Annotated in this window: 101 protein-coding genes, 2 tRNA genes and 2 other annotated features (2 of these 105 cut by a window edge); of the genes, 62 read left to right on the forward strand and 41 right to left on the reverse strand. The window is 55.8% G+C overall.

Annotated features, from left to right (window positions below; all coding sequences use genetic code 11):
• Together H8709_RS00495 and H8709_RS00500 are read left to right on the forward strand one after the other, a co-directional pair.
• Positions 1–462, forward strand: the end of a protein-coding gene (locus H8709_RS00495) for an ABC transporter substrate-binding protein (protein ID WP_262396417.1). The gene continues 1,005 nt to the left of window position 1, outside the view; 462 of the gene's 1,467 nt are visible here — the last part of the coding sequence; its start codon lies off the left edge, out of view; it ends in the stop codon at positions 460–462.
• A gap of 286 nt (positions 463–748) precedes the next feature.
• Positions 749–2,290 (forward strand): oligosaccharide flippase family protein, encoded by a 1,542-nt coding sequence (locus tag H8709_RS00500; protein WP_262396418.1) that lies wholly within the window; start codon positions 749–751, stop codon positions 2,288–2,290.
• 133 nt (positions 2,291–2,423) lie between these two features.
• Here H8709_RS00500 and H8709_RS00505 read toward each other — a convergent pair whose 3' ends face one another.
• The 3 genes from H8709_RS00505 to H8709_RS00515 form a co-directional block, all read right to left on the reverse strand.
• Positions 2,424–3,161: an N-acetylmuramoyl-L-alanine amidase gene (locus H8709_RS00505; protein ID WP_262396419.1), complete on the reverse strand. Its 738-nt coding sequence runs from the start codon at positions 3,159–3,161 to the stop codon at positions 2,424–2,426.
• Between the two features lie 219 nt (positions 3,162–3,380).
• The gene (locus H8709_RS00510) at positions 3,381–3,551 is read right to left on the reverse strand and encodes a DUF1540 domain-containing protein (RefSeq protein ID WP_262396420.1); all 171 of its coding nucleotides are present in this window, start codon (positions 3,549–3,551) and stop codon (positions 3,381–3,383) included.
• A gap of 148 nt (positions 3,552–3,699) precedes the next feature.
• A complete protein-coding gene (locus tag H8709_RS00515) occupies positions 3,700–4,188 on the reverse strand; it encodes a hypothetical protein (protein ID WP_262396421.1) in 489 nt (162 codons plus the stop codon).
• A gap of 161 nt (positions 4,189–4,349) precedes the next feature.
• On the opposite strand from H8709_RS00515, the gene H8709_RS00520 reads away from it, so the two are divergent.
• Entirely contained in the window at positions 4,350–5,159 is an 810-nt protein-coding gene (locus H8709_RS00520; protein ID WP_262396422.1) for a glycoside hydrolase family 25 protein, read from the forward strand.
• A gap of 48 nt (positions 5,160–5,207) precedes the next feature.
• Here H8709_RS00520 and H8709_RS00525 read toward each other — a convergent pair whose 3' ends face one another.
• Positions 5,208–5,387: a hypothetical protein gene (locus H8709_RS00525; RefSeq protein ID WP_262396423.1), complete on the reverse strand. Its 180-nt coding sequence runs from the start codon at positions 5,385–5,387 to the stop codon at positions 5,208–5,210.
• Positions 5,388–5,719: 332 nt separating this feature from the next.
• Here H8709_RS00525 and H8709_RS00530 point away from each other — a divergent pair, with 332 nt between their 5' ends.
• The 6 genes from H8709_RS00530 to H8709_RS00555 all read left to right on the forward strand — a co-directional run bounded on the left by H8709_RS00530 (position 5,720) and on the right by H8709_RS00555 (position 10,849).
• Positions 5,720–6,049: a DUF6514 family protein gene (locus tag H8709_RS00530; RefSeq protein ID WP_262396424.1), complete on the forward strand. Its 330-nt coding sequence runs from the start codon at positions 5,720–5,722 to the stop codon at positions 6,047–6,049.
• A 92-nt stretch (positions 6,050–6,141) separates the two neighbouring features.
• Positions 6,142–6,218, forward strand: a tRNA-Pro gene (locus tag H8709_RS00535).
• Between the two features lie 446 nt (positions 6,219–6,664).
• Entirely contained in the window at positions 6,665–8,359 is a 1,695-nt protein-coding gene (locus tag H8709_RS00540) for an FUSC family protein (protein WP_262396425.1), read from the forward strand.
• A gap of 198 nt (positions 8,360–8,557) precedes the next feature.
• Positions 8,558–9,016: a rhodanese-like domain-containing protein gene (locus tag H8709_RS00545; RefSeq protein ID WP_262396426.1), complete on the forward strand. Its 459-nt coding sequence runs from the start codon at positions 8,558–8,560 to the stop codon at positions 9,014–9,016.
• On the forward strand, positions 9,006–9,473 hold the full coding sequence (locus H8709_RS00550; protein WP_262396427.1) for an RrF2 family transcriptional regulator: 468 nt from the start codon (positions 9,006–9,008) through the stop codon (positions 9,471–9,473). Before H8709_RS00545 ends, H8709_RS00550 begins: the two co-directional genes overlap by 11 nt.
• Complete coding sequence (locus H8709_RS00555) at positions 9,473–10,849, forward strand: FAD-dependent oxidoreductase (protein WP_262396971.1); 1,377 nt, start codon at positions 9,473–9,475, stop codon at positions 10,847–10,849. The genes H8709_RS00550 and H8709_RS00555 overlap by 1 nt, the downstream gene beginning before the upstream one ends.
• A gap of 127 nt (positions 10,850–10,976) precedes the next feature.
• On the opposite strand, the gene H8709_RS11850 is transcribed toward H8709_RS00555, so the two are convergent.
• The 3 genes from H8709_RS11850 to H8709_RS00565 all read right to left on the reverse strand — a co-directional run bounded on the left by H8709_RS11850 (position 10,977) and on the right by H8709_RS00565 (position 12,796).
• A complete protein-coding gene (locus H8709_RS11850; RefSeq protein ID WP_392391634.1) occupies positions 10,977–11,216 on the reverse strand; it encodes a DUF6514 family protein in 240 nt (79 codons plus the stop codon).
• Positions 11,191–11,403 (reverse strand): helix-turn-helix transcriptional regulator, encoded by a 213-nt coding sequence (locus H8709_RS00560; RefSeq protein ID WP_262396428.1) that lies wholly within the window; start codon positions 11,401–11,403, stop codon positions 11,191–11,193. The genes H8709_RS11850 and H8709_RS00560 overlap by 26 nt, the downstream gene beginning before the upstream one ends.
• 676 nt (positions 11,404–12,079) lie before the next feature.
• On the reverse strand, positions 12,080–12,796 hold the full coding sequence (locus H8709_RS00565; protein WP_262396429.1) for a DNA alkylation repair protein: 717 nt from the start codon (positions 12,794–12,796) through the stop codon (positions 12,080–12,082).
• Positions 12,797–12,969: 173 nt separating this feature from the next.
• Here H8709_RS00565 and H8709_RS00570 point away from each other — a divergent pair, with 173 nt between their 5' ends.
• The 3 genes from H8709_RS00570 (at position 12,970) to H8709_RS00580 (ending at position 17,492) form a co-directional block, all read left to right on the forward strand.
• A complete protein-coding gene (locus tag H8709_RS00570) occupies positions 12,970–15,063 on the forward strand; it encodes a PTS sugar transporter subunit IIC/EAL domain-containing protein (RefSeq protein ID WP_262396430.1) in 2,094 nt (697 codons plus the stop codon).
• A 126-nt stretch (positions 15,064–15,189) separates the two neighbouring features.
• Positions 15,190–16,125, forward strand: coding sequence for a hypothetical protein (locus H8709_RS00575; protein ID WP_262396431.1), 936 nt, complete (start codon positions 15,190–15,192; stop codon positions 16,123–16,125).
• An 11-nt stretch (positions 16,126–16,136) separates the two neighbouring features.
• Complete coding sequence (locus tag H8709_RS00580) at positions 16,137–17,492, forward strand: peptidoglycan-binding protein (protein WP_262396432.1); 1,356 nt, start codon at positions 16,137–16,139, stop codon at positions 17,490–17,492.
• A 43-nt stretch (positions 17,493–17,535) separates the two neighbouring features.
• Here the strand turns inward: H8709_RS00580 and H8709_RS00585 are convergent, their stop codons facing one another.
• Positions 17,536–18,258 (reverse strand): M48 family metallopeptidase, encoded by a 723-nt coding sequence (locus H8709_RS00585; RefSeq protein ID WP_262396433.1) that lies wholly within the window; start codon positions 18,256–18,258, stop codon positions 17,536–17,538.
• A 286-nt stretch (positions 18,259–18,544) separates the two neighbouring features.
• On the opposite strand from H8709_RS00585, the gene H8709_RS00590 reads away from it, so the two are divergent.
• From H8709_RS00590 to H8709_RS00600, 3 genes are read left to right on the forward strand one after another with little or no spacing between them, the layout of a single operon-like run.
• Positions 18,545–19,351, forward strand: a complete 807-nt coding sequence (locus H8709_RS00590) for an ABC transporter ATP-binding protein (RefSeq protein ID WP_262396434.1) — start codon at positions 18,545–18,547, stop codon at positions 19,349–19,351.
• A complete protein-coding gene (locus tag H8709_RS00595) occupies positions 19,348–20,922 on the forward strand; it encodes a hypothetical protein (RefSeq protein WP_262396435.1) in 1,575 nt (524 codons plus the stop codon). The genes H8709_RS00590 and H8709_RS00595 overlap by 4 nt, the downstream gene beginning before the upstream one ends.
• A complete protein-coding gene (locus H8709_RS00600) occupies positions 20,909–22,393 on the forward strand; it encodes an ABC transporter permease (RefSeq protein WP_262396436.1) in 1,485 nt (494 codons plus the stop codon). The genes H8709_RS00595 and H8709_RS00600 overlap by 14 nt, the downstream gene beginning before the upstream one ends.
• Positions 22,394–22,451: 58 nt before the next feature.
• Here the strand turns inward: H8709_RS00600 and H8709_RS00605 are convergent, their stop codons facing one another.
• Positions 22,452–22,913, reverse strand: coding sequence for an FMN-binding protein (locus tag H8709_RS00605; RefSeq protein ID WP_262396437.1), 462 nt, complete (start codon positions 22,911–22,913; stop codon positions 22,452–22,454).
• A gap of 337 nt (positions 22,914–23,250) precedes the next feature.
• Between H8709_RS00605 and H8709_RS00610 the strand changes: the two genes are divergently transcribed.
• From H8709_RS00610 to H8709_RS00680, 15 genes are all read left to right on the forward strand, one after another.
• Positions 23,251–24,315, forward strand: a complete 1,065-nt coding sequence (locus H8709_RS00610) for an FAD:protein FMN transferase (RefSeq protein ID WP_262396438.1) — start codon at positions 23,251–23,253, stop codon at positions 24,313–24,315.
• Positions 24,293–24,856: a Gx transporter family protein gene (locus H8709_RS00615; RefSeq protein ID WP_262396439.1), complete on the forward strand. Its 564-nt coding sequence runs from the start codon at positions 24,293–24,295 to the stop codon at positions 24,854–24,856. The genes H8709_RS00610 and H8709_RS00615 overlap by 23 nt, the downstream gene beginning before the upstream one ends.
• Positions 24,857–24,887: 31 nt before the next feature.
• Positions 24,888–26,207 carry an electron transport complex subunit RsxC gene (gene rsxC, locus H8709_RS00620; protein WP_262396440.1) on the forward strand — a complete coding sequence of 440 codons (1,320 nt, stop codon included), beginning with the start codon at positions 24,888–24,890 and terminating at the stop codon, positions 26,205–26,207.
• Positions 26,208–26,219: 12 nt separating this feature from the next.
• Complete coding sequence (locus H8709_RS00625) at positions 26,220–27,155, forward strand: RnfABCDGE type electron transport complex subunit D (protein ID WP_449354128.1); 936 nt, start codon at positions 26,220–26,222, stop codon at positions 27,153–27,155.
• Positions 27,152–27,685: an FMN-binding protein gene (locus tag H8709_RS00630; protein WP_262396442.1), complete on the forward strand. Its 534-nt coding sequence runs from the start codon at positions 27,152–27,154 to the stop codon at positions 27,683–27,685. The genes H8709_RS00625 and H8709_RS00630 overlap by 4 nt, the downstream gene beginning before the upstream one ends.
• A 1-nt stretch (position 27,686) precedes the next feature.
• On the forward strand, positions 27,687–28,358 hold the full coding sequence (rsxE, locus tag H8709_RS00635) for an electron transport complex subunit RsxE (protein WP_262396443.1): 672 nt from the start codon (positions 27,687–27,689) through the stop codon (positions 28,356–28,358).
• A 3-nt stretch (positions 28,359–28,361) separates the two neighbouring features.
• On the forward strand, positions 28,362–28,952 hold the full coding sequence (gene rsxA / locus H8709_RS00640) for an electron transport complex subunit RsxA (protein ID WP_262396444.1): 591 nt from the start codon (positions 28,362–28,364) through the stop codon (positions 28,950–28,952).
• 24 nt (positions 28,953–28,976) lie between these two features.
• A complete protein-coding gene (locus tag H8709_RS00645) occupies positions 28,977–29,783 on the forward strand; it encodes an RnfABCDGE type electron transport complex subunit B (protein ID WP_262396445.1) in 807 nt (268 codons plus the stop codon).
• A gap of 202 nt (positions 29,784–29,985) precedes the next feature.
• The gene (locus H8709_RS00650) at positions 29,986–30,426 is read left to right on the forward strand and encodes a MarR family winged helix-turn-helix transcriptional regulator (protein WP_262396446.1); all 441 of its coding nucleotides are present in this window, start codon (positions 29,986–29,988) and stop codon (positions 30,424–30,426) included.
• Between the two features lie 177 nt (positions 30,427–30,603).
• Positions 30,604–32,334, forward strand: a complete 1,731-nt coding sequence (locus H8709_RS00655) for an ABC transporter ATP-binding protein (protein WP_262396447.1) — start codon at positions 30,604–30,606, stop codon at positions 32,332–32,334.
• Positions 32,331–34,154 carry an ABC transporter ATP-binding protein gene (locus H8709_RS00660; protein WP_316248731.1) on the forward strand — a complete coding sequence of 608 codons (1,824 nt, stop codon included), beginning with the start codon at positions 32,331–32,333 and terminating at the stop codon, positions 34,152–34,154. The genes H8709_RS00655 and H8709_RS00660 overlap by 4 nt, the downstream gene beginning before the upstream one ends.
• A 124-nt stretch (positions 34,155–34,278) precedes the next feature.
• A complete protein-coding gene (locus H8709_RS00665; protein WP_392391647.1) occupies positions 34,279–35,229 on the forward strand; it encodes a D-2-hydroxyacid dehydrogenase in 951 nt (316 codons plus the stop codon).
• Positions 35,230–35,362: 133 nt separating this feature from the next.
• A complete protein-coding gene (locus H8709_RS00670; RefSeq protein WP_392391635.1) occupies positions 35,363–35,590 on the forward strand; it encodes a FeoA family protein in 228 nt (75 codons plus the stop codon).
• Positions 35,591–35,593: 3 nt separating this feature from the next.
• Positions 35,594–37,600 (forward strand): ferrous iron transport protein B, encoded by a 2,007-nt coding sequence (gene feoB, locus H8709_RS00675; RefSeq protein WP_262396450.1) that lies wholly within the window; start codon positions 35,594–35,596, stop codon positions 37,598–37,600.
• A gap of 14 nt (positions 37,601–37,614) precedes the next feature.
• Positions 37,615–37,782 (forward strand): FeoB-associated Cys-rich membrane protein, encoded by a 168-nt coding sequence (locus tag H8709_RS00680; RefSeq protein ID WP_262396451.1) that lies wholly within the window; start codon positions 37,615–37,617, stop codon positions 37,780–37,782.
• A 566-nt stretch (positions 37,783–38,348) separates the two neighbouring features.
• On the opposite strand, the gene H8709_RS00685 is transcribed toward H8709_RS00680, so the two are convergent.
• From H8709_RS00685 to H8709_RS00705, 5 genes are all read right to left on the reverse strand, one after another.
• Positions 38,349–39,716 (reverse strand): TrpB-like pyridoxal phosphate-dependent enzyme, encoded by a 1,368-nt coding sequence (locus H8709_RS00685; RefSeq protein ID WP_262396452.1) that lies wholly within the window; start codon positions 39,714–39,716, stop codon positions 38,349–38,351.
• 128 nt (positions 39,717–39,844) lie between these two features.
• Positions 39,845–40,094 (reverse strand) — a binding site (T-box leader).
• 87 nt (positions 40,095–40,181) lie between these two features.
• Positions 40,182–41,942: an ABC transporter ATP-binding protein gene (locus H8709_RS00690; protein ID WP_316248732.1), complete on the reverse strand. Its 1,761-nt coding sequence runs from the start codon at positions 41,940–41,942 to the stop codon at positions 40,182–40,184.
• A 255-nt stretch (positions 41,943–42,197) separates the two neighbouring features.
• Positions 42,198–47,297 carry a GH32 C-terminal domain-containing protein gene (locus H8709_RS00695; protein ID WP_262396453.1) on the reverse strand — a complete coding sequence of 1,700 codons (5,100 nt, stop codon included), beginning with the start codon at positions 47,295–47,297 and terminating at the stop codon, positions 42,198–42,200.
• A 618-nt stretch (positions 47,298–47,915) separates the two neighbouring features.
• Positions 47,916–48,083, reverse strand: a complete 168-nt coding sequence (locus tag H8709_RS00700) for a hypothetical protein (protein WP_262396454.1) — start codon at positions 48,081–48,083, stop codon at positions 47,916–47,918.
• The gene (locus H8709_RS00705) at positions 48,083–48,235 is read right to left on the reverse strand and encodes a hypothetical protein (RefSeq protein ID WP_262396455.1); all 153 of its coding nucleotides are present in this window, start codon (positions 48,233–48,235) and stop codon (positions 48,083–48,085) included. The genes H8709_RS00700 and H8709_RS00705 overlap by 1 nt, the downstream gene beginning before the upstream one ends.
• Before the next feature lie 175 nt (positions 48,236–48,410).
• Here H8709_RS00705 and H8709_RS00710 point away from each other — a divergent pair, with 175 nt between their 5' ends.
• The 3 genes from H8709_RS00710 to H8709_RS00720 all read left to right on the forward strand — a co-directional run bounded on the left by H8709_RS00710 (position 48,411) and on the right by H8709_RS00720 (position 51,440).
• Complete coding sequence (locus tag H8709_RS00710; RefSeq protein WP_262396456.1) at positions 48,411–48,908, forward strand: hypothetical protein; 498 nt, start codon at positions 48,411–48,413, stop codon at positions 48,906–48,908.
• A 22-nt stretch (positions 48,909–48,930) separates the two neighbouring features.
• Entirely contained in the window at positions 48,931–49,788 is an 858-nt protein-coding gene (locus H8709_RS00715) for a DUF368 domain-containing protein (protein WP_262396457.1), read from the forward strand.
• A gap of 233 nt (positions 49,789–50,021) precedes the next feature.
• Complete coding sequence (locus H8709_RS00720; protein WP_262396458.1) at positions 50,022–51,440, forward strand: lipopolysaccharide biosynthesis protein; 1,419 nt, start codon at positions 50,022–50,024, stop codon at positions 51,438–51,440.
• A gap of 63 nt (positions 51,441–51,503) precedes the next feature.
• On the opposite strand, the gene H8709_RS00725 is transcribed toward H8709_RS00720, so the two are convergent.
• The 4 genes from H8709_RS00725 to H8709_RS00740 all read right to left on the reverse strand — a co-directional run bounded on the left by H8709_RS00725 (position 51,504) and on the right by H8709_RS00740 (position 58,517).
• Positions 51,504–51,698: a hypothetical protein gene (locus H8709_RS00725; RefSeq protein ID WP_262396459.1), complete on the reverse strand. Its 195-nt coding sequence runs from the start codon at positions 51,696–51,698 to the stop codon at positions 51,504–51,506.
• Positions 51,695–51,871 carry a hypothetical protein gene (locus H8709_RS00730; RefSeq protein WP_262396460.1) on the reverse strand — a complete coding sequence of 59 codons (177 nt, stop codon included), beginning with the start codon at positions 51,869–51,871 and terminating at the stop codon, positions 51,695–51,697. Before H8709_RS00730 ends, H8709_RS00725 begins: the two co-directional genes overlap by 4 nt.
• Before the next feature lie 108 nt (positions 51,872–51,979).
• Positions 51,980–57,628: a cadherin-like beta sandwich domain-containing protein gene (locus H8709_RS00735; RefSeq protein WP_262396461.1), complete on the reverse strand. Its 5,649-nt coding sequence runs from the start codon at positions 57,626–57,628 to the stop codon at positions 51,980–51,982.
• Between the two features lie 463 nt (positions 57,629–58,091).
• Entirely contained in the window at positions 58,092–58,517 is a 426-nt protein-coding gene (locus H8709_RS00740) for a putative ABC transporter permease (protein WP_262396462.1), read from the reverse strand.
• Positions 58,518–58,672: 155 nt separating this feature from the next.
• On the opposite strand from H8709_RS00740, the gene H8709_RS00745 reads away from it, so the two are divergent.
• From H8709_RS00745 to H8709_RS00775, 7 genes are all read left to right on the forward strand, one after another.
• Positions 58,673–58,921, forward strand: a complete 249-nt coding sequence (locus H8709_RS00745; protein ID WP_262396463.1) for a hypothetical protein — start codon at positions 58,673–58,675, stop codon at positions 58,919–58,921.
• Between the two features lie 101 nt (positions 58,922–59,022).
• Entirely contained in the window at positions 59,023–59,541 is a 519-nt protein-coding gene (locus H8709_RS00750; protein WP_262396464.1) for a YqeG family HAD IIIA-type phosphatase, read from the forward strand.
• Positions 59,538–60,407 (forward strand): TIM barrel protein, encoded by an 870-nt coding sequence (locus H8709_RS00755; protein ID WP_262396465.1) that lies wholly within the window; start codon positions 59,538–59,540, stop codon positions 60,405–60,407. The genes H8709_RS00750 and H8709_RS00755 overlap by 4 nt, the downstream gene beginning before the upstream one ends.
• Positions 60,408–60,412: 5 nt before the next feature.
• The gene (gene aroQ, locus H8709_RS00760) at positions 60,413–60,862 is read left to right on the forward strand and encodes a type II 3-dehydroquinate dehydratase (protein WP_262396466.1); all 450 of its coding nucleotides are present in this window, start codon (positions 60,413–60,415) and stop codon (positions 60,860–60,862) included.
• Between the two features lie 12 nt (positions 60,863–60,874).
• On the forward strand, positions 60,875–61,942 hold the full coding sequence (locus H8709_RS00765) for a M24 family metallopeptidase (protein WP_262396467.1): 1,068 nt from the start codon (positions 60,875–60,877) through the stop codon (positions 61,940–61,942).
• Between the two features lie 182 nt (positions 61,943–62,124).
• Positions 62,125–62,682 carry an elongation factor P gene (efp, locus tag H8709_RS00770; RefSeq protein ID WP_262396468.1) on the forward strand — a complete coding sequence of 186 codons (558 nt, stop codon included), beginning with the start codon at positions 62,125–62,127 and terminating at the stop codon, positions 62,680–62,682.
• 74 nt (positions 62,683–62,756) lie between these two features.
• The gene (locus H8709_RS00775) at positions 62,757–63,200 is read left to right on the forward strand and encodes a CD1247 N-terminal domain-containing protein (RefSeq protein WP_262396469.1); all 444 of its coding nucleotides are present in this window, start codon (positions 62,757–62,759) and stop codon (positions 63,198–63,200) included.
• 103 nt (positions 63,201–63,303) lie between these two features.
• Here the strand turns inward: H8709_RS00775 and H8709_RS00780 are convergent, their stop codons facing one another.
• Together H8709_RS00780 and H8709_RS00785 are read right to left on the reverse strand one after the other, a co-directional pair.
• Entirely contained in the window at positions 63,304–64,317 is a 1,014-nt protein-coding gene (locus H8709_RS00780) for a LacI family DNA-binding transcriptional regulator (RefSeq protein WP_262396470.1), read from the reverse strand.
• Between the two features lie 99 nt (positions 64,318–64,416).
• Positions 64,417–65,448, reverse strand: a complete 1,032-nt coding sequence (locus H8709_RS00785; protein WP_262396471.1) for a LacI family DNA-binding transcriptional regulator — start codon at positions 65,446–65,448, stop codon at positions 64,417–64,419.
• A 61-nt stretch (positions 65,449–65,509) separates the two neighbouring features.
• Between H8709_RS00785 and H8709_RS00790 the strand changes: the two genes are divergently transcribed.
• The 5 genes from H8709_RS00790 to H8709_RS00810 all read left to right on the forward strand — a co-directional run bounded on the left by H8709_RS00790 (position 65,510) and on the right by H8709_RS00810 (position 72,529).
• Positions 65,510–65,704, forward strand: coding sequence for a hypothetical protein (locus tag H8709_RS00790; RefSeq protein ID WP_262396472.1), 195 nt, complete (start codon positions 65,510–65,512; stop codon positions 65,702–65,704).
• 226 nt (positions 65,705–65,930) lie between these two features.
• The gene (gene carB / locus H8709_RS00795; RefSeq protein WP_262396473.1) at positions 65,931–69,155 is read left to right on the forward strand and encodes a carbamoyl-phosphate synthase large subunit; all 3,225 of its coding nucleotides are present in this window, start codon (positions 65,931–65,933) and stop codon (positions 69,153–69,155) included.
• A 419-nt stretch (positions 69,156–69,574) separates the two neighbouring features.
• On the forward strand, positions 69,575–71,062 hold the full coding sequence (xylB, locus tag H8709_RS00800) for a xylulokinase (protein ID WP_262396474.1): 1,488 nt from the start codon (positions 69,575–69,577) through the stop codon (positions 71,060–71,062).
• 179 nt (positions 71,063–71,241) lie between these two features.
• Complete coding sequence (locus tag H8709_RS00805; RefSeq protein WP_262396475.1) at positions 71,242–71,910, forward strand: DUF4867 family protein; 669 nt, start codon at positions 71,242–71,244, stop codon at positions 71,908–71,910.
• Positions 71,911–72,079: 169 nt separating this feature from the next.
• Positions 72,080–72,529, forward strand: a complete 450-nt coding sequence (locus H8709_RS00810; RefSeq protein WP_262396476.1) for a GNAT family N-acetyltransferase — start codon at positions 72,080–72,082, stop codon at positions 72,527–72,529.
• 139 nt (positions 72,530–72,668) lie between these two features.
• On the opposite strand, the gene H8709_RS00815 is transcribed toward H8709_RS00810, so the two are convergent.
• Positions 72,669–73,640 carry a type I phosphomannose isomerase catalytic subunit gene (locus H8709_RS00815; protein ID WP_262396477.1) on the reverse strand — a complete coding sequence of 324 codons (972 nt, stop codon included), beginning with the start codon at positions 73,638–73,640 and terminating at the stop codon, positions 72,669–72,671.
• Between the two features lie 284 nt (positions 73,641–73,924).
• Between H8709_RS00815 and H8709_RS00820 the strand changes: the two genes are divergently transcribed.
• Positions 73,925–74,617, forward strand: a complete 693-nt coding sequence (locus H8709_RS00820) for a 5'-methylthioadenosine/adenosylhomocysteine nucleosidase (protein WP_262396478.1) — start codon at positions 73,925–73,927, stop codon at positions 74,615–74,617.
• Positions 74,618–74,863: 246 nt separating this feature from the next.
• On the opposite strand, the gene H8709_RS00825 is transcribed toward H8709_RS00820, so the two are convergent.
• Both H8709_RS00825 and putP read right to left on the reverse strand, forming a co-directional pair.
• Entirely contained in the window at positions 74,864–76,030 is a 1,167-nt protein-coding gene (locus tag H8709_RS00825; RefSeq protein WP_262396479.1) for an iron-containing alcohol dehydrogenase, read from the reverse strand.
• A gap of 362 nt (positions 76,031–76,392) precedes the next feature.
• Entirely contained in the window at positions 76,393–77,877 is a 1,485-nt protein-coding gene (putP, locus tag H8709_RS00830; protein ID WP_262396480.1) for a sodium/proline symporter PutP, read from the reverse strand.
• 364 nt (positions 77,878–78,241) lie between these two features.
• Here putP and H8709_RS00835 point away from each other — a divergent pair, with 364 nt between their 5' ends.
• The 6 genes from H8709_RS00835 (at position 78,242) to rlmH (ending at position 83,609) form a co-directional block, all read left to right on the forward strand.
• On the forward strand, positions 78,242–78,688 hold the full coding sequence (locus H8709_RS00835) for a GNAT family N-acetyltransferase (RefSeq protein ID WP_262396481.1): 447 nt from the start codon (positions 78,242–78,244) through the stop codon (positions 78,686–78,688).
• A 291-nt stretch (positions 78,689–78,979) separates the two neighbouring features.
• Positions 78,980–79,213, forward strand: a complete 234-nt coding sequence (locus H8709_RS00840; RefSeq protein WP_262396482.1) for a hypothetical protein — start codon at positions 78,980–78,982, stop codon at positions 79,211–79,213.
• A gap of 193 nt (positions 79,214–79,406) precedes the next feature.
• A complete protein-coding gene (locus tag H8709_RS00845; RefSeq protein ID WP_262396483.1) occupies positions 79,407–80,657 on the forward strand; it encodes a sn-glycerol-1-phosphate dehydrogenase in 1,251 nt (416 codons plus the stop codon).
• 231 nt (positions 80,658–80,888) lie between these two features.
• Positions 80,889–82,175, forward strand: coding sequence for a UDP-N-acetylglucosamine 1-carboxyvinyltransferase (locus tag H8709_RS00850; protein ID WP_262396484.1), 1,287 nt, complete (start codon positions 80,889–80,891; stop codon positions 82,173–82,175).
• Between the two features lie 125 nt (positions 82,176–82,300).
• The gene (locus H8709_RS00855; RefSeq protein ID WP_262396485.1) at positions 82,301–83,089 is read left to right on the forward strand and encodes an MBL fold metallo-hydrolase; all 789 of its coding nucleotides are present in this window, start codon (positions 82,301–82,303) and stop codon (positions 83,087–83,089) included.
• A 37-nt stretch (positions 83,090–83,126) separates the two neighbouring features.
• On the forward strand, positions 83,127–83,609 hold the full coding sequence (gene rlmH, locus H8709_RS00860; protein WP_262396486.1) for a 23S rRNA (pseudouridine(1915)-N(3))-methyltransferase RlmH: 483 nt from the start codon (positions 83,127–83,129) through the stop codon (positions 83,607–83,609).
• A gap of 364 nt (positions 83,610–83,973) precedes the next feature.
• On the opposite strand, the gene H8709_RS00865 is transcribed toward rlmH, so the two are convergent.
• The 3 genes from H8709_RS00865 to H8709_RS00875 all read right to left on the reverse strand — a co-directional run bounded on the left by H8709_RS00865 (position 83,974) and on the right by H8709_RS00875 (position 86,879).
• Entirely contained in the window at positions 83,974–84,897 is a 924-nt protein-coding gene (locus H8709_RS00865) for a hypothetical protein (RefSeq protein WP_262396487.1), read from the reverse strand.
• 34 nt (positions 84,898–84,931) lie between these two features.
• A complete protein-coding gene (locus H8709_RS00870) occupies positions 84,932–85,228 on the reverse strand; it encodes a Dabb family protein (protein ID WP_262396488.1) in 297 nt (98 codons plus the stop codon).
• Positions 85,229–85,346: 118 nt separating this feature from the next.
• Positions 85,347–86,879, reverse strand: a complete 1,533-nt coding sequence (locus tag H8709_RS00875; RefSeq protein WP_262396489.1) for a YifB family Mg chelatase-like AAA ATPase — start codon at positions 86,877–86,879, stop codon at positions 85,347–85,349.
• A 319-nt stretch (positions 86,880–87,198) separates the two neighbouring features.
• On the opposite strand from H8709_RS00875, the gene H8709_RS00880 reads away from it, so the two are divergent.
• The 7 genes from H8709_RS00880 (at position 87,199) to H8709_RS00910 (ending at position 94,506) form a co-directional block, all read left to right on the forward strand.
• Positions 87,199–88,914 carry a phospho-sugar mutase gene (locus H8709_RS00880; protein WP_262396974.1) on the forward strand — a complete coding sequence of 572 codons (1,716 nt, stop codon included), beginning with the start codon at positions 87,199–87,201 and terminating at the stop codon, positions 88,912–88,914.
• A 148-nt stretch (positions 88,915–89,062) separates the two neighbouring features.
• Positions 89,063–89,266: a 50S ribosomal protein L31 gene (rpmE, locus tag H8709_RS00885; RefSeq protein ID WP_262396490.1), complete on the forward strand. Its 204-nt coding sequence runs from the start codon at positions 89,063–89,065 to the stop codon at positions 89,264–89,266.
• A 73-nt stretch (positions 89,267–89,339) separates the two neighbouring features.
• On the forward strand, positions 89,340–89,966 hold the full coding sequence (locus tag H8709_RS00890; protein WP_262396491.1) for an IMPACT family protein: 627 nt from the start codon (positions 89,340–89,342) through the stop codon (positions 89,964–89,966).
• Positions 89,967–90,153: 187 nt separating this feature from the next.
• Positions 90,154–91,152, forward strand: coding sequence for a deoxyguanosinetriphosphate triphosphohydrolase (locus H8709_RS00895; protein ID WP_262396492.1), 999 nt, complete (start codon positions 90,154–90,156; stop codon positions 91,150–91,152).
• A 30-nt stretch (positions 91,153–91,182) separates the two neighbouring features.
• Complete coding sequence (gene dnaG, locus H8709_RS00900) at positions 91,183–92,931, forward strand: DNA primase (RefSeq protein WP_262396493.1); 1,749 nt, start codon at positions 91,183–91,185, stop codon at positions 92,929–92,931.
• Between the two features lie 11 nt (positions 92,932–92,942).
• Positions 92,943–94,025, forward strand: coding sequence for an RNA polymerase sigma factor RpoD (rpoD, locus tag H8709_RS00905; protein ID WP_262396494.1), 1,083 nt, complete (start codon positions 92,943–92,945; stop codon positions 94,023–94,025).
• A 70-nt stretch (positions 94,026–94,095) separates the two neighbouring features.
• Positions 94,096–94,506, forward strand: coding sequence for an RrF2 family transcriptional regulator (locus H8709_RS00910; RefSeq protein ID WP_262396495.1), 411 nt, complete (start codon positions 94,096–94,098; stop codon positions 94,504–94,506).
• 332 nt (positions 94,507–94,838) lie between these two features.
• On the opposite strand, the gene H8709_RS00915 is transcribed toward H8709_RS00910, so the two are convergent.
• From H8709_RS00915 to H8709_RS00930, 4 genes are all read right to left on the reverse strand, one after another.
• Positions 94,839–96,506, reverse strand: coding sequence for an AMP-binding protein (locus H8709_RS00915; RefSeq protein WP_262396496.1), 1,668 nt, complete (start codon positions 96,504–96,506; stop codon positions 94,839–94,841).
• A 35-nt stretch (positions 96,507–96,541) separates the two neighbouring features.
• On the reverse strand, positions 96,542–97,093 hold the full coding sequence (locus tag H8709_RS00920) for a helix-turn-helix domain-containing protein (protein WP_262396497.1): 552 nt from the start codon (positions 97,091–97,093) through the stop codon (positions 96,542–96,544).
• A 90-nt stretch (positions 97,094–97,183) separates the two neighbouring features.
• Positions 97,184–97,427, reverse strand: a binding site (T-box leader).
• Between the two features lie 148 nt (positions 97,428–97,575).
• The gene (locus tag H8709_RS00925) at positions 97,576–97,815 is read right to left on the reverse strand and encodes a heavy-metal-associated domain-containing protein (RefSeq protein WP_262396498.1); all 240 of its coding nucleotides are present in this window, start codon (positions 97,813–97,815) and stop codon (positions 97,576–97,578) included.
• 86 nt (positions 97,816–97,901) lie between these two features.
• A complete protein-coding gene (locus H8709_RS00930; RefSeq protein WP_262396499.1) occupies positions 97,902–98,792 on the reverse strand; it encodes a LysR family transcriptional regulator in 891 nt (296 codons plus the stop codon).
• 298 nt (positions 98,793–99,090) lie between these two features.
• On the opposite strand from H8709_RS00930, the gene H8709_RS00935 reads away from it, so the two are divergent.
• Positions 99,091–100,113 carry a YeiH family protein gene (locus tag H8709_RS00935; protein WP_262396500.1) on the forward strand — a complete coding sequence of 341 codons (1,023 nt, stop codon included), beginning with the start codon at positions 99,091–99,093 and terminating at the stop codon, positions 100,111–100,113.
• Between the two features lie 79 nt (positions 100,114–100,192).
• Here H8709_RS00935 and H8709_RS00940 read toward each other — a convergent pair whose 3' ends face one another.
• The 4 genes from H8709_RS00940 to H8709_RS00955 all read right to left on the reverse strand — a co-directional run bounded on the left by H8709_RS00940 (position 100,193) and on the right by H8709_RS00955 (position 103,320).
• A complete protein-coding gene (locus H8709_RS00940; protein WP_262396501.1) occupies positions 100,193–100,957 on the reverse strand; it encodes an ABC transporter permease in 765 nt (254 codons plus the stop codon).
• A complete protein-coding gene (locus tag H8709_RS00945; protein WP_262396502.1) occupies positions 100,954–101,871 on the reverse strand; it encodes an ABC transporter ATP-binding protein in 918 nt (305 codons plus the stop codon). Before H8709_RS00945 ends, H8709_RS00940 begins: the two co-directional genes overlap by 4 nt.
• Positions 101,871–102,071: a PLD nuclease N-terminal domain-containing protein gene (locus H8709_RS00950; RefSeq protein ID WP_262396503.1), complete on the reverse strand. Its 201-nt coding sequence runs from the start codon at positions 102,069–102,071 to the stop codon at positions 101,871–101,873. The genes H8709_RS00945 and H8709_RS00950 overlap by 1 nt, the downstream gene beginning before the upstream one ends.
• 109 nt (positions 102,072–102,180) lie before the next feature.
• Complete coding sequence (locus H8709_RS00955; RefSeq protein WP_262396975.1) at positions 102,181–103,320, reverse strand: helix-turn-helix domain-containing protein; 1,140 nt, start codon at positions 103,318–103,320, stop codon at positions 102,181–102,183.
• A gap of 444 nt (positions 103,321–103,764) precedes the next feature.
• Between H8709_RS00955 and H8709_RS00960 the strand changes: the two genes are divergently transcribed.
• Complete coding sequence (locus H8709_RS00960) at positions 103,765–107,208, forward strand: GDSL-type esterase/lipase family protein (protein WP_262396504.1); 3,444 nt, start codon at positions 103,765–103,767, stop codon at positions 107,206–107,208.
• Between the two features lie 92 nt (positions 107,209–107,300).
• On the opposite strand, the gene H8709_RS00965 is transcribed toward H8709_RS00960, so the two are convergent.
• Positions 107,301–107,924, reverse strand: coding sequence for a flavodoxin family protein (locus tag H8709_RS00965; RefSeq protein WP_262396505.1), 624 nt, complete (start codon positions 107,922–107,924; stop codon positions 107,301–107,303).
• A 30-nt stretch (positions 107,925–107,954) separates the two neighbouring features.
• Positions 107,955–109,370 carry an MATE family efflux transporter gene (locus H8709_RS00970; protein WP_262396506.1) on the reverse strand — a complete coding sequence of 472 codons (1,416 nt, stop codon included), beginning with the start codon at positions 109,368–109,370 and terminating at the stop codon, positions 107,955–107,957.
• 99 nt (positions 109,371–109,469) lie between these two features.
• On the opposite strand from H8709_RS00970, the gene H8709_RS00975 reads away from it, so the two are divergent.
• Entirely contained in the window at positions 109,470–110,075 is a 606-nt protein-coding gene (locus H8709_RS00975) for a TetR/AcrR family transcriptional regulator (RefSeq protein WP_262396507.1), read from the forward strand.
• Positions 110,076–110,204: 129 nt separating this feature from the next.
• Here H8709_RS00975 and H8709_RS00980 read toward each other — a convergent pair whose 3' ends face one another.
• From H8709_RS00980 to H8709_RS01000, 5 genes are all read right to left on the reverse strand, one after another.
• Positions 110,205–110,885, reverse strand: coding sequence for a nucleotidyltransferase domain-containing protein (locus tag H8709_RS00980; protein ID WP_262396508.1), 681 nt, complete (start codon positions 110,883–110,885; stop codon positions 110,205–110,207).
• Positions 110,886–110,996: 111 nt separating this feature from the next.
• Positions 110,997–111,236: a hypothetical protein gene (locus H8709_RS00985; protein WP_262396509.1), complete on the reverse strand. Its 240-nt coding sequence runs from the start codon at positions 111,234–111,236 to the stop codon at positions 110,997–110,999.
• A gap of 184 nt (positions 111,237–111,420) precedes the next feature.
• Positions 111,421–111,505 (reverse strand) — tRNA-Leu (locus H8709_RS00990).
• Positions 111,506–111,566: 61 nt separating this feature from the next.
• A complete protein-coding gene (locus tag H8709_RS00995) occupies positions 111,567–114,539 on the reverse strand; it encodes an AAA family ATPase (RefSeq protein WP_262396510.1) in 2,973 nt (990 codons plus the stop codon).
• Positions 114,536–115,343: the 3' portion of an exonuclease SbcCD subunit D gene (locus H8709_RS01000; RefSeq protein ID WP_262396511.1), read on the reverse strand. The gene runs 392 nt beyond the window's last position; the window shows 808 of its 1,200 coding nt (coding positions 393–1,200); the start codon falls outside the window, past its right edge; the stop codon is at positions 114,536–114,538. Before H8709_RS01000 ends, H8709_RS00995 begins: the two co-directional genes overlap by 4 nt.

The raw sequence follows: 115,343 nt of genomic DNA on the forward strand, positions 1-115,343 counted from the left end.
ACCCGCCGGGATTTGGCCAACATCATGGTGAAGGCGGCCCATCTGCCCATCTATGTCACCTCCTCGTCCAAGTATTATAAGCAGGATCACAAGGGCCACGTCTACGGCTGGTTTGAGGACGTGGCCTGGACCGATCCCGATTTCGACGCCATCGAAACGGTGGTGACTTCCGGCTACCTCGATTGGGAGAAGGACGGGATAAAGCAGCTCTTCCATCCGGAGGACCCGGTGACCCGGGAGGAGCTGGCGCAGGCCATCTTCCTCATGGGCGATTATGAGCGGGGGGCGGGCGCCGCCATCGCGGACCTGGACGCGTGTGAAAACAAAAATATCGTGCAGATCATGGTGGATAACGGCGTCTTTGCCCTCATTGACGGCAAATTTGAGCCCGAGCGCGCCGTGACTCAGCGGGAGATCGTGGAGGCCTTTGCCAAAGCGGGACCGCTGGGACGGGAAGCATGACCGCTGGGACGGGAAGCATGACCGCCGGCGCGGGAAGCATGACGCTGGCGCAGGAAGCATAAGCCGGGCGTCAACCGGCCCGATGAGGTCCTGCCGGCGGGATGCTAGGGTCCGGGCCGCCAAAGCGGCCGTCTGCGCGGGCACAAGTGGGTAACAATACTTTGATAGATCCCTCAAAAGCGGGACGGATTTCGGAAAACTCCGAAGTCCGTCCCGCTTTCTTTCATATCGGCTGACAGCTTCTCATATATTTCTACAAGAAAATAAGAGGAAACGGTGGAAATATATGAAGAGACTCCGGGCCTTTTTACTCAACGGCCTCATTTTGACCATCACGTCGCTGCTCATGAGCAGTATCAGCGTCTGGTTTAACGTCTATTTGGGCAACAAGATCGGCAACGAGATGATGGGCGTCTTCCAGCTGATCATGTCGGTCTACGGCTTTGCCATCACCTTGGCCACCTCCGGCATCAACCTGGCCACCACCCGGCTGGTGGCGGAGGAGATGGGGAGGACCGAGCGGCCGAACCTAAAAAAAATCCTGCGCAAGTGCCTCATTTACAGCATCTCCTTCGGCACGGTGACAGCGGTGCTGCTCTATACCCTGGCCCCCGATATCGGGCTGCGCCTTTTGCAAAACAGCCAGACGGTGCTGCCGCTCAAGACCTTGGCCATCAGTCTGCCCTGCATCGCCATGTCCTCGGTGCTCTCCGGCTACTTTACCGCCGTGCGCCGGGTGGTGAAAAACGCGTCGATACGCATCGCCGAGCAGTTTGTCAAAATCTTCCTCACCATTGTGGGGCTCACCATCCTCGCCCCCGATGGGTTGGAGCAGACCTGCCTCTCCATCGTCTGGGCCGGGGTCATCTCGGAGATCTTTTCCTTCCTCTTTTCTTTTCTCCTTTACGAGGTGGACGCCCGGCGCTACCGCCGCAGCGATAAGGCGTCGCCCGGCATCACCCGGAAGCTCTTTGGCATCGCCCTGCCGGTGGCCATGAGCGCCAACCTGCGCTCGGGCATCCTGACGGTGAAAAACCTACTGGTCCCCATCCAGCTGCGGAAATTCGGCGTCTCGGAAAGCGAGGCCTACGCCGCCTTCGGGGCCATCCATGGTATCGTACTGCCAGTGATTTTGTTTCCCTCCGCTTTCCTCTTCTCCTTCTGTGACCTAATTGTACCGGAGCTGGCCGAGTGCTTCGCCGTCACCGACAGCCTCAAGGACAACGTCCGCATCAACTACATGGTCACCCGCATGTCCCAGATGACCCTCCTTTTCTCCATGGGGGTGGCGGGGATCATGTTCTGCTTTTCGGGCCAGGTGGGGGAGCTGCTCTCCCGCAGCGACGAGATCGGCCTCTATGCCGGCTATATCCGCCTGTTTGCCCTCATCATCCCCATCATGTACTTTGACCACGCCGTGGACGCCATGCTCAAGGGCCTGGACGAACAGCGCAGCTCCATGCGCTACAACATCATCGACTCCACCGGCACCCTGATTTTGGTGTGGTTTTTGCTGCCGGTGTCAGGCATCCAGGGGTATGTGTTCGTCCTTTACATGAGCGAGATCATCAATTTTGCCCTGAGCCTTCACCGGCTTGTGAAGGTCACCAGCTTCCGTGTGAACATCGCGGATACCATCCTAAAGCCCGCTTTGTGCATCGCACTGGCGGTGGCCCTGCCCGCCCTTGGCATCCAGCTCATGCCCGCCCTGGACGCGCCCATCTTTTTGATCGCGTCCTCCACCTTCCTCTATGTCATCCTTTTGTGCGTCACCGGATGTCTGACGCCGGAGGATATCCGGTGGGTGAAGAGCATCTTTGCAAAGTAATGGCCGTACCGCGGCTGCCTTGACCGGCCAGATTCGCGCTGAGAATGCCGGAGACTTCTGCGGTTCGTAAATGCGGATAGAAATATCGAAAACAAAAAAAGAGCCCAATCGGGCTCTTTTTTATGGCGGCGACTTAGACGTCCACATAGGCGGCGTTGGCGAAGCCGGTGACGCCGTTAAAATTCACCGAATACCAGTCTTGCCACTGGCCGTAGATGGTGATGGGATCGCCGTTATAGGCCCTGGCGACCACGGCCGAATCGGTGGAGGGGCGGGAGCGGATATTGAGGGAACCCCTGCCCACCGATACGGTTCCCTGGCGCACCGGCCCGGGGGTGATGAAGGGCAGGCCAAAGTATTCGGTCAGGGAAAGCACCACATTGCGGGCGATGGCGCCGATATTGTTTTTGATCCAGTTGGCGTCCTCCACATTGTCGTGATAGGCAAATTCGATGAGGACGGCCGGGGCGCGGGTCTTGGTGACTTCGCCTAGCGTCGTGGTGGGCAGAGCCCGGACCCGGTCTGGCAGGGGATAGATGGTTTTTAGGTTGTTAGCGATAATTTCGGCGGCCCGCTGTCCTTTGACGCTGCCGGGAGCGTAGTATACCTCCGTGCCTCGGATGGTGCCCGCCGTAGCGGGTGGTGCGGCGTTGGAGTGCAGGGCAAGGTGGAGGTCATAGTTGCCTGCGTTGGAGGCCTTGATGGAGGACGCGGCCGTCATATCGGGGGTATTGCGGGAAAAGGCGATGCCGTTGGCCCTGAGATAGGGCTCCATGGCGTCGGCCACCAGGTTCATGTAATATTCCTCGGTCCCTCCGGTGACATAGGGGTTCCATTCCTGGGTGGAAGGACTTAAGTAGATGATGGGCATTCAGTATTCTCCATTCTGCCGCCGCGCACCGGCATGAGATGGAAGGGGCGGGCCTCCGGCCCGCGCGGACAGCCGGAGGAAAAAGACGCGGGAAGAATCCAGCCGCGAGTTCCGCCTGTCTCATTTTATGCCGCTGCCCGGGTCTGGGTGAACCGAAGGAAAAGGGTATAGAAAAAGGGCCCCGAGGGGGGCCCAGCAGGGGAAAAGACTGTGAGAGAGTTACTGTTTGGGTCTAAAGGATTTGCAGTCGGTGCACTGATCCATGGTGGGGTTCATCTCATGGGTGCCCACGGTGATGCAGTCGAGAGAACAATAATCCTGGTTCTGGCAGTGGTACTCGCACTGCTGGACAGTACATTTGATACATTCATTGGCATGACACTGGTTCATAATGACGGCCTCCTTCAATTGAATGCTGGAATCACAGGAAATTCCACGGGGTCCGTGGACAGTCCTTTGGCTTCCAGCTCGTCATTATTGTACCCGCTGTGCCGCTGCCTATGCATCTGGAAAGCGTTTGCCGCTACGCATATGATTGTCAATTTTGGGTATCCGCATCGGGCAGGGAAGTGATGCGGATCACTTCTAAAGTGGCGATCAGTTCATTGGGATCCGCCTGCCAATGTACAGGAGCGTCCAGCCGCAGAGAGAGCTTGGCGGGGGAGTGAACCGGAAAGATGCACTGGCCGCAGATACAGGGTGCTGTTCCACCCGGTTCCTTTTCAATTTTGACCCGGGAGCCCGCGAGAGGCGCATCGTCTAAATAGAGGGCGGCGACTGTCTGAGCTTCGGCAGTGGCAGGCGGATAGAGGAGAAAACAGGCGCGGTAAGTCCCGCAAGCGGTCAGGACCAGGGAGCCGTCTTCCAACCGAAAATCAGGCGAACATGGGCCGCCGGGCACAAACTCCACAATAGCGCCGGGGTCACTCAGTTGTAAGCCGCCATTTTTCCATAAAAATCCGTAATGATTCTTTTCCGAATCCCGCAGCCTGTTGACAATCTCTTCGATAAATTCAAACAGGGTCATGGAAACACTTTCTTTCTGGGGGAAGAAGCTCTTCCCATTTACAGTTTTGTTCGTTCTAATCTATGCAAAGGACATGGATCCGGTGACCGTTGTCCGCACCAAACGGAAAGGGAGCGCATAGTGATAAAAGGGGAGTTTCCCCACAGGAAGGAAGAGGCCCAATGATACAAGGAATTGACGTATCACAGTACCAGGGGGAGATCCGCTGGCAGGATGTCAAAGACGAGGGTGTAGAATTCGCCATCGTCAGGACGACGCTTAGGCTCACCGACGGAACTCTGGCCACCGACCCCAACGCTATCGCCAACATTACCGGCGCTCAAAGTGCCGGGGTTTACGCGGGCGCTTACCATTATACCCGTGCCAGAACTGTGGCGGAGGCTGAGGAAGAGGCCCGTTATTTTCTGTCTGTCATCGAGCCTTACCGTTTGGAATACCCGGTAGCGCTGGATTTGGAGGACAATTCGCTGACGGGGCTGGGTAAGGAAAATTTAACGAACATCGCCAATGCTTTTTTAGAAACAGTACAGGACGCCGGCTACTATGTGATGCTTTACTCCAATAAGTACTGGCTGACCACACTGCTCGACGTCGACGAACTGCGTCAGTATGATGTCTGGCTGGCGCAGTATCCCACCGTCACCTACACGGGTCCTTATGGGATCTGGCAGTATACACCGGCCGGCCGTGTCAACGGCATTTCCACCAATGTGGACATGGACTATGCTTACCAAGACTATGCCCAAATTATCCGGGATGCGGGGCTCAACGGTTTTCCGAAGCCGGGTTGCCCGGAGGATCCCTGCGGGAACGATAAGCCGGAGGGGCCCGATCACCCGGGAAAACCAGAGGGACCCGGCGGCTCGGATAAGCCGGAGAAACCGGGCCGCTGCCCGATTCTCTTATGGCTTAAAAAACTAGCTCAACTTTTCCGGCGGGTTGTGGATGCTGTGAGAAACTGGTTTGGATGATTATAAAAGAAAGCGGGGGAGCACCCCCGCTTTCTTTTATAATCAAAACTACTGCTGACTTTGAGTCAGATTGGCGGCACATTGCTGAAGCTCTGCCAAGGAACAGAATTTAGCGCCGCTTTGCTTGATGTTTTCCTGCACATATTTTGGCAGGGTATCGAAATACTGCTGCATCTGGGGGTCATTTTCCAGAGGGTTTTGCTGGTTCATCTGTAAAGGATTCTGCATTAACTTACACTCCATTCCGCCGCTGCGCCCGGCCTGAAAATTTTACAAAGAAACTGCGCAGATAGCCTCGACTATTGGATTCGGTTCACAGTTGTATTGTTTGCAATCGGAAGAAAAAAACCACAGGAAATTGCTGGAAGGGATGTTGGAAAGATTGTCGAAAAATGTAGTAAAGACATCGGACTACCTATGGTGTGAAATTAAAATCATGGCAATATTTAGAAGAATGAGTATTGATATGAAAGAAAGATTCATGAATATTTAAAAAAGTGTGACCAAAAGATTGTGCAAGGCTACAATTTATCTCCAAATTTGTCAGGGAAAGATTGACAATGATTGCCAAGCATATTACTATATGTACATTCATTACGGACAGTATTAAAAGGACGAAGGAGGAGAAAGCCATGTGCCGGTATAGCGTCATGAAAAAAGCTTTAAAAAACGAAGAGATCGGACATTACATATCCTACGGAGTCGTTATGCAGCAGGACAAAGGAGAAGACATTTGTCTGCATGATGTCACCAGCAATCAAGCAATTATCAACCATTTTATAGAACTGCTCAATCACTACCAGGTATCCGCCGCCCATTTTGAGGACGTATTTGCCGATTTTTTGTGTACGGGTGAGATCCTTCGCTTTTATCCGGAGCTCGCTTATTGAGCACGGGAGGTCCGGTTCCATAATAAATTCATAAATTTTGAAAATTTTACTTGCTTTTTTCTGAAAGATCATATATACTGTTAAAGGTAATTCCGGGTGTAGCGCAGCTTGGTAGCGCGCTTGAATGGGGTTCAAGAGGCCGCAGGTTCGACTCCTGTCACTCGGACCAACCAAAAGTCCTAAAAATGGCTCAAACAAGCCGCTTTTGGGACTTTTCTTTTTTGCAGAAAAAGAGTGGGAAACAGAAAAATTTTTTTCTATTACGTAACAGGAGTAGATCGGCAACAAATCAGACAAATTAACAAAAATCGGAGAATGCTTTATAGCTAGCTTGATTTTGACAGCAAAATGTTGAAGTTACTTGATTTGCCTTTTTATGGATAAAGGAATATAATAAAAATAGCCGCAAAGCGGCTATTTTTTGCGCCTAGAGGGAGGAACACGAAAGTGCGAAGCCCCGCGCATCCTTCGTTTCTTACGAAACCAAGAAAAGCAATTTTGAATTTCGATGGCCGTCCTCGGGACCAAGGCTCATTTATAGATACCGGAGACAATCTATAAAGGGAAGAAAGGAGATCCTATTTATTGGAAAAACTGCGGTTGGTGGGAATGCGTATGAAGGAGAGTTTTACCAAGAACTTTCGCCATGCGACCCTTAATTTTATTTTCATCGTCCTCTTTGTCAATGTGTTCCAGTACATTTTTGGTATGGAAAATTCCATTGTCGGCGTCATCTTCACCATCATGATGTCGGCCTCCATGGTGCGGGACCTGACCGCCACGCCGGTCAAACATCTGTGCATCCAAACCGGCGTCCTATTCCTCATGGCAGTGGCCGCCTGCTTTGTCACCAGTGTCCCCCCGATGCTGGCGCTGCCGGTCAATCTCTCCATGATCTTTCTCATCTTGTATGCCTTTACCTATGAGTACGTCAGCCATCTGTATTTTCCCTATATCCTCTCCTACCTATTTTTGGTGTTCATCTCCCCGGTGACGCCCGCCCAGCTACCTAAACGGCTCTTGGGCGTGTTTGTGGGGGCGGTGTGCATCATCCTCTATCAGCTGGTCAATGGGAGAAACCGGGTGGTGGAGACGGCGCGGGATGTGCTTGTCTCCATGATCGACGAGGCCGATGGATGCATCCGGTGCCTGCTCTCTGCCAAAGGGGTGCCCCGCAACCCGGAGCAGCTGCGCGCGGAACTTTGTAAACTGAGCAAAATCGTCTACGACCGGCGCAAAAGTGCGCTGTGTATTTCCGACGCCAGCTTCTCCATGATCGACGCTGGAAGAGGGTTGGAAAATCTGGTCCTGCTGCTCTATGAGATGGAGGGGACAGTCACAGAAGAGCGGGCCAAGATGTTAAGAAAGCTCAGCGCCAGTCTAACCACATTTCGATCCTATATGCTGCGGGAGACGTCGGAGATACCGGCTTTCAGCCGCCTGGACTTCGGGCCCCAGGACAGCGGGGAAGCCGAGCAGTTTTATCAGTGCCTTGTCTATATCCGAGGCCAAATGCTCCAAATGACCCGTCCGGAAAAACAAAAACACTACCGCAGAACCCTACTCTCCTTATCTACCCGTCTCAAAGCGGCCCTGCGTGTAAGCCCTGTGAGGGTGATTTACGCCCTGCGGGTGTCCTGTTTGCTGGCTCTTTGTACATTGGCAGTGCAGCTACTCGCCCTTCCTCATGGGAAATGGCTTCTCTTTACCGTCGCCTCCGTCTCCCTGCCCTACGCCGACGACGTGGGAACCAAGGCGAAAAAGCGGATGCGCGCCACCCTCATCGGGGGCGCGTGCAGCATCGCGGTCTTTTCCCTCATCTCTTCTATGACGGGGCGGACCATCGTCATGATGCTATCGGGCTACCTTTCGTTTTATTTCACCGACTATTCCGGAACCTTCGCCTGTTCGACGGTGGGCGCTCTCGGCGGCGCCGTTATTATGAGCGCCTTCGGCTGGGGCCCGGTGGGCTATCTGTCCCTGGTGCGCTTAGGCTATATCGTCCTTGGCGTCCTCATTGCCTTCCTGGCAAACGATGTGTTCTTCCCCTTTAAGCGCGCGGTGGCGACCCGCCAACTTGTCCAAAAGTATGTATCTACAACAGAGTTCTTGTCAAGGGTGTGCAAAGAGCCCGACACGGATCCACAGCTCTACTACGGGTTGGTCATCCAGGCGCATTTGCAGGAGGAGAAGCTCCGGCAAAACGCAGAGGAACTCAGTTGGGACGGCGCCAAGGAACTGCTGGAACGGTGCCGGCAGGCGGTGCGGCAGGCCCATCGGTCCAGGCCTGCTTCTTGCTCTATGAGCTAACGATAAAAATACCCCCCTGCATCGGGCTGTCTGCCAGATGCAGGGGGGTATTTTTTGCCTAACAAAGGCGGATAAAGAATTTTGCAAAAGGCCTTGACAAAAATAACTGTAATAATTATAATTACAGTTAGAGGGAGGGTTATACCTCTTAGAAGCTGTCAGTAGCGATGGAAACACAGAAAGGAATGGGATGTGCAGATGAATCGACTGATACGAACCGGCGTCCTGCTGGCGGCGGCGCTCACTTTGCTGCTAGCGGGGTGCGGCGGGAAGGAAGCGGCCTCCGGGTCACACAGCGGGAGCGGTTCCCCCCAGGAGTCCAGTGTTTTAGCCTATCATAAAATTACCGCGGAGGAAGGGAAGCGGATGATGGACGAGGGGAATGTGACGGTGGTGGATGTCCGGAGAACCGACGAATACCAAGCGGGGCACATCCCCGGGGCCATTTGTGTGCCCAACGAGGGAATCGGGTCCGAGCAACCCGAAGCGCTGCCCGATCTGGACGGGGTGTTGGTGGTGTACTGCCACACCGGTGTGCGGAGCAAGCAGGCGTCGGATAAGCTGGTGGAGATCGGCTACCGGAACGTCTACGACATGGGCGGCATTGTGGATTGGCCCTATGATATCGCCAAGGGGGATGAGGCGGATGAACAGTGATTTTAATATCGCGGTGCACGCCTTGGTCTATTTGAGCCACAAAGGATGCACCCTTTCCAGCGAAGCGCTGGCGGAAAACATCTGCACCAACCCCGCCCGTGTGCGCAAAGTGCTGGCAAAGCTCAGCCGGGCGGGCCTTGTAGCAACCAAGGAAGGCGGACGCGGCGGTTGTGCCATCGCCCGAGAGGCCGGTAAGATCACTCTCAGGCAGGTCAGCGAAGCGGTGGAAGCCTGCTTTGTCTCCACTTCCTGGAAAAGCGGCGATCCCCATATGGAATGCCTGGTGGCCTCCGGGATGGCGCGGCTCATGGATGGCATTTATGCCCAATTGGATAGTCAGTGCAAACAGCATCTGGAAACGATGACAATTCGGGACCTGGAAGAGCAGATCTTCCGCACCAAACAGCCAACACACCGAGAGCAGACGGCCATGAAAGCCGCAGAAAGGACAATATGATGAAAAAGACAGAGGCAGTGGTCATTGGCTTTGGCAAGGGAGGAAAAACATTAGCGGGAGCGCTGGCGGCAGCGGGTAAAAAAGTGGTAATGGTGGAGCGCTCCGACAAAATGTACGGCGGCACCTGTATCAACGTGGCCTGCCTTCCCACCAAGTCTTTGGTGCACAGCGCCATGCTCTCCGCGGCCATGGGCGGCTCCTTTGAGGAAAAAGCCCGGCGCTATCAGATGGCCATCGAGCAAAAGAACCGGATGACGCAAATGTTGCGGGGCAAAAATTACCACAAACTGGCCGATCATCCCAATATCACTGTTTTGACTGGCGAGGGTTCCTTCCTGGACGCCCACCACGTGGCGGTCGCCCTCCAGGACGGGGGGAAGGAGGAGCTGGAAGCGGATCAAATCTTCATCAACACCGGCGCCCGCCCCTTTGTCCCGCCCATTCCAGGGCTCAAAGAAAGCCGCTATGTTTATCTGAGCGAGACAATGCTGGACCTTGAGCGCCTGCCAGAGCGTCTGATCATCATCGGCGGCGGTTACATCGGTATGGAGTTTGCCTCCATGTATGCAAACTTCGGCTCCCAGGTCACCGTCGTTCAGGACGGCGCAGCCTTCCTACCCCGCGAGGACGAGGAGGTGGCAGCCGCCGTGTTGGAAAGCCTGGAAAAGCGGGGGATTCAGGTGCTTCGCCGTGTCCAGGTGGAAAGCGTCACCGACGGGGACGGCCACGCGGAGGTATCCCTCTCCACTTCGGACGGGGAGCGGACCCTTTCAGCCGAAGCGGTCCTGGTGGCCACCGGACGGCGTCCCAACGTGGCGGGATTGCATCTGGAAGCCGCGGGTGTGGAATTGACGGAACGGGGCGCTGTCAAAACCGACGAGCATCTGCGCACCACAGCCCCCAACATTTGGGCCATGGGCGATGTGGCCGGGGGATTACAGTTTACCTACATCTCATTGGACGACTACCGCATCGTCAAATCCCAGCTCTTGGGAGATGGGAGCCGCACCACCGCCAACCGGGGCGCGGTGCCTTACAGTGTCTTCCTCGACCCGCCCTTCTCCCGGGTGGGGCTCAGCGAGAAGGAGGCCAGGGCCCAAGGGTATGCCGTTAAGATCGCTAAGCTCCCGGTGGCCGCCATCCCCAAGGCCCAGGTGCTCCAAAAGCCGGTGGGACTGCTTAAGGCGGTCATCGACGCGGACACCAATCGGATATTGGGGGCCCATCTGTTTTGCGAGGAGTCGTACGAGGTGATCAATATCCTCAAGCTCGCCATGGATGCGGGACTGCCTTACACGGTGCTCCGCGACAATATTTACACCCACCCGACCATGAGCGAAGCGCTCAACGACCTGTTTAACGCGATCCAGGAATAGGATTGTTTCGATCTCGAATCTTGTCGGAAAAGAAAATCCCCGACGGCTGCCTGCGGGAGCTGCCGGGGATTTTTCTGTTGCAGTTTTGTATGCAACGGCGCGGGAGTTTGTAGGGGTGGGATAAGTCCTAGTGAAGGGCGAGAAAATCTACGACAACATCAAGGAGATGCACAGGGTAAAGTTGCCCTTTCGTCAAAAGTACGGCGAGATTTTTAACAAAGTCGGCATCAGGGGAGACGTCTGGAAGAGAGACAACCAGTTTACGCGACAGGGGACCGCATGCAAAACAGTGGAGGCCAAAACTCCGATAGCAACCGATATCGGGATCCTCAAACTGCCCATCAGTCACGAGGTAAAGAAACCGCATCCAAATTCACCTCTTTTTTCAGAGAATCTAAGCTAAAATCCAGAACAATTGCCAACTGAATCGCATGGGGCAGAGTTGGCAGACAATCTCCTTTTTCCCAGGCCTGATATTGCCGAGCGCTAATATTACATTTTTCGGCAACATGTTCCTGTGTGTAACCGAGTTCGGAGCGGCGCCGTACTAGCATGGGATGGATGATTATGTCGCAATTTTCCCTTTTTCTAGTCATAAAATCACTCCTTTTAGAGAAATTCTATGCTATTCTTACAAGAATATCCACGAAGAAGACTTCATATTTGTGACTTTAGACAGAAATCGACAAAATTAAACAAAAAGAGCTTGCGTGAATTTTTTTATAAAATCGATTTACTAGGCATTTGCTAGTGCTCTCAAAGAATCATCAATGCGCATATCTCGGTTGCTACTATGAAAGACGGACTGGAGATGCCGGGGTGCGTAAAGCACCCCATATTGGAAAGCATTCCTACCAAAATGAATGGAATACTACTGTAAATGATTGGGAGAACCCAGTGGCGTTATGCTATAATTTATTGTAAAAATGGGACCGCCTCCCTCTTAGGAAAAATTAAAAACAAAGCTGCGAAAAATGGACAACTGTCTGTCATTACTGGGACGAATCGATGAAAATGTGATAAGTTTTAGGGTAAGTTTGAGAAGGACGTTTGCGGGCGGTGGGAACAAAAAGCAAGGGGAATTTGGGGGGAATCCCCATCGGTTGCCCCATCCGCCACCTGACTGAATTTTTGTCCGGAAGGAGGGGCGTCCCACGAATTGAGCAGTAACCGGCGACAAGGGGCTCGACCGATCCGAACCCCCAGCGCCTGTTTGGGGAAACCGGGGGTTTAGCGCATGGCCGGAAGTTCCGTACGTGGCGCTTCAGGGCGCTTCATAGCCCGCATGACTGCTTTGGTAGCGGCGTCGGTACACTGGGACTCCACAATTTTTTGCAAAGCCTTGTTGTATGTAAAATTGTCTAGATCACCCTGGCGCAAAAAAGCAAGGGTTTTCTCGGGAAAGTGGAGATAACAAATGGATAGTGCCCAAGCTACCGCCATCCGGGCGTAGTATCCCTGGGCGGGAACTGCCCCCAACAAAGGGAGAACCTGGCCGATGTGGGCCTCGTCAACGAAGTAATTGAGCAGCATGACCGCCCCGAAGCGGGCCTCGAACTCCTTGGGGCTTTCAAGATAAGGCTTGAGAAAGGACCAAACCTCTTCCGGATACGTGCGGGCCATCTTGAGCCCGCTGCAAAAGCTGTCGCAAACCGACCAGTTGTCAATTTTGGGCAGAAAGGCGGCAATAGAGGATAGGAGCTCCTCCACAGGAGCGCTGGCAGCACCGATGACCATGCCCTGGAGCATAATTTCTTCGAATGAGGATGTGCCGGCGGTGTCGAGATAGGCCCGCCAGTCCCCCCGGGCAATTTCCTTGGCTAGCCGGCGTAAGGCGGGCAGACGTACTCCCAGGATATTGCCCACCCCAGGCAGGAGACGGCTGGTAAAACGCTGAAAATCCGGCTCCGAAAGCGCCAGCAGACGCTCTCGTATCTGTTGATGCATCATGATGCCCCCCAAAAACTTTTTACTGTTTATTATACCATGGGGAGAGGCATACGGAAACTGCTGAAAAGCAGGAAAAAATAATAGAATCGTGGAGTACGTTAGAAACGATCTATACGTTACGACAAATCAATGGTATAATAAGACTGATATCGGTGGGAAGGGGTGAAGCGTTGTATCAAAAAGTGGAGCGGCTGGTCTATGCCTTAGAAAATAATTCCGTGTTGTCCTCCATCAAAAAAGGATTCATTCTCTTGATTCCCATCCTCATTTCCGGCTCGTTGGCCCTGCTGATCCGCAGTTTTCCGCTGCCTCAGATGCAGGCGTTTTTGACTACCTTCGCCGGCGGCTTCCTCGATAAGCTGCTGCTTTATATTTTCGATGCCACCATTGGCTTTATGTCGGGATATTTGGTGCTGAGCATCAGCTATTATTATTCTTCCCTCTTTGCCAATCAGAACCTCACCCTGCAAATCATGGCCATGGTCACCTCCTTTGCCTGCTTTGTGGGCTCCTTCGGCGGGGTGGATGGGTCCTTGACGGTGGCAAGCTTCGGTTCCATCGGCGTCTTTACCGCCATGGTCAGCGCCATTCTGGCCACCCGGCTTTTCTTTGCGTTGAGCGACCACATGTCCCAGAGCTACCGCAGCTATACGGCGGGGTCGGACATGAGCTACCGGCTTTCCATCGCCGCGATTATGCCGCTGCTCATTTGCGTGATGGCTTTTATTTTAGCCAATTTGCTTTTAACCTCCATGTTCGGCATCGACAACTTTAATGACCTGATTTCCGGCGCTCTGCTGGGCCTGTTCGGTCATATCCAGGGCGAGCTTGCCGCAGGAACCCTTTTTGTGTTCCTGCTCAACTTTTTGTGGGTGCTGGGTGTCCATGGCGGGAACGCCCTGGATCAGGTGGCCCAGGCGCTGCTTGTCCCCGCCAACACCAATCCTACCGCCATCATTTCCAAATCTTTTTTGGATAACTTCGTGATGATGGGCGGCAGCGGCACCACCATCTGCCTGGTGGTGGCCCTGCTCATCGCCTCCCGATACCGCGACAACCGGCGGCTCGCCAAATCCGCGGCGCCGCTGGTGCTTTTTAATGTCAACGAGGTGGTGGTCTTCGGACTGCCCATTGTCCTCAATCCCATCCTGCTCATCCCCTTCATTGCGGTGCCCCTTTTGTCCCTGATGATTTCCTACGGCGCCACGGTGCTGGGGCTCATCCCCATTGTCAACACCACGGTAACCTGGACCACCCCCATTTTTTTCAGCGGCTATGTGGCCACCGGCACACTGATGGGGTCGTTGGTACAGCTGGTTACATTGGTGGTCGGTACCGCTGTTTATCTGCCCTTTGTCCGGCTTTCGGAAAAGCTGCAAAGGGGACACGAATCCTTTATGCTGGCGGAGCTGACCGAGCACTTTAAAAAAGACGTGACAGAGGGGCGGGATACCGACTATCTTTCCCGCCACGACAATTTGGGCGTCATTGCCAAGACCCTCGTCAGCCGTTTGCGCCGGGATATCAGCGACGGGATTATCCCCATGTACTATCAGCCCCAGGTCAACGCTGACGGCCAGGTGACCGGGGGGGAGGCGCTGCTGCGCTGGAAATATGGGGGACAGGCGGTGTATCCGCCCCTTCTCATTGCCTTAGCCCAGAAGGACGGCTGTTTCGACCAGCTGACATGGTGTATTTTTGACGTCGTCTGCCGTGACATGGAGTTCATGCGGTCCCATCTGCCGCCGGGTGCCCTCATCTCCGTCAATATTTCGGGGGAACAGCTGGGGAGCACCCCGTTTGTCCGTCATGTGGTGGCGATGGCCGAGCAATACGGCGTCAAGGACCTGCTCTCTTTAGAGGTGACGGAAGAATCCTCGGTGGAGCATATTTCCACCATCGGGGAAAATATTGAATGGCTGCGGGAAAACCAGATTTTCATGGCCATCGACGACTTCAGTATGGGACAGACATCCCTCAACTATTTGAAAAACAACAGTTTTCGCTTTGTCAAGCTCGACGGCAGCTTAGTGCGCCAGGTGGTCCGCAATCCCCGCTGCTGCGACATCATTTCCTCGGTAATTTCCCTCGGGGAAAATTTGGGCTTTACCGTCATCGCCGAATTTGTGGAAAACGAAGAAATCCGGGATATTCTCCTTGGCCTGGGCTGCCGCTCCTATCAGGGATACCTCTATAGCCCCGCCCTTCCCCGGGAGGAGTTCGCCGCCTATTGCGACCGAATGGCGGCCCACAAAGAGATTTGATCATGCAAGATCCTTGGAATAAAAGGGCCGCCGGCTTCTACCGGCGGCCCTCTTTTTTTGCAATTTTGGAACATAAACGCTTTCTCCACACTATATTGTAGTATATGTGCACTTGGAGGGACGACAATGGAAAATATGCAATTTGAGAGAATGGTCGAGCAATATAAACAACAAATGATGGATATGGCGGCCAAACAGCCCAGATCCGCCGCGGCCCAGCCGATCCAGGCGATCCAGCCGGTTCAAGCGGTCCAGCCGGTTCAAGCGGTCCAGCCAGTTCAAGCGGTACAGCCGGTTCAAGCGGTCCAGCCGATTCAGCCGGTCCAGCCGACGCGCGTGGCCCAGCCGATACAATCAGCGCAACCGGTGCAGACAAACCGTCCGATCCAGACGACGGCTCCTGTCCGGCCCCCGCAAGCGACGCCGGATCCTCAACCGCCATCGCAGACAAACGGCGGGCGCAATCCCGCGGGCCAGCCGGAATCGCAGGCGGGAAGTCAGACCCAGCAGGGCGCCGCCATGATAAGGCAGGAAAACCCGGATCCGTCATCGCAGTCTCCCACGGCTTCTCAGGCCGCGCCACAGGCAGGGGTGAGGATTACGATGCCCGCTCCGCAAGTCGCCGCGTCGGCCCCCATCCCGGAGATGGGGCAAAACAGCAAGGAGGCGGGTTCCAACCCCGTCAGTGAAACGATGACCTACCAGGAGTTTTTGGAGCGAAACAAAGACTGGGGCAGCCTAAAAGTGCAGGTGTTCACCGGTCGGATGGCCCTCCCGGTCCAGGGCGTACAGATTTCGGTGGACCGCTCCTTCAGCGATGGAGAGCAGAATTTCTATCTGCTCACCACCGATGCCGACGGCATTGCCGATAATATCAACCTGCCGGCGCCGGACAAATCCCTGTCCCAGTACCCGTCGTCCGAGCAGCCCTTCTCCACCTACGATATCACAGCCACCCATCCGGACTTTCATCAGCAAATCTATCAGAACACGCCGGTTTTCGACGGCGTCAAGTCCATCCTACCGGTGCGCCTGATTCCCAACAATTTGCCGGTGGATTAGGGGGGATATGCATGCCGACCTATTCCATACCCACGATACCCACCAACATCATCGTCCATTTGGGCCGGCCGGACCAGCCCGCCCGCAATATCACCGTCCCCTTTATTGAATATATCAAAAACGTGGCTTCCAGTGAAATTTATCCCACCTGGCCCGAAAGCGCTATCCGGGCCAATATTCTGTCCCAGATTACCTTTGCCCTCAACCGGGTCTATACCGAGTGGTACCGCAGCCGGGGTTATGACTTTGACATTACCAACTCCACCCAGTACGACCAGTTTTTTGTGGAGAACCGGGACATTTTTGACAACATCAGCAAAATTGTCGACGATATTTTCAATAACTACGTGGTCCGGCAGGGAAGCATCGCCCCTTATTTCACCCAGTATTGCAACGGCACGACCAGCACCTGTGACGGTCTGTCCCAGTGGGGGACGGTAGAGCTGGCCAACCGGGGAATGGTGCCTTACGAGATCTTGCAGTATTACTACGGGGACGATATCAACATTGTTTTTAACGCCCCGGTCCAGGAGAATATCCCTTCTTATCCCGGGGTCCCGTTGCGGCTAGGTAGCGCGGGGGAGGATGTGCGCACCATCCAGCGCCAACTCAACCGCATCGGCGACAATTATCCCGCCATCCCCCGGGTTTCTCCCACCGACGGCATCTTTAATTTGCAGACCGACGCGGCGGTGCGCAAGTTTCAGCAAATTTTCAACTTGACTGCGGATGGCATTGTGGGCAAAGCCACCTGGTACAAGATCAAATATATTTATAACGGCGTCAAGAATTTAGGGGAGCTCACTTCCGAGGGGGTCAGCCTGTCGGAGGCGGACCGGATTTACGCCACCGAGCTAAAGGAGGGGGACAGCGGCAACCAGGTCAGGGCCATCCAGTACTACCTGGCGGTCATCGGCTACTTCGACGATCGGTTCCCGTTCATTACCCCCGATGGTTTCTTTGGCCCCGAGACGGCGGGCGCGGTGCGCACCTTTCAGCAGGCTTTCGGTATGGAGCCCACCGGCGTTGTCGACCGGGACACCTGGTACAAAATCAGCCAAGTTTACGACGATATCATCCACAATCTGCCCCAGGAGGTCCTTTCTGAAAGCGACGAAATCTACCCGGGGCGGAACCTGTCCCTTGGGATGACGGGAGACGATGTCCAGGCGCTCCAGCGATTTTTGGTGGTCATCTCCCAGAATGATCCTGCCATCTCGCCAGTGACGGTCACCGGCACTTTTGACAGCGCCACCGAGGCGGCGGTCCGGGAAATCCAGCGGGAACGCGGCCTGCCGGTCAACGGCGTGGTGGGGCCTCTGACCTGGGCGCGGGTGGTAGCGCTCTATCAGCAATACGAGGAATAGCGTACAATCCGAGAAAAAGCGCCCCGGTTTATTGCCGGGGCGCTTATTGCATCATCTGCCCGTAGATGCGGTAAAGCTCGTTTAGCTGGAGCTTTCGTTCCTTGTCCTGAGGTACAAAGCTGCGCACCAGGGTGTGGAAATCGGGACTGTGGTTGGGGATGAGGGTGTGGCAGAATTCGTGGATGATGACATATTCGATGCACTCCTGAGGCATAAGAATTAAACGCTTATTGAGGGTGATGCGGTTTTTGGTATGGTTGCAGTTTCCGAAACTGGCCGTCATCATCCGCAGACGTAGCTCAGGTGTCGCACGACCACCGGTAAAGAAGAGTTGAGCCGCTTGATCATAGAGGCTTTTGAGCACCATTTGGGCTTGGGCCTCATACCACCGCCGCACAGCGCTGTCAATAGAGTCCGGGTCGGAAGCGTTGGGGACAAACACTTGTAGGAGCCCGCCCGAGAGCCGGGCCCCAGGCCTTTTATATACGGTGACGACCAGGGGATATCGCTTCCCCAGATAAAAGGCGAAGCCGCAGTCGGCAGGGCTTGTAAACTGCTCGGTTTGGGTGTGAAAGCGGGTGTGGAGGAGAAGCCAGTCAAATTTGAGGGCAAGAAAACTTTCAATGGAGGCAAAGGGCAACCGCTTGGGCGCGGAAACAAAGACCTGTCCGTCGCTCGTGATCCGCACGTTGATGTTCTTGACTTTTTTGCGCTCCAAGGTGTACGGAATTTCGTCAGCGCCCCGCCGGATGATGAGCTGTTCCAATTGTATCGCCTCCTTTAACCATAAGAATGCGCGGGAACAAGGACTTTGTCCCTATTATAGTACAGCAAATGAAAGAAAAACAGAGGGTAACGGCACTATGAAAATAGTGTGTCCTAATTTTGCCATCTGGCGTCGTCGGGAAGGGCGGCTGTTTTCCATCATGAAAGAGAGGAACAAAAGCGTAAGGAAAATTTAAGAAGATTATTCATTTTCTATTAACAATTGGGTGGGAAGCAAAGGTTAAGATGGTTAAGTAAATGGGTAAATTTTGGAAGGGGGCAAGAGCTTGAAGCCAATCATCGAGGTAAAAAATCTCCGCAAAGTGTACCGCATTGGAACGGAAAAAGTGGTGGCCCTCCAAAAAATTGACCTGGAAATCCAGAAGGGGGAAGTCTGCTGTATCCTCGGCACGTCAGGAAGCGGAAAATCCACCTTGCTCAACATGCTGGCGGGGCTGGAAAAGCCCACAAGGGGCCAGGCGCTGCTCAGCGGCGTGGACGTAACCCAGCTCAGCGAGCGGAAATTAGCGAAGTTCCGCCAGCGCAACGTGGGCTTTGTCTTTCAGTCCTACAACCTGATGGGGGGGCTCACGGCGCTGGAAAATGTGGCCATGCCTTTGACCTATCAGGGGGTCTCCCGCGCCAAACGGAACAAGCGGGCGAGAGCGATGCTCAAAGCGGTGGGCCTTGGCAACCGCATCTATCACAAGCCGACCCAGATGTCCGGCGGCCAGCAGCAGCGGGTGGGTATCGCCCGGGCCTTTGTGGCAAAGCCCAAGATCGTGTTCGCCGACGAACCGACGGGCAACCTGGACACCAAGACCACCATGGAGGTCATGGAGCTGATGGTTAAGATGGCAAGAAAGAATAACCAGACGCTGGTCATTGTCACCCACGACCCGGAAATCTCAGTTTTCGCCGACCGGATTGTCCACATCACCGATGGGCTGATCGATTCGGACAAGCCCAATGTTTCCATTGTGCCCCCTCTGGCGGAGGGGGATGACCAGGCGGCAAAGCAGGGGTCAGAAAGCGGGCTTTTGCAGGCAACAGCTGACACAGAAGCAATACAGGCAAAGGAGAATGTACAATGAAAAGATGTTTGAGCGCGCTCGTGGCGCTGATGATGGCACTGATGGTCCTCTTTTCCGCCATGCCGACGGCGTTTGCCGCTGAGGGCGGGGAACCCAATCCTCCCGCAACTGATACCCCTTCTGGAACAGAGGATGTATTTATTGAATCCGTTATGTTTTCTCAGACTCCAACAGTGACTAAAGATAAAAATGGCAATATGACCTCCAATACCTTCGATGTCTATTTGACAATCGCTGATTATATGGCATTTAACGGATATAAAACAGAAGAACAGTGGCTGAGTGCTCTGAGTGATTTTTTAGAGAGTGATACATACATTCAATCTCTTGATCTCACTTTGTCGGCAGGAGAATTTTATGTGAATGGTGAAACAGAAGCATCACTGGTCGCTTGGAATGAGGGAAATTATAAAGATAAATTTTACAATTTAGACGAATTATTATCCAAAGGAAAAGTAAAGTTCAAAATTAAAATTTCCAAAGTCCAATTCAGCGGGACAGAACCGGCTTCTCTGGGTGTGGATGTTCGCTACAAATTCCCGAAAATTGATGAGGACGGTACCATGAATAAGGGAATAGATGTGATGTATTCCCACTCCTTATCTAGGGTTATTAGAAATGTCAAGGTTCCAAATGAAACCCCAGATGATGATAATCCCAATGATTCCGAGGAGCCGGATAAGGAGCAGTCCATCCCCAAGCCCTATCTGATGATTGACAGCTATGTTTTCGGCGGCGGCCAGGCTGTAGAGGCTGGCAATGAGTTTTCCTTGACCCTTAATTTTGTCAACACCAGCGGCGCCACCCTCAAAAATGTCATGGTCACCCTGGACGGAGACACCTCCTTCATCCCCGTCAACACCAGCAGCTCCTTCTACATACCCGAAGTCAAAGGAAAAGGCCGCTATACCAAGGTCATCAAATTCTATACCGACGTCTCTGTGGAGCCCAAGCCCCAGAAGGTCAACGTCAAGATGGACTATGAGTATTTCCTCAACGATAAATACAACGAGATGTCCAACGCCCAGGTGCTGACCATCTCCACCATTCAGCCCGACCGCTTCACCGTGGCCAAGGCGGAAATTCCCACCGAGGTGTATATCGGGCAGGAGACGGAGGCCTCCGTGACCTTTAAGAACATGGGCAAAAGCGACATCGTGAACATTTCCGCCGAAGTCCAGGGCGACATCCAGAATCCCGGACAGCTGGCCCTCTTCGACAACATGCAGGCGGGCAAAAGCGACACCTTTGAATTCAACATCTCCCCCTTAAACGAGGGCGTTTGCAATCTCAAAGTCATCATCAAGTATGAGGACGCCATGGGCAAGCAATATGAGATTTCCCAGGACTACCAGACCACCGCCATGGCGGCCGAACCCGGCATGGAGCCCATGCCCCCCACCGACCCGACCATCGGAGAACAGCCGGAGGAGCCCCAAAAGGGCGTCAATTTCTGGCTTATCGGCGGCATCGCCGTGGCGGTGATCATTATCGCGGTGGTGGCCACCAAGATTATACGAAAGAAACTCCAGGAGAAGCGGGAAAAGGAGCTGGATGATGAGGATATTTGACCTAATCTCCATGTGCCTGCGCAACCTCTTCCGCCGGAAGGCGCGCACCCTGTTGACGGTGGCGGGCGTCATCATCGGCACCTGTTCCATCGTGGTGATGATTTCTCTGGGCGTGGGCATGTCCAACAGCCAGGACGAAATGCTCAAACAGATGGGAGATTTGACGCTGATCTACGTCAATAACTACGGCGCGGGCCAGAATGATGTGAAACTCAACGACGAGGCTGTGGAATCGTTTAAATCTATGGAGCATGTGGCGGCGGTCACCCCCCATATTGAGGAATATGACCTGGTGGAGATTGTCAGCGGGAAAAAGGAGCGCTACATGTTCCAGGGGAGTATCACCGGAATTGACGTGAACGCCATGGAAGCCTTCGGCTATAAGCTCTCGGAAGGTCGTTATTTACAGCCAAACGACAAGGAGGCCACGGTCTGGGTGGGCCAAAATGCCGCTTATCAGTTTGTCGACACCAAGAAAAAGGGCAATAACAACATGGTGTGGCCCGAACCGGACGCCAACGGCAACATCCCCAAGCCCTTTGTGGACATGTTAAACGATTCGCTCCTCATGCGGGTCAAAACCTATGACGACGAATCCAGCTCCGGCGGCGACGTAATGGTGGGGGGCGGCATGGTAATGTACGGCAGCCCCAAGCTGACGGTATCGCCCCTTTCCCTGGACCCGGGGGAATCCTCCTCCGGCTCGGGGGAGGATTCCGGCTCCACCAAGCCGAAGACAAAAAAGAAGAACGAATATAAGCTTAATGTGATCGGCGTCATGGAGGAGGACTTTAACAAGGGTTCCGAAACGGGTTACGGCATCCTGATGGACATCAAACTCCTCAAAAAGCTCCAGGACGAGCGGGACAAGCTCAACAAGGTCCCAGCCAAGGACAGAGCCTCCGAAAAAGGCTATACCACCGTCTGGGTCAAGGCCGACGACATCGACCACGTGGCGGAAATTGAGCAGGCCATCAAGGACATGGGCTACAACGACACCTGGAGCCTCTCCTCGAGCCGGGAAGCCATGCAGGATTACACCCGGAACATCCAGATGGTTTTGGGCGGCCTGGGCGCCATCTCCATGCTGGTGGCGGCGCTTGGCATCGCCAACACCATGATCATGTCCATCTACGAGCGGACCCGCGAAATCGGCATCATGAAGGTGCTGGGCTGCCAGGTGGGCAACATCCGCAGCCTCTTCCTGATGGAAGCGGGGAGCATCGGACTCATGGGGGGCATCCTGGGAGTCGGCATCAGCTACGGACTCTCCTTTGCCCTCAACCATTTCCTGGCGGGCACCATGGGCGGCATGGATGCCCAAGGCGCTATGATGGACATCTCCGTCATCCCGCCCTGGCTGGTGCTGCTGGGTATGGCGTTTGCCGTGGGCGTGGGCCTCGTGTCCGGGTTCTACCCGGCCAACCGGGCGGTCAAGATCAGCGCCCTGGAAGCCATCAAGCACGACTGACACAGAAACAAAAAAGCGGAAGGCGATCTGCCTTCCGCTTTTTGCATGAATTGTCTGTCTATTTGTCTCCGCCTTCGCCTTCGGATTTGCTTTCTATCACCAGGGTGGCGGTGTCGCCCTTCTTGACATTGTCTTTGAGCAGGGCCTTAACCAGCTCTTTAAAGCTGACGGTGGAGTTGGTGGCGCCGGCCACTTTGTCAACCTTGTCGATATCCTGGGTGTCCATCAGTTTCTGGGCCAGCTCCGGGTAGAATTTCGCCGGATAGGTGCCGCTGACAGGCTCCATGGAAGCTTTGTATTCTTCGTCGTCGGTCTTGAGTCCGCCGGCCTCATTGACAGCGTTAAAGTTTACGTCGGTAAACTTGCCGTCCTTGACGGTCAGCTCCACATACTCTTTGTAGCCATGGGAATAGGCGCTGTACTCCGCCTTGTAGGTGCCGTCCTTCATAGATGCGCCACAGCTGGTGAAGACGGTGGCAATCATGAGTGCGCCAAGCAGCGATGCGATGATCTTTTTCATGAAAATACCCTCCTTAGGATTCTTGCATGGAAATGTTGCCTTGTTTTATACGGTTTCAGTATACAATAAAAAGAAGGAAAAAGCAAGATGATTCTGATCCTTTTTTCGCGAACCTTCTTTTAATTTATGAATATTTTACGCCGGCGCAGCAAAAATATACCGTTTTCACTAAAAATCAGAAGGCGGCCGGCACGGGAAGTTGGCGGAGGGAAAATTTGTTCAAAGTTTTCTCATAAATGATGTAAAAAAAATTGAAATCAAACCAAGAATAGTATAAAATAAGGGTTATGACTGGACCACTTAGGGCTGGTGACCGAATCAAGAGAGGAATATGCGCTTGAGTAAAAACAGGAGAATCTGGGCCTATCTCGTGGCGGGTGTGACGCTGGCGGCCATTGTTGCCTTCGGCTGGATTTATAGTGCCCGCAAAGGGGAAGCCGCCAACTCAGAGCGGTTCATGATGGACACCATCATCAGTCAGACCGTATACGGCCCTAAGGCACAGGAGACGGTGAATTTGGTCAACGACCAGCTCAGCCGTTTTGAGAATCTCATTTCCATGCACTTGGACGGCTCGGAGGTTGCCCAAATTAATAAAAACGCGGGCATGGGATATGTGAAGGTTTCTAAGGAGACCTTTGACCTTATCAGTGTGGCCAAGACCATGTCGGAGCAATCGGGCGGCCTGTTTGACATCACCATCGCGCCGCTGACAAACCTCTGGGGTATTACCTCCGGCAATACCCGCATCCCGTCCCAGCAGGAGATCGACGAGGCCAAGGCATTGGTCGACTACCGCGACATTTTGTTAAACGAAGAGGAGACGTCGATTATGCTCCGGAGAAAGGGGCAAGCGCTGGACTTGGGGGGAATCGCCAAGGGGATGGCCAGCGATATGGTCCGGGAAATCTATGGGGAGCAGAAGATCACCTCCGCCGACATCTCTTTGGGTGGCAATGTGCTGGTCATCGGGAAGAACCCCCAGGGCAAGGACTTCTCCATCGGTATCCGCGACCCCAGGGGGACGGCCAACGAGATGATCGCCGCCATCACCATGGAAAACAAGGTGGAGGCCACCACCGGCGACTATGAACGTTACTTCGAGAAGGACGGCAAGCGCTATCACCATGTGATTGACCCGCGCACCGGCTACCCATGTGAGACCGATCTCATCCAGGCGACCGTTGTTTGTGAAAACGGCATGATGGCGGATTTCCTCTCCACCACCCTGTTTATGATGGGGCGGGACCAGGTGCTCAAATACGCGGACAACGGGGTCTTCGACTTCATCATTGTGGACAAGGATAAAAACGTATATGTCTCCCCGGGGCTTCAAGACTCCTTCCGGCAAAATGGGGAAAAGGGTGAGTACACCTTTTATGAGGCAAAAGCCGATGGATGAGGGGATGCAGATGCAAAAACATGGCAGCGCGGCATATAACGTGGCCTTTACCGGCCTATTATTCGCCCTGGCGGTGGTATTGGCCTTTTTGGAGGGCCTCCTTCCGACAGCGGCTTTTTTGCCGCCCGGAGTAAAATTGGGACTATCCAACATCATCACCATGTACGCCCTTTTCTTTGTGGGCGGAAAGCGCGCGACGGCGGTTGCGGTGCTCAAATCCTTGTTTGTCTTTCTTACCCGGGGTTTTACCGCCAGCGTGTTGAGTTTGTGCGGGGGACTGTTGTCCCTGGGCGTCATGCTTTTGCTCATCCGGCTGAAGAAAGTGAAGCTCCATTATTTGACGGTGAGCATCTTCGGCGCGGTATTCCACAACCTGGGGCAGATCGCGGCGGCCTCCCTGCTTTTGGAGACGGCGCTGGTCTTTTACTACCTGCCAGTGATCATCCTATCCGGCATTGTGATGGGTGTGGTCACGGGAATTACTTTACGGATTGTCATGCCTGCCCTTGACAGGCTGCAACATAAAGTCAACGAAACCTGAGATAAAAACTATGGATATGGAGGAAAACGACGTGTCAAAGTTTGTAGCAAAGCCTTTGCACTCCATTTCAGTGCCCCACTACAAAAACACCATGGACAGTGGGACTGAAATCATGCCGGTGCCGGAGAAGGTGCTGCTGCCCATGATTCAGCATATGGGCGCGCCCTGCGAGCCGGTCGTCAAGGTGGGAGATCTTGTGAAGGTGGGACAACTCATCGGGGACACCGATGCGTTTATGTCCGCGCCCATTTATTCCAGCGTGTCCGGCAAGGTCACGTCCATCAGCGAGTTTATCAATCCCATGGGTATGCGCACCCCGGCCATTGCCATTGAAAGCGACGGGGAGCAAGCCATCAGCGAGGACGTCCGGCCGCCGGAAGTCCACTCTAAAGAGGATTTCCTCAAAGCCGTGCGCAAAAGCGGGCTGGTGGGTCTTGGCGGCGCCGGCTTCCCGACCCATGTCAAATTAAACCCCAAGGACCCCGACAAGGTGGACACCCTCATCGTCAACGCCGCCGAGTGCGAGCCCTTCATCACCGCCGACTACCGGGAGATGATGGAGAACCCCGACGACATCATGGACGGCATCAAGCTGGTGATGCATTACCTGAACATCAAAAAATGCATCATCGGCATCGAAAACAACAAGCCCCGGGCCATTAAGCTGCTCTCCAAGATGGCGGAAAAGGAGCGGGGCATCGAGGTCATGACCCTCAAATCCGTCTACCCCCAGGGCGCTGAAAAGGTGCTCATCTACAATTCCACCAAGCGGGTGGTGGGAGAAGGCATGATTCCCGCCGACGTGGGCGTCATCCCCATGAACGTCAGCTCCGTGGCCTTTGTGGCCCGGTATATAAAGACGGGCATGCCCCTCATTTCCCGCAGGCTCACCGTGGACGGCAGCGCCGTGCAGACCCCCAAAAACGTGATGGTGCCCCTGGGCGCTTCCTTCCAGAGCGTCATCGACTTCTGCGGCGGCTTTAAGGCCGAGCCCAAGGAGGTCTTTATGGGCGGGCCCATGATGGGCATCGACGTCTTTAATTTGGAATATCCGGTCATCAAAAACAACAACGCCATCATCGCTTTTGACGAGCGCCAGGCGGTCCACGCCAAGGAATCCAACTGCATCCGGTGCGGACGGTGCGTCGCGGCCTGTCCGTTTAACCTGATGCCCGCGGCCATCGAGAAGGCCTACCACCTCAAGCAGGTGGACGCCCTTAAAGGACCGCTCAAAGTCATGCTGTGCATGGAGTGCGGCTGCTGCTCCTATGTATGTCCGGCCAAGCGGCAGCTGGTGGCCACCAATAAGCTGGCCAAAAATCTGGTCAGAAAAGCGACGACAAAAAAGTAAGGGGTGAACGCATTGAGTAACAAATTGATGGTAGCATCTTCTCCGCATATCAAGGATGCCATGACAACGCAGAAAATCATGCTGAATGTGATCATCGCTTTGACACCGGCACTGATTGCCTCGGTCATCATCTTCGGCTTCCGGGCGCTACTTGTCACCGCCGTGTGCGCGGTGTCCTGCGTTATGTTTGAATATCTCTACCGGGCGCTGCTCAAAAAGGACAACACCACCTCGGACCTCTCCGCGGTGGTGACCGGCATGCTGCTGGCCTTTAACCTGCCGGTTACCATCCCCATTTGGATGGCGGTCATCGGCTCCTTTGTCTCCATTGTGGTGGTCAAGCAGCTCTTCGGCGGCATCGGCCAGAACTTTGCCAACCCCGCCATCGTGGGGCGCATCGTGCTGTTTTTGTCCTTCTCCAGCGCCATGTCCACCTGGGTGGAGCCGTTTTATTACCGCAGCGCCGACGTGGTGGCCACCGCCACCCCGCTGGCCCTGCTTTCCGACCCGGCGGCCGCCATCCCCAGCAACATGGAGCTGTTCCTGGGACTCACCGGCGGCTGCCTGGGCGAGACCTGCGCTTTGGCGCTCCTCATCGGCGGCGTCTATCTGGTGGCGCGCAGAATCATTAATCCCATGGCGCCGGTAGCTTTCATCGGCACCGTCTTTGTGGGCAGCTTCCTGCTGGGGCTCGACCCCGTGGCCCAGATCCTCTCCGGCGGCCTCATGCTGGGCGCCATCTTTATGGCCACCGACTACGCCACCTCCCCGGTCACCTTCTGGGGCAAATGCATCTTCGGCGTGGGCTGCGGACTGATCACCCTGCTCATTCGCAACTTTGCTTCCTATCCCGAAGGCGTATCCTTCGCCATTTTACTGATGAACATACTGACCCCCTATATTGAGAAGCTCACCAGACCCCGTGTGTTTGGAGGTGCGAAGGCATGAATATTGTAAGAGAAATCATCAAACCCACCGCGGTGCTGCTCATCATCTGTCTGGTGGTCACCGCCTGCCTGGTGGGCACTTATCAGCTCACCGCCCCCATCATCGCGGCCCAGGGCGACGCGGCCTCCAACGAGGCGCGCAAGGAGGTCCTGCCCGACGCGGACGGCTTTGAAAAACTGGATGTGGACGAGGCGCTCGCCGGTACGGGCATCCTGGAAATCCACAAGGCCAAAAACGGGGCCGGCGTCACCGTCAAAGCCGTCGGCAAGGGTTATGGCGGCGACATCACCGTCATGACCGGACTGGACGGCGAGGGCGCCGTAGTCGCGGTCAAGGTGCTGGAAGCCAGCGAGACGCCGGGACTTGGCAGCAAGACGGCGGAGCCCGACTTCCTAAACCGCTTTACCGGCAAGAGCGGCAACGTGGACGACGTGCAGACCATTGCCGGCGCCACCATCTCCTCCACCGCCATGAAGGGCATTTTGAACGCCACCCTGGCCGCCTATGATCAGATAAAGGGGGAACTCTAAGATGAACAGAATGAAAATTTTGATGAACGGCATCATCAAGGAGAACCCGGTTCTGGTCCTGTTGTTGGGCACCTGCCCGACCCTAGCCGTCACCACCATGGCCAAGAACGGCCTGGGCATGGGACTGGCCGCGACCTTCGTTCTCATCGGCTCCAACGTGGTCATCTCCTTACTCAAAAAAGTGATTCCCGACAAGGTCCGCATCCCCGCCTATATCGTGGTTATCGCGGGCTTCGTCACCATCATCCAGCTGCTCGTCAAGGCCCTTGTGCCGTTTCTCGACAAGGAGCTGGGCATCTTCCTGCCGCTGATTGTCGTTAACTGCATCATTCTGGCCCGGGCGGAGCTTTTCGCCAGCAAGAACACGGTGCTCAACAGCCTCCTGGACGGCGTGGGCATGGGTCTCGGGTTTACCATGGCGCTGCTCATCATCGGCTCCATTCGTGAGATCATCGGCGCGGGCACTTGGTTCGGCATCACCTTGCTGCCGGCGGGCGTGGAGCCCATGAAGATTTTCGCGTCGGCGCCGGGCGGCTTCTTCGTCTTCGGCTGCGTCATCGCGGCGGTCAACTTCATCTCCCGCAAGCGGGGCAAGACCGTCAAGAAATCCACCGGCTGCGCCGCCTGCCCCATGGCGGAACAGTGCGGAAAAACCAACGAGGGAGGATGCTAAACCATGAAAGAAATATTTATGATCTTGGTCAGCGCCATCCTGGTCGACAACTTCGTCCTTTCCAAATTTATGGGCGTATGTCCCTTCCTGGGCGTCTCTAAGAAGCTGGACTCCGCCGTGGGCATGGGCCTGGCGGTCACCTTCGTCATGGTCATGGCGTCGGCCGTCACCTATCCCATCTATAAATACCTACTGCTGGAATATGACCTGACCTATCTCAACACCATTGTCTTTATCCTGGTCATCGCCGCCTTTGTGCAGTTAGTAGAAATTGTACTCAAGAAGTTTATCCCCGCCCTGCACAAATCCCTGGGCGTCTACCTGCCGCTGATTACCACCAACTGCGCGGTGCTGGGCGTGACGCTGCTCAACGTGGACAATAGCTACAACTTTTTAAATTCCATCGTCAACGGCGCAGGCGCGGGCCTCGGCTTTTTGCTGGCCATGGTCCTCTTCTCCGGCGTCCGGCAGCGGATGGAAGGCTGCGATATTCCCGATTCGTTCAAGGGGATGCCCATCACCCTGGTGGCGGCGTCCCTGGTATCCCTGTCCTTCGGCGGCTTTATGGGCGTCGTGGACGGGCTGTTCAAATAGGCCAAAGAGGAAAGGGAGGTTGCCATGTTTACAACAATTGTATTGCCAATTCTCATCCTGACGGCTCTCGGTTTGCTCGCTGGCCTGCTGCTTGCGCTGGCCGCCAAGTTTATGGCGGTCAAGACCGATCCGAAATTCGATCAGATCCGGGAGGTGCTGCCCGGCGCTAACTGCGGCGCCTGCGGATATGCCGGCTGTGACGCCTACGCCAAGGCGTTGGCCGGGACCCCGGGCATCAAGACAAATCTGTGCGTCCCCGGCGGCGACAAGACGTCCCGCGCCATCAGCGCGGTCTTGGGCGTGGACTTTGCCGACGTGGAGGAAGTTTCCGCCATGGTCAAATGCGGCGGTGACTGCGACGCCACCGACTATATCATGGAGTATCGGGGCCCTCAGACCTGTTCGGCCTGCAACACCTTCTACCAGGGCCGGGGCAAGTGCAGCCATGCCTGCCTGGGCTTCGGCGACTGCGTGGCGGTGTGCATGTTCGACGCCATCCACATCGTAAACGGCGTGGCGGTGGTGGACAAAGAGAAATGCACCGGCTGTGGCATGTGTTCCCGCGAGTGCCCCAACGCCCTCATTGAGATGCGCCCGGCGGGCAACGTGGTCTTTGTGGGATGCTCCTCCCACGACAAGGGCGCGTTCACTCGAAAGGTATGCGCCAACGGCTGCATCGGATGCAAGAAGTGCGAAAAGGTCTGTCCCACCGGGGCGGCCAAGGTCACCGACAATCTGGCGGCCATCGACCCCAAGACCTGCATCAACTGCCGGGCCTGCGAGGAGGCTTGTCCCACCGGGGCCATCCGCTCCTACCCGCTGAAAAAATAAAGAGAAACAGCCGCCATAAGCGGCTGTTTTTTTGCGGGCAAATCTATGGTTGGCAATTTAGTGAACGCAGTGCTATTTATTTCATGCATTTCCAAATTGTTCACAAATTGTTCTTTCGCAAGTTACGAATTTTGCGGGAGATTGCGATAAAATAATTATGTAGTTTCAATATTTTGCCGGCAAATATTAGGAGCGTGAACAGATGTCTGATCAAGAGACAGCCCAGCGCCTGGTAGAATTGCTGGCCCTGTTTGGAAGGGCAAACACTTCCAAAATTAAGTTTCCGGGAATCAAAACAACCGAGCTCAATGCCATTGTGTGCATCAAATCCCAGGAGGACGAGCATCAGGAGGGAATTAAAACCTCCGACATCGGCCGCCTGTTGGGTGTGACGCCGCCCAGTATTACGCCGGTCATTAACTCCTTGGAGGAGCAGGGTTACGTCACCCGCCTCTATTCCAAGCTGGACCGCCGGGTCGTCAGGGTAAAGCTGACCGATCGGGGGGAAGCAGTGTACGAAGAGGCCAGGGAGCTGATGATTCAAAAAAATCGGGGACTGATGGAATATCTGGGGCACGACGACAGCCGTCAGTTTGTCAGAATTTTGCAAAATGCCTTGGGGTACATGAGCAGGAAAAACTGAAAACCGAAAAGATGAGAGCGGAGGCACTTTCCCATGAAGGACATGAGGAAATTGCCTCCTATCGATTTTTTTCAACTATTTCACCGGGTGAAATAGTTGGCCGTCCTGACTAAACGGCACAAAAGAAGAGAAAAATATCCCAGAGAACTGGGAAGACAACCGCATAGGGGGGTATTTATGACAAAACTTTTGAGGTATTTGCGGCCTTTTACCAAGGGGATTGTTCTGGTCGTGCTGCTGACTTTCGTCAGCGGCTTTGCAGATTTGTCCCTGCCGGCGCTGATGTCCAACATCATTGACAAGGGCGTGGCCACCGGCAACACCGGCTATATCTTTACCATGGGCGCTCTGATGCTGGCGCTGGCCCTGTTGGGCATGGCGGCCACCATCGTGGTGGGCTATTTTGCCGCCCGGATTTCCACCGGCCTCGGCCGGGACCTGCGCAAGGGCATCTTTCGCAAGGTGGAGGAATTTGCTTTGGCAGAGTTCGACACCTTCGGCACTTCATCCCTCATCACCCGCACCACCAACGACGTCCAGCAGCTCCAGATGTTCCTGATGATGCTCCTAAGGGTAGTCATCATGGCGCCGATCCTCTGTGTGGGCGGCATCATCATGACACTTGCCAAGAGCGCGTCTCTCTCCTTAGTGGTGGTGGTAGCCGTCCCGTTTTTGATCTTTATGGTCATGATGATTGCCAACCGGGCGTTACCTCTCTCCAAATCCATGCAGAGAAAGTTAGACCGGGTCAACATGGTCATGCGGGAAAAGCTGACCGGCATCCGGGTCATCAAGGCGTTTAACAACACCGAGTATGAAAAGGGGCGCTTTGATGAGGCAAACAAAGACTTGACCCAGACCACCGTCAAGATGCAGCGGACCATGGCCCTGCTCATGCCGGCGGTCATGGTCATCCTCAATTTTTCCACCATCGGGCTGATGTGGTTCGGCGGCCTGCGCATCCAGGCGGGGGCCATGATGGTGGGCGACGTGATGGCGGTGGTGCAGTACGTCATGCAGATCATGATGTCCTTTGTCATGATGTCCATGGTCTTCGTCATGATGCCCAGAGCCTCCGCCTCGGCGGAGCGCATCATGGAGGTCATCGACTCCCAGATCACCGTCACCGACCCCGAACAGCCCCGGCGGGCCCCGGAGGATGTCAAGGGCAGCGTCGAGTTTCGCCATGTGACCTTCTCCTATCCCGGCGCGCCGGAGCCTGTCATCAAGGACATTTCCTTTGCCACGGCCAAGGGGGAGACCACCGCCATCATCGGCAGCACCGGCAGCGGCAAATCCACCATCATCAAGCTCATTCCCCGGCTCTACGATGTGACCGAGGGCGAAGTATTGGTGGATGGAATCAATGTCCGGGACTATGCCCAGAAGGATCTGCGGGCGAAGATCGGCTATATCCCTCAAAAGGCGGTGCTCTTTTCGGGGACCATCCGTTCCAACATCCTTTCGGGGAAGGAGGACGCCACCGAGGAAGACATGCGGGCGGCGGCCATCCTCTCCCAGTCCATGGAGTTTATCGAGCAGAAGGAGGAGCAGTTTGACTCCCCCATCGCCCAGGGCGGAACCAACGTTTCAGGCGGACAGAAGCAGCGCCTCTCCATTGCCCGGGCGGCGGTGCGGGAGCCGGAAATCTATATTTTCGACGACAGCTTCTCAGCGCTGGACTTTAAGACCGACGCCGCTTTGCGGGCGGCGCTCAAAAAGAAGACGCAGGATGCGGCGGTCATCATTGTGGCCCAGCGCATCAGCACCATTATGGATGCCGACCGCATCCTGGTGATGGATGAGGGTCAGCTCATCGGCGTGGGAACCCATCGGGAACTGCTAAATACTTGCGAAATCTATCGTGAGATTGCATCTTCGCAGCTGACGGCGGAGGAATTGGCATGAGTATGAGAATGGGACCGGGAAGACACCAAGCTTCCCACTATGGAAAACCAAAAGATTTTAAAGGCACCCTCAAGCGTCTCTTGGGGTATTTAAAGCCCTACCGCGTTTCCCTGGGCGTTGCCATCCTCTTTATCCTGCTGGCCACCCTCTTTTCCATCCTGAGCCCCAAGGTGCTAGGTATGGCCACCACCGAGCTCTTTTCCGGATTCCAGCGGATGGCAACAGGTGGCGGCATCGACTTTGAAGCGGTGGGGAGGATCCTCATCGTTTTGGGCATCATCTACCTGCTTTCCGCCCTCTTTAACTACATCCAGCAATACATGATCGCGGGCATCTCCCAAAAGACCATGTACAACCTGCGCAAGGATGTGGACGAAAAGCTGGCGAAACTGCCGCTTAATTACTTCGACACCCGCACCTACGGCGAAATCCTCAGCCGGGTCACCAACGACGTGGACACCGTGTCCACCTCCTTCCAGCAGAGTATTTCCCAGCTCATCACCTCGGTGGCCACCGTCATCGGCATCCTCGTGATGATGCTGGTCATCAGCCCCTGGCTCTCCCTGATCGCGCTGATCACCCTGCCGCTTTCCATGCTTGCCTCCATGAAGGTGGTCAAACGCTCCCAGGGCTTCTTTAAGGGCCAGCAGATTTCCATCGGCGAGCTCAACGGCCATGTGGAGGAGATGTACACCGGCCATGAGGTCATCAAGCTCTACGGCCGGGAAAAACAGGTGACCGAGGAGTTTGATAAAATTAACGACAAGCTCTTCGACAACGCCTGGAAGGCCCAGTTTTGTTCGAGCATCATCATGCCCATCATTGGCTTTGTGGGCAACTTGGGTTATATCTTAGTCTGTGTGGGCGGCGGCGTCATGGTGTCCGCCGGCATGTTGCCGCTGGGCGATATCCAGGCCTTTATCCAATATCTGCGCCAGTTTAACCAGCCGATCTCCCAGACGGCCAATATCGCCAACATCATCCAGTCCACCGTAGCCGCCGCCGAGCGCATCTTCGAGGTCCTCGACGAGCAGGAGGAGGTGCCCGACACCGATCATCCGGTGAAGCTGACAAGCGTCAAGGGCGAGGTGGTCTTTGAAAACGTCACCTTCGGCTACGACAAAGAGCATCCGCTCATCAAAAACCTCAATTTCTCCGTCAAACCGGGCCAGAAGATCGCCATTGTCGGCCCCACCGGGGCGGGGAAGACCACTCTCGTCAACCTCCTCATGCGCTTTTACGACGTGGACGGCGGGCGCATCCTCATCGACGGGGTGGACATCATGGATATGACCCGGGACGACCTGCGGGATATGTTCGGCATGGTGCTCCAGGACACTTGGTCCTTTAAAGGCACCATTCGGGAGAACATCCGCTACGGCGACCTGGGGCAGAACGATAAGAACGTGGTCAAAGCAGCCGACGCGGCCTATGCCGACCACTTCATCCGCACCCTGCCCGGCGGCTATGAGATGATCCTCAACGAGGACGCCTCCAATATCTCCCAAGGGCAGAAACAGCTGCTGACCATCGCCCGAGCGGTCCTCTCCGACCCGAGCATCCTCATCCTGGACGAAGCCACCAGCTCGGTGGACACCCGTACAGAGTTACTCATCCAAAAGGCCATGAATAAGCTCACCGAGGGCCGGACCAGCTTCGTCATCGCCCACCGCCTTTCCACCATCCGGGACGCCGACTGCATCCTGGTGCTCAAGGACGGCGATATCATTGAGACAGGCAGCCACGAGGAGCTCATGGCCCAGGGAGGCTTCTACAAGACGCTCTATAATAGCCAGTTCGCCCAACCGGAAGCGGGTTAAAACAAAAAAACTCCGCATGCATTTTGCATGCGGAGTTTTTTCTGCGCAAGGGGTGTATAAGGAGACGCCAGGTGTGGTAAAATGTGGGGGAAATGGGAAACGAGGAGGAACTTTTTTGAAGATTGTGGTTTTGGACGCGGGGACGGTCAATCCGTCCGACATTTCCTGGGAAAGGCTCAATAGGGTGGGGGAAGTGACCGTCTATGAAAGCACCCCGCCGGAGCGGGTCATTGAGCGCATCGGCGACGCCCCCATCATCGTCTGCACCCGCACCCGCATCCGGCGGGAGGTGTTCGAGCAGTGCCCGGGATTAAAATACGTGGGGCTCTTCGCCACCGGCTACAACATCATCGACACCGCCGCGGCCAAGGAGCATGGGGTGGTGGTCTGTAATGTGCCCGGATATTCCACCGAAGCGGTGGCTCAGTTTGTCTTCGCCCTGCTCTTAGAAATCTGCCACCATGTCCCGGCCTATGACAGCCTGGTCCGCACCGGACGCTGGGAGGAGGCGCCCGGCCGCTACGCCTCGGCCCTGCCGCTCATGGAGCTCAAAGACAAGACCATGGGTATTATCGGCATGGGGGACATCGGCTACCGCACCGCCCAGATCGCGGCGGCCTTCGGCATGCGGGTCCTGGGCACCCGCCGTCATCCCGACCCCCGCATGGAAACCGATTCCATCCGCTTTACCGATCTGGATACCCTGCTCAGGGAAAGCGACGTCATCTCCCTCCACTGCCCTCTCTTTCCCGAGACCCGCAATCTCATCGACAAGGCGGCCATCGCCAAGATGAAGGACGGCGCCATCCTCATCAACACTGCTCGGGGCCCCATCCTCAATGAGCGGGATGTGGCCGACGCTTTAAACAGCGGCAAGCTCTGGGGCGCCGGGGTGGATGTGCTTTCCAACGAGCCGCCGAGGGAGGATAATCCGCTTCTCCATACCAAAAACTGCATCGTCACCCCCCACATCGCCTGGGCGCCCGAGGAAACCCGACGGCGTCTTGTGCGGATGGTCGCCGAAAATATGGAGGCGTTTCTCAGTGGATGTCCCATTCACGTGGTCAATCCGTGAGGATGGCGAGAGGCCCTTTAAATATTGGAAATGGAAAGAAAACGATAGGGTTTCGTTGCATTTTTTTTCGTTTCGCTGTAAAATAAAATGGAATATTGGCGATGGACGTTGGAATAAGGGAGCGGACAAATTGATGAAAACATTAAACCAGATGAGAATCGGCAAAAAGGCGAGAATCGTTGCGGTAGGCGGAGAGGGAGCGCTCCGGGACCGGCTGTTGGACATGGGATTGACACCACACACCCAGGTGATGATCCGCAAGGTGGCGCCGATGGGGGATCCCATCGAGCTGATGCTGCGGGGCTATGAACTGACACTGCGGGTGGACGACGCAAAAAATATTGTGGTGGAGGAGGACTAGTCCATGGTTTTTGCACTGGTAGGTAACCAGAACAGCGGCAAAACGACACTCTTTAACCAGCTGACCGGCTCCAACCAGCATGTGGGGAACTTCCCCGGCGTCACGGTGGAGCGCAAGGATGGGGTTATTCGGGGGCAGAAGGACGCCACGGTGGTGGATCTGCCCGGCATCTATTCTCTTTCCCCCTACACCAGTGAGGAGATCGTCACCCGGGAATTTATCCTCAAACACCATCCGGACGGCATCATCAACATTGTCGACGCCATGAACATCGAGCGCAACCTCTATCTGAGCATGCAGCTCATCGAGCTGGGTGTGCCCATGGTGATCGCCCTCAACATGATGGACGAGATGCGCTCCAACGGCGGCACCGTGAAGATTTCCCAGCTTTCGGAGGAATTGGGGGTGCCGGTGGTTCCCATCTCGGCGGCCAAAAACGAGGGCATCGACGAGCTGATAGCGCGGGCCATCAAGACAGCCGAGCGCAAGCAGCTTCCCAAGCGGCAGGACTTCTGCTCGGGAGCCGTACATAGAACCATCCACTCTATCGCTCACTTAGTCGAGGACCATGCCGAGCGCATCGGTTTTCCCATGCGCTTTGTGGCCACCAAGCTGGTGGAAGGGGATGCGCCCATCGAGGAAGCGCTGCATCTGTCCGACAATGAGAAGGACATGATCGGCCACAGCATCACAGAGATGGAGCGGGAGCTTGGTACCGACAAAAAGGCGGCGCTGGCCGACATGCGTTACTCCTTTATCGATAAACTCTGCGCCGACTGTGTGGTCAAGCCCAAGGAGAGCCGGGAGCACATCCGCAGTGTCCACATCGACAACGTGCTCACCAATAAATATTTAGCCATCCCGGTGTTTCTGCTGATCATGCTCATCATCTTCTGGTTGACCTTCGGCGTGATCGGCAGCTTTTTGAGCGACTTGCTGGCCCGGGGCATCGACGCCGTAACCGGCGTCGTCAGCGCGGGGCTCACCGCCTACGGTATCAACCCCGTGGTCCATTCCTTGATAATCGACGGCGCTTTCGCCGGTGTGGGCAGCGTGCTGTCCTTTATCCCCACCATCGTAGTGCTCTTTTTCTTCCTCTCCCTGTTGGAGGACAGCGGCTATATGGCCCGGGTGGCCTTTGTGATGGATAAACTCCTGCGCAAAATCGGCCTGTCGGGGCGTAGCTTTGTGCCCATGCTCATCGGCTTCGGCTGTTCGGTGCCGGCCATCATGGCCACCCGAACCCTCTCCAGCGAGCGGGACCGGAGGATGACCATCATGCTCACCCCCTTCATGTCGTGTAGCGCCAAGCTCCCCATTTACGGCATGTTTACCATGGCCTTTTTCCCTAAGTACCGGGCCCTCGTCATGATCGGGCTGTATGTCTTGGGTATGATCATCGGCATCATTGTGGGGCTTGTCCTCAAAAAGACGGCGTTTCGGGGCAACCCCGTGCCCTTTGTCATGGAACTGCCCAACTACCGCCTTCCCAGTCCCAAGAGCGTGTGTCTGCTCCTCTGGGACAAGGCCAAGGACTTTTTGACTCGCGCTTTTACCATCATCTTTGTAGCAACTTTGATTATCTGGTTCTTCCAGACCTTTGATTTTCGTTTTAACGTGGTGCAAAACAGCGCCGACAGCATGTTGGCGGGCATCGGGCGGTTTATTTCCCCCATTTTTGCACCTCTCGGTTTTGCCGACTGGCGGGCTTCCACCGCCCTCATCACCGGATTTTCGGCCAAGGAGGCCGTCATCAGCACCTTTGCGGTGCTCACAGGCGCTTCCACCGCCAACCTACCTCAAGCACTTGCCTCCATCTTTACGCCGCTGGCGGCCAGCGCCTTCCTGGTCTTTACCCTGCTTTACACCCCCTGTGTGGCGGCCATCAGCGCCGTCAAACGGGAGATGAACAGCGGGAAGGCCGCGGCGCTGGTGGCGGTCTTCCAAAGCGTGGTGGCATGGCTGGTGGCCTGCGGGGTCTACCAGATCGGCGCGCTGTTCATCCATTAAAGAAAGAAGGAACTATGAGGCCCATCGATTATGTGATTCTTGCCATTGTGCTGGTGCTGGTTGCACTGGCGGCCCGCTACGCCTGGAAGCACCGAGGAAACTGCGGCGGCTGTCAGGGCTGTGCGGGATGCGCCCGCAAGGATTGCGCCAAGCGCAAAGAAGAAAATACGGAAAAAAAGTAAACAAAACATGAAAAAGCCCCAGCCGTCTTTTCGACTGGGGCTTTCCACCTGCCGGTGGGGGAAGCCGCGCTGTGACGCATGGGAGCCATGGTCCTGTGCGCCGCGATGAGCGCGCTAACGAAGTTAGCGGCGCATCTTTTTCCACCTACCGGTGGAGGATGTCGCTCTTAGCGCATGAGGACCGTGATTTCGGATGTAAAGGACAGCGTCCGAACAAAGACTGCGGTTTCTTTTCACCTGCCGGTGAGGGACACCGCGCTGTGGCGCAGGGGGGCGTGGCCTTGCGTGCCGCAGACAGCGTTCCAACGAAGCCAGTGGTTCCTCTCCGCCTGCCGGTGAGGGATGCCGCGCTGCGGAGCAGGGGGACCATTATCCCGTGCGGCAGCGGTGAATGCCCCACGAGAGGGCGCATGGCGCCGCCCGGATGGGAAATGACCCATGCAATGGGGACGTGGCCCTTTGCACATCGAAAAAGAGGAGCTCCCATAAAAGCGACAAAAGGCATCCAGCGTAAGCCGGATGCCTTTTTTGCCGGGGTACTGTTTTGCTTAAAAACCGAGAAGGGACTAATCGACCTTGGGAAGGCCGTCGAAGCCCTTTTGTAAATCGGCGTCGGTGGGGACGTAGTCGGTCATGTTGCCGTCGTGGTAGGCCTGATAGGCGGTCATATCGAAGTAGCCGGTGCCGGTGAGGCCGAAGAGGATGGTCTTTTCCTCGCCGGTTTCCTTGCACTTGATGGCCTCGTCCATGGCCGCGCGGATGGCGTGGGCGGACTCGGGGGCGGGGAGGATGGTTTCGTATTTGGCGAAGGTGGTCGCCGCGTCAAAGACCTTGGTCTGTTCCACGGCCACCGCCTCCATATAGCCGTCGTGGTAGAGCTTGGAGAGGATGGGGGACATGCCGTGATACCGCAGTCCGCCCGCGTGGTTGGCCGAGGGCATGAAGCCGGAGCCCAGGGTGTACATCCGGGCAAGCGGCGTCACCTTGCCGGTGTCGCAGAAATCATAAGCATATTTGCCACGGGTAAGGGAGGGGCAGGAGGCGGGCTCCACGGCCACGATGCGGGGATTCGCTTTGCCGGTCAACTTATCCTGCATGAAGGGGGCGATGAGGCCGCCTAAGTTGGAGCCGCCGCCGGCGCATCCGATGATGACGTCGGGGTACTCGCCCAGGATTTCCATGGCCTTCTTGCTTTCGAGCCCGATGATGGACTGATGCAGCAGCACCTGGTTGAGGACGGAGCCCAAGACGTAGCGGCATCCCTCGGTGCTGACGGCCTTTTCAATGGCCTCGGATATGGCGCAGCCCAGGCTGCCGCCGGTGTTCGGGTCCTTGGCCAGAATCTGGCGTCCGGCGTTGGTGGTGTCGCTGGGGCTCGCGATGACGTTGGCGTCAAAGGTCTGCATGACCGCTTTGCGGTAGGGTTTTTGGTTGTAGGAGACCTTGACCATGTAGACGGTCAGGTCCAGTCCAAAGTAGGCGCAGGCCTCAGAGAGGGCCGTGCCCCACTGGCCGGCGCCCGTTTCGGTTGTCAGACAGGTTAAACCCTGCTTCTTGGCGTAATAGGCCTGGGCGATGGCGGAATTGAGCTTGTGGCTGCCGGAGGTGTTGTTGCCCTCGAATTTATAGTAGATCTTGGCCGGGGTCTCCAGGGCCTTTTCCAGATTGTAGGCGCGGATGAGGGGAGAGGGCCGGTAAATCTTATACATCTCCTGGATTTCTTCCGGGATGTCGATATAGCGGGTGGTGGCGTCCATCTCCTGATGGGCCAAGTCCTTGCAGAAGACGGGATAGAGCTCTTCCTCTGTGGCGGGCTGCAGGGTGGCGGGGTTGAGCATGGGGTCGGGCTGCTCGGGCATGTCGGCGCGCAGGTTATACCATTGTTTGGGCATCTGGTCTTCGGTGAGATACAGTCTGTGAGGAATTTTGGTCATAGTAAGGACTCCTTTTCAAAATGAATTTCCGGGAGCGGGGAAGTGTATCGAAGACAATCTGCCACGCGGGGCTTTGGCCGCCGCATTGCCGTAAAGGACAACAAAAAAGGCTTTTGTCTCAACAATACTGTTGGGACAAAAGCCTTTGCTTCTGCGGTACCACCCAAATTGACGCTTGCGCGTCCACTCGCTCCCTATACAAACATATAGGCTCCCTTGGTAACGGGTGGAGGTCCCGTCAGGCACTACTGGGCGTTGCCGCTTTTCGTCCTGCCCTCATGAGTCCATTCAGCCCAGTGTCATCTGCTGCCTTCCACCAAACGGCAGCTCTCTGTGAGATCACGCTCTGTGCCTACTCTTCTCAATCAACGGTTTGTGGGTTGTTTGATTGCTTTTTAGTATAATCACGGCGGCCGGATTTGTCAAGCCCTCCGTGAATATTTTTTCTGTGAGCATCCTATGCCGCTATTCCTCTTTGGGTGACTGGCCGAACTGGGTGCGGTAGAGAGCGGCGTATCTTCCGTCCTTTTGCATCAGCTCCTCGTGGGTGCCCAGTTCCGCGATGCCCTCGTTGTCGATGACCACAATCCGATTGGCGTTTTTGATGGTGGAGAGGCGATGGGCGATGATGAGGGTGGTGCGGCCCTGGCTCAGCCGGTCGAAGGCCTGCTGGATGCGGGACTCAGTCTCGCTGTCGAGCGCCGAGGTGGCCTCGTCGAGGATGAGGATGGGCGGGTTTTTGAGGAAGATGCGGGCAATGCTGATACGCTGCTTCTGGCCCCCGGAAAGGAGGATGCCCCGCTCGCCCACATAGGTGTCATAGCCGTCGGGCAGCGCCATGATCTCCTTGTGGATGTCGGCCAGCATGGCGGCCTGGACCACCTCGTCCATGGTGGCGCTGCTGCGCCCATAGCGGATGTTCTGGGCGATGGTACCGGCAAAGAGGAAGACGTCCTGCTGGACAATGCCCACCGCGTCCCGCAGGGAATGGAGGGTGAGTTCCTTGATGTCCTGTCCGTCGATGAGGATGCGCCCGCCGGTGGGGTCGTAGAAACGGGGCAGGAGCTGACAGAGGGTGGTCTTGCCGCTGCCGGAGGGTCCCACCACGGCCAGGGTTTCCCCTGCGCCTAAGGAGAGGCTGACATGCTCCAAGACATTGTGCTCCCCGTCGTAGGAGAAGGAGAGGTCCTCAAACGCCACGTCTCCCCGCACGTCGGCGAGCACCTTGGCGTCGGGAGCCTCCTTGACGTCGGGTTCGATATCCATCAGCTCCGTGAAGCGCCCGAAGCCCGCCATACCGGTGGTGAATTGCTCCATGAAAGAGGTCAGGCGCTTGATAGGCTGGAGGAAGACAGCGATATAGAGGTTAAAGGTGATAAGCTCGGTGAAGGTGAGGCTTCCCCGCATGATGAAAAAGCCGCCCACCGCGATGACCAGAACGTTGAGCATGGCGGTGAGGAATTCCATGCCGGCGTTAAAGATGCCCATGGCCTTGTAAAACTCGCCCTTGGAGTTTTTAAAGCGGTCATTGCCCTTGGAAAACTTGCGGATTTCGTACTTCTCATTGGAGAAGGCCTTAGCCACCCGCATACCGGAAAGGCTGGATTCCAGATCGGCGTTGACGTCGGCCACCCGCTTTTTGACCTTGAGGGAGGCGTCGGCCATCCGCCGCTTTTGGGAGGTGGCAAAGAAGACGATGAGTGGAATCATGAAGAAGACCACCAGCGCAAGCTTCCACTGGATGGTGAACATGACGATGAAGGAACCGATGAGGGTGATCAGAGAGATGAAAAGGTCCTCCGGACCGTGGTGAGCGAGCTCCGTGATCTCAAAGAGGTCGTTGGTCACACGGGACATCAGATGGCCGGTGCGGTTCTGGTCATAGAAGCGGAAGGACAGGGTCTGAAGGTGGGAAAAGAGATCCTGGCGCATGTCGGCTTCGATGTAGACGCCCAGCTGGTGCCCTAGAAAGGTGACGATATAAAACATCACCGACCGCAGGACAAAGGCCAGAGCTACCGCGCCCATGACAAGGAAAAAGGTGCCGAAGAGCCGCTGGGGCAAAAGCTGCTCCATGGCGCCCTTGGATACCAGGGGGAAGAGCAGATCAATGGCCGCGATAAAAAAGGCGCAGACCATGTCCAGAATAAAGAGCTTCAGATGGGGCCGGTAGTAACCGGCAAAGGTGGCAAATTTGCCTTTCTTCTTACGTTTTGCTTGCTGCAAGATAAATCCCCTTTCTTTTTGGCGGTCAAAAGGGCCTGGCGTCACATCCAGAGGACGGGCGCCAAAATGCCCGAAAACACGAAAGACAAAAATAGTATACCATATTTCTCTGAGAAAGAGCAGGGGGAAAGCTCCACAAAAGTGGGGAAGGGGAGGGGCCCCATTTTGGTGATGAAGAAAGGGGGAAAACCCAGCTGGGCATAGAAAAAGGGAGACAGCTTTCGCTGTCCCCCTTTTAGGAAAAACCGTTAAGGGTTATTTTTTCTTCTTGCTGACGAGAACGACCGCGCCAGCCGCGACTGCCAGTGCCGCGAGAGCGATGGGCAGTGCGGAATTGTCGCCGGACTTGGGATTCTCTTTGCCGTCAGCGGGTTTGGAGGAGCCTTCCGGCCACTTCCAGTCGGAGCCAGAGCCGCCCGGAATGGAGGGCTTACTGGTGCTCGGCTTGGTGGTGACAGAGGTGACAGGAGGTTCGTCGGAGGTTTCGTCAGGCGCCTTGACGGTGATAATGGCGTTGATCGAGATGATGTTCGTCTCGCCGCCCAGGCCGCCAGTGGTGTCTTTGAGGGTGCCGACCGCGGTGTAGGTGCCGGCGGTGTTCAGATCCACCTTACTAAAGTCCCAACCGAGGACAGGAACGTCGACCTTTCTGCCGTCGGCCTTGGTGCCGGTGACGGAGGTGGGAAGCTGTGCGATAACAGCCTGTTTATCGGCGCCCTTTTCCACCGTCAGCGTGACTTCTTTCGGGTCGATGCTGATAACGGGGGAAGGATCTTGGATATTCACCTTGACGGTAGTGGTCACGTCTGTACCATCCACGGTGCCGATGACATCATAGGTACCGATTTCGTTCAGTTTGACAGCGCTGGTGTTCCAGGTGATGCCCACATTGTCTTGGGTCCGGCCGTCGGTCAGCTTGACCGTGACGGTGTCGGGCAGCTGTGCGGTGAGAGCATCCATCGTGCCGCCCACGTTCATGGTGATGTCGCCCACCTTGGTCTCCACTGAGGCGGGATCCGCCAGGGAGGTGACATAGAAGTTATTGATGCGTACCGTGGAATTGTTGCCCATGACGCCGATACGACCGCCGGTGTAGTTGTGATTCGGATCCTCGACATCTTTGAAGATGTCGTGCATACCCTTGTCGTCGCCGATAGCGTAGGATAGCTTGCCGTCCTTGTAGGTCAAGACAATATGATAGGTCTTGCCCTTTTCGGGGACGAAGGCGGCGTCGGAGAACATAACCTTGGCAATATCATCTTTGTGGCCGCCCCAGGGGAACTTGAACCAGCGGTATTGCTGACCGAATTCCAGGCCCTCGCCAAAGTCAAAGTTGAGGCAGTAAGAATTGCTGGGGCTGTCGCCGGCGTTAAAGACAAGGCCCAGAGCGGCTTTACCGGTGACAAAGGTAATATCGCCTTCCAGCTTGAAGCCGTCGTTAAAGACTTCGCTGCCCAGCGCAAAGCCGTCGCCGCCGGTGACGCCTTCAAAGCCGTTTTCGGTGATGGACCAGGTGCCGCCTTGGGTGGTCCAGCCCGTCAGATTGGTCTTGAAGGTCTGCTCCTTGATGCTAAAGGATGCGGAGGCCGTCTTGCCGCCGGTCTTGGTGGCCGCGTCCAAGGTGATGGAACCAGTTTTCAGTGCTTTAAAGGTGATGGAAGTTGCATCCTGGCTGATGATTTCCACAGCGCCGTCGGCGTCGGTCAGATTCCATTCGACGGACTGATCGGCGGAAGCGGGCAGGACGCGGGAATGAACGGTGATGACATCATCGGTATAGATGGTGGTATTCTCCGCCGCGTCCAGATAGAGGGCGGTGGGCTCGTTGCCGCCGGCCTCGGAATCGCGCCAGATGCTCTTGAGCGGATAGACGGTGACGTCCGCCTGGGTGTCGCCGCCCACGGAGTAGGCCTCCAAGCCGATGCTGGCATAGTCGGGGAAGATGCGCTGTGCGCCATACATTTCACCGCTGTTGGCGATGACCTCGACAGAGGACCAATCCATGAAGATACGCAGATCGATAGAGCCGTCCGCGTTCTTGTTGAGTTTGTAGCTGGAAATGGCGTTGCCGTTAAAACTGCCGTTGGGGGATTTACCCGATTTGCTGCGGTCCATGGTCAGGTTGGAGCTGGCCACGTTATATTTGACGACGGTTTCCTGGGTGGCGCCGGTGCGCAGTTTAAAGCCCACCTCGGTGACGCCGTTGCCCGGGCGCAGATTGGCTACCAGCTCGTACTGGTCGCCACGGTAATCCTTGAGGATGTTTTCGCCGTCCGGGGAGATGGTGACATCGGTTTTCTCAATGACAGCATCCTGACGCAGCTGTTTGTACTCCTCAATGGGCTCCTGGAACAGGCGGACGCCGTTGGGAGTGGTGCGCAGGGTCAGATTGTAGAACAGGGTATAGCCACCGTTGAATTTGCCGGTGATGTTGGACATATCGTCAGCATAAGCCCAGTTGCTCATCCAGCTGGTCATGATGACGCGGCCGTCGGGAGAGCACTTAAAGGTCTGGCCGGCGTAGGAGTCGGCGGCAAAGGTCATGGTGTGCTGAACATTGTCGTCGGGAACGAAAGCCCATTTGCCGTTGACCTGTTTGAGTTCACCCAGCATGTAATAACGTCCGGCGCCGCTGTAAACCCATTTCATTTTGTCTTTATTGCCGTCAATAGGCAACGGGAAAAGGTCGGGGCACTCGGAGTAGATGGCGGAAACGCCTTCCGGACGATACTGGGTGTGATCATTGTCATATCCGCTTTCCAGTGTCCAGGTTTTGAGATCGCTGGAGGAGTAGATGCGCAGCGGTCCACCGGCAGCAACCATGATAAACTTTCCAGCCGGCTCATACCAGAAGACGTTGGGATCACGGAAGTCATTGTTCTGCAGCGGGTCACCGTTGACAATATCATTTTTGCTGTCGATGACGGGGTTGCCATCATATTTCGTCCAGGTCCGGCCGTTGTCCTCAGAATAGGCCATGCTCTGCCACTGGTGGCCCGCCTGGCTGGTGTAGTACGCAACCAGACCGCCCTGATCGGTGGAGAAGAGACCGGATTTGTTCTCAGCGTCGATGACGCAGCTGCCGGACCAGATTTGGCCCAGGGAATCGGGTTCCAAAGCGACGGGAAGCTCGGTCCAGTTGATGAGATCAGAGCTCACCGCATGGCCCCACCACTGTCCCACGTTCTTCGGGGTGTTGGGATTATACTGATAGAACAGGTGCCATTCGTTATTATAATAGATCATGCCGTTGGGGTCGTTGCACCAGTTGGCTTCGGGGATGTAGTGATACTGGGGCCGCCACATCTCGGTGTTGAAGGTGGCGGGGTCCTGATTGCGCTTGACTGTGATGGTGGTGATGGAGGGGACGGAAGTGGCTGCGTCCACAATCTTCACCTGGATGTCCTGCCGGCCCACTTCCAGCGGAACGTCGATGGCGACGCCGCTTTCCGCTTCTTTGCCGCCGATGGTCAAGACGCCGTTGCCGGTTACATTGGCGGTCACCTTGATGCTCTCGGTTTCATAGGGAACATCCGGGAGGTTATAGCGGGTGGTGTTCTGTGCAAAAGCGGGGGTCAGGTCCAGGCCGTCCACTTTTAGACCGGAGAGTTTTGCAGAGATGGAAACGCCGGTCAGGTCGGTGACCTGGATATTAGAGAACTGTGCGACGCTATTCCAGGTCATGAAGCCCAGATAGCCGCCCACATACTGTTTGACCCATTCGGCGTTGACATTTTTGGATACAAAATCCGTGCCGTTGATCGTGAAGATCAGCTGTTTGTCATCCGTCATGGTCAGTTTATAATGGATGGGTTTGGTTAAGTCATCGACCTGTGTGACGACGGTCAGCGGCACCATGTTGTCGCCCATGCCGACGCCCCAAGGATCCTGGAACATCTTAACCTTGACGTCGTATTTGTCGCCGTTTTTGATGGCGGACATCTCAGCGCCGTTAAATTTTTGGGTATTGAAATTAAGTTCTCCGGATTTTGCCCCGAAGATAAAGGAAGCTTTGTTTTCATCCTTCGGATCGGTGAAAAGGATGTCCGCTTCCAGGCTGAAAGCGTTAACGGAGGTGTCGGAGATGACATAGTTGTTGCCACCTGTGTTAGCTACCTCATAGACGCCGTCGGAAACTTTGGAAAAATGCTCGCCTTTGAGGTTTTCCAGCGCCTGGGGCTTGGGAGCGCTGAGGTCGGTGACCTTGAGGCCCGTGACCTGCGCTTTGGTATTAAAGGACATAATGCCCAGATAGCCATCAGTGTAGTAATCTTTAAAAGCTTTGGGGGTGGTAATCGGGAAATCCTGACCATTGACTGTGACGATCAGGTTCTTGTCCGCGCCCACCGTCAGACTGTAGCTGATGGGGGTATCCAGGTTTTCCACTGTCCCTACGTCGATGGGCCCAACGATATTATCGGCAAGACCGATGTCGGATTTCCAGGGGTCGTGGAACATCTTGTATTTTAGGTCATAGGAGGTGCCGTTATAGACTGCGGCCAATTCGTTGCCGAAGAAGCCGTCTCCAATGTTTTCAGAAAAATCATTTTTTACGGAGCCGAAGATATAGGACGCCTTGTAAGCCATCTTGCCCTGCTCTTCGAAACCATCGGAGAGCAGCAGGTTTGATTCCAAACGGAAAGCGGACATCTTGGTGTCGGAGATGACGTGGTTGTTGCCGCCGTTTTTCCGAATCACCATGGTGTCATCGGAAGGGGTGGTGAAGTCGCCCTTGAGGTTTTCCATGCCGCCGATGGATACGACCTTGTTGTCTTCCAGCACCGTATACTGGGTGTTCTGGAAGACGGCGGATGATTTAAAGCACATCAGTCCGAGATAGCCGCCATGATAGCCTCTCAGATACGTATCGTGAATCAGCACATCGTCAATCCAAGCTTTGCAAAACTTGTTGTTGACTTCCAGTTTCATGTGATAGGTATGGTTGTCTTTGGGGGTGAAGGGGGTATTGTTGGTGCGATAGTCGGGGCCGCCGAAGGTAAACAGACGGGACCCATTGACATCGTTTTCGGGAAGATTGAAGACAATGCCGCCATCGTTGCCCACATTGTTGCTCGCCGCTCCAAATAGCAGGCCGACGGTTCTGTCGGTGCCGTCCACGATGGTGACGTCGGTTTCAAAGGTAAAACCGCCGTCCACCTTCACGTCGCTCACGGCAAAAAAGTCAAAGCCCGTTCCGGGGGAAGCAACCTTTAATCCGTTTTCCTCGTAGGTCAATAGAGAACCTACGGCTTTGATTCCTTCTAAGTTGGTGTTCCAGTTGCTCGGATCTCCGTCGATGGCGAAGACCGACATTCCTCCCGGGATGGCTACCGAGAGACATAGTGCAACAGCCAATACCAAAGAAAGAATCTTTGAAAAATTGCGTTTTGTTCGTTGCATTTTTGTGGTTCACTCCTTCTTCTTCTGTTTCCCTCTTTTCCAATGAATAGAAAAGATAAATGGATATTCTTATTTTAACAAATTATGAATTAACCTGCAATTGTTTCTGAATTGTCCGATTTTTTTATACTTTTTCCACAAAAATATTGATGCGGATGACCAAAAGGGAAGAGACGAATTTGAATAGACACATACAAGTGGAAAAAAGTGGTAGGGTTCTAGACAACTTTTCATACAACTTGTCCCGTAAAAGCCCATCCAACAGCAAAGACAATCACAAATAAGACCAATGGAATGCGCACAATAGCGGCGGAAAGGACACTCGAAACGCAAAAAGAAGGCTGCGGACCTAAATGGTCCGCAGCCTTCTTTCCTCATCTATCAAAAACCTCTCTGGCGGAGGGTTGCTGTTAGTCTGCCTGGAGCCCCACGGCCGGTAATCCGACCACCGGGGGGCATCGGCAGTATCTTATCAATTCCTGTTTGGAATGACTTTACTATACTTGGAAAATATGACCTCACTTTGATTATCTTACAAAAATTCTGCAAAGAAAAAATGAACTTTCGCTTTCGTTACTTTTCTTTTTGCCGCGCCACGATCTGCTGCATTTCGGAAAAACTGCGGATATCCTCCTGCTCCAGAGTGTGACGGATGGATGCCGGCAGGGAGTGGAAGTATTCATAGCTGGTCAAATCCTGGTCGAGCAGATCGGACAGGCCCAGATAAATCCGTTCTTCCATCATTGCGCCTCCTTTTGACATGGGCATACCTTTGTTCCCTCATATGCCACCAAAACGATGGGAGTCCCCTTTTCCTGGCTGAGCATTGTTTCCCAGTCGCGGATTTGGGCAAAGGTGTTATCGTCGAGCTTCGCGGGCTGAAATTGTTCCATGGTGATCACCTCCTTTGTTATTATCCACAGCTTGCGGAGGATTAGAAGAGAAAGATTATGACAAACATAGAATATACCGGCGCGTTCACAATTTCTGGTGTTTTGTCTTCCCGTTTTATGCTATAATACTGCAAGAAAATTGACGCCCGAGTTTCCCGTCGAAAGAAGGTCCACCATGGAGATCGAACGCAAATTTTTGATCGATGATTTTCCCAATCTTCCCGAAATCGACCGTGCCAAAGTGGAGCAGGGCTACCTTTCCACCTGCCCGGTGGTGCGTATCCGAAAGAAAGAAACGCCCCAAGGCGCCAGTTACCGGCTGTGCTTCAAGGGCACGGGGACGCTGTGCCGGGAAGAGATCGAACTGGATCTGGAAGAGGACGTCTACGAGCGGTTGTGCCGGCTTTTATGTATGCCGCCCATCCGCAAGGATTACCGGGTCTATGCCCTCCCGGAAGGACTGCGATTGGAATGCAGCTTGGTGGACGAGGGGGAAGAGGGAGCGTTTTTTTACGCCGAGGTCGAGTTTGAAAGCGTCGAGCAGGCCCATACCTTTGTGCCACCCGCCTTTTTGGGGCGAGAGCTCACCGAGGTGCCCGGCAGCAGCATGAGTAACTTCTGGGAGAGGAAGAAGCGCCGCCTCGGGATAGAGGGCCCGAGCGAAAGATCTTGAAAAAGGAAACGAGGAATTTTGGATGGAATTTATAAAAAATCTACTCAGCGGCGCCATCATCGGCATCGCGGAAGTCATTCCCGGCGTCAGCGGCGGCACGCTGGCGGTGCTGCTGGGCATCTATGACAAGCTCATTGGCGCCATCAGCCATTTGCGGGAGGGATTTCGCAAGAATTTGCGCTTCCTGCTTCCTTTGGTAGCGGGGGCCGGCGTCAGCATCCTGCTCTTTAGCCGGGTCATCGAATTCCTGCTCAAAAATTTCCCCATGGCTGTCAACTTTTTCTTTTTGGGTCTTATTGTGGGCATCATTCCCATGCTCTATAAACGGGCGACGGCCGACAGATTTAAACCTGTCCATCTGTTTCCCTTCTTTATCACGTTGGCGGTCATGCTGGCCATCGTCTTCTGGTCGGGCGCCTTTGCTCCGTCTGCGTCCAGCGTCCTCATCACCACCATGGACCCGCTGACCTTCCTGCGCTTTCTCTGCGTGGGGGTGGTGGCCGCCGTCTGCCTGATTTTGCCGGGCATCAGCGGCTCGATGATGATGGTGATCTTCGGCATCTATGACTCGGTGATCTCGGCGGTCAGCAGCCTGAACATCATTGTGCTTCTGCCGGTGGGCATCGGCGTCCTCATCGGCATCCTTTTCGGCGCCAAGGCCATGGACGCCTGCCTGCACCGCTTCCCCCAGGCCACCTATTTTGCCATTTTGGGGCTGGTCATCGGCTCCATCGGCTGTGTTTACATGAAGGCGGGCTTTGCGCTGTTCACCATGGACGGCGCCATCGCCATCGTCACGTTGGTCATCGGTATGGTGATCTCCCTGCTTTTTTCCTCCGAGCGCTTTCACAAGAAAACGGCGGTGGCCGCGGAGGAGTAGCGACCCGGCAGAGGGATTGGGAGGATCATCCGGCACCGGTGGGGAGAGGCGGTTGGTACGCGCAGTTTACAGTGATTGCGACCATCAACTTTCCATGCAGTACCGCAGATCCACGGAAAAGGATTTGCGGTATTTTCTTTAACTTTTGCATATGGAAGCGTTTTCGTATATAATATGTAAGAATTCCCTGTTTTCCACCCCCGCGACTTTCAGAGAGACATGAGGAGAACGATGTGAACAAGTATAAAAAACTGATCTCCAATACCGCCATCTTTGCCATCGGGACGTTCAGCTCCAAGGTGCTGGTCTACCTGATGATGCCCCTATATACCCGGGTGCTGAGTACGGCGGAATACGGCGTCACCGACCTGGTGGTGCAGACGGGCAACCTCCTGCTGCCACTGGTGAGCCTGGGTATCATCAACGGCGTGGTGCGCTTTGGCCTGGACCGCAGCGTGCGAAAAAGCGACGTCTTTTCGACGGGGCTCCTCTCCATCCTAGGGGGCTTCTGCCTGCTATTGCTCTTTGCGCCCCTCATCAACAAAATCAAATATGTCTCCGATTACACGATGATGATGTATTTCTTCGTGTTCATGTCCTCCATGCGCTCCCTCTGCTCCCAGTTCGTCAAGGCCCGAGGGTTGGTCCGGCTCTATGCGCTGGACGGCATCCTGAGTACCATCACCACCATCCTCTTTAACATCCTGTTCCTCGTAGGCTTTCGCTGGGGCGCGCTGGGCTATATCCTGGCCATCATCTGCTCGGACACCTTGTCGGTCCTCTTTCTGTTTATTACGGCGGGGCTCACAAGATACATCCGCTTTCGGGGGATGGACACCATTACCGGCCGGGCCATGCTGGGCTACTCCCTGCCGCTGATCCCCAACACGGTCTTCTGGTGGATTATCACTATGTCCGACCGCTACATTGTTGCCTATATGCTGGGCAGCCAGGCAAACGGCCTATTGGCAGCCGCCTATAAAATACCGACCCTCATTCAGTTGGTGTCCAGCATCTTCATGGACGCCTGGCAGCTTTCCGCCGTCACTGAGGAGCAGTCACGGGAAAAATTCTTCACCAAGGTTTTCCGATGCTACGGATCTTTGGTCTTTATGGCGGGATCGGGGCTCATCCTTTTCTCCAAGCTCATCACCAAGCTCATGGTTTCCCAGGAGTTTTATTCCTCTTGGAAATATATCCCGTTTCTCGTCATGGCCACTGTTTTCTCCTGCCTGGTCAACTTCTTGGGCAGTATCTACATGGTGGAGAAGAAGAGTCTGCTCACCCTGCTGACCACGGCGGCGGGGGCCATTGTCAACATCGTGCTCAACTTCCTGCTCATCCCCATCTGGGGGGTCACAGGCGCGGTGTTTGCCACCTTCATCGGTTATTTCGTCGTCTTCCTGCTGAGAGCCATGGATACGAGACGGTTTATTAAGATGCGCTGGAACGCGTTAAAAACGACCATCAACACCTTCATCCTCTTCGGCCAGTCCCTGATTATGATTATGGAGCTGCCGCTGTGGATTGTCTGGGAAATCCTGCTGACGGCGCTGATGCTCGTCCTCAACAGCGGCGAGATCATTGTCAGCCTGCGCCGGGCGCTGCTGCCGGTGCTGCAAAGAAGAAAGCTCAAAAAGGGCCAAAGATAAGATGGCAAAAAGAGCCCCCGGTTCCTTCCTGGAGGAACCGGGGGCTTCATGCTGTCAAAACGGCTATTTATCGCCGCTGAGCAGGTTGTCGGCATAGCGCCGGAGGGCCTCCGGGTTGTGGATATTGTCGGCGCGCTGGCAGATGGTCTCCTGTACATAGGAAGGAAGAGAAGAGAAGAACTGGTTGATTTCGCCGTCCTGACGAATCATCTCATGCAAGTCGCGGTACTGATGGGGCATGAAAATCACCTCTTTCAATCATGTCGCGCGGTATCATCCATTTCCTGCCAGAGCTCTTCGGCGCACTCCTGGAGTTCTCCCAGGGTGGTCAGCTCCACGCCGGAAGCGTCCAGCGCGCTTTGTACGTAGCCGGGCAGGGATAGATAGTATTCGCGCAAGTCGGGATTGTCCCGGTAAAAGTTTGCGGACATCCAATCACCTCGCTTTTAGTTTTGCCCGGGAGAAGCGCTTCATTCATGCCGGCCGGTTTGAGCAAAAAAAGAAAGCCGCTATGCGCGGCTTTCTTTTTTAAGACGTTCTTATTTCTTCTTTTTGCGGGAAGCCCAAACGGCGGTGCCGGCTGCTGCTGCCAGGATGGCAAGGGCTACCGGAAGCTGGGAAGCATCGCCCGCTTTAGGGTTATCCTTTCCGCCATTTGCGGAGGAAGAGGAACCGGGCCACTTCCAATCGCTGTTCGAGCCGCCGGGGATACTGGGTTTGACAGTACCGCCGCCGGATTTCTCAGCGCGGGTGACTTTGATGGTGTAGGTGTTGACACCGCCGTCCGCTCCGGTGAGGGAGAGGGTGATGGTGTTTTCGCCCACATTCAGGGGGATAGCTTCAGAGAACTGGCCGCTTGTCAACTGCATGTCGCCAATCTTGACAGTGATGCCTTCAGCGAAGGCGGCTTTCACCTTGATTGTGTTGACGGCATAGGCCACAGAGGCGGTGTAATTGTTGACGTCCGCTGCAAACGCCGGTTTTAAGGTGCCCTGCGAGAGCTCCAGGCCGTCCAGCACCGGCGTGACGATGGGAGGCTCACCCTTTTCAGCGCGGGTGACTTTGATGGCATAGGTGTTGACGCCGCCGTCCGCTCCGGTGAGGGAGAGGGTAATGGTGTTTTCACCTACATTCAAAGCGATGGCATCGGAATCCTGACCGCTTGTCAGCGTCTTGTCGCCGATCTTAACGGTGGTGCCATCAGCGAAGGTGGCTTTGACTTTGACGCTTTCCACCCCGTTGTCCACAGACGCCGTATAGGCCGTGACATTGGAAGCGAAGGCGGGAGTCAGCGTGCCGTCGGAGAGGGCCAGACCTTCGAGAACCGGCGTCTGGATGGCAGGCTCCCGGGTGACCTTGATGGTGTAGATATTCTCGCTCACTCTGTCTTTGAGGTGGATGGTGATGGTATTTTCACCTACGTTGAGCGGGACCGTCTTCGCTTCGCCGATGGCGACCGGATCACCGTTGACGGTGCCGCTGACGGTGGTGGCCCAAGCAAAGACAGAGGTCACGTCGATGCTCTCCACGTCGTTTGCAACCGTCATGGTGTATTCGTTGACGGTGGGATCAAAAGCGGGAGAGAGTTCGCCTTTGGAGAAGTCGACGCTGGTGAGCAGGGGAACCACAGGAACCGGTGTCGTCTCGCTCCAGGCGGAGTTCATTGCGTAGATGTTCATGGAATCCACCTTGACATTGCCGCCGGTGGTGAAGAATTCCATGCCGGTATTGGCCGAGTTGGGATAATAGAAGGTATTGACGGAAGTGATGCCGTCGTTGCCAAACGCGTCGATGATGGAGGTATCCACCAGGATGCGCAGTTTCAGCTTATCCCCATTGGGTGCGAGGGACAAGGATTTGACGCCGGTGGAGAGAACGCCGGAATTATTTTTGTCGACGATCAGCTTCTGGTTGGTCACATCGTACTTGACGACGGTCTTCTGATCTCCCGCTGTGCGCAGGTTGAAGCCGAACTCGGTGGCGCCGCCCAGGGTAAACTCCGCTTCAATATCGTAGAGAGTACCGTTCACATCTTTTAAGATATTCTCACTATCCGGTGTGACGGAAATGTTTTCCACCGTGTAAAGGGGATCGGGGGAACGGAGGGATTTCATTTCCTCGATAGGATAGGTGGCAAGCTTGATCTGGCCGCCTACGTTGTAAAGCTTCGCTTCCAGCGGCATGGACTGGTTACCGTTCCAGTTTTTGTCGTAGGCTTTGAGCGCATCTGCGTTGGATTCAGGCATCCAGCTGATGAGGACGGTGCGGCCGTCCGGCGTGTTGGAGAAGCTCTGGGTGGCGTACATGTCGCCGCCGGAGCCGCCGCCGAATCCTCCTTCGTAGAAGGACAGCCGGTTGGTGTCCGCCTTAAAGACGTACTTGCCGCCTTCCTTGACCAGGTCGCCGATGACGTAGAAGACGCCACAGCCGCTGTAAACCCATTTGACTTGGTCTGTGCCTTCTACCTTCAGCGGATAGAGATCCGGGCATTCGGACCAGATGCCGCTGCCGTCATTGTAGTCAATGTCGCTGTTGTGGGTCCATGTTTTTAAGTCGGGGGAGGTGAAGATGCGGGCCCGTCCACCGGCCACGACCATCAGCCACTCCTGGGTGTCTTCCATCCACATGACCTTCGGGTCGCGGAAGTCGCCGCCGTATTTGTTGCCCTCGTTGGGGATGACGGAGTTGCCTTCATATTTAGTCCAGGTCAGGCCGTTGTCCTTGGAGTAGGCCAGAGCCTGGCGTTGGCCGCCGCCCTCGCCCGGGTGAGGACCATTGGCAAAATAGGTGAAGACCGCAACCATCCGGGACTCAGGCGGAGTGGAATCATCGAAGAAACCGGATGTATTATTCCGGTCAATGACGCCGGAGCCGGAAGCCATGATACCGATATCATCGGGATACAGGGCGATGGGAAGCTCGGTCCAGTGGACCATGTCCTTGGAAACGGCATGACCCCAGTGGGACTGGCCGTCGTGATAGAGGACCGCGGGATTATACTGGTAATACAGGTGGTATTCCCCGGTTTCGGCATTGTAGACCATGCCGTTGGGGTCGTTGCACCAGTACTGCATCTGGGAGAAGTGGAACTGGGGACGGAAGGTCTCATTGTAGGCGTCTCCCAGGTTATAGGGCTTGTTGACGGCAATCTTGACCGCTCTGGAGAGCACGCCGTCGGCGCTAGTGAGCACCAGATTGATGATGTTTTTGCCGGTGCCCAGCGGGATGACGTCGGATTCCACACCGCTTGTGAGCTTTTTGCCATTGAGGGTAGCGGTGATGCCGTCGAAGGACGCTTTGACCTTGACCGAAGCGGTGTCCACCGGCACGTCGGAGGTGTAATCGTAGCAGCTCGGATCAAAGGACTCGTTGAGGTTTGCACCGATGAGTTCTAAGCCCTGGAGCTGCGGGAACACGATGCCCTTGAGGGAGAGGTTCGTAAACTTCGCGCCGGTGTTAAAGGTCATAAAGCCTACATGGCCGCCGGTGTAACCGCTCAGCGTCGTGTTGACTAAGGGATTGTCCATATCGTTGACATAGACTTTTAACACGTTATTGAGGTCGATGGTGACCTTGAAGTTCATGGGCTTATCGGAGGTGCCGGCGGGCAGGTTGACCTGCTCGTTGAGGCCATCTTTTTTGTCCCAGTTTTTCTCACAGAACACCCGCATGGTGTTGCCGCGGCTGGGCTGGATGTGGATGGCGCTCCAATCGTTGCCGGAGGCCTGGGTGTCGCCCACGCCGAACATGAGACCAGCGGCGGTGTCACCGTCGAGAATCTCCATGGTGGCTTTGTACTCCATGGCGGTGGTGTAACCGTCAAAGACGGCGAAATTGTTGTAGGAGCCGCCCTTTTCCATGACATAGCCGTCGGCGGCATTGCCGGTGACGTGCTCACCGTGGAGCTCGCCCAGCTCCAGGTCGGTCAGCTCGTAGGTGGAAAGGGGATCCTCCGGCTCACCGGAATAAATCTTCACATCGGTAAACTTGGCGGAAGTATTGTTGGTCATAAAGCCCAGATAACCGCCGGCATAGGCCTCAAATTTCTTGTTGATGACCGGGATATACATATTGCCGATGTACACTTTGACCATTTTATCCTGACCAACGGTGATCTTGATGGGGATGATCTTCTGGTTCATCACCGAGTCAGGGAGGGAGACTTTGTAGTCAAACTTATCCCGTCCCGCCGGCGGATTAAAGTATTCATATTCATAGAATACACGGGCGGTTTTCTCATTGTTGTTGATGTGCAGAGCGCAAAATTTTCTTCCCAGGTTGTTTTTATCCCCGATGCCGAACATGAGACCGGCAGCGGAGCTGTTACTGGTAAATTCCATATTCGCTTCAAAGGAGAAGGGGCCGACCAGGTTATCGAGAATGGCGAAGTTATTGCCAAGCCCGGCGCCCTCCAAAAGATAGCCGTCAGCAGCATTGCCGGAGGCCTTGGAGCCTTCGGGAACAATCAGATTGCCCGGCTCTACATACTGGCTTTCGGGAAGCTGATAGGTGAGATTGACGTTATCAAAGGTCACGTCGGAATTCCAGGTCAGCAGTCCCATATAGCCTCCGGCAAAGCCTTCCACCTTCTGGGAAGTGACCACTTCGTTGTTGGTGGTGCAGGTGAGGGTGCCGTCGGCGGCCAGCTCCACTTTGAGATGGAATTGGTTGGAGGCCTGCTCGGTCTCGGTTAGCGCCCGGGATTCCTCCTTGCCCACGCCGTTGACACGGAAGAATCGGGTATTTTTATCGGTTTTGTTGACGTTGAGACAGTACCAGCGGTCGGAGGGACTGCTGGGATTGGCGATGCCGAAGACCAGACCGCCGGCCGGACCAACGTTGATGGTCATGTCCGCCTCATAGGTAAAGGAGGAACCGGAGGGTAGATAGATGTCCGAAAGAGCAAAGGCATCGCCGATGGTCTCATTGGCGCCGCGGTAGCCGGGGGAAGCTTTTTCCCAGGTGCCTACGACTCCATGCCAACCGGTTGCATTGGTATGGAATACCTTTTCCTCTGCGGAAGTGCTCAGAAGCGCGCTGTGGAAATCCACCTTGCTTTTATAGGTGAGTAGTCCAAAGTAGCCGCCGTTAAAGCTGATGGGCTCATTTTCCATCACAGCGACATCGTTTAAGTAAGAGCTGAAGTGGCCCTCGCCGTCGTAGACTACCTTGATGGTATAGTCATCTGTAGCGAGCTCGTCGGTGGTCAGATCGCGGCCTTTTTCAGACTGCAGACCGTTCTTGACATGGAAGATACGGGAATCTTTCTTACCGCCGCGGTTACCGCTTTTGTCCACATTGGCGCAGTACCAGTCGGCGCTGGGATTATTCGGATCCGCGACGCCGAAGACAATACCGCCTGCGGTACCCTCGACGATGGAAAAGCTGGCTTCATAGGTGAAAGCCTGCTCTGCGGACACATAGGCGCCGCTCATGGCGAATCCATCGCCGACATCCATATTATTCCCTTGGAAACCGGAATCGACCAGGCTCCAGGAGCCGTTTTTGCCGGTCATGCCGGGCAGATTGGTGGTAAAGCCCTGGGTCACGCCGTTGACGGTGAGCATGGCGTTGTGGAAGGTCACATCGCTTTGGAAGGTGAGCAGCCCGAAGCTGCCGCCGTCAAACGTGACGTCTTCATTGTCGACTACCACATTGCCGTTGAGGTAGGAGCTGATGTGCCCCGCACCGTCATAGACGACTTTGAGGGTGAAGTCGTTGGCTTTCAGTTCTTCCGCGGTCAGATTGCGTCCCTTATCAAAGGCGAGAGGCTGACCTTGGAGAACGTGGAAGATGCGGGAGTCACCCTGCCCATTGGAACGGGACTTGTCGATGTTGGCGCAAAACCAATCGGCACTGGGGTTTCCAGTGTCCGCGACACCGAAGACGATGCCGCCCGCTTTGCCCTCGTTGACGGTGAAGCTCGCTTCGTATGTAAAGGCGTCTCCAGCTTCGACCTTTACATCGGAGAGATAGAACCCGTCGTTCATCGAGCCATTGCTGCCGCGTACGCCGTCGGACCCAATGGCCCAATTGCCGCTAAAACCATTCCATCCGGTGAGATTGGTGATAAACTGCGTTCCTCGAAATTGCTCCGGCCCGTCGGCGGCAAAGGCCGTGACGCCCGGTATCAGAGAGGTCAGGCAAATAGCAATCGCTAAGGTCAGCGACAGCAATTTTCTGCGCAATTTTTTCCCTGACTTTGTTGGGGTTGATTGCATTTCATTTCCACTCCTTCTTCTTATAATCCAACAGAATGGTCCCTTCCCCTTTCCGTCCGGGTGGAAGAAAAGGGATAGGCAAAGAGAATGCTAGCGTTTCCTTGCTGTTTTTTGCCAAATCAAGGGACCAACGGTTGATGTCATTATAACATTTCTTCTTTTTGTCTTCAATTAGATCGCAACATGTTTAATTTTTTTGTTGATATTGTCCTGATCTATGGGGAGCATTTAGGAATATTTCTGAAAGAGCGGAGTACAACTTATGAAAAATCATAGTAATTTGCATTGATTGCGTTATATCGTATATACAACTTGCGATGCATTGCGAAATTGGGGGCTGTCTGTGGAACAAATTTTGATGGCCTTCAACAAAAAAATCGCCCGGGCCCCGAAGGGCCTGGACGATTTGGAGGGACGGCGAAAAGCCGCTTTATTGCCGGGAAGCGGGGAGCAGGAAATGCCTGCGCCGGGGGATAAAGATGCTGCGATTGAGAAAGGTGGTGACGCCGTAGATGGGGATGGATAACAAGAACCACAGGATGGTGTAGAGCGGGCAAATTTGGCCGAACAGGTTGAGGGGGCGGGAGGAGTAGTCCCACACATTCCAGTGCAGCTGCAAATTGACGATACATCCGACCACAAATTCGGCAGTGGTAATCACAGCCGAGCCGATGGCACATTTTTTAAAGAGGGAGAGGCGTTCAAACTTTGTATAAAGATGATAGAGGATACAAAAACAGGTGCCGCCGGTGACGCCCATGGTCCAGTGGGTAAATCCGCGCCATAGAATTTCGATGCAGGAATAGGTGCAGGAGCCAATGAGAAAAACTGCCGGCAGCCTTTTCGCGAGCTTCATGGGTGTTTTCCTCCTTCCAAAAGTACTTGCAGCAATACTGTTTGCGGGAGGAAAGAAAATAAACCATGCAAATGGTGGAAACGAAAAGCGCGCCTGATAATGAGGAGAGAGTGGGGAAAACTGAAAACACAAACCAATAGGAAAGGAAGAACACTATGAAAAATATCGTCGAGCACAATCCGTTTGGACATCCGGCCAACAGCGACCACGCTTCCCCCGACCTGCCGGTGGGATTCGGCATGGCGCTAGCTCAGGACACGGCGGCCATGGACCGCTTTGCCCATCTACCGGAACAGGAAAAGGAAAATATCATCCGGGACATCCAGTCCTCCCGCACCGGCCCGGAAGCCAAGGCAAAAATCCACGACGCGGTGGCGAGACTCAGCGAGAGCGCCCAGATGTAGCCACGAAACAGCCGCCGCGCCGGATGGGGGAGAGCTTTACACCGGGGAAAAATCGTATTATACTGTGTTTTATAAATACGTCAGTGAAACGGAGTAGGATTATGGCCCTCATCAGACCCACCATCATGCTCGATAACATTACCCAAATCGACGGCCCCTTTCTGCGCCGCCACCAGATCGGCGCGCTGATGCTTGACGTGGACAACACCCTGAGCCTCCACGGCAATCCGGAGCCCTACGAGGGCATCGCCGCCTGGGTCAAACGGATGCGGGACATAGGGGTGGAGATGATCATCGTTTCCAACAACAGCCGGGAGCGGGTCCAGCCCTTTGCCGACAAGCTGGGGATCCCCTGTGTGGGCGGCGGCTACAAGCCGTTGTCCAAGGGAATGCGGGAGGCCCAGGCCATGCTCAAAACCCCCAAAAGGCACTGCGCCATCGTGGGGGACCAGCTTTTCACCGACATCATGGGCGGCAACCTCTACGGCATCACCAGCATCCTTGTCACCCCTTATCAGTTGGAGGACAAGACGGGCTTTAAGATCAAGCGGGGACTGGAGCGGGGATTTCTCCGCCGCTACCGGCGTGCCCAGAACAAAAACGGAGGAGGCGGACGATGACCGCGTTATTCGGTCCGGCGGGCAACAGCGAGAGCTTTACGGCCATGGGCTACAAATCCTTTGCCGAGGTGCCGGCATATATTGAAAGAATGGGGCTGGACGCCTACGAGTACCAGTGCGGCCACGGCGTGCGGATTTCCGACGCGTCGGCGGCTCAGCTGGGGGAGCGGGCCCGGGAGAAAAACGTGACCCTCTCCCTCCACGCCCCCTATTATATTTCCCTTTCCAGCCTGGAGGAGGAAAAGCGGGACAATTCTATCCGCTATATACTCCAAAGCGCCAAAGCGGCCAAGGCCATGGGGGCCGGGCGGATTGTGGTCCATTCCGGCTCCTGCGGCAAGATGAGCCGGGAGGAGGCCCTCGCTCTTGCTATGGACACCATGGGCCGGGCGGTGGCCGCCCTGGATGAGGCGGGGTACGGGGACATCCATATCTGTCCCGAGACCATGGGAAAGGTTAATCAACTGGGCACCCTCGATGAGGTGCTCGCCCTGTGCGGCCTCGACGAGCGGCTCATCCCCTGCATCGACTTTGGCCATCTCAATGCCCGCACTTTCGGCGGGCTGAAGACCTTTGGCGATTACGAGGCCATTTTCGACGCCATGGAAGACAAACTGGGGGAAGAGCGGATGCGCCGGTTCCATGCCCATTTCTCCAAGATAGAGTATACCGAGAAGGGCGGGGAAAAGGCCCATCTGACCTTCGAGGACAAAATTTTCGGCCCCGACTTTACGCCGGTGGCGGAGCTCTTGGTGCGAAAAAATTGCGCCCCCACCATCATCTGCGAGTCCGCAGGGACCCAGGCCGAGGACGCCGGGACTATGAAGCGCATCTATGAGGCGGCCCTCATGACAAAAGAAAACTGACAGGAATGGAGAGAACATCAGTGAAAAAGATATTGGCCATCCACGGGCCCAATTTGGATTTGCTGGGCAAGCGGGAGCCCCAGATTTACGGCTATGAGACGCTTGCGGACATCAATGAACGCATCTGCGGGGAAGCAAAGAAATTGGGCATGGCGTGCGATACCTTCCAGTCCAACTACGAAGGGGCGCTGGTGGAGAAAATCCACGAGGCGCTCACAGACTACGACGGCATCCTGCTCAACGCCGGGGCCTACACCCATTACAGCTATGCCATCCGGGACGCCATCGCGGCCGTGAAGAAGCCCTGTGTGGAGGTGCACCTTTCCAACATCCACGCCAGGGAGGAGTTCCGGCATACCTCGGTGATCGCGCCGGTCTGCGCCGGCCAGATCGCGGGCTTTGGTTCTTACAGCTACATCTTAGCCGTTCACGCGCTGAGCGAGCTTTGTAAATAAAGGAAGCGTATCATGAGACATATCGAATCTTTCATGCGTCATCTCCCCGAAGGGATCGACGCGGCGCTCATCACGTCCCCGGAGAACCGGCAGTATCTCACCGGCATGCATTCCAGCGCCGGCGTGGTGGTCGTCACCCGCAACCAAAGCTATTTCCTCATCGACTTTCGCTACATCGAGGCCGCCCGGGAGAGGGTCCGGGGCATGGAGGTCGTCCTGCTCGAGAAGATGCAGCGGCAGCTCTCTGAAATTTTCGCCCGCCACGGCGTCGAGCGCGTCGGGGTGGAGGAAAGCTTCATGAGCCTCTCCGACTTCGCGAGCTACCAAAAGAGCTTTCCCACCCTGGAGTTTGTGGAAAAGAGCGGGGTCAGCGGGGTTCTGTCCGCCCTACGGATGAGAAAGGACGAGGGGGAGCTTCGCTGTATCCGACAGGCCCAGGAGATCACCGACGCGGGCTTTGCCCATATCCTCGACTACATCTGCCCCGGCCGCACCGAGCGGGACATCGCCTTAGAACTGGAATTTTTCATGCGGCGGATGGGGAGCGAGGGGACGGCCTTTGACTTCATCGTGGTCAGCGGCAAAAATTCCTCCCTGCCCCACGGCGTCCCCACCGGGAAAGCGGTGGAGAAGGGCGACTTTGTCACCATGGATTTTGGCGGCGTGGTGGACGGCTACCGCAGCGACATGACCCGGACGGTGGCAGTGGGGGAAATTGACGACGAGCAGCGGCGGGTGTACGATACCACCCTTTCTGCCCAGCTCGCGGCCCTCTCCGCCATCAAAGCGGGGGAAAGCTGCGCGAAGATCGACAAAATTGCCCGGGACATCATTGATGGCGCCGGGTATCAGGGTTGCTTCGGCCATGGCCTCGGCCACAGCGTAGGGCTTTTCATCCACGAAGAGCCCCGGCTCAGCCCGGGCTGTCAAGCGGTTTTGGAGCCGGGCGTCCTTATGACGGTGGAGCCGGGCATCTATCTGGAGGGGCGGTTCGGCGTGCGCATTGAGGACCTGGTGGTCGTCCGGGAGGACGGCGCGGAGAATTTGACAAAGTCCCCGAAAAAGCTGATTGTTTTATAGAGAAAGTGCAAAAACCCCTTGAAAAATACGGGAAGATCATATAAACTTAGTATGATAAGACGAGATGGCTGTCAGAGCGCAAAAAGCACTGCGGCGCCCGCGAAAAATTTCTTAAAAAGCGGGACACCATCGGAAAAAGGGAAGGCCCTTTTTGTGACATCTTACTTTTTGGAGGTTAATTTATGATAAGTGCTGGCGAATTTAGAAACGGCGTTACTTTTGATGTGGATGGAAACGTATTCCAGATTATCGAGTTTCAGCATGTAAAACCCGGCAAAGGCGCGGCGTTTGTCCGCTGCAAAATCAGAAACGTGATCACCGGCGCAGTGGTGGAAAAGACCTACAGCCCCACCGAGAAGTTCCCCACCGCTTATGTGGAGCGCAAAGAGATGCAATATCTCTACAACGACGGCGATCTTTACTACTTCATGGACAACGAGACCTATGAGAATATCCCCATCAACAAAGAGAAGCTGGGCGATAACTTCAAATTCGTCAAAGAGAACACCGACGTGAAGGTCCTCTCCTACAAGGGTACGGTCTTTGGCGTGGAGCCTCCCTTCTTCATGGAGCTGCAGGTCACCGAGACCGACCCCGGCTTCAAGGGCGATACCGCGACCAACGCCACCAAACCCGCCACCCTGGAGACCGGCGCCGAGATCAGAGTGCCGCTGTTCATCAACGAAGGCGATATGATCCGTGTCGACACCCGCACCGGCGAATATATGGAGCGCGCATAAGACTCTGTTTTGCGTGCAAGACTAACTAAAGAGCGCGGATGAACCGGAAAAGGTTCAAGAAGGAGGTCTGTATGATGACGATTACAGAGAAAGTTTCTTATTTAAAAGGCCTTTGCGAAGGCATCGGCATTTCCGATGAGACCAATGAGGGCCGTATCTTTAAAGCGATGATCGACATTCTGGACGACATGGCGCTGACCATCTCCGATATGGAGGACGGCTTCGCCGAGGTCTGTGAGCAGGTGGACGCCATCGACGAAGATCTGGGTACCCTGGAAGAGGACTTCTATGGGGAAGAGGAATGCGACTGCGGTTGCGAGGACGAAGATGATTTCGACGAGGAAGAGCTCTATGAAGTCACCTGCCCGAGCTGCGGCGAGAGCATCTGCATCGACGAAGAGATGCTGGACATCGGCCAGATGGAGTGCCCGAGCTGTGGCGAGCATTTGGAATTCGACATCGACGATGTGGAAGACGACGAGTGCGACTGCGGCTGCTGCGGCGAAGACCAGGAATAATACATCCTATGAAATAAAAACAGGCCGCCTTTTGGCGGCCTGTTTTTTGCAGGAAAAAGCGGCGCTATCCTTTAAAAGGAGGGCGCCGCTTTTGTATTGCCTGCTATCGTTTGGCGGGACCGGTGGTCTGGCCGATGGAGAGGGAGACGTCGACGACGTCGTGATGCACCTGGGCCGCCTTGACCGGATCAACAATATTGTCAAACAGGTGCCGGGCAATTTGGTGGTAATCCTGTTTGACGGTTGTCAGCTTGGGAAAGGAGAAGTTTTCGTTGAGCCCGTCAAAGCCCACGATGGAAAGATCCTCCGGTACCTTGAGCCCCAGATGCTGGGCCCCCATCAGCACACCGATAGCCATGGTATCGTTGGTGCAGAGGATGGCGGTAGGCGGGTCCGGCAGGGACATATAGTAATTGACTATATCCAGCCCACAGGGAATGGCGCATTCAAAATAGCCCACATAATCCTCCCGGTAGGGAAGATTATACTTCCAACCTATGAGCTGCTGATAGGCATGTTTTCTCGTATTGGCGCCGTAACTTTTCCACTTGTCGGCGGCATAAGCAATCTTACGGTGGCCCAGCCCTACCAGATGTTCCAGCACCAGATCGATGCCCTGCAACTGGTTGGCTGTCACCGAAGAGTGGTTCCAGCTGTCCATGACCCGGTCAAAAGAGACCAGTTTGATGGAGGGCGGGGTGTGTTTATACAGATCGGTGAAAGGGCCGTCGACCACGATGATGCCCTTGGTTCGGATGGACTGGCAGTAGTCCAGGTATTCCTGCTCCACCTGGCTGTTATTGATGTTACAGGTGAGCAGGGTGTACTTTTGCTCAAAGGCCAGGCGGCTGAGCTCCTTGAGAAGGAGCATGAAATAGGCGTTGGTCATATCGTGAATAAAAACCGCGATGGCATTGGAGGATTTGGAAAACAGGTTTTTCGCCAATTGATTGGGGATATAGTGATATTTTTTGATGACGGCGTTGACCTGGTTGCGTACTTCTTCCGAGGTGCGCTCGGGAGAGTTGATGACGCGGGATACGGTCGAAGGTGATACATGGGCGAGCTTGGCGATTTCTCGAATTCCCAGGTACTCCTTTGGTTTTTCATTGGACAAGGTGGGCACTCCTTTTTTTCTTTTTCAGTATAAGATGTGTGTTTGAATCAAAGGGGCCAGACTGCCGGGAACATTTGCCAGCGAGTCAGCGGCGGCTCATCAGGGAAGATACACCTGCTTTTTCGCCGGGCCGGTGGTTTCGCCTACCAGCAGGGAGACGTCCACAACTTCATGGTGCACATGATCCGCCCGCTTGGGGTCCACTACATCATCGAACAAAAGCCGGGCGATCTTTTTATAGTCCTGCATGACGGTGGTCAGCCGCGGGTAGGAAAAGTCCTCATTGAGCCCGTCAAACCCTGTGATGGAGAGATCCTCCGGCACTTTGAGACCGATGTGCTGGGCGTACATCAGGACGCCGATGGCCATGGAATCATTGGCGCAGAGGATGGCGGTGGGCGGATCGGGCAGATGCATATAATATTCGATGATGTCTTTTCCGGCGCGGATGGAACATTCAAAATCTGCTACATAATCCACCCGGTACGGCAGGTTATGATGCCAGCCCACCAGTTGCTGATAGGCTTGGCGGCGCAGTTTTCCTGCATGGAGGTTGCTGTTGTCGGCGGCATAAGCGATTTTGCGGTGTCCCAAATCCACCAGGTGGTTCATCAGCATATTGATACCCTGGTAGTGGTTGGAGGTGACGGAGGAATAATGGACGCTGTCCACTTTCCCGTCCAGGGACACCAGCTTCATGGAGCTATGCAAATTGCCGTAGATGTTGGTGGGGTGGTTGTCGATGGAAATAATCCCTTTGGTCCGCACTGACTGACAGTAGCTGAGATAGTCCTGCTCCTGGTTGCGATTGTGCTGGGTGTTGCAGATGAGCAAATTATATTGCTCTTGGAAAGCCAGCTGCCCCAATTCCTGCAAAAGCAGCGCATAAAAGGGATTGGTCAGGTTGTTAATGAAGACGGCCAAAGAATTGGAGGACTTGGAAAACAGGTTCTTGGCCATCTGGTTGGGAACATAATGGTACTCTTCAATGATGCGGTTGACCCGCTCGCGCACATCGTCCGAAGTCCGTTCCGGGTAGTTGATCACACGGGAAACGGTGGAGGGGGAGACATGGGCGAGCTTGGCGATTTCCCGTACTCCCAGATAATCTTTTGGCTTTTGTTGGTCCAAAATTCGCACTCCTTTACAAAATAAAAAGAGACCAGATTTCCACACTTCTATATAAATTATAATGCAATTTCAAAAGAATAACAAGAATATTCACGCTGTTTTGACGGAATTAAAAAGAGTCGCAAAATGTGATAAAAAAGGGGGAGGAGTATCGCATGAATTATGCGATATGCTGCATGGATACGGCATGGTGCTTTCATTTGTGAGGTTTATTTCCAAAAATTATCAGGTTATACACGAAAACGGAGTTCTGTAATTGATTCCGCTGACAGTAAAAAAATAGAAAATTCTAAAAATTCGGAAAGACTCCGCAAAAAATTGGAGTTTCCGCCGTCGCTTTTTGGCTATTTTTTTGCGGCGGCGCTCTTGCATATAATTCCACCGATGTGTATAATATTTGGAGACTATAAAATGGCAGTGGTATGCTGGTTTGTAGGCCCGCGCAACAAAGAAACAATTGTGAAAAAAGGGGAGTGCGCAAAGTGCCAAAACGTACGGACATCAACAAAATTATGATCATTGGATCGGGACCGATCATCATCGGTCAGGCGTGCGAGTTTGACTACTCGGGGACACAGGCGTGCAAGGCGCTGAGAAAACTGGGATATGAGGTAATTCTCGTCAACTCCAATCCCGCCACCATCATGACAGACCCCGATATGGCGGATGTCACCTTTATCGAGCCGCTCAATGTGGAGCGGCTGACAGAGATTATTAAACAGGAGCGTCCGGACGCCATTCTCCCGAATCTCGGCGGTCAGTCGGGTCTCAATTTGTGCTCCGAGCTTTACAAGGCCGGCGTGCTGGAACAGTATGGCGTTCAGGTCATCGGCGTGCAGGTTGAGGGCATTGAAAAGGGCGAGGACCGCATTGAATTTAAAAAGGCCATGAACGAGCTGGGCATCGATATGGCCCGCTCCGAGCCCGCTTACACGGTGGACGAAGCGGTGAAGATCGCCGACCAGCTGGGCTATCCGGTGGTCGTGCGCCCGGCCTACACCATGGGCGGCGCCGGCGGCGGCCTCGTCTACAATGTGGACGAGCTCAAAACCGTGGTCAGCCGCGGCATCAGCGCCAGCCTCATCGGTCAGGTCCTCATCGAGGAATCGGTGCTGGGATGGGAAGAGTTGGAGCTGGAAGTGGTCCGCGACAGCAAAAACCAGATGATCACCGTCTGCTTTATTGAAAATATCGACCCGGTGGGCGTGCATACCGGCGATTCCTTCTGCAGCGCCCCCATGCTGACCATCTCCGAGGAGCTGCAAAAGAGGCTTCAGGAGCAGGCCTACAAGATCGTCGAGGCCGTCCAGGTCATCGGCGGCACCAACGTCCAGTTCGCCCACGACCCGGTCACCGACCGCGTGGTGGTCATCGAAATCAACCCCCGTACTTCCCGGTCCTCGGCGCTGGCCTCCAAAGCCACGGGCTTCCCCATCGCATTGATTTCCGCCATGTTGGCCGCGGGACTCACCCTGGACGAAATCCCCTACTGGAAAGAGGGCACCCTGGACAAATACAAACCCTCCGGCGACTATGTGGTCATCAAGTTCGCCCGCTGGGCCTTCGAGAAATTCAAAGGCTCCATGGACAAGCTGGGCACCCAGATGCGCGCCGTGGGCGAAGTGATGAGCATCGGCAAAAATTACAAGGAGGCCCTGCAAAAGGCCATCCGCAGCCTGGAAATCGGCCGCTACGGCCTGGGCTTTGCCAAGGACTTCCACGAGAAGAGCTTGGACGAACTCTACGCCCTGGCGGGAAGCGCCACCAGCGAGCGGCAGTTCATCCTCTATGAGGCCATCCGCAAGGGCGCCGACTTAAACCGGCTGTTCGATCTGACCAAGATCAAGCTCTATTTCCTCGAGCAGATGAAGGAACTGGTGGACTTAGAGGAGAAGATGCTCGCCTACAAGGGCAAAGCGCTGCCCGATGAACTCCTCAAAGAAGCGAAACTAAACGGCTTTGCCGACAAATACCTGGCTAAGATTCTGGACATCCCGGAGGATGACCTCCGCGCCCAGAGAGAGGCCATGGGCGTCGTGGAGGGCTGGGAGGCCGTGCCGGTCAGCGGCGTGGAAGACGCCTCCTACTACTTCTCCACCTACAACGCCAAGGATTCCTCTCCCGCGCCGTCCCAGCGCCAGAAGATCATGATTCTCGGCTCCGGACCCAACCGCATCGGCCAGGGCATCGAGTTTGACTACTGCTGCGTCCACGCGGCGTTTGCCCTGCGCGACTTGGGCTTTGAGACCATCATCGTCAACTGCAACCCCGAGACGGTCTCCACCGACTACGACACCTCCGATAAGCTCTACTTTGAGCCGCTGACGCTGGAGGATGTCCTGAGCATCTACCACAAGGAGAAGCCCCTGGGCGTCATCGCCCAGTTCGGCGGACAGACCCCCCTGAACCTGGCCTTTGAGCTGGAGAAGGCGGGCGTCAAGATTCTGGGCACCTCCCCCGACGCCATCGATCTGGCGGAGGACCGGGACCGCTTCCGCGCCATCATGGAAGAACTGCAGATCCCCATGCCTGAGTCCGGTATGGCCACCAACATTGACGAGGCTCTGGCCATCGCCAGAGAGATTGGCTACCCGCTGATGGTGCGCCCGTCCTACGTGCTGGGCGGCCGTGGCATGGAGGTCGTCCACGACGACGACATGCTCCGCGAGTACATGGCCCAGGCCGTGGGCGTCACCCCCGAGCGGCCCATCCTCATCGACCGGTTCTTGCAGCACGCCACCGAGTGCGAGGCCGACGCCATCAGCGACGGCGAGAACGTCTTCGTCCCGGCGGTCATGGAGCACATCGAGCTGGCGGGTATCCATTCGGGCGACTCGGCCTGCATCGTGCCCTCCATGAGCATCCCGGACCAGCATGTGGCCACCATCAAGGAATACACCAAGAAGATGTCCCGGGCCCTGGGGGTCAAGGGACTGATGAATATGCAGTACGCCATCGCAGACGACAAGGTCTATGTGTTGGAAGCCAATCCCCGCGCGTCCCGGACCGTGCCGCTGGTCTCCAAGGTGTGCAACATCAACATGGTCCGCGCGGCCACCGAGATCATCACTTCCGATCTGACCGGCAAGAAGGACACCGTCCTCAACCTGCGGGAACATATCTTCCCCCACCACGGCGTCAAGGAAGCGGTCTTCCCGTTTAACATGTTCCAGGAGGTCGACCCGATCTTAGGGCCGGAGATGCGTTCCACCGGCGAAGTGCTGGGACTGTCCAACTCCTTCGGTATCGCCTTCTTCAAATCTCAGGAAGCCACCCAGACCCCGTTGCCTACTTCCGGCAGTGTGCTCATCAGTGTCAACGATTCCGACAAAGCCGAAGTGGTGGAGTTGGGCCGCGGATTTGAAGAGGTGGGCTTCCAGATTTACGCCACCCACGGCACCTACCAGCTGCTCAAAGAAAACGGCGTCAAGGTAACGCAGATCAAGAAGCTCTACGAGGGCCGTCCTAACATTGTGGACGCCATCACCAACGGGCAGATTAACCTGGTCATCAATACCCCCATCGGCAAGCAGGGCTCCAACGACGACAGCTACATCCGCAAGGCGGCCATCAAGAACAAGGTAATTCAGATCACCACCATGGCGGCGGCCAAGGCGGCGGTCATCGGCATCAAGGCGGCTTCCAACCCGGAAGTGAACACCGTCAAATCCCTCCAGCAGTACCATAAAGAGATCATCGAGAAATAAATCATACGAAAAAAGCCAGCCACCATTATGGTGGCTGGCTTTACTTATTTAAAATCTGGGACGGTTTCAGACCAAAATAGTCGCACAGACGAAGAAGACACCCGACCCCCATCCGGAGGGAGCTCTCCCCCTTCCAGCCGCCGTGGGGAAGGGGCTGTATCTTCGTCCGCACCACAGCGCGATGTTCCCGCACCGGTAGGTGCCGCGCCACAACGCGGTGTCCCGCACCGGCAGGTGCCGCGCCACAGCGCGGCATGGGAGCGGCAGCTTACCGCTGCACCGGTAGGTGCTGCCGCACAGAATTCACAAGAATTTCTTGGTGGTTTTGTACAAATCCCGAATTGCAATAAGAGGGCCAAATCGTTTATGATTATTGTACATATGTAAAATCACTTTATATTAGGAAAGAGGAGAAGAATATGGCGTATTTACTCGGCATTGACCTGGGAACCTCCAGCGTCAAGGCACTCATCATCGATACAGACGGCAAATTCATCAGTATGGGGCAGGAGGACTACAACTTCATTATTCCCCAGCTAGGTTACGCGGAAATCGACCCCCGGCTGTGGTGGGACGCCACCGTCAAAGCGATCCAGGACGCGCTTGCTTCCGGCAAGGTGGACGCCGGGGAAGTCAAAGGCATCGGCTTCTCGGGCCATATGCACGGCCTTGTGCCGGTGGACCGGAACCAGGAGGTGGTGCGCAATAGCATCATCCATCTGGACCAGCGCTGCGGCAAGCAGGTGGAGCAGCTCAAAGAAAAGATCGGCTTGGAGAAGTTTTCTCAGATCACCTGCAACGCGCCGGCAGCCGGCTTCCTGTTCCCGTCCTTACTCTGGGTTAAGGAAAACGAACCGGAAAACTACGCGAAAATTGATAAAGTCATGCTGCCCAAGGACTATATCCGCATGAGACTCACCGGCAAAATCGCCACCGAGGCCAGCGACGCCGCGGGCACCGTGGCTTTCCACACCCCGGAGCGGCGCTGGGCCTGGGAGCTCATCGACGCCATGGGCGTGGACCGGAGCCTCTTCCCCGAGTGCCATGAGGCCTGTGACATCGCCGGGGAGCTGACGAAGGAAGCTGCCGAGGCCACCGGCCTTGCCGCGGGTACGCCTATCATCTACGGCGGCAGCGACACCACCGTCCAGTCGGTGGGCAATGGACTTATCCGTCCGGGCTATGTCATTTCCAACATCGGCACCGCGAGCCAGGTGATCTGCTGTGTCAACCATCCCGTCTACGACCGGAAGCTGAGAACCAACACCTTCTGCTATCCCCGGGAGGATTTGTGGATTGTCTTCGGCGCCAGCCTCAACGGCGGCATCGCGCAGAAGTGGTTGCGGGACAACATCTTCCACACGGGCAATTACCGGGCGTTGGACGAGATGGCGGAAACCATTCCGGCGGGCAGTGAAGGGCTCCTTTTCCTGCCCTATCTGTGCGGCGAGCGCCTGCCCTGTCTGGACCCCCAGGCCAGGGGCATGTACCTGGGACTCACCGTCAAGCACACCCAGGCCCATCTCATCCGCGCCGTCATGGAGGGCATGGTCTTCGCGCTGCGGGACGGTTTGGAGATCTTTAAAGAGCTTGGCATCTCGGCGGATAAGATCATCGCTTCGGGCGGCGGCACCAAGAGCCCGCTGCTCCTCCAGATACAGGCGGACATTTACGGCAAGGACATCTATACCACCCAGAGCAAGGATCAGGCCAGCTTCGGCGCGGCCCTGTGCGCAGGCGTGGGCGTGGGGCTCTTTAAGAGCCTGGAGGAAGCTTGCGACAACCTGATCACGTTAAGCCCGGTGGTCACCCATCCCAACCCAGATAATGTCAAGGTCTACAACGAAATGTACCCGCTTTATGCCGAACTTTATAGCCGGAATAAGGAGCTGTTCCACCGGTTGTAAAAGCCGACAAAAATTGGGGCGTAAAAATAGCAGAGTTACTGATTTTGTACGGGAAACGGGGGTTTCCAATTTACTTTGCTACCCATAGGGACTATAATAAATATGTACATATTGATGAAATCAGGTCAAAGCTGTACGTACTGCTTTGACCATGCAACGACGAAAGAGAGGTCTTTCCTATGTTTGACAAACTGGTGCAGCTCAATCCTGATCTTGCTATCAAAAAAGTGACCGACGACAGCTTCCGCAGATACGGCTTTGTCGTCGAAGGGTACGACGTTTCCGCCATGATTGCTAAGGCCAAAGAGATCGTCAAAATCCCGGAATCCGGCTGTGACTATCATCCGTCCGTGGCCGAACTGGAGGCGCTGGCTCCCAAGGAACTGCTCGAGCAGATGCATTATGGAGAGATGCCTATGCAGATCGGAACCTGTGCCGGTTTTGGCGACAGCATCGGCGCGCTGGAATATCACAAGGGCGACGAGACTGTCATCGCCGTCACCGACTGCCTGATTCTTATTGGCTGCCAGTCCGACATCATCGACGGCAAGTTTGACACCAAGGACGCCGAGGCCTTCTATGTCCCTGCCGGCACCGTGATAGAAACTTATGGCACCTGCTTGCACTATGGCCCTTGCAACGTTTTGGAGAGCGGCTTTATCACCCTGGTCTGCCTGCCCAAGGGCACCAACACCCCGCTGGACAAACCGGTGGTCATCAACAATCTGGAAGACAAGATGCTGCTGGCCAAGAACAAATGGGTCATTTGCCGCGAGGGTACCGGCGAGGCCAAGGACGGCGCATATGTCGGCATTGTGGGCGAGGACTTTAAAGTTAAGATTAAATAAGCGTCACAGGTATGAAAAAGGGCGGGCAGCTTGCTGCCCGCCCTTTTTGTATAAGCCGCAGAGCAGAAAACGGCTTCCTATCCTTGGCGGCGCATCTGCCAACCCAAGGAAACGATATGGAAAAGGGTGCGCCTTTCCGATGTAAGGAAGCAGAGGAGGGGAAAGAAACATGGAGCTATGCGTTTTTGCGCCTTGGATGCAGCCGGCGGCCACCCGCTTTTTTTCCATCTGTCTCCCGGCGTCGGGCAGGACCTTTGAGCCTCAGGGGAGGCATCGTGCCCTTACCGACCTGGCGGCCCATTACGGGGACGGGAACTGCTGGTGTCTGATGGAGGGGGAGGAAATCGTCGGAACCGCGGCGGTGCGGGCGCTGGGGGATGAGGTCTGCGAGCTCAAGCTGATGTACGTCCTGCCCCGCTGTCAGAAAAAGGGGTGGGGAGCGCTTTTGTACGCAAAGGCCGAGGAATATGCCAGGGATCGGGGATTCCGGAAGATGCTGCTGGATACCTTGAGCGAAAGCCGGGACGCCATCGCCTTTTATCACAAGCGGGGCTTTGTGGAAACAGAGCGCTATAACGGCAATTTTCATGCCGATGTATTTATGGAAAAGATATTATAATAAAAGGCACTGTTAAAGAATGTGCGAACAAATGGAACTCCCTGTGGGCGGCTTTTATGGCGCAGAGGGGAGGGATCGTTTTAGACGAAAAAAAGGCTCTCTGTCCCATAGGACAGAGAGCCTTTTGAATACCAGTTGATTATTTCGCGATGGAAAGCAGGCAGACGCCGTTGCCGGTGATCTCATATTCGCCGAAGTTGGCGGGGACGAAGACGCTGTCGCCCTTGTGGTAGGGGACGCTGCCGCCGTTCCATTTGACCTCGCCGTCGCCGGAGAGGAAGAGCAGGTGGTGGAAGGAATCGGTGCCGGCGGTCTGGACAGCTTTGGATTCCACTTCCAGACGGTAGACAGTGAAATACTGGCAGTCGGCGACCCAGTATTTCTTAAAGCCGTCGAATACTTCCGGCTCGGGCTTGGGCAGGATGACCGTCTCAGGGGGATTGTAGTTCATGACGTCGGCGGACTCCTCCAGCTGGAAGGGGAAGTCGCAGGGGCGGCCGTAGTTATACATGGAATAGGTGGTGTCGGAGTTCTGCTGAATCTCCGCCAAGAGGGTACCCTTGCCGACCGCATGGATGGTGCCGGAGGTGACCATGATGGCGTCGCCGGGTTTGACCGGGACAGCGGCGACCATGTCCATGATGGTGCCGTCGTTGACCTTTTGAATGTACTCTTCCCGGTTGGTTTCCCGGTTAAAGCCGTAGTAGGTCACAGCGTCGGGTTCGCATTCCACATAGTACCACATCTCGGTCTTGCCGGGCTCATGCTCCACCCGATAGCCGTATTCGTCGGTGGGATGGACCTGCAATGTCAAATCCTGATCGGAATCGAGGAATTTGACCAGCAGCGGGAAACGGTCATATTTTGCGCCGGCGGTGCCGACGACGTCGTGGCCTTCCTCTTTCATGGCCTGGATGTAGGCGGAGAGAGTCTTTCCCTTGTGGTTGCCGGAGACGACGATGCTTTCACCGTTTTTATGGCAGGAAAGCTCCCAGCTTTCCGCGGTGATCTCATAAGGTGTATCGAATTTGCCGTATTCATCCCGGAGCCGTCCATGGCCGCCATGGGGATAATCTTTGTAAGCGGGGCGCAGTCTGATGGGTTGCAGCATAGTTTCATCCTCCTGTGGTTATGAATTCAAATCAACCATTGCCGTCCGGCAATATTAAAACCTACTTACTATTAAACAATATTTCGGAAATGTTGGCAATATTCTGGGGCAAAGATTGTCGATATGCAGTAAAAACCGGTGTAAAATTTGTGGATATGTGTTGGATAGGTCAGGAAGAGACCTTCATCCTCCAAGAATGAAAAAGGGGCGGTTCCAGCACCGCCGATTGACCGGGCGGGAAATTCGTCGTATACTGGATGAAAAATGAGGATCGGGAGGACACTATGAAAAAAATTGGAATCATCGGCGCTATGCCGGAAGAAGTGAATATATTAAAAGAAAAGCTGGAAGGACTTGGCGCCCACCATCAGGGCGGCATCGACATCTATACCGGTTCCCTCCACGGCAGCCAGGTGGCCTTGTGCTGCAGCGGCATGGGGAAAGCCAGCGCCGCCGCGGCGACCCAGCTGCTCATCACTGGATTTGACGTGCAGATGGTCATCAACAGCGGCATTGCGGGGAACATGACTCCGGAGCTGGGGGTGGGGGATGTGGCCATCTCGGAAGAGGTCACCTACCACGACGCCACTCTTTCCATGCTCAGCCAGAGCTATCCGTTTAAGGAGCGCTTCACGGCGGACCCGGCGTTAGTGGCCGCGGCGCAGAAGGCTTGTGAGGAGCTTTCGATCCATAGCGCGGTGGGTACCATCGCCACCGGGGACCAGTTTATCTGTGAAGCCGCCGTCAAAGAGCGGATTGCCCGGGAATACGCGCCGCTTTGCGTGGAGATGGAGGGCGCGGCCATCGCCCACATCGCCATGAAAAACGACGTCCCCTTTGTCATCATCCGCTCTATGAGCGACGACGCGGATGAGTCAGCCAAAGAGAAACTGGTGATCAAAAAGTTTGACATCACCGAATACTGCCAGACAGCCAGCGCCATCTCGGAGCACACCATCCGGCATCTGGGCCGATAATTGAGGAAAGAAAGCTGGGAACAACCGGGCGATGGGAATTTTCCCACCGCCTCTTTTTTTGCGGCGCGGCAGGTATGACGGCGGCGACGAGAATAGGCGCTCCGAGGGGGACAAGCTAGAAAATTGGAGGGCGAATACCGTCTAGGTCAGCCTGGGGCGCTGGAAGGTGGACGCTTTTGCTGGAAGCAACATCCCAAAGAAAAAGGGCCGGAAGCGACAGCTTCCGGCCCTTTTGAGAGCCTGATGTTAACGATAGGATTTTTCCAGGACGTCGACGATGTCCTCGTGGGTCATCTGATAGCGGTCCAGGTCAAAGAGCCCGCCCATGATGTTCTTGGCATGAGTGGCAATCTTGTCCAGTTCCTCTTTCTTGATGCCGTAATCGGACATCTTGAGCTGGTCGACGCCGCATGCCTTCTGCAGGTCGTGGAGCGCCGTCACAAAGTCCATGGGCTCCTTGGCGTCGGTTTTACCCAAGGCTTTGGCCATGTCCACAAAGCGCTCGGGAACCTTCTGGGCAAAGAGGCTGTTGTAGGCCAGAGAGACCATAATGAGGCCCGCGCCGTGGGGCAGCTCCGGATGATAGCCGCTCATGGCGTGCTCGATGGAGTGCTCGGAGGTGCAGCTGGAGGTGGATTCCACCATGCCGGCCAGGGTGTTGGCCAGAGCTACGTTGGCTCTCGCCTCGGCGTCGCTGCCATCCTTGACCGCCTGGGGCAGATATTTGCCGATGAGCTCGATGGCTTTGAGGGCGAACAGATCGCTGATGGGGTTAGCAATGTTGGCGATATAGCCCTCAGTGGAATGGAAGAGGGCGTCGAAGCCCTGGTAGGCGGTGAGCTTGGGCGGAACACTCATCATCAAGTCGGGGTCGATGATGGAGAAGTAGGGGAAAGTCTTGTCACAGCCAAAGCCGATCTTCTCGTCGGTCTCTTCCTTGGTGGTCACGGTGAAGGGGTCGGCCTCGGTGCCGGTGCCCGCCGTGGTGGTGATGGCGATGATGGGCAGCGGGTCATTGACAATGGGTTGGCCTTTGCCGGAGCCGCCGCTGATGTAATCCCAGTAATCCCCTTCGTTGGTGGCCATGACGGCGATGGCCTTGGAAGAGTCGATGCTGCTGCCGCCACCTAAGCCGATGACAAAATCGCAGCCTTCCGCTTTGGCCAGTGCCGCGCCCTCCATGACATGGGACTTGATGGGGTTGGGCAGGATTTTATCAAAAATCACATAGGCGGTGTTGTTTTTTTCCAGCAGCGCCGTCAGCCGGTCCAGATAGCCGTATTTCTTCATGGAAGTGCCGCCGGAGGTGACGATGATCGCTTTCTTTCCGGGGAGCTTCTCGGTGGCCATACGGTTGAGTTCGCCCTTTCCGAAGAACAGACGAACCGGGATGTAATAGCTAAAACTTTGCATATTGATTCCTCCCGCCGCTAATTGCGGCTGATATGATGAAAATACTTCCATCCTGGATTATATACGATTCCAGAGAATTTCTCAATGGGATGGGCCTTCCTGCAACTGGTTTCATCAAAAATTTGTAGAAATGAACAATGCCGGGTTCCACGCGCGGGCAGCATGGAGATATGGCAGTCGCCCGAGCAGGCAGTTGCGGATATTTGCATATGCATAAAAAAGCAGCCGAAACATCGGCTGCTTTTTTGGCGCATGGAAAGCGGAGCGCGGCCAGCGCGGAAGCTTAGCGCAGGGGAGGCCCAGCGAAGCGGAGGCGGCAGCCGATTATACGGCTGCTTTTTGCCTTGTGGGCTTAGGGACCGTCAGATATTGGCGGCCTTGGCTTTTTCAAAGATTTCCTTGACATCGTCGCCGGGCTCCTTGTCGAGCTTGGAGAAGGCGAAGACGCACAACAGGCTCAGGGCAAATCCGGGAATCAGGGAATAGATACTGGTGGTGGCCTCCAGCTTCAAGGTTTCCCAGATCAGCACGCAGGCGCCGCCGGACACCATGCCGGCCACAGCGCCCTTGAGGGTCATCCGTCTCCAGAACAGGGAGAGCAGGATGACCGGTCCGAAAGCGGCGCCGAAGCCCGCCCATGCGTAGGAAACCAGCCCCATCACCGAGCTGTTGGGATCCAGCGCGATCAGATAAGCGATGGCGGCGATGACCAGTACCGAGATGCGGCTGACCAGCATCAGCTCCTTATCCGACGCATTTTTGCGGAACAACGCCTTATAGAAGTCGTTGGAGACCGCGGAAGCGGTGACCAGCAACTGGGAGTCGGCGGTACTCATCACGGCGGCCAGGATGGCGGAGAGCAGGACGCCGGTGAGCAGCGGCGGCATCAGCTTGGTTGCCAGATCCATAAAGATGATTTCCGCCGCGCCTTTGCTGGCGTAAGCGATGCCGGCGGACTCCATGTAGCCGAAACCGACTACGCCCACAGCGATGGCTGCCGTCAGGGAGATGGCCACCCACACCATGGCGATGATACGGGACTTTTTGATCATGGAGCTAGATTTGATGGCCATGAAGCGGGTGAGGATATGGGGCATGCCGAAGTAGCCCAGGCCCCAGGCCAGACTGGAAATGACGGTGGCGAAAGTGACGCCGGAAAACAGGCTCAGGAATCCGGACCCCCCCAGGGAAGTCAGCATGTTGACTGACAAGTCCGGCGTTTTAAACGCCGCCACCACCGGGACGATGACGATGGCGAAGAACATCAGGATGCCTTGGAAGAAGTCGGTCCAGCACACCGCCAGGAATCCGCCCAGGAAGGTGTAGGAAATGATGATGACCGCGCCGATGGTCAGCGCCAGCACATAGTCGAGGTTAAAGACATACTGGAAGAGCTTGGCCCCCGCGTTAAAAGCGGAAGCAGTGTAGACCAGGAAAAAGATGAAGATGATGACGGCACAGATGCTGCGCACCGCCACGGACTTGCTTTTGAAGCGGTTTTGCAGATACTCAGGAATGGTGATGGAGTCCCCGGACACCGCGGTGAAGCGGCGCAAACGGGAGGCGACCACCTTCCAGTTAAAATAAGTGCCCAGGCCCAGGCCAATGGCGATCCAACCCGCGCTGATGCCGGACCAGTAAGCCGCGGCGGGAAGCCCCATAAGCAGCCAGCCGCTCATGTCGGAAGCCTGTGCGCTCAGGGCGGTGACCCAGCTGTTGAGCTGCCGTCCGCCCAAGAAGTAGTCGGATAGATTGTTCGATTTTGCATAGAAAAAGAATCCAATGCCCAGCATAGCCGCCAGGTAAATGATAAACGTAATTAATACGCTGATATTGATTCCATTCATGCAGTCCCCTCCTTGTTTTTTCTTTTCCGGATGCCGGCCCCTTTGCAGCCCTCTCACCCGGATGCCGCGGCGCTTGGCGAATATTTCCACCCACAATGGAAATTTCCGCACCCGCGCGCCGCCAGTCATTTTTTAATTATATCGCACTGTTCCCATGATTTCAACAATTTTCCACTTTACTTCGCTGAATTTTTGACTTTTGGCTTCTTTTCCATTATACTGGCAAAGATTGTCCACCATAAAAATCAGTAGAAAAGCGGTACGTATGAGGGAAAATCAAGCGTTTTTAACTGAAAATCACCATTTCTCAAAAACGGCATAAGATAGGGAGACAGAGAATACCACAGGGATGGAGGAATTTATCATGTTGTGCATGCGAGATATTGAGAGAAAAGACCACGACGCATTTGTGGAGATGGTCGTCGATTTTTACGGCGGCGGAGCCGCGCTGTACGGGGCAAACATGGAACACATTGAAAAGACCTTTGAGGCCATTATGGAAAAGTGTCCTTATCTCCGAGCGGTCATGATTGAGCAAGAGGAAAAGATCATGGGATTTGCCCTGCTTGCCTACACCTGGAGCAATGAATCGGGCGGTATGGTGGTCTGGTTGGAGGAACTCTATGTAAAACCTGGGTATCAGGGCCAGAAAATCGGGTCCCAGTTCCTTCGGTGGATGGAAAAAGAATATGCCGACTTTAGCCGCATCCGTTTGGAGGTCTGCCCCTCCAACCCCGGCGCCCGCCGGCTCTATGAGCGATTTGGGTTTGAAACGCTCGATTATATCCAAATGATCAAAGACAAAAAATAGCTGTAGGCTATTTTGGCGCATGTTGGAGCGCTAAAAGTGCGAATGCCCCTGCGGCGGCAAGTTGCCGTACCCCCGTCGCGCTGTGAAGCTTTCCGAAAACAAAACGCGGGAGACGCGGTAGAGGTTTTGATCGAAGCCCGGGGCGTGACATACCCGCCGCAGGCGCGTAAAAAACTTTAAAAGAATGCAAGAGAATCTTCATTGACAGGCACTATAAAGACAGCATATAATGAAATTCGTGGATATCCGGAAGAAATCGGAAGGAAATTCCAGTGGAAGAAGGAACAGGACATGAAAAACCTTCGCTCTTGGGCACTTCATGTGGCGGTCGCCGTCACGCTGCTGCTTATGACAAATTTGCCGGCACTGGCCGGTGAGGGGACATTAGTCCGGGAAGTGGGAGGAAATCCCGCCACAGGGGACACCTCCGGTATGATGCTGGGCATTATGGTGGTCCTTTTGGGAGCGTCGCTCATCGCCATTGTAGCGGTGGCGCTGGTTTCCGCCAAAAAGAAGAAAAAATAGAAGTTTTCCCCGGCGTTAATTGGTAAAAACGTCGGGGTTCTCTTTTGCCTAAATTATGTTATAATTGTATCGGTTTCATCTTTTTGCACGATAGAAAGAATAGAATGTGTAAAATGGCGGAATACTTGTTTTTTCGAGGGGAATGACCGGCGGGATATTCCGCCAAGATTCTGTGAAAAGAGGGTTTGGAACCGTGCTCAAGATCGTAAAACAGCTTCAGAGAGAAACGTGTGACTGTGGAAAAGAGCATTCGCTGACTGTGAAGGAAATCCTTCTGGAAAGCGGCGCCATTTACAAACTCAAAAACGTGCTGGAAAAGGTGGAAATCGACGGCAATGGCTGTATCGTCTGCGACCGCAACACCGATGTGGCGGCGGGCAGCGCGGTTTCTCAAGTGCTCAACAGCGAGGAAAAAATTGTCATTGATCTGCCCGAGGTCCACGCCGATGAACAGAGCACCCAGTTTGTCTTCGACCGCATGGGGGATGCGGACTATCTGGTGGCGGTGGGCTCCGGAACCATACATGATATCACCCGTTACTGCGCCCATGCCAGAGGCATCCCCTTCATCTCGGTGCCCACGGCGGCCTCGGTGGACGGCTTTGTCTCCACCGTTTGCGCTATGACCTTCCGCGGCGCCAAGGTGACGACCCCCGGCGTCGCACCGGCGGCGGTGGTGGCGGACACCGACATTTTTTCGAGCGCCCCCAAGCGCCTGACAGCGTCCGGCGTCGGCGACATCATCGGCAAATATACCGCCCTGACCGATTGGCGGATTTCCCATCTGGTCACCGGGGAATACCTGTGTGAAAAGGTCTACGGCGTTATGGAAAAGGCGCTGGGCGAAGCGGTCGGCGCTGTGAGCGACATCGCCCGCGGCAAACCGGCGGCCTGTGAAAAGCTGATGTATGGTCTGCTCCTCTCCGGTGTGGCCATGCAGATGATTGGCAATTCCCGCCCGGCTTCCGGCGCGGAGCACCACCTGTCCCACCTTTGGGAGACGGCGGTGATCAACGAACCCACCCCAGCGCTCCACGGAGAAAAGGTGGGCGTGGCCACGGCGCTGGTGTCCCAGGTGTATCACGAAATTGCGTCCGGCGTCTCCTTGCAGCCGGTGGCCTATGAGCCGCTGAGCGATCGTGAGATCGACCGGGTCTTCAAAGATACCGCCCCCGATATCCGACGGGAAAACGGGGTGGACATGCTGTTGGACGTGGACTTTCATCGTATCGCGGAAAACTACGAGGAAATTAAAGCGCTGATTTCCAAAATTCCCCAGCCCGGAGAAATCCGGGAGCTCTTGGGAAAGGTAGGCGCGCCCAGGACTTTGTCCGACATTGAGCTCCCCGACGCGGTGCTGGAGGATAGTCTTACTTACAGCCCATTCATCCGCCGGAGACTGACGCTGATGCGGCTGAAAAAGCTGTTTTGTGTAGTAAAATAAGGAAAAATTGTTGCCAGAAGCAGGATAAAGGAATGACAAAAAGCGATACGAATTTTGTATCGCTTTTTTGGTTATTTGCGACCGGAACGATTAGAATAGTAGTAAAGCAGTTTTCTTGTGTACGGAAACTATTGGCGCAAAAAATATCCGAAGCATAGAAAAATATGCTTTTATTTTGTACATTTTAATGATATAATAGGAACGTTAACAAGCTGTAAGGAGAGTGCCGCGTTGGAAAAATATGTTTTGACCGGTGGCGTGCGCCTACAAGGGGAGGTCGTCATCAGCGGTGCCAAGAATGCCGCTGTCGCGATTATTCCAGCCGCGATCTTGGCGGAAGGTCCGTGCGTGATTGAAAATATTCCAAACATCAAGGATGTTGCCGTTCTCTTTAAGATTCTCTATGAGATGGGCGCGTCTGTGAAAGTCATAAATAAGAACACCATCAAAGTCGACACCAGAAATATCGCCGTTCCCGAAGTGCCCTACGAAATGGCCCGGCACATGCGTGCCTCCTACTATTTCCTGGGCGCCATGTTGGGACGGTACAACCGGGCGAGAGTGTCCATGCCGGGCGGCTGCGACTTCGGCGTACGGCCCATCGACCAGCACATCAAGGGATTTGAGGCGCTGGGCGCAAAAGTTTCCCTGGAACAGGGCGGTATGATTGAAGTAGTGGCGGACAACCTCATCGGCAGCCATATCTATTTTGATGTGGTTTCGGTGGGCGCCACCATCAACCTGATGCTGGCGGCCGTCAAGGCCAAGGGACTGACGGTATTGGAAAATGTGGCCAAGGAGCCCCATATCGTCGATCTCGCCAACTTCTTAAACTCCATGGGCGCGGACATCCGCGGCGCCGGAACCGACGTCATCAAAATTCACGGCGTTCCTCACCTGGGGACCACCAATTATTCGATTATTCCCGACCAGATCGAAGCCGGCACCTATATGATCGCGGCGGCCGCCACCGGCGGCGACGTCTTAGTCAAGAACGTCATCCCCAAGCATCTGGAGTCCATCACCGCCAAGCTGATCAAGGCGGGCGCGCAGGTGGACGAGTTTGACGACTGTCTCCGTGTGCGCCGCAGCGGCCCGCTGGAGAGAACCAGTCTTAAAACCATGCCCCATCCGGGCTTCCCCACCGATATGCAGCCTCAGATGACCACCATGCTCGCCATGGCAAACGGCACCTCTGTGGTCACCGAAGGAGTCTGGGACAACCGCTTTCGCTATGTGGACGAACTGCGGCGGATGGGCGCCAACATCCAGGTGGACGGCAAGGTGGCCGTCATCGAGGGCGTCCCACAGCTCCACGGCGCGCCGGTGCGGGCTACCGACCTGCGTGCGGGCGCGGCACTGATGATCGCGGGACTGTGCGCCGACGGCGTCACCGAGATCGAGGACATCTATCACATCGAGCGGGGTTACGAGGACATTGAAGTCAAACTGCGGGGCCTGGGCGCCGATATCCGCAAGGTGATGGTGCCGGAGCCCGCCTTGGCCAAAGCGCTTTAATTTCACAGAATCATAACCGGAGAGAGGACAGGGTTTTGTCTCTCTGTTCGGAAAGAACCGACTGGAAAGCAAAACCCCTGCGTGTTTTGCTTTTTTGTTGGCTCTAAAAAAGGGGGGATGGGATCTTGTCCAGAATTTGCCCGCTTTTCAGCGGCAGCAGTGGCAACTGCACTTATCTGGCAAACGGGGAGGACAGCATCCTCATCGACGCCGGGGTCAGCTGCCGGAGCATTGTGGGGGCGCTCAAAGAGATTGACGCGCCGGTGGAGCGGATTCAGGCCATCCTCGTCACCCATGAGCACTCCGACCACGTCAAAGGCCTCAAGGTCCTGCTCAAAAGGTACCCGATTCCGGTGTACGGCTCCCGGGAAACCTTGGCATACATAGCGCAGAATGATCTGGTCCCACCCCAGGCCGATCTGCGGGTTCTCGAAGAAAAAACAGAGATCGCTCGGATGGAGATCACTCCTTTCGACACCTCCCACGACGCGGCCCACAGTCTGGGCTTTCGCATCCACATGGCCGACGACCGGCTGGTGGGTTTTGCTACCGACACCGGCTGTATCACCCAGGATGTGGACCGGGGTCTCTCCGGCTGCGACGTGGTGGTGCTGGAATCCAACTATGACAAGGGCATGCTCCAGTGCGGGCGGTATCCCTACTATTTGAAAAGAAGAATTACCTCCAACCGGGGCCATCTCTCCAATGAGGACTGCGCCAAACAGATCGCGCGGCTGGTCAAGGAGAAGGCCACCCGGTTTATTCTGGCTCACTTGAGCCAGGAGAATAATCTCCCGGACATCGCCTATCAGTCCTCCCTCTCCCAGTTGCTTCTCGAACAGATGCGCCCGGAGGTGGACTTTACGCTGGATGTGGCCTCAAGACAGCAGGTGAGCCGAATGGTCACCTTTTAGCTTCGAAGGCGTCCCAAGCGTAGGAGGTGAAGAAGCTATGGTCGGAGTACATCTAATTTGTGTAGGAAAACTCAAAGAAAAATACTTAAGCGACGCGGTGGCCGAGTACGCCAAGCGCCTCTCAGCCTTTTGCAAGCTGCAAATCGTGGAGCTGCCCGAATGCCGGGTGGGGGACCGTCCTTCTGCGGCACAGATTGAAAAGGTCATGGAAACAGAGGGCAATGCCATCCTCCAAAAGGTGCCCCAAGGGGCCTTTGTCATCCCCATGTGCATTGAGGGAAAGCTCCTGTCCTCCCCAAAGCTGGCCCAGACATTGGAAAGCGCGGCGGTGGGCGGGAAAAGCCAGATCGCGTTTATTATTGGCGGCTCCTTTGGGCTGTCGGAACAGGTGAAGGCCAGAGGGGATTTGCGCCTCTCTATGTCCCCGATGACCTTTCCACACCAGCTGGCCCGGGTGATGGTCCTCGAACAGATTTACCGGGCGTTTTCCATCCAAAATCACACCCAATATCACAAATGATAAAACCGCTCTTTTGAGCGGCTTTTTTATGTCCCGGAGAGAAAACGCCCTTGTCCTTTGCCGGCCGGCGGCGAGAATAAGGGCTTTGTCAGCTGCGGCGATACCGGAAATTTCGGCCGCTGCGCGCCTCCTGTCTATGGAGTGACTTTGATGCCACCGCCTGCGGGGCGCCCGCCGGTGCTCGATTGTGGGACTACCTGCCCGTGCCCACAGAGCGCCCGTCCGATGACCGGCTGTGAGGGCACGGTTCCGGGCGCGGAGAATCCAGAAAGCCTCCATGCTGCAAGCGCCTAAAGCGCAAAGAAAAAGCGCCGCTCTTTAGAGCGTCGCTTTTTAATTCGCAAGGAAAGCGAGAGACTTTGGGTCAGCTGACTTGGGTCTCTGCGTTCACGGCTTCCGTCTGGTAGGATATTTCCCCGTTTTCCCCCAGGGTGTAGTTGTCTAAAACCTTTTCGTAACGGAAGCCGAAGGTGTCCTCCACCCGCAGGAGTATGCGGATCTCGTCGCCCACCTTGGCGTCAAAGTCCTCCTTGACCGGCAGACGGAGGGAGCCGCCCATCAGGATATCATCCGTGATGTCCAGGGGGTAGGACTTGGCGTCGCTGCCGCCGATTTGGGCTACCAACTGCGCCTCTTTCACCTTGTTTTTATCGCTTTGGGAACTGACGTAAATTTCAAAGGTCCCGTCCAAATGAAGCTTTTTATCGGTGGGATCAAACTTGGTGTATCCCGCGTAATAGCCGTTATCGATATAAAGGAGCAACTGGGAGCGCAGGCCGTAGAGCTCGCTGACGGTCTGCACCTGCTTGCTGCCTCCGTCGTCGATGACGCCCATCACCGTCACGTTTTCACAAAGCGGTATCTGACTGGAAGCGTAGAAGACCAAGCCCTCCGCGCCGCTCTCGCGGCTGGCGGAAAGGGTTGCCTGGCTCTGTCCGTCGCACAGGACGACAAATTCCATCCGGGTGTCGTCGGAGAGCATCTTGGGGGTGGCCTCCACCGAGAGGCTTATGGTCTTGTCGGCCGGGTCAAAGGCGCCGGTTTCACAGGCAGTATAAGAAAAGATGCTGTTTTTTTCCTCCAAGTTGGCGCGGATTTCTCCAATGCCGTTACCGATGGCCGACTGCAATCCCGCGCCCAGGCCGCTGACGTCGCCGCGTAGGGTACTCAGCTCCTGTCGCAGGGCGTGCATCTGAAAAAGCAGAATACAGGTGAGAAGGGTGAGCAGCAGCGTGACGCCGCCGAGAACGACCAGCCAGTTGATGGGGCGCTTCTGATTTTCTTCCATGAAAGACCTCCTATTCTATGGACATGGCCCAAAGTTACATTTCGTAGTCCACCACCGCGCGCTCACAGATGACCTGGTGGACAAATTCCTTGACCGCCAGATGGGCGGGATGGCACTGATAGCCGTCCAGGGCTTCCTTGGAGGCAAGCTCGCTGCACAGGCACAGGTCGTAGCCGTTGGGGTTAAAGTTGACGCCCACCTGGGCGCTGAGAAGCCCAGGCACCACGCCGACGAGCCCTTCCAACTTTTCTTTGATGAGCTGGCCGTTGCGGATTTTGTCCCCGCCGGCGGCTTCCTCTTTGAGATTCCAGAATACGATATGTTTAATCATGTTTGCTGTCTCCTTTATGCTTATCTTACGGAACCGGCGCGGGCCGTCCGCGCTTGATCCTTCCAGCGCATCATCTTTGCTGCGGTTTGGGACACTGTGGCGCCTCCGTGCAGCGGCATCAAAGGCTGTGCTGCCAATATTTGCGGTCCAGGCTGCGGTACTGCACCGCCTCGGCCACATGGGGCGCGTCGATGACTTCGCTGCCGTCCAAGTCGGCGATGGTGCGGGCCACCTTGAGGATCCGGTCGTAGGCCCGGGCCGAAAGCCCCATGGAATCGAAGGCGGCTTTCAGGATGGTGTTGCCGCTGTCTGAAAGGGGGCACATTTTGGCGAGGAGAGCGCTGGTAATCCGGGAATTGGAGGCGATGCCGGTGCCCTCGAAGCGGGTGAGCTGCAACGCCCTGGCCTTCTCCACCCGGGCGCGGATGTCCGCGGAGGACTCGGCCTTCTGGTGAGAAGAAAGGTGCTCATACTCCACCGGCATCACGTCCACATGCAGGTCCATCCGGTCGAGGAGGGGCCCGGAGATCTTGGCCAGATACCGGGTGACGGTGGCGGGGGTGCAGGTGCACGAGCGGGTGGGATGCCCGAAGTAGCCGCAGGGACAGGGGTTCATGGCCGCCACCACCATGACCGAGCAGGGGTAGGTGAGACGTCCGGCGGCCCGGGAGATGGTGACCACATTGTCCTCCATGGGCTGTCGCATCACTTCCAGGGCGTTTCGGTTAAATTCCGGCAATTCGTCCAGGAAAAGGACGCCGTTGTGGGCCAGGGAGATTTCGCCGGGGGCCAGATTGTAGCCGCCGCCCGCCAGTCCCACGGCGGATACGGTGTGATGGGGGGAACGGAAGGGGCGGGTGCGGATGAGGGAATCCCCGCTTTTGAGTTCCCCGCACACCGAATAGACCTTGGTTGTCTCTACCGACTCCTCAAAGGTCATGGGCGGCAGGATGGAGGGCAGACGTTTGGCCAACATGCTCTTGCCCGAGCCGGGCGGCCCCACCAAAATCAGGTTGTGGGCTCCTGCCGCGGCGATCTCCATGGCCCGCTTGGCCTCCGGCTGGCCCTTGACGTCGCTGAAATCCAGCGGATGGGACACGCTCTGCGCGAGGAAGGGGGGAGCCACAGCGGGCGTGATGGGCGCCTCACCGGAAAAGTGGCGGACGAGCTGGGAGAAGTGGGAGAGGGGATAGACGGCGATGCCGTCCACCACGGCGGCCTCAGCGGCGTTGTCAGCGGGGATGAAGACACCCGCAAAGCCCGCCTCTTTGGCCTTGAGCACCATGGGGAGGACGCCGCTGATATGCCGCACGTCGCCGGAGAGGGAGAGTTCCCCAATAAAGGCGTAGGCGTCCAGGGGGATGTCCAACTGTCCCGAGCCTTGTAATATGGCAACCATGATAGGCAGGTCGTAGAGGGGCCCCGACTTGCGGATGTCGGCTGGGGCCAGATTGACGGTGATGCGGCTGACGGGGAGGGTAAAGCCGCAGTTTTTGATGGCGGACTTGACCCGGTCCCGGGATTCCTTGACGGCGGCGTCGGGCAGTCCCACGATGTCGAAGCCGGGGAGTCCCGTGGCGATGTCCACCTCCACCGTGACCACCACGCTGTGCATGCCGAAGACCGCCAGACTCGATACCTTGCAGAACATCCCGGTCACTTCCTCTCTTTTCTGGCCCCATTATACCATAGTTTTTATGCGGAGGAAAGCGAGTGCCGGACATGAGAAGCCGCTTTTGTCCCCCGGATGGAAAAGACGGCGAAAAAGCATCTTGTGCCTATGAATTTTATAGTATCATCATAAAAACGGAAGAATATTCGCGGGATTCTTGTAGAAAACCACATAAAAACAGGGGAATTTTGGGCAAAATGTTCCGCAGTTGTTATTGAATATCCATACAAGCTCTGGTAAAATAAAAAGGTAAAGGGAATGGTAAACCCCAAAATCTGAAGAAAATAGGGTGATGATCATGACAGAGATGCAGAAATATCAACTCTGGTGCGACAAAAACCTGGAAGACAAAGACGTGGTAGCGGATTTGGAGCAGGTCAAGGGCAATCAGGAAGAGATATTCGATCGTTTTTATAGAGAACTGGACTTTGGCACCGCGGGACTGCGGGGCGTCCTGGGCGCGGGGACCAACCGGATGAATATCTACACCATCCGCAAGGCCACCCAGGGCTTTGCCAACTACTTAATCAACAACAACAAATCCAAGGGAATCGCCATCGCTTACGACTCCCGCATCAAGTCCGATATCTTCGCCAAGGAGGCGGCCTGCGTTCTGGCGGCCAACGGCATCAAGGTGTACTTATATAAAGAACTGATGCCTACCCCCTCCCTCTCCTTCGCGGTGCGGGATCTGCACTGTGACGCGGGCATCGTGGTCACGGCCAGCCACAACCCGGCCAAGTATAACGGCTACAAGGTCTACGGCTCCGACGGCTGTCAGCTGGATGTGGCCGACGCCGACGAAGTCTTCCATGAGATCGTGAAACTGGACATCTTCTCCGACATCAAGCTCATCGGCTTTGAAAGCGCCATGTCCACCGGGCTCATCGAGTACATCGGCGAGGACCTCATCGACCGCTATCTCGAGGCGGTCAAGGCCCAGGAGATCATCCCGGGCGTGTGCGAAAAGGCAAACCTCAAGGTGGTCTACACCCCCCTCAACGGCGCGGGCAACCGCTGTGTACGGGAGATCTTAAAGCGCATCGGCGTCAGCGACGTCACCGTGGTCAAGAGCCAGGAGATGCCCGACGGCAATTTCCCCACCTGTCCCTTCCCCAACCCGGAAATCCGGGAAGCCCTCAACGAGGGGCTCAAGGTTTGCGAAGAGGTGGGCCCCGACCTGCTGCTTGCCACCGACCCGGACTGTGACCGGGTGGGCATCGCGGTCAAGGACGGCGACGACTACCGGCTCTTCAGCGGCAACGAGGTGGGCGCGCTCCTTCTCGAATTCATCTGCAAGGTCCGCACCGAAAACGGCACCATGCCCAAGGACCCCATTGCGGTTAAGAGCTTCGTGAGCACCTCCATTGTGGATAAGATCGCGGCGGAATACGGCGTCCAGGTCATCAACGTGCTGACGGGCTTTAAATACATCGGCCAGCAGATTCTGGCGCTGGAGAAAAAATGCGAGCAGAACCGCTACATCCTGGGCTTTGAGGAGAGCTACGGCTACCTGGCCGGTAGCTATGTCCGGGACAAGGACGCGGTCAACGGCTCCATGCTCATCTGCGAAATGGCGGCTTACTATAAGCTCCAGGGCTTAACCCTGGTGGACGCTTTGGAAAAGCTCTACGACAAATACGGCAAGTATCTGCACAAGATCGGCAATTACGCCTGCGAGGGCGCCGCCGGCATGGAGCGGATGAAACAGATCATGGGGGACCTGCGGGCCAATGTCCCGGCCTCCATCGGCGGCTACCAGGTGGTGTGGTTCTCCGACTACACCACATCGGTGAAGAAAAACCTCCTCACCGGCGAGGAAGTGGCCATCACCCTGCCAAAATCCGACGTCCTGGCCTATGACCTGACCGACAATCTGGGCGTCATCATCCGTCCCTCCGGCACCGAGCCGAAGATCAAGGTCTATTACACCAGCGTCGGCAAGACCTGGGAGGAGGCCGAGGGCATGCAGGAAAAGATGGCGGCGGACATGAACAGGATGATGGGCTTCTGATCCAGCGTTTTCCACCAGATGTGAGAGGAAAAAAGGCAAAAATTTGTCCAGAAAATTCGAGGGGATGTCCACAAAAAGTCTTGCTTTTTCGTCGGAGTTATGGTAACATTCTATTGTTAGCGTGATGTAAGTGAAAGAGGTGACTCAGATGAAAAAAGGAATCCATCCGGATTATCAGCCGACAACAATCACATGTGCTTGCGGTGAGGTCATTGAGACCCGTTCTACCAAAAAGGACATCCGCGTTGAAATTTGTTCCAAATGTCATCCGTTCTTCACCGGTAGACAGAAACTCGTCGATACCGGCGGACGTGTGGACAGATTCAAAAAGCGTTTTGGCATGGACAAATAAGCAATGGTATAATTTGCGTAACGCAGGCGGTGCAGTCATGCACCGCCTTTGTTGTATGTGAGGGGGAGCACAGGTGAAGGACTACATCACTCTGAAAAAGCGGGACCAGGACGAATTTGTGGAGCGTCGCTCCCGCTTTATCGGCACGGCCACACCGGTGCAGACCGAAGAGGAGGCCCTTGCTTTTATCAGCGAACTGCGCTCCAAGTACTGGGACGCCAGCCACAACGTCTATGCCTATATCCTCCGGGACGGCACCGTCCGTTACTGCGACGACGGGGAGCCCCAGGGCACGGCCGGCGTCCCGGTGCTCGACGTTTTGCAAAAGGAGGGGCTCACCGACCTGTGCGTGGTGGTCACCCGCTACTTCGGCGGCATTTTGCTGGGGGGCGGGGGCTTGGTCCGCGCCTATTCCCATGGGGCCAAGATCGCCATCGACGCGGCGGGGCGCAAGCCCATGAGCGTGTGCAAGATCTACGACCTGGAGATGGATTACAGCATGTACGGCAAGGTGAGCTACCTGCTGCCCCAGTTTCACGCGGTGACTTTGTCCTCCGACTTCGGGGTGGCGGTCAAGATGCGGGTGGAGATGAAGGCCGTGCATGCCGAGCGCTTTGTCAGGGAGCTGGAGGAAGCGACCAGCGCCACCGTCTTTCCCTATGAGGTGGAGGAAATTTGCGACTGCCTCGAAGAAAAGTGACATGGATTTCATACTTTTTTGGTTTTTTAGAAGGGAAATGGACACTTTTTCAGAATAATATAATAGAAGCAGGGACGCTCCGATTTTCCTCAAGGGATGCGGGGCGTTTGCAGGCTCCAAAGGGCGAAAAATGTCTCTTTTGGAGGGGCCTGGGACGACAACTTGATACAAGCGGGGAGGTTTTGCCATGACCATCAGGGAACAGACGGAACAGTTGGAGCGGCAGACGCTATCCAAGCGGGCGGCGCTGGCAGCCGAGAGCCAGGGGCGGGACGTTCCCATTCCTGAATGTCCCTTCCGCACCTGTTATCAGCGGGACCGGGACCGGATTGTACACTGCAAATCCTTCCGCCGTCTCAAGCACAAGACCCAGGTCTTTTTAGCTCCCCAGGGCGACCACTACCGCACCCGCCTCACCCACACGCTGGAGGTCTCCCAGATCGCCCGCACCATTGCCCGGGGGCTGCGCCTCAACGAAGACTTGACCGAGGCGGTGGCCATGGGCCACGATCTGGGGCATACCCCCTTCGGCCACGCGGGGGAGCGGGCGCTGGACAAAATCTGCCCCTACGGGTACAAACACTATCTCCAAAGCGTGCGGATTGTGGAGTGCTTAGAAAAGGACGGACAGGGCCTCAACCTGACCAAAGAGGTTCGGGACGGCATCGCCTGCCACACCACCGGCCCCGTGGCCAAGACCCTGGAAGGCCAGATCGTCCGCTATGCCGACCGGATTGCCTACATCAACCACGACATCGAGGACGCCATCCGGGCCGGGGTCATGCGGGAAAGCGACATCCCCGACGACATCCACCGGGCGCTGGGGGACACCAAGTCCAAGCGGATTACTACCCTGGTGTCCTCGGTGATCTACAACAGCGGCGACGAAATCCGGATGGACGACGAGACCTTCGCCGCCTATCAGGCCATCCACAAGTTCATGTTCGAGAAGGTCTACACCAATCCTCTGCCCAAGGGGGAGGAGGGGAAGGCCCAGGACATCATCATCAAGATCTACGAGTATTTTGTCAGCCATCCCGAGGAGCTCCCCGACGAGTATCGGGCCATCCTAGCCCACGACGATGTCCATCGGGCGGTGTGCGACTATGTTTCCGGCATGAGCGACTACTATGCCATTCATATTTTTTCCAAGATCTTCATCCCGGAGGGATGGAGCAAATACTAAAGATTCAGCCATGGCGAAAGGGGGAAGAGTATGATACCTGATTCGTTTATTCAGGAGCTTAAATATAACTGTGACATCGAGCAGGTCATTTCTTCCTACGTCAACATCAAGCGGCGGGGCAGGAACCTGGTGGGACTGTGTCCTTTTCACAGCGAGAAGACGCCCTCTTTCACCGTCTACCCCGACAGCCAGTCCTTCTACTGCTTTGGATGCGGGGCGGGCGGCGACGTAATCACCTTCATCAAAAAGATCGAGAACCTGGAATATATGGAAGCCCTCCGGTTTTTGGCAAAGCGGGCCAATATGGAGCTGCCCGAGGACGTGGAGGGGGACAAAACCGCCCGGCTTCGCACCCGGGTGCTGGAGATTAATAGGAAGCTGGCCCGTTTCTACCACGAGCAGCTCATCAGTCCCGTGGGCCGGGAGGCGCTTGAGTATCTCCGGAGCCGGGGCATCAAGGACCGGACCATCCGCCACTTCGGGCTGGGCTTCGCGCCCCCCGGCTGGGACAACGCCCGGAATTTCCTCAGGCAGGAGGGCTATACCTACGAGGAAATGCTGGCCGCCGCCGTGGTCCTCCGGGGCAAGAACGACTCGGTCTACGACCAGTTCCGGGAGCGGGTGATCTTTCCCATTATCGACATCCGGGGCAACGTCATCGCCTTCGGCGCCCGGACCATGCAGGGAGGGCCGAAATACCTCAACTCCTCGGACACCATCGCCTACAAAAAGAGCCGAAACCTCTTCGCCCTCAACTTCGCCAAGGCGAGCAAACAGGAGGGCCTCATTCTGGCCGAGGGGTATATGGACGTCATCGCGCTGCACCAGGCGGGCTTTGACAACGCCGTGGCCACTTTGGGCACGGCTCTTACATCGGAACAGACGAGGCTCATCTCCCAGTACACAAGCAATGTCGTCATTGCCTACGATTCCGACGGGGCGGGGCAGGCGGCCACCAAGCGGGCCATCAACCTCTTTTCCGACGTGGGGGTCCATGTCAAGGTGCTCACCGTCCAGGATGCCAAGGACCCGGACGAGTTTATAAAAAAATTCGGCGCCAAGCGCTTTCAGATGCTGATGGACGGCTCCTCCAACGCCATCGAGTATGAGCTGTCCAAAATCGGCAACCAATATGACTTCACCACCGACGACGGCAAGGTGAGCTACTTCAAGGAGGCGGCCAACCTGCTGGCCTCCATCTACAATCCCATCGAGCGGGACGTCTACGCGTCCCGGGTCGCCCATGACCTGGGCGTTTCCAAGGAGGCGTTCCTTTCCCAGATTCAGTCGGTCATCAAGCGGCGGCAGCAGCGGGAAAAGAAAAAGGATACCCTCAAAATCGCTGTCGCTGAGCCCAAAGGCGCCCCGGTCAATCCCGAGCGGGGCAAGAATTTGAAAGCGGCAGTGATTGAGGAGCGAATCTTAGCAATTCTATTAAAAAATCCTGATTATTTTATGGGCATTTCGCATAAACTGAAGGAAGAAGACTTCGTGACCCAATGTAACCGCAAAGTTTACGCGATTTTGTCCGAGCGGCTGAAAGAACAAAAGCCGGTGGATTTGAGCTTCCTCAGCGGGCTCTTTGACGAGCAGGAGATGGCGAGAATCACGGGACTTTTGGTGTCCATTTCGGGGATGCAGTTTTCCCCGGAGGACTTGGAGGAATATGTTTCCTCCCTGCATGCGGTGAGAGAAGAGAAAAAGCCACAGGATGTGGCGGGGATGACAGTGGAAGAGCTGGAGGAATATAGGAAACTTCTTGCGGCCAAGAAAAAATAGGGGGTAAAAATTTGGGTACACAGGATAAGAAAACCGTACTGAAAGAACTTTTGGATTTGGGGAAGCAGAAAGGCAAGCTCTCCTCCAAAGACATTCATGACGCGCTGGACGATCTGGACTTTGATGTGGAGCAGGTGGAAAAGCTCTACGATACGCTGGAAGCCAACAACGTGGAAATCATCGACGACTTTACCCCGGAGGCGGACCCGACCTTTGAGGCGGCCGAGCCGGAGGATTTGGAAAACGCACTTTCCACCGAGGGCATCAATATCGACGACCCGGTCAAGGTCTACCTCAAGGAGATCGGCCGGGTGCCGCTGCTGACCTCCGAGGAGGAGATCGAGCTGGCTACCCGGATGGCCCAGGGCGACCCGTATGCCCGCAAGCGCCTTTCGGAGGCCAACCTCCGCCTGGTCGTCAGCATTGCCAAGCGGTATGTGGGCCGGGGCATGCAGTTTCTCGACCTCATCCAGGAGGGCAACCTGGGACTAATTAAAGCGGTGGAAAAATTTGATCACACCAAGGGCTTTAAATTTTCCACATACGCCACCTGGTGGATTCGCCAGGCCATCACTCGCGCCATCGCGGACCAGGCCCGGACCATCCGGATTCCGGTGCATATGGTGGAAACGATCAACAAGGTCAAAAAGGTGAGCAGCCAGCTGTTGCACCGCAACGGCCACGAGCCCACCGCCGAGGAAATTTCCTTGGAGCTCGACATGCCGGTGGATAAGGTGCGGGAGATCATGCGGGTGGCTCAGGAGCCGGTCTCGCTGGAAACCCCCATCGGCGAGGAGGAAGACAGCCATCTGGGCGACTTCATCCAGGACGACGACGCCCCCGCGCCGGCGGAGGTGGCGTCCCACACCCTGCTTAAAGAACAGCTGGGGGATGTGCTGCAAACCCTGACGCCCCGGGAGGCCAAGGTTCTGCGTTTGCGCTTTGGGCTGGAGGACGGACGTTCCCGCACGCTGGAAGAGGTGGGCAAGGAGTTTAACGTCACCCGTGAGCGCATCCGGCAGATCGAAGCCAAGGCGCTGCGCAAGCTCAGACACCCCAGCCGCAGCAAGAAGCTCAAAGATTTCCTGGATTAGCCATTTGACAAATGCTGCGGGCCATAGTATACTGAAAAAGGATAGATTATGGCGAGTGGAGGAATCGAGGATGCATATTACGCTGGAATCCGACTACGCGACGCGGATTGTCTACTGTCTGGCCAAATCGCCGGGACGGATGGACGCCAAATCCATTGCGGAAACGACGGGGGTTACTTTGCGTTTCTCCCTGAAAATACTCAGGAAACTGGTCGCCAGCGGCATTATCAAATCCTTCAAGGGGACCCAGGGCGGCTACGAGCTGGCAAAGGAACCCAAGGACATCTCTCTTTGCGACATCATTGAGACGGTAGAAGGGCCTTTGCAGATCAATCGCTGTGTGGGGGAGGACTTTGTCTGTACCCGGAAGAAGACCAAGCCCTGCCAGTTTCAGCAGACCTTCCGCGAGGTTTCGGAGATCGTCTGCGACCGCCTGCGGAAAGAGACCCTCGACCAGTATTTAACCGACGATGAACTATAAGCTCCATATACATAATAAGCCCGGCCATGTGGCCGGGCTTTTTTCGCTGTAATGGGGGCAAGATGGCTGCGGCGTATGCAATGATCTGTCAGCTGTCCGCCATGCCGTTCGTCAATCAAAGCCAGTTGCCGAAAGACGGCTGGCTTTTCGTAGAAAAGGGACGGGGCGCACGGCACGGATGTCCAGCGCATTTTATAGCGCAGCCAAAAAATAAGCCGTTGGTTCTTTTCCGCGCATCAGAGACGGGGCGCATAGCGCGGATGCCTATCCCATCCGATGGTGACGTAATCAAAACAGGCGGGCTCTTACAGAGCCCGCCTGTTTTTAGAAGGTCAATTGTTTTCGTCGTCGTGGCGAATCTGCGCCCGGCGGATTTTACCGCCCAGGGTCTTGGGAAGCTCGTCGACAAACTCGATGATACGGGGATATTTGTAGGGCGCGGTGGTGTGCTTGACGTGGTTTTGTAGCTCCTTAATGAGCTCAGGGCTGGGGGTGTAGCCCTTGGCCAGCACCACCGTGGCCTTGACCACCTGTCCGCGGATGGGGTCGGGCGCGCCGGTGATGGCGCACTCGATGACCGCCGGATGTTCGATGAGGGCGCTTTCCACCTCAAAGGGCCCCACGCGGTAGCCGGAGCACTTGATGACGTCGTCACTGCGCCCGACGAACCAGTAGTAACCCTTGGAGTCCCGCCAGGCCACATCGTGGAGGTTGTAGCACTCGCCGCCCAGGGCTTCCTTCGTCTGCTCCTCGTTGTGGTAGTAGCCGCGGAAGAGGCCCACCGGCGGGTGATCCTGGATGCCGAAGATGCAGATTTCGCCTTCCTCGCCGTCCTCGCACTCCCGGCCCTGGCTGTTGATGAGGCGGATGTCGTAGATGGGGGAGGGCTTGCCCATGGAACCGGGCTTGGGCTCAAACCAGGGGAAGTTGGCCAGCAGCACCGTGCTTTCGCTCTGGCCGAAGCCCTCGGTCATCTTGACGCCGGTGAGCTCATACCATTTGCGCCAGACTTCCGGGTTGAGGGGTTCGCCCGCGTTGCAGCAGGTCTGGATGGAGGACAGGTCGAACTTGGTGATGTCCTCCTGAAGCATGAAGCGGAACATGGTGGGCGGCGCGCAGAAGGTGGTCACCCGGTAGTGCTCCAATTTTTCTAAGAGCTTGAGGGGCACGAATTTGTCCATGTCGTAGGCGAAGATGACGGCGCCGCAGCACCACTGGCCATAGATTTTGCCCCAGCCGAACTTGGCCCAGCCCGAGTCGGAGACGCTCATGTGCAGCTTATTTTCCTGGACCCGCTGCCAATATTTGGCGGTGACGATGTGGCCCAAGGGATGGGTGAAGTCGTGCTGGACCATCTTGGGCATGCTGGTGGTGCCGGAAGTAAAGTAGATGAGCATAATGTCGTCGTTGTGGGAGGCTTCCGCCCCAGTGGGACGGTCAAACTCGGTGGGATATTTGGCGATCTCCTCGTCGAAGGTGAGCCACCCCTCCCGCTTGCCGCCGGCCACGGCGCGGTGGCGGATGGAGGGCGCTTCCTCCATGGCCGCCTCCACCTGGGAGATGACATAGTCGTCGTCCACGCAGACCATCATGGAGATCTGGGCCGCGTTGGCGCGGTAGACCAGATCCTTTTTTGCCAGCTGCAAGCTGCCGGGGATGAGGGTCGCGCCGATCTTGTGCAGGGCGACGGCGGCAATCCAGTATTCCCACCGGCGGCGTAGGATCAGCATGACGACGCTGCCCTTTTTAATGCCGCAGTCCTGAAAGAAGTGGGCCGCCTGGTTGGACATCTTGCGGATGTCCTCGAAGGTGAAGACGCGCTCCCCGCCGTGGTCGTCACACCAGACGAGGGCCTTTTTTTCCTTGTCCTCTTTGGCCCAGGCATCCACAATATCAAAACCGAAGTTAAAGTTCTCCGGGATGTTGACACGGTAATTCTTTTTAAAGTCCTCATAGGAGTCAAATTCCTGGCGGGGCAGGAACCGGTCTAAAACGGACATAATTGACATCTCCTTGCCATGATAATTTCAAAGTCTTATTCCGCGATCACGGTCAGGAAGGTGGCGGGCTCGTCGCCCACACAGGACTGGCCGTGGAGATAGGTGGGGTTAAAATAGACGCTGTCCCCCTCGTTGAGGACAATTTCCGTGTTGTCGAAGGTCAGCTTCATCCGGCCTTCCAGCACCAGGTTAAACTCCTGCCCGCTGTGGCTGACCAGATCCGCCGGGGCCTCGGAGGGGTCCAGGGTGACGATCAGCGGCTGCATGACCTTGTGGGCGTAGCGGTAGGCCAGGTCTTTAAAGTGATAGCCGGGATACCGGTCGGCGGTGATGCCGCGGCCGGCGCGCACCACCTGGTAGGTGTCCAGCTTGCCCGACTCGCCGGAGAGCAGCTCGTTAAAGTCCACGCCGAATTTGTTGGCGATCTGGAAGATGATGTTGATGGGGATGTTGTACCCATCCTTTTCATAGCCTAAGTAGGTATCCACGTCAATACCCAGCTCTTTGGCCAGCTGCTCGGGTGTATAATCGCATACTTCCCGCAATTCCCGTACGCGGGCGGCCAGCTCTTTCAGTTTTTCTTCCATCTGACTCATCCTTTCACACATAACCTTAGGATTGTTCCGGCAGCACTTGACTAAGCCGGAAAAACAAAAAATCCGCACTAAACCACAAGGGCTTAGGGCGGACTTAAAATCCGTGGTACCACCTAAATTCAGAATTTCTTCTGCACTCGCTTCATGCGGGCCAAACGCCGACATGGATTCCGGATAACGGCGGAAAACCGTTGAAGCCTACGGGGGAACCCTTTCAGTTCAAAGCTCGGAGACGACTTCCATAACGTCCTCACGAAGATTTTCAGCGGCCATCTTCTCTCTGTGCTTACAGTCGTTATGTACTGCTCCTCGTCAAAGCCTTTGGGAAATATTTGTTCCTATTATAGTCGCTGTTTTGCCAAAAGTCAACAGGATTTTGAAGCCGTGACCGCTGAAAGCTGCATTTTGGGCGAGGAATGACCGGCTAAAAAGAAAGCCGCCCAATCAATAGGGCGGCTGAGGCTCTGGGCATGCTAACGGGAATAAATATCGCTGGCGTCCGCCGCGATCTGATATCCCATTTTATTCAGGCGGTGTTCGATTCCATCGTAAGAGGTACCGCTGCTGTCATAATCGATGGCAACCAGATGGCTATCGAGGTCCACGCTCACACTCGTGACGCCGTGGAGCTGGTCGAGACCTCGCTTGACATCTTTGAGATCGTGCTTGTCGTCCACTTCTTCAATAATAAAATAGGCACTTTCCAATGGCATAGCATCATCACCTCATCTATAATTTTCCCGAAGGCGGGGCAAAGATGCGCGACAAAAAGCGGTAAGCGCCTTACGGACGCGCCAATTCATTCCTCCAGGCATGTCCTGCAAAAGGTAAAAAATTTGAGAAATTCTTCCTTCATGACATGGTCGTGGAGATAGACAAAGTGAAATTCCCGGTTTTCCTGAAATCCAGCCAGATCAATTTTTTGGAGCTGTCCTACTTCCAGCTCCCTCCGTACCACCCGTTCATAGAGGAAGGTGATGCCTAAGTTTTCCGCCACCATGGCCTTGATGGCCTGAAAGTTGCCGATCTCATAGAGGGCGGGGAAGTTTTCCAATTGCAGGCTGTGGGTCCCTAAGGAGTGTTCCAGGGCCTGCCGGGTCCCCGAGCCCTGTTCCCGGAGGATGAGGTTTTGTCCCACCAGCTCGTCAAAGCGGACCGGCCGCCCGGCCAGAGGGGAACGAGGGCTGCAGACGCCGATGAAGGGCTCCTCTGAAAGGAGGCGCCAGCCATATTCCACCTTGGAAAAGCTGCCCTCGATGATGGCGAAATCGATGGCGCCGTGGTTGAGCTTTCGAAAGAGGGTAGAGGTGTTGCCCACCTCCATGGTCACGCTCAGCTTGGGGTTTTCCGCCAGGCAGCGGCAGAGGATGGAGGGCATCACATATTCGCCCACCGTCAGTGTCGCGCCGAAATGGAGCCGCCGGTCGGCGAGGGAAGGGGCGCGCATGACCTCGTGCATTCGCTGGCTGTTGGCGCGCAGAGCCAGGGCGTACTGTTCAAGAAGGCGTCCCTTTTCGGTGAGGGAGAGCACCTTGGCGCGGTAGGAAAAGAGGCGGGCTCCGTATTGGTTTTCTAAAAATTTGATGTGCTGGCTGACGGCGGGCTGGGTGATATGGAGGTGTTTGGCAGTGCGGGTATAGCTGCGTGTCTCACACAGGTCGAGAAAGGTTTCCAGTCGAAGATCGATCATAACATTCACCAATTAGCTTTTCTTATAGATTCATAATAATATATAATTTTATCTTATAAGAAATTTGTGGTAAAATCAACCGGTAACGAAAAATAGCCGCAGCGAAGCGAAGGCTGTTTTTAGCGCATTGAGGGTAGAGCGCCGGCAAGCGCGGATGCCCAGCGCATCAGTTTTTTATTAATCGGCAATAAAAAATATCGCCAGAAGGGACCGGACTTGGAGCCGGGGGATTGGCGGCGCTCCCCGCATGGTGCAAGATGACACCGCTGCCGGGGGCGGTAGAAAGGATGAAAGCAATTTGCAGCAGCAACTGAAAAAGGTGACCGAACTTCTTCCGGGCTTTGTGGTCTGTCTGTGTATCGCGCTCATTGCGAAGGTGGCAGGCAGCTTTTTTCCGGTGGTAGGGGCCGCCACCTTCGCCATCTTCTTGGGCATTGTGGCGGGGAACACCTTTCTTGACCGGCCGGTCTTTGAAAAAGGGACCAAGTTTTCCGAAAGCCGCCTATTAGAATACTCCATTGTGCTCATGGGCGCTACCCTCTCTTTGAGCGATATGATCGCGGTGGGTTTTTCGGGCGTGGGCTTTATCCTGCTTCAAATGACGGTAACCATTTCCGCCGCCTATCTGATCGGACGGAGACTGGGCTTCACCCGGAAGTTTTCCCTCCTCATGTGCGCGGGCAACGCGGTGTGCGGCTCCTCCGCCATCGGTTCGGTGGCGCCGGTGGTGGGCGCTGAATCCAAGGACAAGGGTCTCTCCATCACCATTGTCAACGTCACCGGCACCATCCTGATGGTGGCCCTCCCGGTCATCACCAGCTTCCTCTACGGCCATGAGACCCTCCACACCTCCGCCATGATCGGCGGCACCCTCCAGTCCATCGGCCAGGTGGTGGCCTCCGCCAAATTTGTAAACGACGAGGTGGTGCAGATTGCCACCCTCTTTAAGATCATCCGCATCATCTTCCTGGTGCTGGTGGCCCTTGCCTTCTCCCGGGTCAACACCGAGGAGGAGGGAAAATTCTGGCAGCGCCCGGAGGCGGCAGAGGATCGAAGCAAGGTCAAAACGGGCATTCCCTGGTTTATCATCGGCTTTTTTCTCCTGAGCATCATCGGCAGCCTCCAACTTATTCCCGGCGTTGTGTCGGAGGGGGCCCATTTTGTCAGCAATCAGTTTGAAATCATCGCGCTGGCCGCCATCGGCATGCGGGTGAAGTTCAAAACCCTCGTCAGCGAGGGACCCAAGGCCATGTTATACGGGGGACTGGTGGGATGCTGTCAGGTCCTGTGCGCGCTGGGACTGCTGGCGCTTCTCTTCTAACCGCTTACTTCATATTTCTTCTCTTCATATCAGGACAAGGCCCGGAAAGATATTTCTTTCCGGGCCTTGTCTATGCCGGCTACAGCTGTTTTTTGCGAAAGCGGAGGATGGCCCCTGCGAGACACAGGACAATGAGGACGACGGTGACAATACAGGCCGACGCCATATCCCCAAGAGCCGTATCTCCCGTTAAAAGCCCCATGTTGCCCGATCCCAGGGTGATGGGGTTAAAAGGGGCGGACTGAGGCAGAATGCTGATGAGGAGCAAGAGACAGAGGACGCCGCCGGTGAGGAGGAGCCCACCGTAATTGCCGCTGACCAAGGTGGTGGCGAACAAAAGGAGGGCGATGATCAGTTCGCCCAATAACCACAGGCTCAAACAGGCGAAGAAAAGATGGGGTGGGAAGGGGTTGCCGAAAAGGAAGACCGCATAGCCGTAATTGGCCAGGGCAGATACGGCATAGCTGAGGGTCCACAGGATCGAAGCGGCGGTAAATTTGGAGAGGATGACGGTGGAGCGGGGCAGGCCCTTGGAGAGCATATTGATGAGGGTGCCCTTGGAAAGCTCCTGGGAGAGTAGGCCGTTAAAGACCAGCAGCAGGACGATGACGCCCATCTGGGTCATGTTTTTGAAAAACTGGGCGTAGGCGTCCATCCAGGTGGGCTCAGGGATGGCCAGATTGAGCCCCTCAATGGGGAAGAGTTTGAGCATCTCCGGGGTGAGCTTAGCGAGCAGTGGGCTTGTCAGCCCGAAGAGCAGCAGGATGAGAAAGACAATAAGCGTCTTGAAGGTGCGGATTTGCTCCATCCATTCCTTTTTTGTAAAGGCGAGAAAACGGTTCATTGTACCACCTCCAAGAACAGATTTTCCAGCGTGGGCTCCAATAACTCAAACCGGACAAGGGGCAGGTTACGGCTGAGGAGCAGCTCCAATATTTGGCGTCGGGCCGCTTCGGTGCCGGTGAATCGGACGACGACGTCCCGCTCCTTTTCCGTGCATCCTTTGATGATGGAAAGCTGGGAAAGACCCTCCATCAGTTCCTGATTGCGCCCCGGGTCCGCCAGGGAGATGAGCGCCGTATCCTGGCGATAGGAGTTTTTGATATCGTTTAGGTTCCCCTCCAATTTGAGGACGCCCTCATCCAAGACGCCGATATTGTCGCAAACTCTTTCCACATCGGAGAGAATGTGGGTGGAAAACAGGATGGTGGTGGAGGTTTTGGCGACGGCCAGGATGTCGAGAATCTCCTTACGTCCGATGGGGTCCAGCGCCGAGGTGGGCTCGTCGCAGATGAGGAGCTTCGGCTCAGAGAGGAGGGCCTGGGCGATGCCCAGGCGCTGGTTCATTCCCCGGGAAAAGCCCCGGATTCTCCGGTCGATGCCGTCGAGACCCACCAGCGTCAGCAGTTCTTGGGAACGTTTGGCGGTGCGCTCGGCGGAGAGGCCCGCTACCTTGCCGCACAGCGCCAAGTACTCTTTGGGGGTCATATAGGGGTAAAACTGGGGCACATCGGGCAGGTAACCGATGAAGCGGTTGGTCTTGGAGCTGCCGTAGACGACCTTTTCTCCGCAGACTTTAATTTCGCCGCCATCCATGGACAAAAAGCCCAGAATCATCTTCATGGTAGTGGTTTTGCCGGAGCCATTTTTTCCGATAAAGCCAAATACACTGTGCTCGGGGACCGAGAAGCTCAGGTCCTTGATGACCGGCAGGCGCCCGAAGCGCTTGGAGATGTGGGAGAGAGAAAGAATATCCATCACTGCTCCCCCCTGCCTGCGACAAAGTAGACCACCGGCCCAATGATCTGGACAAATAAGACTACGATCACCCAGAACACCCGGTTGCCGAAGCGGTACTGGGGATGGCGCAGCACGTGGACGAGGGCTGTCACCATGAGGATGAATTCCAGCGCGATGACGGGGATAAGCAGAGGAATGTACTGCATCAGATTTTCCATAGTTGCCTCCTATTGCCGCGAAAAGCGGGAAATAACGCCGCACCATGCCGGGCGGCGGGGATAGCCGTGGGGTGGACCATCAGTTGGCCGCCAAAATGGGGAGCGGCTGCTAATGTAATGGCGATGCCTTGGGGCTGGGGGAGACGGACAGATGGGCAAGCCCCCGGCAGACCGCTTGGAAGCGTGGCTCCTCTGTGAGAGAAACGAAAGCGGGGTTACCCTCCAGAGCGCCTTTGAAGCTTTCCAGGATGGCGTCTTCACTGCGGGGCAGGGCGGTCCCCAACTCTAGGGAGGAGAAATATCGGTCCAGCTTGTCAAAAAAAGCGTCGCCCTTAAGTTGCAAAGGATAGGTTTTTTGGGAGAGGATGAGGTGGGCATACTCCTCGAGCATGGTAAGCGCTTCCTCTTTTAGCCCGCTCATGGCGTAGGCCGTGGCGGCGGAATAGGCAAAGGAAATTTGAAGGATGGGATGAAGTTCACCAAAGGAAAAGGCCGCAGAAACAGCGTTGGCCCGCTGGACGCAGGCTTTTAGTTTCTCCGGGTTCCCCACATAGAGATACGCGAGGTTCGGGAAGATATTGTAGAGCTCCACCAGACAGTTATAGAGGGAGACCTGCAAAATCTCCTGGGCCTTTTCCTCATCTCCCCGCATTTGATGGGCCTGGGCGAGGACCACTTCCGGACACCTGGGGCTTTCCTCCATCCCGTCGAGCAGCTCAATGGTTTCCAGCGGTTGGCCCAGCCCCAGGTGGCAGCAGGCCCGCATAATGATGGCCTGCCGGGCCAGCACCGGGTCCTCCCCGGCGCTCCCCACCCGCGCAAAGAGATGGAGCGCCTCCTCCATGATTTTGGGCGCCTCGTTGGGTGGCGCCAGATTGGCGTGGTTCAGAAGCCATTGCCCCATGGTAAAGAGGAGCTGCCAGCAGGAATAATATTTCTTGCACAGCTCCCCACACTCCGCATGGAGCTGGGGAAAGGTCGCAGGGGAGACCTCCTCGCAAAAGCGGAGATAAATCTGCCGGATACGCTCCTTGGGTAGTTGGGGTTCATAGCCCAGCAGATCATCCACGCTGCAATTAAAATAAGCGGCCAGCACCGGGAGCAGGGTGATATCCGGATAGCTTTGGCCGGACTCCCACTTGGAGACCGCGGGTTTGGATACCCCCAGATACGACGCCAGCTCCTCCTGGGTCAGTCCCATGGTCTTGCGCCGCATCGATATCTTATTGCCGATGGAGAGCTCTTTCATATCGTTCACCTCTTGGCCCTATTATAAAGGCGGATGTCGCCAAGCGCAATGGAGTTGTGAGAAACAATTGGAAGAAAAGTTAACCAGCAGTTAATCCAACAAAAAATCGTTTTCTTAAATCAGTAAAAAACCTTGGTAAAAACAGAGATTTTTAGCCATCTCTTCCAGGCAGGATTGCCAGACGAATTTGTTTGGAAGTCCTTACATTTAATCTTATCTTTCTTTGCCATAGGGATAGAGTGAGATATGCTCAGGGTAAAATTGTTAGAAATACCTAATTGTTACATTTATATTGGAGAGTTATCAGCTTTTTGTGGAAGTTTTTTGAAACGCTACCAAAGTGATACGGACAACTTTTGTGGGAAGATAAGATGTTGTGAAAAAGGATGAGCGATGGTATAATGGAAAAAATCGTTTTGATTCCACTGAAAAGGAGGAGAAAAATTGAGAAGAAGAAGGAAGAAGTCGGGCCAGGGCCTGGGGAGAAGATGGGGCCTCTTGGCTTTTGCGCTAATTTTTGCGCTAATGAGCGCCCTTCCCATGGGCGCGCTGACAGCGAGCGGCGCCGGCAGCAGCCTATCCAATTGGAAGGGCGGCAGTTTTACTGAGCAGGGGGATGTGGTCTCCCTGGGAAATACCGGTGGCAGCAACAATGTGGTTGTTTCCGACACTTCCGCCAAGGCCTTTGTCTTTGAAGCGGACATGAAAGTCACCGATGGCGTGGAAGGCGGCGAGGCAGGCCTTCTTTTCGGTGTGGAAAACCGGGACAACCCAGGCAATCAGTGGTGCTGCATGAAGGTGCGCAAGGCGGGCCTGTGGGCGTTTAATCTCTCCGATTATACCCAAAACGACGGCCTGCTCATCAATATGCCCATCCCCAAATTCACCTTGAGCGGCGAAACCGTCCACTTAAAGCTGGTGGCGGACATGGAGGGGAACCTTTCCTTCTATGTCTCCGATATGGATACGCCGGTTACCGTCAAAAGTTATCCCAAATATCAGGGAGGCTATGTGGGCTTTACCACATGGAACGCGGCGGCGGAATTTACCAATGTTTCCTTTGTGGACAACACCCCGCCCACGCAGAGCGTACTGGGCGCGTATAAAGGCGGCAGCTTTACCGAATCGGGAAGCGCTATTACCCTAGGGAGCACCGGTGGCGACAATGTGGTCGTTTCCGAGACCTATGCCAAAGCCTTCGTCTTTGAGGCGGACATGACGGTTCCAAGTTCCGCCGGGGAAGCGGGCCTTCTTTTCGGTGTGAAGAACCGGGACAATCCGGGCAATCAGTGGTGCTGTATGAAGGTGCGCCAGCAGGGCTTGTGGGCGTTTAACCTCTCCGATTACCAGGAGGCGGAGGGGCTGCTCATCAACCTCCCCATCAATAACTTTACCTTCCAGGGAAAGAACCACCTGAAACTGGTGGCGGATGGGGATGGCAATCTCTCCTTCTATGTCAACGACATGGAAAATCCGGTGACGACGAAAAGTTATCCCCGCTATCAGGGCGGCTATCTCGGCTTTACCAGCATTGGCACCGAGGCGACGTTTGAAAATATCCAGTTTACCGATACCACAATAGAACAGTTTAACTCGAACCTCACCGGTTGGGAAGCGGTCAACAGCACCTGGCATATCCTGGACAACGGGATCCAAGGCTCGACCCTCACCGGGGACGGCTTCTACACCGCGGCGGAGTCGGTCAGCGGCGACTTTACCCTGCAAGCGGATGTGACGGTGGAAAGCGGAACGGCGCTGGGGCTTGTCTTCCATGCCCAGGGCTCCAATGTGGCGGTAGACGGCAGCTATGTGGTCAATTGCGACATTGACGCCCAGTGCTTTAAATTCTTCCGGTTCCCCTCCTACGGCATGTCGCTGATCGCGTCAAAATCCTTTGCGGAGGCGGGCTTTACACCCGTAAGGGGAAAAAACTACCCCATGAAGTTGAGCATGGCAGACGGCAAAGCTACCATGTATTTTGATAACCAAGTGATCTTTGATCAAATTCCTGATATCAACACCGCCAACCCGTACACCGGGGGCCGGGTGGGCATTATGGGGTGCAACGCCATGGTGCGGTTCCAAAACGTTTATCTGCGCACCGGTTCTTCCAACAATGCGCTGACCGATTTTACCTTGGAGCCCCACATCCAGGAAATGATGGACGGCAATAACTTCTACTATATTGTTCCGGCGTCCTCCGATGTTAAGAACCTGGCGCCCACCTTCACCATTCCGGCGGCGGCTACGGTCGATAAAGCTTCAGGCAGTGCGCAGGACTTTTCGAGCCCTGTCACCTATACTGTGACGGCGGCCAACGGCGATGAAGCGCTCTACACCGTCACCGTCTATTCCGAGGCCGCCATTTCCCAGGCGGACCGGGACAAGGCCCAAGCCATTTCCCAGCGGATTGGGGCGCTCCCCGAGCCGCTGACAGCGGCGGACAAGGACGCCGTGACAGCGCTCAAGGCCGACTATGACGGGCTCACCACCCTGCAAAAGATGCTGGTGGTGGGCCGGGACAAGTTGGCGAATGCGGTGGCCCAGGTGGAAAAGCTGACCCGCCCGCTGCGTATCACCTGCGTGGGCGATTCCATTACCCAGGGCGTTGGCTCCTCCAACGAAGGGGCCTATTCCTACCCCGCCCAGCTCCAAAAGATTTTGGGCGACGGCTATCAGGTCAAGAACGCCGGCGTCAGCGGTTCCAATGTCACCAAAGATAAAGGATTCCCTTACTGGACGACCGCCCGTTATCGGGAAGGCAAGGACTTTGCACCCGATATTGCCATCATCATGATCGGCACCAACGATGCCCTTAACGACTTTGTGTGGAATCCCAGCGATCCCCAGGGTTCCAACAGCCTCTTCCGCCTGGATTACAACACCCTCATTGAGGAATACAAAGCGCTGCCCAATAGCCCAAAAATCTTCATGGTGCTGCCCATGGTCAGTTACCAGACCGAGGGGCGGCAGGAAAACCTGGTCAATTACATCATCCCCACCCTGCGGGAGATCGCCAAAGAGCAGGGGATTGAACTGATTGACATGAACGCGTTTACCACCGGACACCCCGACTGGTTCCCCGACGGCCTGCATCCCCATGACACGGCCTATGGCATCATTGCCGGGGAGTTTGCCAAGTATATCCGGGGTTATGCCGACCCGAAGCTCAGCGCCATCCTGGTGGACGGCAAGCCCCTGGAGGGCTTTGACGCCTCCGCGGACAGCTTCGATGTCATTGTACCCAGAGGGGCCACCATTCCCGCCATCACGGCTACCGCCGCCGACAACGACGCCAAGGTTGTGGTAAGCGGTCCTATAACCGCCCTGCCGGGAGAAGTCGCCATCACGGTCACCTCCGGCGACGGACGGTCAACGAAGACCTATACGGTTCGTCTCGCGGCCCAAAAGCAGACCCTGCAGGAAGCCTATGACGCGGCCCGTCAGGCAATCGATGGCTATCAGCCCAGCAACGACACCACGGCCGACGCGCTCATGGCGCTCGTTCAGGGCGCCATCGAAAACGACGAGATCACGGCTGCTTGGAGTGACCCCATGTCCCTCCAACCGGCCACCGGGCAAAAGGACGGCAAGATCACCGGGGAAATCACCCTTTCTAAGGCGGGGGAGACGCCGCTGGTTTTGTCCATCGAGTATGTGATACCGAAACTGGGCGGCGGCACACAGCCGCCGGAAAAACCGTCCAAGCCGTCCATCGGCGGCGGCAACCACAGCGGCTTTACCTGGCCCGACCTTTCCGGCGGTCAGGAGAGCGGCACTACGGGAAAAGCTAACCCGCAATCAGGGGACAACTCTCAGATCGCGGTCGCGCTGCTCATCTTGGCAGCGTCCGCTTGTCTGGTGTTTCATAGGAGAGGAAAGAAATAAGAAGGCTGGAGGCCGCGGCGGGATTGCCGCGGCCTCGCTCGTTGAACAAAAAAAGAGCCCCTTCACTGGAAGGAGCTCTTTTTTGCGCGTTTTTATCGGATAAAATTGGTGGCGATTTTCCCCTCCGGCGGGGGTGGGGTAACGCCGCTCTGGCGTCCCGCTTCGATACTGTGGAGGAGCCAGGCCATGTTTTTCCCCAGGGTGCGCATGATCTGCATGCCTTCCAGGTCTTGACGTACTTCGTCGGGGGTGTTGCCGTGGACCATGTTCCAGTACTGGGAGGAGACGATGGGCATCTGAGAGATGGCAAAGTATTTGTTGAGTTCGTCGAAGGTGGCGGTGGTGCCCGCCCGGCGGGCGCTGATGACGGCGGCGCCCGGCTTGTAGCAGAAGTCCCGGCCCGCCGCGTAGAAGACCCGGTCGAGAAGGGAGATGAGGGAACCGTTGGCGGAAGCGTAATAGACCGGTGAGCCGATGACCACCCCGTCTGCCTGCCGCAGCTCGCCGATGACGGTATTGACAGGGTCGTCGTCAAAGACGCACCAGCCGGTTTCCTTGCACTTTTTGCAGTCGATGCATCCCCGGATGGGCTTTGTCCCGATCGAAATGATCTGGGCGTCCACCCCGTTTTCTTCCAGGGCTTTGGCCACCTCACAAAGGGCCGTGTAGGTGCAGCCATGGGGGTGAGGGCTTCCGTTGATGAGCAGTACGCGCATAGGGCGATCCTCCTTTATTAGCGTATACGTTTAAGTCTCCGACGAGGCCGGTTCCTGGGAAGCGGGCGGGGCGGAGAGGCGATCCATGATGTGAAATTCCCGGATGATGAAGATAACGGCTAAGAGGAAAGCTGCGGCGTCGGCAATGGGGCCGGCGTACATGACGCCGTCGATGCCGAAGAAGAGGGGGAAGAGCAGGATGAGCGGCAGAAGGAAAAGAATCTGCCGGGTCATGGACATGAGAATGCCGCGGCGCGCCTTACCAATGGAGGTGAAGAAATTGGAGGTCAGCGGCTGGATGCCGTTGACAAAGGTCATGAGCATATAGATGCGGAAATACCGCTCGGCAAAGCGGAAATAGGTATCGCTGCCCTGGCCGAAGATACTGACGATCTGGCGCGGGAAGATTTGAAAGGCCAAAAACGCGAGAATCGAGATGGCGGTAATCACCACCGCGCCGGTGAGATAGGTGCGCTTGACCCGCTGATAGTTTTTGGCGCCGTAGTTAAAACCTACAATGGGTTGGCACCCCTGGGCCACACCGATGGCAAAGCCCATATAGACGATGTTCACCTTTGAGATGACCCCCACGCAGGCCAGCGGGATTTCCTTGCCGTAGATGGACATAGCGCCGTAGTGGGTCAGGGTGTTGTTGAGGGCGATTTGTACCACTGTCATGGCAAGCTGGTTAAAGCAGGCGGCGGCGCCCAGGGAGACGATGGATTTGATATACATCGCCCGGGGCCGCAGATGCTCCCGGGTGAGGCGGATGGTCTTAAACCGGGGGAGATAGAGAAGCACCAGCACCGCCGAAAGGAGCTGTCCCAGGACGGTGGCATAGGCCGCGCCAGCGATGCCCATATCGAAGCCGAAGATGAAAAGGGGGTCGAGGATGGTATTGAGGATGGCGCCGGAAGTGACGCAGATCATGGAGTAGGTGGGGCTGCCGTCGGAGCGGATCAGTTGGCTGCACCCGGTGGAGAAGATGACAAGCGGCAGCCCGAAGGCGGTGATGCCCGTATAGGTCAGCGCGTAAGAGAGGACATCCTCGGTGGAGCCGAAGGCCAGCATGAGGGGCTTCAAAAAGACCAGGACGATCAGGGAGAGTGTGACGCCGGAAATAGCCATGGAGATAATGCCGTTGCCGGCGATGTAGGCGGCCCGGTTCCGGTTGCCCGCGCCCTGGCTCAGGTTAAAGTTGGAAGCGCATCCCACGCCCAGCAAAAGCGCCAAGGCAGAGCAGATGGTGGATAAAGGGAAGGCCACATTGGTGGCGGCGTTTCCCAACATACCGACGCCCTGTCCGATAAAGATCTGGTCGACGATATTATAAAGGGAGGACACTAAAAAGCTGATGATGGAGGGAATGGCAAATTTGGTGAGCAGCTTTCCAATGCTTTGGGTAGCTAGTGGATTTTCTTCCACACTGAGGTTTTTGTTTTCCATGTGACATCTCTTTTCTAATGGGTCTTTGGCAATAATTTGCTCCGTTGACATTTTAGTACATCTGTGCTAAAATGTCAAATCGTAGAAAAGAGGGGTCAGATGAGACAAGATCGGAAATTAGAAATCTTGGAGATGGCGCGCCGTCTCTTTAATGAGCGGGGCTATGAGCAGGTTTCAATGCGCTGTATTGCCGACGCGCTGGAGATGAGCGTGGGCAATTTGACCTACTACTATAAGAAAAAAGAGGACCTGGTGGAAGCGGTTATATTGGAGCAGCACAAGCTGCATGAAAAATTTCTGCCTCCCGTGTCCTTAGAAGAGATGGACGCCCTGTTTCGGAGAATCCTCCGCCATCAAAAGAGGAACATTTACTATTTCCGCCACTACGACTTGTTGGCCCAGCAGTTTCCAAAGATCTACCAAATGCAGTGCGCCATTGTGGAGGAGCTCTATGCGGCGCTGGAGGACTCCTTTGTCCTTTTGCGGGAGCGGGGACTTTTGGAGGAGGACCAATTTCCTCGCCAGGGCTATCATCTGGTGCAGGCGTTGATGATGGTAATTTACGGCCATGTGTTCCAGCGCCACGACCGACGGGAATGCCTGTGGAGTCTCATCTACCCCCTGCTGACGGACCAGGGGCGTCAGATTTATAACGAAACGATCGGACAGACGCTGGACGAAGATACAGAGAATACGGAAAAATAAAAGGTGGAAAAAATAAACCCAGCCGTGAAAACGGCTGGGTTTGTTTTTTATGCGGGAGAAAAATGCAGGGGTTCCCGATGGGGAGTATGCAGTGCCCGCCGGCAATGGAAAGGGACAGTGATGGAAAAGCTACCGCTTTTCGCAGGATAATGCCATCATCCGGGAGGACCAGGCGATGAGCTTCCCAAAAGCGGCCTCCAACTCCACCCCGGCGGTATGGGCCAAGGTGTCCCGCTCCATGCACATTTGCAGAATTTCCCGGTTCTCCCCGGTGAGAAGGGGGAGAAGCTCCGCCTTGCTGCGGGTATAGACGCCGGTTAAGAGAAAATGAGCGGCCTGGAGCAAAAAGAAAGTCCCTTTGTATAGGGCGGGAAGGGCGTCGGCCGGGTTTTCATCGAAAAGGTAGCTGTGGCAGGCGCCGTGGTAGAGATTAGCCGCCCCCGTTTGGAGAGCTTCAGCAGCGTCGCGGTCCACCGGCCCGGTGATTTCCTCCAGAGAGCCGAGGAGGGGGCGGGTGTCCAAGACAAACTGAAAGAGATCGGCTCGGGGCCAGCGGGCGAGTTCATCCCGGCCGCTGACAAAGCCGCAGGCCCGCTCGGCATGGGGCATGGTTTTTAATAGCTGCCGGTAACGCATCAAATCCGCAGTGGAAAGCTCGTCCAAAATGAGAACCACGTCGATGTCGCTTGCAGAGGTGGCCTCCCCACGCTGGCAGCTGCCCTGCAGCCCCAGAAAGATGAGGCGCTCCCCAAAGGCGGAGCACAACTTTAGCTTGAGCGCTTCCATCCATGTATCGATTGAAATGTCCATAGGCGTCTCCTTTCATAACGACGATAGGAAACAGCATTGTAACATGGCAATTGCGGCGTGTCAAACAAAAAGGGGCGGAAGGAATGATCCTTCCGCCCCTGCTGATTCACATCACACGCTGATACCGCTTTCCGGATTCTGAGCACTCCAATCGCCCAGATAAATGCGGTCGGAATGAGTGGGGGAAGAGGAACTTGGCTGAGCCTGGCTTTCCTCCTTGAGGGCGGCAAAGGCGTCGGGGTAAAAATACCGGGCGCCGATGAGAAGCCCGCCGCAGAGAAAAAGGGCTAGGATACACAAAAAAATGACGCGGTCTTTTTGTAGTTGACGTCTATCCTCTTGCTTTTTCATCGGTCTTCCCCCTTGTTTTTCCTATCTCTATTAAACCACGATTTTAGGGGAAAATGTTTTACATATTGTTTAGAGATTTCTTAAGACTTTCTTATGGAAAGAATTGCTTATGTGCCGTGTTTGGGCTAACCGCAAAAGAAAAAGGAACCTGTTTCTGACCGTAGTCGAAAACAGGTTCCTTTTCTGGTGCGAGCGATGGGACTTGAACCCACACGCCATAAGACACACGCCCCTCAAACGTGCCTGTCTGCCGATTCCAGCACGCTCGCATTCAGCAAGAGCTATTATAGCATTTTCTTGGAGCGAAGTCAATTATTTTTTTGCCAAAAATCAGCAGATAAATCGGGCGCTGCTTCCCGATTTGGTAGGCGTGACCACCAGTTTGGAGGAGATGCGCTCGGATAATTCCGCCACGTGGGAGATGATGCCCACCATCCGACCGTCCTGCTGTAAGCTCATCAGTGCGCCGATGGCACTGTCTAACGACTGGCTGTCCAGGGTGCCGAAGCCCTCATCAATGAACATGGTTTCGATGGTGATGCCTCCCGAATGCATCTGGATGATGTCGGCAAGGCCCAGCGCCAGCGCCAGGGAGGCCTTAAACCGCTCCCCACCCGAGAGGGTGTTGACATGGCGGTGTTTGCCGGTGTAGCTGTCCCAGATTTCTAAGTCTAAACCGGAGGCGCGGTTGTATTTTTCCTTTTCATCGCGGCGTCTCAGCATAAAGCGTGAATTGGTCATGACGATGAGGCGGGCGTTGGCGGCTTTGATGATGTCGTCAAAATAGGCGGCGAGGACGTAGCGCTCAAAGTTAATATTCTTGGTGTTGCCCCCGTTTGCCACTTTGTAGAGGTCGCCCACCACCCGGTAGCGCTCATAGAGGACGTCCATCTGACGGCCCACGCCGCGTAGGATTTCCAGCTGTTTGCGGTTGTTGAGGGCGCGGGCATAAAGCGGGGTGTACTGCCCCTCGATTTCCTCGATGTTCCTGTCGAGCTCATCGATCTGCCGCTGCATGGCGTCCAGGTCGATGGCTGCACGGCCGCCGGTCTGTTCCACGAGAGACTTTTGCTCGTAGCTGAGCATCTGCGACTGACTGCGGAATTTTTCCAGGGACTGCTCCATAGCGGGAATCATCACCTTGCGGGGCGCGTATTCCTCCAAGGCCGCCGGGGAGCCAAGGACGCTCTCCCGTACCGCCGCGTCAAACTGCTCCCGCAAGAGGGCCAGGCTCTTTTTGGCGTCTTCTAACTGGTAGGAAAGGGTGCGTATGTCTCCTTCCAGCTTGTCCTTCCTCGATTTACAGTCCAGATATTCCTTTTGGATCCGGGCGATCTCCCAGTCCAGCTTTCCGCAAGCCTCGGCTGTCCTTTGGTTTTCGGCCTGGGCTGCGGGGAGGGTGAGACCTTCCTCCAGCCCGGAAACGAGCTGATCAATGGACTGGGCGAGGCCCTCCACCGCGGAGGCAGCCTTGAGCCGCCGCTCCTGGAGGGAGGCCGCCGCCTGCTTTGTCGCGGTCCCGCTGCTGGTACTGGGGGAGGAGAGCAGCTGGTCCCGGGTGCGCCCGGTCTGCGCAAGCAGGGCCTGGGCCTTTGCTTCCATCTCTTCCAGACGCCGGCGGTGCTCTTCCTTGAAGCTGACAAGGGGCGCCGGGTCGGTCAGCAGCCCGGTGAAACTGAGGGGAGCTTCATTCCCATCGCCCACGGCGGCCAGCAGGGTCTTTCCCCGGACCTGGATGTCCCCCAGCTCCTTGACGCAGACGTTTTCCCGCCGGCGCAGTTCGTTCACTTGGGCCTGGGTGACCAGATTCTCGCCGCGCCCGGCGGGGCTTGGGTGGGTGAGGGAGCCGCAGACGGGACAGGGGGCGCCCGCTTGCAGCTGCCGGGCGAGCAACGCGGCCTGGTCGTCGAGAAAGCTCTGGTAGGCGCGCAGATATTCCTCATAGACCTGCAAATGCCGCTCTTTTTTTAACCGGTATTCCCCCAAGACGCTTTCCAGTTCCCCAGCCTTTTGCAGCAGCTCCTTGGCGGCGCGCTGCTCCTCCCAAAGGCCGTGATATTCTTCTACCAGGGTGAGGAGGGAGAGATTGTTGTCCAGCTTTTGGAGCGTCTGCCGTCCCAGCGTGAGCTTCGACCGGCTTTCTTCGAGGAGCCGCAGCTTTTTGCAGGCGTCGTCGAGTTGCAGCTGACGACGGGCCAGCGCGTCCCGCCGCGCGGAAAGGGCGGGCAGGCCGGCATAGTCTTCCCCCAGTTTTTGAAGCGCTGGCAGGAGGGTGGAAAGGGACGCTTTTCCTTTTTCCAAAGAGGCGCTCAGGTTTTTTTGCTGGGTCTCCTTCTCCGAAAGCAGGGCCTGGGAGGCGGAGAGCTCCGCCGCGGCCCGGATTTTTGTGAGCTCCGCCTCCATGGCCTCCATGACCGGGCGCTCCTTTTCGAGGGCTGTGAGCTGCTCGGTGACCGCTTCCAGCTTGAGCAGGGCCTCGTTGTGCTTTTGGGCGGCCTCGGGGTGGATGGCCTGGCGCTTTGTGCGCAGTCCTTCCAACTGCTTTTGGAGCGCCGCGCTGTGCTTGGCGTCCTCCTTGATACACCCGCGCAGGCGCTGGGTGATGAGGGAAAGATCGGGATAGGGGGCGCGGATGAGCTCCAGAAGGGCGGCGTCTTCCGTTTCGATCTGCCCGAGAGAGAGCTGGACCCGGGTCTTGTGCTCGGAGAGCTCGCCCTCAATGTCCGAGCAGATCTGCCCCAACCGCCGGGTCACCTGGTCGTAGATGCGGGTGTCGAAAATCCGGCGGAAGATGTCCTGCTTTTTAGCGCTCTCCGCTTCCAGCAGTTCCTGAAATTCTCCCTGGGGCAGCATGACGATCTGCCGAAACTGCTTGTAGTCGAGCCCTAATAGTTCCTGGACCTTGGCGCCCACTGGGTCGATGCCCGAGATGACGGTACCGTCGTCTAAAGTCATGGCGGCCTTGGCGGGGAAGGGCTTGAGGCTTTTTTTGTCCCGTCCCAGCCGCATCTGTTTGGGATAGCGCTCGATTTCATAGCGCTTGTCCCGGACGGTGAAGGTAAATTTGACAAAGCACAAGGTGCTGTCGTCCGCGTGCTGGCTTTTAAAGTTTTCGCTCTCCCGGCTTAAGGAGCTGGCTTTGCCGTAGAGGGCGAAGGCGATGGCGTCAAAGATACTGGTTTTGCCCGCCCCTGTGGGCCCGGTGATGAGAAAGAGGCGGGTGTTGCCCAGGGTGGTAAAGTCCAAAACGGTCTCCCCCGCATAGGGGCCGAAGGCGTTCATGATAAGCAGTTGCGGCCTCATGCTCCCGCGCCCCCTTCCTCCTGGCGGCGGACATAGGTAAAGACGTCCTCCATGATCTGGGCCTGTTCCTCCCCCAGACTCTCCCCCCGGGCGGCCTCGTAGAATTCGGTAAACAGGTCCTCCATGCTCTTTTTTGAGATGTGGGCGGTGGACACCGGGTGCAACAGGACTTCCTCGTCCTGGGCCACCATGCGGATGCCCAGCACATTGGGGTAGATGACCCGCAACTTATTCATGGCGTCGAGGACAAAGCCTTCGTCTAAGAGGTTGACAAAGACATAGTCGTCAAAATTCTGTATCGGCAAGTTATCCCGATCAGTGAGTTCCCCCAAATACCCAGTGAGGATCCGCAGGTCCCGCAGAGGGGCCAGGGGGACCGGATGGGAACTGACCTGCCCCTTGGGCCCCAAGTCGACGATAACCACCGCCTTGTCCCGGTCCGCCTCGCTGATGGAGTATTTGAGGGGGGAGCCGGAGTAGCGCACGGTGTCAAGCCCCGCCTTTTGGGGGGCGTGGAGGTGGCCCAGGGCTACATAGTCAAAACCGTCGAACACCGTAGCGTCCACGATGTCGGTGCCGCCCACGCTCACCTCGCTTTCGCTGAAGATGAGGGCGTCGGGCTCGGCGCTGCCGTTTGTGATGCGGGCGAAGAAGCTGTGCCCCACCAGCACGTTGCGGGCGGAAAAATCCACCCGGTCCCGGTTGAGCTCAAACAGCTTTCCATAGGCCCCGCTGAGGGTGTCGGGGGGCTCCATCTGGGCGGCGCCCGTCAGCACGCCGCGCATGGTGGGCAGATCGGCGTAG

The organism is Zongyangia hominis (assembly GCF_014385095.1).
Classification (GTDB): domain Bacteria; phylum Bacillota; class Clostridia; order Oscillospirales; family Ruminococcaceae; genus Zongyangia; species Zongyangia hominis.

Coding starts and splice junctions, on each gene's coding strand:
- H8709_RS00500 (WP_262396418.1), top strand. CDS start 749: ATGAAGAGACTCCGGGCCTTTTTACTCAACGGCCTCATTTTGACCATC.
- H8709_RS00505 (WP_262396419.1), bottom strand. CDS start 3,161: ATGCCCATCATCTACTTAAGTCCTTCCACCCAGGAATGGAACCCCTAT.
- H8709_RS00510 (WP_262396420.1), bottom strand. CDS start 3,551: ATGAACCAGTGTCATGCCAATGAATGTATCAAATGTACTGTCCAGCAG.
- H8709_RS00515 (WP_262396421.1), bottom strand. CDS start 4,188: ATGACCCTGTTTGAATTTATCGAAGAGATTGTCAACAGGCTGCGGGAT.
- H8709_RS00520 (WP_262396422.1), top strand. CDS start 4,350: ATGATACAAGGAATTGACGTATCACAGTACCAGGGGGAGATCCGCTGG.
- H8709_RS00525 (WP_262396423.1), bottom strand. CDS start 5,387: ATGCAGAATCCTTTACAGATGAACCAGCAAAACCCTCTGGAAAATGAC.
- H8709_RS00530 (WP_262396424.1), top strand. CDS start 5,720: ATGATTGCCAAGCATATTACTATATGTACATTCATTACGGACAGTATT.
- H8709_RS00540 (WP_262396425.1), top strand. CDS start 6,665: ATGAAGGAGAGTTTTACCAAGAACTTTCGCCATGCGACCCTTAATTTT.
- H8709_RS00545 (WP_262396426.1), top strand. CDS start 8,558: ATGAATCGACTGATACGAACCGGCGTCCTGCTGGCGGCGGCGCTCACT.
- H8709_RS00550 (WP_262396427.1), top strand. CDS start 9,006: ATGAACAGTGATTTTAATATCGCGGTGCACGCCTTGGTCTATTTGAGC.
- H8709_RS00555 (WP_262396971.1), top strand. CDS start 9,473: ATGAAAAAGACAGAGGCAGTGGTCATTGGCTTTGGCAAGGGAGGAAAA.
- H8709_RS11850 (WP_392391634.1), bottom strand. CDS start 11,216: ATGCGGTTTCTTTACCTCGTGACTGATGGGCAGTTTGAGGATCCCGAT.
- H8709_RS00560 (WP_262396428.1), bottom strand. CDS start 11,403: ATGCTAGTACGGCGCCGCTCCGAACTCGGTTACACACAGGAACATGTT.
- H8709_RS00565 (WP_262396429.1), bottom strand. CDS start 12,796: ATGCATCAACAGATACGAGAGCGTCTGCTGGCGCTTTCGGAGCCGGAT.
- H8709_RS00575 (WP_262396431.1), top strand. CDS start 15,190: ATGGAAAATATGCAATTTGAGAGAATGGTCGAGCAATATAAACAACAA.
- H8709_RS00580 (WP_262396432.1), top strand. CDS start 16,137: ATGCCGACCTATTCCATACCCACGATACCCACCAACATCATCGTCCAT.
- H8709_RS00595 (WP_262396435.1), top strand. CDS start 19,348: ATGAAAAGATGTTTGAGCGCGCTCGTGGCGCTGATGATGGCACTGATG.
- H8709_RS00600 (WP_262396436.1), top strand. CDS start 20,909: ATGAGGATATTTGACCTAATCTCCATGTGCCTGCGCAACCTCTTCCGC.
- H8709_RS00605 (WP_262396437.1), bottom strand. CDS start 22,913: ATGAAAAAGATCATCGCATCGCTGCTTGGCGCACTCATGATTGCCACC.
- H8709_RS00615 (WP_262396439.1), top strand. CDS start 24,293: ATGAGGCAAAAGCCGATGGATGAGGGGATGCAGATGCAAAAACATGGC.
- H8709_RS00630 (WP_262396442.1), top strand. CDS start 27,152: ATGAATATTGTAAGAGAAATCATCAAACCCACCGCGGTGCTGCTCATC.
- rsxE (WP_262396443.1), top strand. CDS start 27,687: ATGAACAGAATGAAAATTTTGATGAACGGCATCATCAAGGAGAACCCG.
- rsxA (WP_262396444.1), top strand. CDS start 28,362: ATGAAAGAAATATTTATGATCTTGGTCAGCGCCATCCTGGTCGACAAC.
- H8709_RS00645 (WP_262396445.1), top strand. CDS start 28,977: ATGTTTACAACAATTGTATTGCCAATTCTCATCCTGACGGCTCTCGGT.
- H8709_RS00650 (WP_262396446.1), top strand. CDS start 29,986: ATGTCTGATCAAGAGACAGCCCAGCGCCTGGTAGAATTGCTGGCCCTG.
- H8709_RS00655 (WP_262396447.1), top strand. CDS start 30,604: ATGACAAAACTTTTGAGGTATTTGCGGCCTTTTACCAAGGGGATTGTT.
- H8709_RS00660 (WP_316248731.1), top strand. CDS start 32,331: ATGAGTATGAGAATGGGACCGGGAAGACACCAAGCTTCCCACTATGGA.
- H8709_RS00670 (WP_392391635.1), top strand. CDS start 35,363: ATGAAAACATTAAACCAGATGAGAATCGGCAAAAAGGCGAGAATCGTT.
- feoB (WP_262396450.1), top strand. CDS start 35,594: ATGGTTTTTGCACTGGTAGGTAACCAGAACAGCGGCAAAACGACACTC.
- H8709_RS00680 (WP_262396451.1), top strand. CDS start 37,615: ATGAGGCCCATCGATTATGTGATTCTTGCCATTGTGCTGGTGCTGGTT.
- H8709_RS00685 (WP_262396452.1), bottom strand. CDS start 39,716: ATGACCAAAATTCCTCACAGACTGTATCTCACCGAAGACCAGATGCCC.
- H8709_RS00700 (WP_262396454.1), bottom strand. CDS start 48,083: ATGGAAGAACGGATTTATCTGGGCCTGTCCGATCTGCTCGACCAGGAT.
- H8709_RS00705 (WP_262396455.1), bottom strand. CDS start 48,235: ATGGAACAATTTCAGCCCGCGAAGCTCGACGATAACACCTTTGCCCAA.
- H8709_RS00710 (WP_262396456.1), top strand. CDS start 48,411: ATGGAGATCGAACGCAAATTTTTGATCGATGATTTTCCCAATCTTCCC.
- H8709_RS00715 (WP_262396457.1), top strand. CDS start 48,931: ATGGAATTTATAAAAAATCTACTCAGCGGCGCCATCATCGGCATCGCG.
- H8709_RS00730 (WP_262396460.1), bottom strand. CDS start 51,871: ATGTCCGCAAACTTTTACCGGGACAATCCCGACTTGCGCGAATACTAT.
- H8709_RS00740 (WP_262396462.1), bottom strand. CDS start 58,517: ATGAAGCTCGCGAAAAGGCTGCCGGCAGTTTTTCTCATTGGCTCCTGC.
- H8709_RS00745 (WP_262396463.1), top strand. CDS start 58,673: ATGAAAAATATCGTCGAGCACAATCCGTTTGGACATCCGGCCAACAGC.
- H8709_RS00750 (WP_262396464.1), top strand. CDS start 59,023: ATGGCCCTCATCAGACCCACCATCATGCTCGATAACATTACCCAAATC.
- H8709_RS00755 (WP_262396465.1), top strand. CDS start 59,538: ATGACCGCGTTATTCGGTCCGGCGGGCAACAGCGAGAGCTTTACGGCC.
- aroQ (WP_262396466.1), top strand. CDS start 60,413: ATGGAGAGAACATCAGTGAAAAAGATATTGGCCATCCACGGGCCCAAT.
- H8709_RS00765 (WP_262396467.1), top strand. CDS start 60,875: ATGAGACATATCGAATCTTTCATGCGTCATCTCCCCGAAGGGATCGAC.
- efp (WP_262396468.1), top strand. CDS start 62,125: ATGATAAGTGCTGGCGAATTTAGAAACGGCGTTACTTTTGATGTGGAT.
- H8709_RS00775 (WP_262396469.1), top strand. CDS start 62,757: ATGACGATTACAGAGAAAGTTTCTTATTTAAAAGGCCTTTGCGAAGGC.
- H8709_RS00790 (WP_262396472.1), top strand. CDS start 65,510: ATGCAATTTCAAAAGAATAACAAGAATATTCACGCTGTTTTGACGGAA.
- xylB (WP_262396474.1), top strand. CDS start 69,575: ATGGCGTATTTACTCGGCATTGACCTGGGAACCTCCAGCGTCAAGGCA.
- H8709_RS00805 (WP_262396475.1), top strand. CDS start 71,242: ATGTTTGACAAACTGGTGCAGCTCAATCCTGATCTTGCTATCAAAAAA.
- H8709_RS00810 (WP_262396476.1), top strand. CDS start 72,080: ATGGAGCTATGCGTTTTTGCGCCTTGGATGCAGCCGGCGGCCACCCGC.
- H8709_RS00815 (WP_262396477.1), bottom strand. CDS start 73,640: ATGCTGCAACCCATCAGACTGCGCCCCGCTTACAAAGATTATCCCCAT.
- H8709_RS00820 (WP_262396478.1), top strand. CDS start 73,925: ATGAAAAAAATTGGAATCATCGGCGCTATGCCGGAAGAAGTGAATATA.
- H8709_RS00825 (WP_262396479.1), bottom strand. CDS start 76,030: ATGCAAAGTTTTAGCTATTACATCCCGGTTCGTCTGTTCTTCGGAAAG.
- putP (WP_262396480.1), bottom strand. CDS start 77,877: ATGAATGGAATCAATATCAGCGTATTAATTACGTTTATCATTTACCTG.
- H8709_RS00835 (WP_262396481.1), top strand. CDS start 78,242: ATGTTGTGCATGCGAGATATTGAGAGAAAAGACCACGACGCATTTGTG.
- H8709_RS00840 (WP_262396482.1), top strand. CDS start 78,980: ATGAAAAACCTTCGCTCTTGGGCACTTCATGTGGCGGTCGCCGTCACG.
- rlmH (WP_262396486.1), top strand. CDS start 83,127: ATGGTCGGAGTACATCTAATTTGTGTAGGAAAACTCAAAGAAAAATAC.
- H8709_RS00865 (WP_262396487.1), bottom strand. CDS start 84,897: ATGGAAGAAAATCAGAAGCGCCCCATCAACTGGCTGGTCGTTCTCGGC.
- H8709_RS00870 (WP_262396488.1), bottom strand. CDS start 85,228: ATGATTAAACATATCGTATTCTGGAATCTCAAAGAGGAAGCCGCCGGC.
- H8709_RS00875 (WP_262396489.1), bottom strand. CDS start 86,879: ATGTTCTGCAAGGTATCGAGTCTGGCGGTCTTCGGCATGCACAGCGTG.
- H8709_RS00880 (WP_262396974.1), top strand. CDS start 87,199: ATGACAGAGATGCAGAAATATCAACTCTGGTGCGACAAAAACCTGGAA.
- rpmE (WP_262396490.1), top strand. CDS start 89,063: ATGAAAAAAGGAATCCATCCGGATTATCAGCCGACAACAATCACATGT.
- H8709_RS00895 (WP_262396492.1), top strand. CDS start 90,154: ATGACCATCAGGGAACAGACGGAACAGTTGGAGCGGCAGACGCTATCC.
- dnaG (WP_262396493.1), top strand. CDS start 91,183: ATGATACCTGATTCGTTTATTCAGGAGCTTAAATATAACTGTGACATC.
- H8709_RS00910 (WP_262396495.1), top strand. CDS start 94,096: ATGCATATTACGCTGGAATCCGACTACGCGACGCGGATTGTCTACTGT.
- H8709_RS00915 (WP_262396496.1), bottom strand. CDS start 96,506: ATGTCCGTTTTAGACCGGTTCCTGCCCCGCCAGGAATTTGACTCCTAT.
- H8709_RS00920 (WP_262396497.1), bottom strand. CDS start 97,093: ATGGAAGAAAAACTGAAAGAGCTGGCCGCCCGCGTACGGGAATTGCGG.
- H8709_RS00925 (WP_262396498.1), bottom strand. CDS start 97,815: ATGCCATTGGAAAGTGCCTATTTTATTATTGAAGAAGTGGACGACAAG.
- H8709_RS00930 (WP_262396499.1), bottom strand. CDS start 98,792: ATGATCGATCTTCGACTGGAAACCTTTCTCGACCTGTGTGAGACACGC.
- H8709_RS00940 (WP_262396501.1), bottom strand. CDS start 100,957: ATGAACCGTTTTCTCGCCTTTACAAAAAAGGAATGGATGGAGCAAATC.
- H8709_RS00945 (WP_262396502.1), bottom strand. CDS start 101,871: ATGGATATTCTTTCTCTCTCCCACATCTCCAAGCGCTTCGGGCGCCTG.
- H8709_RS00950 (WP_262396503.1), bottom strand. CDS start 102,071: ATGGAAAATCTGATGCAGTACATTCCTCTGCTTATCCCCGTCATCGCG.
- H8709_RS00955 (WP_262396975.1), bottom strand. CDS start 103,320: ATGAAAGAGCTCTCCATCGGCAATAAGATATCGATGCGGCGCAAGACC.
- H8709_RS00965 (WP_262396505.1), bottom strand. CDS start 107,924: ATGCGCGTACTGCTCATCAACGGAAGCCCTCACCCCCATGGCTGCACC.
- H8709_RS00970 (WP_262396506.1), bottom strand. CDS start 109,370: ATGGAAAACAAAAACCTCAGTGTGGAAGAAAATCCACTAGCTACCCAA.
- H8709_RS00975 (WP_262396507.1), top strand. CDS start 109,470: ATGAGACAAGATCGGAAATTAGAAATCTTGGAGATGGCGCGCCGTCTC.
- H8709_RS00980 (WP_262396508.1), bottom strand. CDS start 110,885: ATGGACATTTCAATCGATACATGGATGGAAGCGCTCAAGCTAAAGTTG.
- H8709_RS00985 (WP_262396509.1), bottom strand. CDS start 111,236: ATGAAAAAGCAAGAGGATAGACGTCAACTACAAAAAGACCGCGTCATT.
- H8709_RS00995 (WP_262396510.1), bottom strand. CDS start 114,539: ATGAGGCCGCAACTGCTTATCATGAACGCCTTCGGCCCCTATGCGGGG.